At 28.5% G+C, this 115343-nt stretch carries 92 protein-coding genes, 2 pseudogenes, 1 riboswitch and 1 other annotated feature (2 of these 96 running past the window's edge); of the genes and pseudogenes, 85 read left to right on the top strand and 9 right to left on the bottom strand.

Annotated features, from left to right (window positions below):
• From QP548_RS11540 to QP548_RS11505, 8 genes are all read left to right on the top strand, one after another.
• Positions 1-836, top strand: partial view of an FtsW/RodA/SpoVE family cell cycle protein gene (locus tag QP548_RS11540; protein ID WP_003457997.1) — the 3' portion only. The gene continues 394 nt to the left of window position 1, outside the view; only the last 836 of its 1230 coding nucleotides appear in the window; its start codon lies off the left edge, out of view; the stop codon is at positions 834-836.
• Positions 837-2300, top strand: a complete 1464-nt coding sequence (locus QP548_RS11535) for a peptidoglycan D,D-transpeptidase FtsI family protein (RefSeq protein WP_061426269.1) — start codon at positions 837-839, stop codon at positions 2298-2300.
• A 156-nt stretch (positions 2301-2456) separates the two neighbouring features.
• The gene (gene uvrC / locus QP548_RS11530) at positions 2457-4319 is read left to right on the top strand and encodes an excinuclease ABC subunit UvrC (protein WP_061426270.1); all 1863 of its coding nucleotides are present in this window, start codon (positions 2457-2459) and stop codon (positions 4317-4319) included.
• A gap of 149 nt (positions 4320-4468) precedes the next feature.
• Positions 4469-5383, top strand: a complete 915-nt coding sequence (gene murB, locus QP548_RS11525) for a UDP-N-acetylmuramate dehydrogenase (RefSeq protein ID WP_003457971.1) — start codon at positions 4469-4471, stop codon at positions 5381-5383.
• Between the two features lie 239 nt (positions 5384-5622).
• Positions 5623-6507 carry an RNase adapter RapZ gene (rapZ, locus tag QP548_RS11520; protein ID WP_061426271.1) on the top strand — a complete coding sequence of 295 codons (885 nt, stop codon included), beginning with the start codon at positions 5623-5625 and terminating at the stop codon, positions 6505-6507.
• On the top strand, positions 6504-7874 hold the full coding sequence (locus tag QP548_RS11515; protein ID WP_060796200.1) for a gluconeogenesis factor YvcK family protein: 1371 nt from the start codon (positions 6504-6506) through the stop codon (positions 7872-7874). The genes rapZ and QP548_RS11515 overlap by 4 nt, the downstream gene beginning before the upstream one ends.
• A complete protein-coding gene (gene whiA, locus QP548_RS11510) occupies positions 7853-8803 on the top strand; it encodes a DNA-binding protein WhiA (protein ID WP_003457993.1) in 951 nt (316 codons plus the stop codon). The genes QP548_RS11515 and whiA overlap by 22 nt, the downstream gene beginning before the upstream one ends.
• A 173-nt stretch (positions 8804-8976) precedes the next feature.
• Positions 8977-9531: a hypothetical protein gene (locus QP548_RS11505; protein ID WP_061426272.1), complete on the top strand. Its 555-nt coding sequence runs from the start codon at positions 8977-8979 to the stop codon at positions 9529-9531.
• Positions 9532-9664: 133 nt separating this feature from the next.
• Here QP548_RS11505 and QP548_RS11500 read toward each other — a convergent pair whose 3' ends face one another.
• Together QP548_RS11500 and QP548_RS11495 are read right to left on the bottom strand one after the other, a co-directional pair.
• On the bottom strand, positions 9665-10909 hold the full coding sequence (locus QP548_RS11500; RefSeq protein ID WP_061429411.1) for a DUF4179 domain-containing protein: 1245 nt from the start codon (positions 10907-10909) through the stop codon (positions 9665-9667).
• Between the two features lie 13 nt (positions 10910-10922).
• The gene (locus QP548_RS11495) at positions 10923-11459 is read right to left on the bottom strand and encodes an RNA polymerase sigma factor (RefSeq protein WP_081109927.1); all 537 of its coding nucleotides are present in this window, start codon (positions 11457-11459) and stop codon (positions 10923-10925) included.
• Positions 11460-11927: 468 nt separating this feature from the next.
• On the opposite strand from QP548_RS11495, the gene QP548_RS11490 reads away from it, so the two are divergent.
• From QP548_RS11490 to cls, 6 genes are all read left to right on the top strand, one after another.
• Positions 11928-15506, top strand: coding sequence for a DNA polymerase III subunit alpha (locus QP548_RS11490; protein ID WP_061426274.1), 3579 nt, complete (start codon positions 11928-11930; stop codon positions 15504-15506).
• A 701-nt stretch (positions 15507-16207) separates the two neighbouring features.
• Entirely contained in the window at positions 16208-17167 is a 960-nt protein-coding gene (gene pfkA / locus QP548_RS11485; RefSeq protein ID WP_060796198.1) for a 6-phosphofructokinase, read from the top strand.
• Positions 17168-17261: 94 nt separating this feature from the next.
• Positions 17262-18665: a pyruvate kinase gene (pyk, locus tag QP548_RS11480; RefSeq protein ID WP_075808041.1), complete on the top strand. Its 1404-nt coding sequence runs from the start codon at positions 17262-17264 to the stop codon at positions 18663-18665.
• A 700-nt stretch (positions 18666-19365) separates the two neighbouring features.
• Entirely contained in the window at positions 19366-19722 is a 357-nt protein-coding gene (locus QP548_RS11475) for a DUF1540 domain-containing protein (protein ID WP_061426276.1), read from the top strand.
• Between the two features lie 306 nt (positions 19723-20028).
• Complete coding sequence (locus QP548_RS11470) at positions 20029-20826, top strand: SDR family NAD(P)-dependent oxidoreductase (RefSeq protein WP_061426277.1); 798 nt, start codon at positions 20029-20031, stop codon at positions 20824-20826.
• Positions 20827-21002: 176 nt separating this feature from the next.
• The gene (gene cls, locus QP548_RS11465) at positions 21003-22538 is read left to right on the top strand and encodes a cardiolipin synthase (RefSeq protein WP_061426278.1); all 1536 of its coding nucleotides are present in this window, start codon (positions 21003-21005) and stop codon (positions 22536-22538) included.
• Positions 22539-22744: 206 nt separating this feature from the next.
• On the opposite strand, the gene QP548_RS11460 is transcribed toward cls, so the two are convergent.
• Positions 22745-22903 carry a DUF1540 domain-containing protein gene (locus QP548_RS11460; RefSeq protein WP_075808039.1) on the bottom strand — a complete coding sequence of 53 codons (159 nt, stop codon included), beginning with the start codon at positions 22901-22903 and terminating at the stop codon, positions 22745-22747.
• Between the two features lie 266 nt (positions 22904-23169).
• Here QP548_RS11460 and QP548_RS11455 point away from each other — a divergent pair, with 266 nt between their 5' ends.
• The 26 genes from QP548_RS11455 to QP548_RS11330 all read left to right on the top strand — a co-directional run bounded on the left by QP548_RS11455 (position 23170) and on the right by QP548_RS11330 (position 59208).
• On the top strand, positions 23170-24732 hold the full coding sequence (locus QP548_RS11455; protein ID WP_061426279.1) for a PLP-dependent aminotransferase family protein: 1563 nt from the start codon (positions 23170-23172) through the stop codon (positions 24730-24732).
• A 296-nt stretch (positions 24733-25028) separates the two neighbouring features.
• Positions 25029-26396, top strand: coding sequence for a 23S rRNA (uracil(1939)-C(5))-methyltransferase RlmD (gene rlmD / locus QP548_RS11450; protein WP_061426280.1), 1368 nt, complete (start codon positions 25029-25031; stop codon positions 26394-26396).
• Between the two features lie 974 nt (positions 26397-27370).
• Positions 27371-28222 carry a 2-oxo acid dehydrogenase subunit E2 gene (locus QP548_RS11445; RefSeq protein ID WP_061426281.1) on the top strand — a complete coding sequence of 284 codons (852 nt, stop codon included), beginning with the start codon at positions 27371-27373 and terminating at the stop codon, positions 28220-28222.
• A 477-nt stretch (positions 28223-28699) separates the two neighbouring features.
• Positions 28700-31270, top strand: coding sequence for an MGH1-like glycoside hydrolase domain-containing protein (locus QP548_RS11440; protein WP_061426282.1), 2571 nt, complete (start codon positions 28700-28702; stop codon positions 31268-31270).
• A 348-nt stretch (positions 31271-31618) separates the two neighbouring features.
• Entirely contained in the window at positions 31619-32338 is a 720-nt protein-coding gene (yqeC, locus tag QP548_RS11435; RefSeq protein ID WP_061426283.1) for a selenium cofactor biosynthesis protein YqeC, read from the top strand.
• 16 nt (positions 32339-32354) lie between these two features.
• Entirely contained in the window at positions 32355-32993 is a 639-nt protein-coding gene (locus QP548_RS11430) for a nucleotidyltransferase family protein (protein WP_320410260.1), read from the top strand.
• Complete coding sequence (gene yqeB / locus QP548_RS11425) at positions 32926-33729, top strand: selenium-dependent molybdenum cofactor biosynthesis protein YqeB (protein WP_061426285.1); 804 nt, start codon at positions 32926-32928, stop codon at positions 33727-33729. Before QP548_RS11430 ends, yqeB begins: the two co-directional genes overlap by 68 nt.
• Positions 33729-34541 carry an XdhC family protein gene (locus QP548_RS11420; RefSeq protein WP_061426286.1) on the top strand — a complete coding sequence of 271 codons (813 nt, stop codon included), beginning with the start codon at positions 33729-33731 and terminating at the stop codon, positions 34539-34541. Before yqeB ends, QP548_RS11420 begins: the two co-directional genes overlap by 1 nt.
• A gap of 17 nt (positions 34542-34558) precedes the next feature.
• Positions 34559-36325, top strand: a complete 1767-nt coding sequence (locus QP548_RS11415; RefSeq protein ID WP_075808038.1) for a sigma-54 interaction domain-containing protein — start codon at positions 34559-34561, stop codon at positions 36323-36325.
• A gap of 291 nt (positions 36326-36616) precedes the next feature.
• Positions 36617-37819 (top strand): diaminopropionate ammonia-lyase, encoded by a 1203-nt coding sequence (gene dpaL, locus QP548_RS11410; protein ID WP_061426287.1) that lies wholly within the window; start codon positions 36617-36619, stop codon positions 37817-37819.
• Positions 37820-37851: 32 nt separating this feature from the next.
• On the top strand, positions 37852-39039 hold the full coding sequence (locus QP548_RS11405) for a YgeY family selenium metabolism-linked hydrolase (protein WP_284905384.1): 1188 nt from the start codon (positions 37852-37854) through the stop codon (positions 39037-39039).
• A 15-nt stretch (positions 39040-39054) separates the two neighbouring features.
• The gene (locus tag QP548_RS11400; RefSeq protein ID WP_061426289.1) at positions 39055-40644 is read left to right on the top strand and encodes an N-acyl-D-amino-acid deacylase family protein; all 1590 of its coding nucleotides are present in this window, start codon (positions 39055-39057) and stop codon (positions 40642-40644) included.
• 13 nt (positions 40645-40657) lie between these two features.
• On the top strand, positions 40658-41986 hold the full coding sequence (ssnA, locus tag QP548_RS11395) for a putative aminohydrolase SsnA (RefSeq protein ID WP_061426290.1): 1329 nt from the start codon (positions 40658-40660) through the stop codon (positions 41984-41986).
• Between the two features lie 20 nt (positions 41987-42006).
• On the top strand, positions 42007-43419 hold the full coding sequence (locus QP548_RS11390) for a nucleobase:cation symporter-2 family protein (protein WP_075808040.1): 1413 nt from the start codon (positions 42007-42009) through the stop codon (positions 43417-43419).
• A 43-nt stretch (positions 43420-43462) separates the two neighbouring features.
• On the top strand, positions 43463-44551 hold the full coding sequence (locus QP548_RS11385) for a 4Fe-4S binding protein (RefSeq protein WP_061426291.1): 1089 nt from the start codon (positions 43463-43465) through the stop codon (positions 44549-44551).
• 18 nt (positions 44552-44569) lie between these two features.
• On the top strand, positions 44570-45967 hold the full coding sequence (gene hydA / locus QP548_RS11380) for a dihydropyrimidinase (protein WP_061426292.1): 1398 nt from the start codon (positions 44570-44572) through the stop codon (positions 45965-45967).
• Between the two features lie 3 nt (positions 45968-45970).
• The gene (xdh, locus tag QP548_RS11375; RefSeq protein WP_061426293.1) at positions 45971-48532 is read left to right on the top strand and encodes a selenium-dependent xanthine dehydrogenase; all 2562 of its coding nucleotides are present in this window, start codon (positions 45971-45973) and stop codon (positions 48530-48532) included.
• Positions 48533-48547: 15 nt separating this feature from the next.
• On the top strand, positions 48548-48922 hold the full coding sequence (locus tag QP548_RS11370; RefSeq protein ID WP_061426294.1) for a RidA family protein: 375 nt from the start codon (positions 48548-48550) through the stop codon (positions 48920-48922).
• A gap of 81 nt (positions 48923-49003) precedes the next feature.
• Positions 49004-49561, top strand: a complete 558-nt coding sequence (locus tag QP548_RS11365; RefSeq protein WP_061426295.1) for a nucleoside-triphosphatase — start codon at positions 49004-49006, stop codon at positions 49559-49561.
• 3 nt (positions 49562-49564) lie between these two features.
• Entirely contained in the window at positions 49565-50596 is a 1032-nt protein-coding gene (locus QP548_RS11360) for an ABC transporter substrate-binding protein (RefSeq protein ID WP_061426296.1), read from the top strand.
• Positions 50593-51582: a FecCD family ABC transporter permease gene (locus QP548_RS11355; protein ID WP_061426297.1), complete on the top strand. Its 990-nt coding sequence runs from the start codon at positions 50593-50595 to the stop codon at positions 51580-51582. Before QP548_RS11360 ends, QP548_RS11355 begins: the two co-directional genes overlap by 4 nt.
• Positions 51579-52358 (top strand): ABC transporter ATP-binding protein, encoded by a 780-nt coding sequence (locus QP548_RS11350; protein WP_061426298.1) that lies wholly within the window; start codon positions 51579-51581, stop codon positions 52356-52358. Before QP548_RS11355 ends, QP548_RS11350 begins: the two co-directional genes overlap by 4 nt.
• 183 nt (positions 52359-52541) lie before the next feature.
• Positions 52542-53111, top strand: coding sequence for a TetR/AcrR family transcriptional regulator (locus QP548_RS11345; RefSeq protein ID WP_061426299.1), 570 nt, complete (start codon positions 52542-52544; stop codon positions 53109-53111).
• A 401-nt stretch (positions 53112-53512) separates the two neighbouring features.
• Positions 53513-55306, top strand: a complete 1794-nt coding sequence (locus QP548_RS11340) for an oleate hydratase (protein ID WP_061426300.1) — start codon at positions 53513-53515, stop codon at positions 55304-55306.
• Positions 55307-55700: 394 nt separating this feature from the next.
• The gene (locus QP548_RS11335; protein ID WP_061426301.1) at positions 55701-57434 is read left to right on the top strand and encodes an ABC transporter ATP-binding protein; all 1734 of its coding nucleotides are present in this window, start codon (positions 55701-55703) and stop codon (positions 57432-57434) included.
• Positions 57427-59208: an ABC transporter ATP-binding protein gene (locus QP548_RS11330; protein ID WP_061426302.1), complete on the top strand. Its 1782-nt coding sequence runs from the start codon at positions 57427-57429 to the stop codon at positions 59206-59208. The genes QP548_RS11335 and QP548_RS11330 overlap by 8 nt, the downstream gene beginning before the upstream one ends.
• An 83-nt stretch (positions 59209-59291) precedes the next feature.
• On the opposite strand, the gene QP548_RS11325 is transcribed toward QP548_RS11330, so the two are convergent.
• Entirely contained in the window at positions 59292-59690 is a 399-nt protein-coding gene (locus tag QP548_RS11325) for a ferritin family protein (protein WP_061426303.1), read from the bottom strand.
• Positions 59691-59955: 265 nt separating this feature from the next.
• On the opposite strand from QP548_RS11325, the gene QP548_RS11320 reads away from it, so the two are divergent.
• The 13 genes and pseudogenes from QP548_RS11320 (at position 59956) to QP548_RS11260 (ending at position 73550) form a co-directional block, all read left to right on the top strand.
• Positions 59956-60984 carry a GH25 family lysozyme gene (locus tag QP548_RS11320; RefSeq protein WP_075808037.1) on the top strand — a complete coding sequence of 343 codons (1029 nt, stop codon included), beginning with the start codon at positions 59956-59958 and terminating at the stop codon, positions 60982-60984.
• Positions 60985-61143: 159 nt separating this feature from the next.
• Positions 61144-61545 (top strand): phage holin family protein, encoded by a 402-nt coding sequence (locus QP548_RS11315; RefSeq protein WP_061426305.1) that lies wholly within the window; start codon positions 61144-61146, stop codon positions 61543-61545.
• 253 nt (positions 61546-61798) lie between these two features.
• A complete protein-coding gene (locus tag QP548_RS11310) occupies positions 61799-62449 on the top strand; it encodes a sigma factor (protein ID WP_061426306.1) in 651 nt (216 codons plus the stop codon).
• 12 nt (positions 62450-62461) lie between these two features.
• Positions 62462-63538 (top strand): anti-sigma factor domain-containing protein, encoded by a 1077-nt coding sequence (locus QP548_RS11305; RefSeq protein ID WP_061426307.1) that lies wholly within the window; start codon positions 62462-62464, stop codon positions 63536-63538.
• Between the two features lie 139 nt (positions 63539-63677).
• Positions 63678-64376, top strand: a complete 699-nt coding sequence (locus QP548_RS11300) for a polyphosphate polymerase domain-containing protein (protein WP_061426308.1) — start codon at positions 63678-63680, stop codon at positions 64374-64376.
• A 32-nt stretch (positions 64377-64408) separates the two neighbouring features.
• Positions 64409-65089 (top strand): DUF4956 domain-containing protein, encoded by a 681-nt coding sequence (locus QP548_RS11295; RefSeq protein ID WP_061426309.1) that lies wholly within the window; start codon positions 64409-64411, stop codon positions 65087-65089.
• A gap of 178 nt (positions 65090-65267) precedes the next feature.
• On the top strand, positions 65268-65819 hold the full coding sequence (locus QP548_RS11290) for a recombinase family protein (protein ID WP_061426310.1): 552 nt from the start codon (positions 65268-65270) through the stop codon (positions 65817-65819).
• A gap of 241 nt (positions 65820-66060) precedes the next feature.
• On the top strand, positions 66061-66753 hold the full coding sequence (locus QP548_RS11285) for a polyphosphate polymerase domain-containing protein (protein WP_061426311.1): 693 nt from the start codon (positions 66061-66063) through the stop codon (positions 66751-66753).
• Positions 66754-66778: 25 nt separating this feature from the next.
• Positions 66779-67447 (top strand): DUF4956 domain-containing protein, encoded by a 669-nt coding sequence (locus tag QP548_RS11280; RefSeq protein WP_061426312.1) that lies wholly within the window; start codon positions 66779-66781, stop codon positions 67445-67447.
• A pseudogene (locus QP548_RS11275) lies at positions 67428-68942 on the top strand (CotH kinase family protein). The gene QP548_RS11280 and the pseudogene QP548_RS11275 overlap by 20 nt, the downstream one beginning before the upstream one ends.
• A 13-nt stretch (positions 68943-68955) precedes the next feature.
• Positions 68956-71013 (top strand): hypothetical protein, encoded by a 2058-nt coding sequence (locus QP548_RS11270; protein WP_061426313.1) that lies wholly within the window; start codon positions 68956-68958, stop codon positions 71011-71013.
• 9 nt (positions 71014-71022) lie between these two features.
• On the top strand, positions 71023-72156 hold the full coding sequence (locus tag QP548_RS11265; RefSeq protein WP_061426314.1) for a HEAT repeat domain-containing protein: 1134 nt from the start codon (positions 71023-71025) through the stop codon (positions 72154-72156).
• On the top strand, positions 72150-73550 hold the full coding sequence (locus QP548_RS11260) for a glycosyltransferase family 2 protein (protein ID WP_061426315.1): 1401 nt from the start codon (positions 72150-72152) through the stop codon (positions 73548-73550). The genes QP548_RS11265 and QP548_RS11260 overlap by 7 nt, the downstream gene beginning before the upstream one ends.
• A 130-nt stretch (positions 73551-73680) precedes the next feature.
• Here QP548_RS11260 and QP548_RS11255 read toward each other — a convergent pair whose 3' ends face one another.
• Entirely contained in the window at positions 73681-74598 is a 918-nt protein-coding gene (locus tag QP548_RS11255; protein ID WP_061426316.1) for a polysaccharide deacetylase family protein, read from the bottom strand.
• Between the two features lie 416 nt (positions 74599-75014).
• Between QP548_RS11255 and QP548_RS11250 the strand changes: the two genes are divergently transcribed.
• Positions 75015-75833 carry an SDR family NAD(P)-dependent oxidoreductase gene (locus tag QP548_RS11250; RefSeq protein ID WP_061426317.1) on the top strand — a complete coding sequence of 273 codons (819 nt, stop codon included), beginning with the start codon at positions 75015-75017 and terminating at the stop codon, positions 75831-75833.
• A gap of 23 nt (positions 75834-75856) precedes the next feature.
• Here QP548_RS11250 and QP548_RS11245 read toward each other — a convergent pair whose 3' ends face one another.
• Positions 75857-76588: a GntR family transcriptional regulator gene (locus QP548_RS11245; protein ID WP_075809088.1), complete on the bottom strand. Its 732-nt coding sequence runs from the start codon at positions 76586-76588 to the stop codon at positions 75857-75859.
• 234 nt (positions 76589-76822) lie between these two features.
• On the opposite strand from QP548_RS11245, the gene udp reads away from it, so the two are divergent.
• Together udp and QP548_RS11235 are read left to right on the top strand one after the other, a co-directional pair.
• Positions 76823-77608 carry a uridine phosphorylase gene (gene udp, locus QP548_RS11240; RefSeq protein ID WP_057230623.1) on the top strand — a complete coding sequence of 262 codons (786 nt, stop codon included), beginning with the start codon at positions 76823-76825 and terminating at the stop codon, positions 77606-77608.
• Positions 77609-77785: 177 nt separating this feature from the next.
• Complete coding sequence (locus QP548_RS11235; protein ID WP_061426319.1) at positions 77786-78976, top strand: phosphopentomutase; 1191 nt, start codon at positions 77786-77788, stop codon at positions 78974-78976.
• Between the two features lie 340 nt (positions 78977-79316).
• On the opposite strand, the gene QP548_RS11230 is transcribed toward QP548_RS11235, so the two are convergent.
• Together QP548_RS11230 and hdcA are read right to left on the bottom strand one after the other, a co-directional pair.
• Entirely contained in the window at positions 79317-80762 is a 1446-nt protein-coding gene (locus tag QP548_RS11230; protein ID WP_061426320.1) for a basic amino acid/polyamine antiporter, read from the bottom strand.
• Between the two features lie 45 nt (positions 80763-80807).
• Positions 80808-81770, bottom strand: coding sequence for a histidine decarboxylase, pyruvoyl type (gene hdcA, locus QP548_RS11225; protein WP_061426321.1), 963 nt, complete (start codon positions 81768-81770; stop codon positions 80808-80810).
• Positions 81771-82233: 463 nt separating this feature from the next.
• On the opposite strand from hdcA, the gene QP548_RS11220 reads away from it, so the two are divergent.
• The 6 genes from QP548_RS11220 to nadC all read left to right on the top strand — a co-directional run bounded on the left by QP548_RS11220 (position 82234) and on the right by nadC (position 87640).
• Entirely contained in the window at positions 82234-83067 is an 834-nt protein-coding gene (locus tag QP548_RS11220) for a metallophosphoesterase (protein WP_061426322.1), read from the top strand.
• Positions 83068-83190: 123 nt separating this feature from the next.
• A complete protein-coding gene (locus QP548_RS11215; protein WP_003455666.1) occupies positions 83191-83343 on the top strand; it encodes a hypothetical protein in 153 nt (50 codons plus the stop codon).
• 99 nt (positions 83344-83442) lie between these two features.
• A complete protein-coding gene (locus tag QP548_RS11210; protein WP_061426323.1) occupies positions 83443-84306 on the top strand; it encodes an NAD(P)-dependent oxidoreductase in 864 nt (287 codons plus the stop codon).
• 308 nt (positions 84307-84614) lie between these two features.
• Positions 84615-85520, top strand: coding sequence for a quinolinate synthase NadA (gene nadA, locus QP548_RS11205; RefSeq protein WP_061426324.1), 906 nt, complete (start codon positions 84615-84617; stop codon positions 85518-85520).
• A 4-nt stretch (positions 85521-85524) separates the two neighbouring features.
• The gene (locus tag QP548_RS11200) at positions 85525-86844 is read left to right on the top strand and encodes an L-aspartate oxidase (RefSeq protein ID WP_061426325.1); all 1320 of its coding nucleotides are present in this window, start codon (positions 85525-85527) and stop codon (positions 86842-86844) included.
• Positions 86801-87640, top strand: coding sequence for a carboxylating nicotinate-nucleotide diphosphorylase (nadC, locus tag QP548_RS11195; protein ID WP_061426326.1), 840 nt, complete (start codon positions 86801-86803; stop codon positions 87638-87640). The genes QP548_RS11200 and nadC overlap by 44 nt, the downstream gene beginning before the upstream one ends.
• A 251-nt stretch (positions 87641-87891) precedes the next feature.
• Here nadC and QP548_RS11190 read toward each other — a convergent pair whose 3' ends face one another.
• Positions 87892-89250 carry a uracil-xanthine permease family protein gene (locus QP548_RS11190; protein ID WP_075808035.1) on the bottom strand — a complete coding sequence of 453 codons (1359 nt, stop codon included), beginning with the start codon at positions 89248-89250 and terminating at the stop codon, positions 87892-87894.
• Positions 89251-89509: 259 nt separating this feature from the next.
• A riboswitch (purine riboswitch) is annotated at positions 89510-89611 on the bottom strand.
• A 204-nt stretch (positions 89612-89815) separates the two neighbouring features.
• On the opposite strand from QP548_RS11190, the gene QP548_RS11185 reads away from it, so the two are divergent.
• The 23 genes and pseudogenes from QP548_RS11185 to QP548_RS11075 form a co-directional block, all read left to right on the top strand.
• Positions 89816-90133 (top strand): hypothetical protein, encoded by a 318-nt coding sequence (locus QP548_RS11185; RefSeq protein WP_061426328.1) that lies wholly within the window; start codon positions 89816-89818, stop codon positions 90131-90133.
• Positions 90134-90145: 12 nt separating this feature from the next.
• Positions 90146-90757 carry a coiled-coil domain-containing protein gene (locus QP548_RS11180; RefSeq protein WP_061426329.1) on the top strand — a complete coding sequence of 204 codons (612 nt, stop codon included), beginning with the start codon at positions 90146-90148 and terminating at the stop codon, positions 90755-90757.
• A 205-nt stretch (positions 90758-90962) separates the two neighbouring features.
• A complete protein-coding gene (locus QP548_RS11175) occupies positions 90963-91496 on the top strand; it encodes a YcxB family protein (RefSeq protein WP_061426330.1) in 534 nt (177 codons plus the stop codon).
• Positions 91497-91821: 325 nt separating this feature from the next.
• Positions 91822-92090, top strand: a binding site (T-box leader).
• A gap of 148 nt (positions 92091-92238) precedes the next feature.
• Entirely contained in the window at positions 92239-93576 is a 1338-nt protein-coding gene (gene brnQ / locus QP548_RS11170; protein WP_061426331.1) for a branched-chain amino acid transport system II carrier protein, read from the top strand.
• A 255-nt stretch (positions 93577-93831) separates the two neighbouring features.
• Positions 93832-94704: a YitT family protein gene (locus QP548_RS11165; RefSeq protein WP_061426332.1), complete on the top strand. Its 873-nt coding sequence runs from the start codon at positions 93832-93834 to the stop codon at positions 94702-94704.
• A gap of 131 nt (positions 94705-94835) precedes the next feature.
• Complete coding sequence (locus tag QP548_RS11160) at positions 94836-96182, top strand: FAD-dependent oxidoreductase (protein WP_061426333.1); 1347 nt, start codon at positions 94836-94838, stop codon at positions 96180-96182.
• Between the two features lie 185 nt (positions 96183-96367).
• Positions 96368-97192, top strand: coding sequence for a Cof-type HAD-IIB family hydrolase (locus QP548_RS11155; RefSeq protein ID WP_075808036.1), 825 nt, complete (start codon positions 96368-96370; stop codon positions 97190-97192).
• 147 nt (positions 97193-97339) lie between these two features.
• Positions 97340-98761: an NAD(P)/FAD-dependent oxidoreductase gene (locus QP548_RS11150; protein WP_061426335.1), complete on the top strand. Its 1422-nt coding sequence runs from the start codon at positions 97340-97342 to the stop codon at positions 98759-98761.
• Between the two features lie 4 nt (positions 98762-98765).
• Positions 98766-99656: an NAD(P)/FAD-dependent oxidoreductase gene (locus QP548_RS11145; protein WP_061426336.1), complete on the top strand. Its 891-nt coding sequence runs from the start codon at positions 98766-98768 to the stop codon at positions 99654-99656.
• Between the two features lie 242 nt (positions 99657-99898).
• Positions 99899-100276 (top strand): gamma-glutamylcyclotransferase family protein, encoded by a 378-nt coding sequence (locus tag QP548_RS11140; protein WP_061426337.1) that lies wholly within the window; start codon positions 99899-99901, stop codon positions 100274-100276.
• A 216-nt stretch (positions 100277-100492) separates the two neighbouring features.
• Entirely contained in the window at positions 100493-101065 is a 573-nt protein-coding gene (locus QP548_RS11135; protein WP_081109929.1) for a beta-class carbonic anhydrase, read from the top strand.
• 140 nt (positions 101066-101205) lie between these two features.
• Positions 101206-101844: a putative ABC transporter permease gene (locus QP548_RS11130; protein WP_061426338.1), complete on the top strand. Its 639-nt coding sequence runs from the start codon at positions 101206-101208 to the stop codon at positions 101842-101844.
• A gap of 24 nt (positions 101845-101868) precedes the next feature.
• Positions 101869-102258 (top strand): zinc ribbon domain-containing protein, encoded by a 390-nt coding sequence (locus QP548_RS11125; RefSeq protein WP_061426339.1) that lies wholly within the window; start codon positions 101869-101871, stop codon positions 102256-102258.
• Between the two features lie 324 nt (positions 102259-102582).
• Positions 102583-104454, top strand: coding sequence for a molecular chaperone HtpG (gene htpG / locus QP548_RS11120; RefSeq protein ID WP_061426340.1), 1872 nt, complete (start codon positions 102583-102585; stop codon positions 104452-104454).
• 322 nt (positions 104455-104776) lie between these two features.
• Positions 104777-106297: a sodium-dependent transporter gene (locus tag QP548_RS11115; protein ID WP_061426341.1), complete on the top strand. Its 1521-nt coding sequence runs from the start codon at positions 104777-104779 to the stop codon at positions 106295-106297.
• Positions 106298-106370: 73 nt separating this feature from the next.
• Complete coding sequence (locus QP548_RS11110) at positions 106371-106478, top strand: MetS family NSS transporter small subunit (protein ID WP_124045798.1); 108 nt, start codon at positions 106371-106373, stop codon at positions 106476-106478.
• Between the two features lie 158 nt (positions 106479-106636).
• On the top strand, positions 106637-107629 hold the full coding sequence (locus tag QP548_RS11105) for a LacI family DNA-binding transcriptional regulator (protein WP_061426342.1): 993 nt from the start codon (positions 106637-106639) through the stop codon (positions 107627-107629).
• Positions 107630-107939: 310 nt separating this feature from the next.
• On the top strand, positions 107940-109604 hold the full coding sequence (locus QP548_RS11100; RefSeq protein WP_061426343.1) for a glycoside hydrolase family 13 protein: 1665 nt from the start codon (positions 107940-107942) through the stop codon (positions 109602-109604).
• Between the two features lie 177 nt (positions 109605-109781).
• Complete coding sequence (locus QP548_RS11095; RefSeq protein WP_061426344.1) at positions 109782-111437, top strand: PTS transporter subunit IIBC; 1656 nt, start codon at positions 109782-109784, stop codon at positions 111435-111437.
• Positions 111438-111447: 10 nt separating this feature from the next.
• A complete protein-coding gene (locus QP548_RS11090) occupies positions 111448-112239 on the top strand; it encodes an endonuclease/exonuclease/phosphatase family protein (protein WP_061426345.1) in 792 nt (263 codons plus the stop codon).
• A 613-nt stretch (positions 112240-112852) separates the two neighbouring features.
• Positions 112853-113590, top strand: coding sequence for a glycerophosphodiester phosphodiesterase (locus QP548_RS11085; protein WP_061426346.1), 738 nt, complete (start codon positions 112853-112855; stop codon positions 113588-113590).
• Positions 113591-113686: 96 nt separating this feature from the next.
• Positions 113687-114973 carry an MFS transporter gene (locus QP548_RS11080; RefSeq protein ID WP_061426347.1) on the top strand — a complete coding sequence of 429 codons (1287 nt, stop codon included), beginning with the start codon at positions 113687-113689 and terminating at the stop codon, positions 114971-114973.
• A gap of 236 nt (positions 114974-115209) precedes the next feature.
• Positions 115210-115343: pseudogene (locus QP548_RS11075) on the top strand (transposase) (it continues 177 nt past the right edge of the window).

Genomic DNA, 115343 nt, shown 5'->3' with positions numbered 1-115343 from the left:
CTATGGCTATGATTATTGGTAAAACTGTAAATGGTTCAAAAAACTGGGTTTATATAGGTAGCTTTGGTTTTCAACCTTCTGAAATAGGTAAAATATTTTTAATACTTTATTTAGCATCTGCTTTAATGAAGTATGAAAAGAAAGATAATATAAAATATGAATTTAAACAACTTTTAGAGCCTGCATTAGTTGTAATGTACTCTTTAGGATTTATGGTTTTACAAAAAGACTTAGGATCAGCTCTTATGTTCTTCTTTGTATCTATAACTATGCTTTACATAGCTACTTGTAATTGGAAGTATGTTGGTACTGGATTAGTATTATTTTCACTAGGTGGAACAGTAAGTTATTTCTTGTTTAGCCATGTTAAAAAAAGAGTAATGATTTGGAAAGATGTTTGGAAATATGCTAGCAATGAAAGTTATCAGATAGTTCAAGGATTTTATGCCATGTCTTTAGGTGGAATGTTTGGGACAGGGCTTTATAATGGTTATCCTAAATTAGTACCTTTTGCATCTACGGATTTCATATTTACATTAATAGCACAAGAGTTAGGTCTTGTTTTTGGTATAGGATTACTATTATTATATTTCTTATTATTCTATAGAGGAATAAGAGCGGCATTAAATACAGATGATCCATTTTCACAATTAAATGCTGTTGGATTTAGTACACTTATAGTTGCTCAAGTTTTAGTAATTATAGGAGGAGTATTTGCAGTAATTCCATTAACAGGTATAACTTTACCTTTAGTTAGTTATGGTGGAACATCTATGCTTACAGTGTTCATCGCCTTAGGAATACTTCAGAAAATTTCAGAGGAGGGACTAAGATAGATGGCAAAGAAAAAAGATTTATCAGGAAGTATAAAAAAAGTTATGTTTGTCTATTTAGTGCTATTAGTAGGGCTTATAAGTTATATAGCTTACTTCCAATTAATACAAGTTCCAAAGATAGCTGAGATGGATAGCAACTCTGCTGTTATGGCTGCTCAGAACGAGGTCATAAGAGGAGAAATAAAAGATAGAAATGGAAATGTTCTAGCTAAAAGTACTAAAAGTGGTGATTTAACTCAAAAAAGAGAATATCCTTATGGAGAAATATATTCTCATCCAATTGGATATGCTAGTGGAATATATGGAAATGCAGGTTTAGAAGGAGCATATTCAAAAGAGTTAACTACTTATGAAAATGTATCATTAAAAGCTTTCTTAAAATCATTTAACTTTAAAAAAGATTTTAAAGAAAGAAATGAAATTGATAAAAAGGTAGGAAATAGTATTGTAACAACTTTAGATACTGATTTACAGAAGGCAGCATATGCGGCTTTAGGAGCTAATAGAGGGGCTGTAGTTGCTTTAGATCCTAAGACTGGAGCGGTGTTAGCAAGTGTTTCAAAGCCAGGATTTAATCCTAATAATATGAAAGAAACATATGAAATTGCTAATAACCCTAATGGAAATCCTAAAGATGCCATATTAGTTGATAGAGCTTTAAATGGTCAATATCCTCCAGGATCTACATTTAAGGTTGTAACTTTAACATCTGCTTTAGAAAATCTTCCAGGGGTAACTGAAAGAACTTTCAATGATACTGGTTCTATAAATGTTGGTACAAAAGATTTACCAAATGAAAATGGAAATGCTTATGGAAATATAAGCTTAAGAAAAGCTTTATCAGTTTCAAGTAACGTAGTATTTGGAGGAATTCTTGGAGAAGAGCTTGGAAACAAAAAACTAAGAGAGACAGCAGAAAAGTATGGATTTAATAAAGATTTATATTTAGGAAATCTTAAAGCTTATTCTGGAAGTTTCCCAGATAGAAAAACTGTTGACAAAGGGCTTATAGCTTATGATGCTATAGGTCAAGGGGAAGTTTTATCAAGTCCTATTGAAATGGCAATGGTTGCAGCAACAGTAGCTAATAATGGGGTTAGAATGGAACCTTATATAGTTAGTAAAGTTGTGGATAAAGATGGGGATACTGTAAAAGAGTTTAGCTCAACTAAAAAAGATACAGTTATGAGCAAAGAACAAGCTCAAATCATAAATGAATATATGCAAGGCGTTGCAAAAGATAGAATAAATGATAACTGGGGATATTTTAAAGGAATGAATGTGGCAGCTAAGACTGGTACAGCACAGGTTCCTGATGGAAATTCTCATGCATGGTTAATAGCTTTTGCTCCAGCTGATGATCCTAAAATAGCTGTTGCAACAATAGTTGAAAATGGTGGCTCAGGTTCAAAGGTGGCAGCCCCTGTTACAGCTAGGGTAATGCAAGCATATTTTAATAAATAATTATAGAATATAACTAAATACTTAATAAAAAAATAATCGCCCTAATATTACTATGAGAAATAGTATGTTAGGGCGTATTAATTTATAGTGATTTTACATAAATGTTATTTAATTTATAAAAATAAGTTTTATAATAAAAGATGCGAGGTGATAATGATGTTTGATTTTCAACACCAATTAAAGATATTGCCTGATAAACCAGGAGTTTATATAATGAAAAATTCTCTTGGAGAAGTTATTTATGTAGGAAAAGCAAAGGTATTGAAAAATAGAGTAAGGCAATATTTTCAAAACTCTAAGAATCACTCTGAAAAAGTTAGAGCTATGGTTAAGAATATAGCTGAATTTGAGTACATAGTTACAGATTCTGAAATGGAAGCATTAATTTTAGAATGTAATCTTATTAAAAAATACAGTCCAAGATATAACATAGCCTTAAAGGATGATAAGTTTTATCCATTTATAAAAATAACCACTAATGAGGATTTCCCAAGGGTTTATGTTACAAGGAATTTTGCTAAGGATGGAAATAGATATTTTGGACCATATACTAATGGTACAGCCGTTTATGAGGTTATGGGACTTATAAAGAAGTTATTCCCCTTAAGAACCTGTAAAAAGGCCATTGTGGAAGGTGGAGAGCCTACGAGAGCATGTTTGAATTATCATATTAACCTTTGTAAAGCTCCTTGTGCTGGCTATGTATCTAAGGCTGAGTACTGGGAAATGATAGATGAAATTATAAACATTTTAAATGGTACAGATACATCAATAATAAAAAAATTAAAACTAGAAATGGAAAAAGCTGCAGAAGAATTAGAGTTTGAAAAGGCAGCTAAAATTAGAGATAGAATTTTGGCCATAGAATTGATTAGTGAAAAGCAAAAGATGTTTACTGTAAAAGAAGGAGACGAAGACTTTATAGACTTATATACTGATGAAAAAGATGGATGTGCTCAAGTTTTCTTTGTTAGAGAGGGAAAAGTTACAGGTAGAGAGCACTTTATGATTGAAAATATTGGTGATGATCCAGTTAAAGAGGTAATAAGTTCCTTTATAGCATCCTTTTATGGAGGAACTGCGCAAATACCTAAGACAATTTATGTGCCAGAGGAAATAGAGGATCAAGAGCTTATAGAAAAGTTTCTTACAGAAAAAAGAGGATCTAAGGTTTGGATAAAGGTCCCTAAGAAGGGGGATAAAAAGAATCTTTTAGATATGGTTAGAAATAATGCTAAGATAATGCTTGATCAATTTAAAGAAAAAATGGTTGAGGAAAAAGAGTTAAATAAGTCTGCCTTAACTGAACTTGCAGATGTTTTAGGATTAGATTCTTTGCCTGCTAGAATAGAGGCTTATGACATATCAAATATACAGGGTGTAGACTCAGTAGGAACCATGGTGGTTTTTGAAAATGGAAAAGCTAAAAATTCAGATTATAGGAGATTTAAGATAAAAAGTGTTAAAGGTCCTAATGATTATGAAAGTATGAGAGAAATATTAAGTAGAAGATTTTCTCATGGATTAGAGGAAGTAAATAAAATAAAAGAGAGAAATTTAGAATACTCAAAGGGAAAGTTTTGTATTTTCCCAGACTTGATAATGATGGATGGGGGGAAAGGGCAAGTAAACATAGCCTTAGAGGTTCTAAAGGACTTTGGCATAGAAATTCCTGTCTGTGGCCTTGTTAAAGACGATAAGCATAGGACTAGAGGAATTATATTCAATAACGAAGAAATCCTTATTAGAAGGGGCTCAGGGCTTATGAATCTAATAACTAGAGTTCAGGATGAGGTTCATAGATATGCTATAACATATCACAGGAGTTTAAGAGATAAAAGAACCTTACATTCCATATTAGAAGATATACCTAGAATTGGGGAAAAGAGAAGAAGAAATCTTCTTATGAAGTTTGGAAGTATAGATAATATTAAAAAGGCATCTATGGAAGAATTATTAGATACACCAGGGATAGACAAAAGAGCAGCAGAGAGTATAAAACAATATTTTTCAAGTTAATTTTATTAACAGAAATTGACTTAGGATAATATATATAATATTATGGCATAGGAAAATAAAAAAAATTTGTACTAAATATTGAAAATATGTCAAGAATTAATTTATACTATTAAATTAGGATATTAAATTTAAAATTGAGGAGTTTGGGTATGAATCAATACATGGAGTTTTATAAATTATTAGGTGAATTTTATAATGAAGAAGATATTACTGTGGATTCTCCAATGAGCGAACATATTTATTTTAGAGTAGGAGGACCAGCAGATATACTAGTAACTCCTGTTAATGAAGAACAAGTAGTTAATACTTTAAAACTTTGTAGGGAATATAATGTACCTTATTTTATATTAGGTAACGGTTCTAATATTTTAGTTAAAGATGGGGGCATTTCTGGAGTTGTAATTAAATTTAATAAGTTAAATAAGATCACAACAGAGGGAAATTGCGTAACAGCTCAGAGTGGAGCTTTATTAAAAGATGTATCAAAGGCTGCTTTAGAAAATAACTTAAGAGGCTTTGAATTTGCATGTGGAATACCAGGAAGCATAGGAGGCGCAGTATTTATGAATGCTGGAGCTTATGATGGAGAAATGGCACATGTAATAAAATCAGCTAGAGTAATTGATGAAAATTGTAATATTAAAAATTTAACTAAAGAGGAATTAGAACTTGGTTATAGAAGTTCAATAGTTATGAAAAAAGGATATGTAGTTATAGAGGCTACAGTTGAACTAGAAAGCGGAGAGTATGCTAGTATAAAAGATAAGATTGATGATCTTACAAACAGAAGAGAGAGTAAGCAACCTTTAGAATATCCATCAGCAGGTAGTACATTTAAAAGACCAGAAGGATATTTTGCTGGAAAACTTATTCAAGATTCAGGATTAAAAGGTTTCTCAATTGGAGGAGCTGCTGTTTCAGAAAAGCATTCAGGTTTTGTAATAAACAAAGGTGGAGCTACAGCTAAGGATGTCTTAGATGTTATAGCTCATGTTCAAAAAACAGTTAAAGAAAATTTTGATGTTGAACTTCATACTGAAGTTAGAATAATTGGTAGAGATTAGTAAGAAGGAGTATGCAGGTGCATACTCTTTTTTTAGCCGTATTATAATATAAAAATTCCCTAAGGGGAAAATAGAAGAATATATAAGATTAGAGGCTTATAAAATAAGTAATAATTGACTTATTTTATGTTATAATCTATTTAAGAAATTAGTTTATTTGCTTTAATTACTAAGTGATTAAAGCATTTCTTATGTTTTGAAGTTATTAAACAGATTATAGATTTATAGGAGATGATAATATGAGATTTGTAATAGTTACTGGACTTTCAGGGGCTGGAAAAACAGAAGCAACAAGAAGTTTAGAAGATTTAGGATACTTTTGCGTAGACAACTTACCTCCAAAGTTAATACCTAAGTTTGCAGAGGCCTGTGTTCAAAGTGAAGGTAAAATAGATAAAATAGCATTAGTAATAGATATAAGAGGCGGAATATTCTTTGATGATTTATTTGAAAGCATAGAGTATTTAAAAGCTAATGATTTTAATTACGAAATTTTATTCTTAGAGGCTTCTGATGAGGTTTTAGTTAAGAGATTTAAAGAAACAAGAAGAAGTCATCCGCTTTCACCAGATGGAAGAATAATAACTGGTATAAGTGAAGAAAGAATGAGACTTAGAGAACTTAAGGATAGAGCTGATAATATAGTAGACACTTCAAATTATCCTATAAGAAATTTAAGAGAAAAAATAAATCTTTTATATGGAGACGGTAAGCCAGTAGAGCAAAATCTTTCAATAACTGTTTTATCTTTTGGATTTAAGTATGGTATTCCATCAGATTCAGATTTAGTTTTTGATGTTAGATTTATACCAAATCCATTTTATATTCCAGAATTAAAGCCATTTTCAGGTGAAGATGAACCAGTTAAAAATTATGTTCTTGCTCAAGAAGAAACAAAAGGATTTTTATCAAGACTTTCAGATATGGCAGAATTCTTAATCCCTAATTATATAAAAGAAGGAAAGAGACAACTTATTATCTCTATTGGGTGTACAGGAGGAAGACATAGATCAGTAGCTATAGCTAATGCTTTATATAAAGAACTTCTAGCTAAAAACTTCCATGTTACTTTAGAAAATAGAGATATTAATGAGGATATAAATAGGGGAGATAGAAAACTATGATGATGAAAAAAATGCTAAAGCCTGGTATCAGAGTTAAAAGATACATTTTTTTGGCTTTAGCATCTATAATTACTATGGCTGTTGCCATTGCAAAGTTAATTGATGAGAGGCATGTAACCACCATTCATGATAAAGCTGTATTTATAATACTAATAATTTTTTCTGGGTTAGTAGGATATAAATCAATAGTTTGGTGCGTGAAGTCAGTGGTTTCATTAGTTAATAAAGGATATATAAATTTATCTATTGAAGAAGATGATTTAGAAGACCTAATAGAAGATGATAGACTTTTAATTAAAGGGCCAAAGATTGTTGTTATAGGTGGGGGGACAGGCCTTTCCACCATGCTTAGAGGATTAAAACACTATACATCTAATGTAACGGCTATAGTAACAGTTGGAGATGATGGGGGCGGATCTGGTATTTTAAGAGAAGATTTAGGAATACTACCACCTGGAGATATAAGAAACTGTATTTTAGCCCTAGCAAATACTGAGCCTTTGATGAATGAATTATTGCAATATAGATTTAATGATGGTAGACTAAAGGGCCAAAGTTTTGGTAATTTATTTTTAGCGGCTATGGATGGAATATCTGAAAATTTTGAGGATGCTGTCCAAAAAATGAGTTCTGTACTTGCAGTTAAGGGTGAAGTTTTACCTGTAACTTTAGAAAATATGGTTTTAGAAGCAGAACTTATGAATGGACATAGGGTAAGAGGGGAATCTCTAATAGGAGAGGAAGTAATAGACCAAAGTAGTCCAATAAAAAAATTAAAGATAATACCAGAGGATGCTAAGGCATTAGACAGGGCTTTAGAGGCTATAGAAGAGGCTGATGCTATAGTTTTAGGACCAGGAAGTTTATATACTAGTGTATTACCTAATCTTTTGGTAAAAGATATAAGTAAAGCTATAAAGAAAAGTAAAGCATTTAAAATATATAATTGCAATATAATGACTCAACCAGGTGAGACTGATGGATTTAAGGTATCTGACCATGTTCAAGTTATATTAGATCATTGTGGAAAAGATATGGTAGACTGTATAATTGCAAACTCTAAAGATATTTCAGAAGAATTAAAAGAAAAGTATTTAGATAAAAATTCTGAGCTTGTAGAACTTGATATTAATAAGCTTAAAAAGATGGGACTATGTGTTGTTGATGGAGATTTAACTAAGGTTAAAGGGGATTATATAAGACATAATTCGGATTATTTAGCACAACTTCTCATTGAAACAGTAATGGAAAAGCATTTATTATATGATAGAAAGAAAATTTTAGAGTATATATATTTATCACAAAGAATTAAGAAAAGAGAAGGTTCAAATAGGAAGGAGCAATCATGTCATTTTCAGCAAAAGTAAAGGGAGAAATATGTAGATATATTGATATATCAAAAGAGGAAGCTCTTGCTCAAATATCAGCTATCATGAAAGTATGCGGTACACTTGCTTTTAGTGGTAGACAAATAAGCTTCAAAATGACAACAGAAAATCCTGCGTCTGCAAGATTGATGTTTACTATATTAAAGGATTACTTCGACATACATGCAAAGCTTATGGTTAAAAAAAGTAATTCCTTAAAGAAAAATAATATTTATATGGTTGTTGTAACCGAAGAAATGGGAGTAAAAAAATTACTTGAAATAACAGGTATATTAAGAGAGATAGATGGAATAATGTCACTAGACTATCATATAGATGAGAATTTAGTTGATACAGAAGAAAAGAAAAAAGCTTATATTAGAGGAGCTTTCATTGGTGGAGGAAGTATAAGTAATCCAGAAAAAACTTACCATTTAGAGTTTGTTACTCACTCTCAAGAATATGCAGAGGATTTAGGAAAGCTAATTAATACTTTTGGGTTAAAAGCTAAGGTGATACAAAGAAAAAACAGTTACATAGTTTATATAAAAGAGGGAGAGCAAATAGTAGATTTATTAAATATAATAGGAGCTCACACTGCCCTTTTAGAACTTGAAAACATTAGAATCATGAAAGAGATGAGAAATAATGTAAATAGACTTGTAAACTGTGAAACTGCAAACCTTAGTAAGACTGTAAATGCAGCGGTTAGACAGGTTGAGAGTATAAAGCTTATAGAAAGGGAAATAGGTCTTGCAAGGCTTCCTAAGAATTTAAGAGAAGTTGCAGAGCTTAGATTAACTTATCCTGAGGAATCCTTAAAGGAGCTTGGTGAAATGCTTGAACCACCAGTTGGAAAATCAGGAGTAAATCATAGATTAAGAAAAATTGAAAAAATAGCTGAAGAGCTTAGAACAGGCAACTTCTAGCAGAGTTTTTAAAATCTTTTAAGTAATTATTTTAACAGCGAATATTAAATTTGCTGTTAAAAAACTTAAAAGTTTTTTTATGCAAAAAAATACCTACTAAATGGAATAATATTAATTTGTTTTTATGGGGAAGATAATTTTGAAAAAATATTATTTTAAGTGGAGGTATTAATATGGCAAGAAATTTTAAAAAGGCAATTTGGCTTTTAGTAGGAGTAATGATCTTTGGAATTATAGGTATGGTTGGATGTACAAAAAAGACTAATGAAATGACAGAGAACTCAGGACTATCAGCAACTACTCCAGCAGAATATAAAACAATGCTAGAAGAAAAAATAAAAACTTATATTGGTGATGTAAATTTAGGTACAGAATATGATTTTTCAAAGGTAACAGAGGATACTAAGCAAGCAACTTATGAAGAGTATGAAAAATATTATAAAAATCTAGATACTGAACTTACAAATCTAAAAAATGAACTTAACAGCAAAGTTTCTCCATCAGATGGAAAAGTTAATGATGCCAACAGAAAGATAGTTGAAAGCATAGATAATTTAAAAATGTCTATAAGCACTGTTAAAAGTGATTTAGACGCTAACAGAAATAAAATATTAGCAATGCCTAAAGATGAGTTTATTGGTGCAATGAAAGACATTGAAAAATCTGCATATGATGCTAGAGTTAAAGTTCAAGAATCTATAGATGCAGCAAAAAATAGTTTTAAATAAGAATTTAAGCCTATATTAAAATTTTATTTTTAATATAGGCTTAATTTAGTTTAAATGTTAATTTAGCTAACTATTTAAATTGATTAATTTAAAAAAATTAAGTTAAGTTTCAGTAAAAACAAATGAGTTTGAATTAATTTATTTCTATTATTTGATCATATAATATTTCAATATCATCATTTGAAATATACTCATATTCTAAAAGGTAATCAGCATCAGCGGTGAAGTCTGGTATAACATATGTTGTTATAGTATCTAGTATGCCTAGAACTTTTGTTTCATACTCATACATATTAAGTCTTGAATTAATATTTTCTTTTTTTATAATATTAAAATCATAAGAATCTACATCATCTGTTTTTCTTATTGATATATAAGTTTTCCCATCTTTAGTTTCTATATTTTCTATGGATACTTTTCCAACTTTTCCAAAAGTTTTAGTTTCTCCTATTGATAAAGGCATAGATTCTTTTATAAGGTTATCTACATTGAGTTTACTTCTAGTTTTAGGAACTATATATAATTTCCCAGGAGTATTAGGAAGTAAATAATTAATTTTACCTAAAGTTTCATGCCAAAGTATAAAAGATAATTTGTTTTCTGGATTATTAAATTTTTCATCATAGTCAATAACTATGGAGGTAGGATATTTTTTTACTGAGGATATTAAAATTGAGTTCTTATTAGCCTGTATTTCTTTATTAATTTTAGTTTCTTTTACATTTAAATCCGTTATATCAAAAGAAAGATTTAAAGTATCGCTATTAACTGCAAGTATTTCAGAATCTGCAATTATGTTTGGAATACTGAGTTTAATGTTAAATTTATCTGGTAACTTATTTCCACTATAAGGATTTATATAGAAAGTCATCATACCAGCAAAAGTGTAATCATCTATAAATTCACCTTTTTCAAGACCACCTTCATAGGAAATATCTTCATTATATTTAAAATTTGCTTCAAAGAAGTATTGCCCAGATTTATTTAATTTTGCATTTCCTTTAATTTTAAAGAAAAATGTTGTTTCAATTCCATCATAATAAGCGCTTTCTATTGTTAGGGTATAGTCCTCATTACTAACTTGATAGTTTAGGTTTTGTGCATTTATTTCATAGCCACTTAGATTGAATTTATTGCTTAAAATTTCTACAACATCACCTAGGATAGGAATATTCATTGCATACGTTGGAAAGTAAATTCCTACACTTAAAATACAAAAGATTAAAATAGAAGCTATTGATCCTAAATGTCTGAAGTTAAACTTATTTTTTTTAAGTTTTTTAAAAGTATAATCAACTTTGTATTTTAAAGCATTTGGTTCTTTTACTTTAGATTCTCTAGCCATTTCAAAAAGTTTTCTATCAAAATCATCAATCATAAATACATCCCCCTTAAATATTATCTTTAAGAATTTCATATAAAGCTTCTTTAGCTCTAAAAAGTCTAGATTTTACAGTTCCTTCAGCTATATTTAGTGCCACTGAAATATCTTTATAAGACATGTCCTCGAAGTAGAAAAGTATTGTTATTACTCTTAAATCTTCTTTTAAACATTTGATTGCATCATATAAATCTATATTTTCATAGTTTTCAGTTATATATAATTCAGAACTTAACTCCTTTGGAGTGTTTTTATTTTTCTTATAGATTTTATTACACTCATTTATTAAAATTCTTATTAACCATGTTTTAAAATACCTTTCATCCTTTAGAGTATTAATTTTATTAAAGGCTATTAAAATAGTAGTTTGAATAGCATCTTCAATATCTTCTTCAACTTTTAAAATTCCTTTAGCTACCCTATACATAGAAGTGAGATTTTCTTTTATTAATAGTTCAAAGTTTTGAGACAATCTCTCTTTGGTTAATTTTTTATACGAAACTTTATTAAATGAATTTTTATTAAAAAAGCTTATTAGTTCCAACATCATCCCTCCTTTTTCAACTATTAGAGAGTAAATTATACAGAATTGTTCCATAAAAAAATGGGTGTTTTTATTTTATTTACAAATAATAAAAAGTTTTTAATATTATTTAAAACTTAACTGGTTTTAAGCTCTATTAAAAATTATTAGGTTGATAATTTCACCATATAAATTAGAATTTTAAGAAACAATAATTAGAATTAATATGGTAAATTGGGTATATTTTTATAAAAAGATTATTTTTTCTTAAGAGGTTAATAATTAGAACTAATACAATAAAGTTTTCTTAGTGTATTTCTCTTTAATATGGTAAAATTAATATATTACACTTAATTTAAAACATAACTTTTAAGTGTTTGCTTTAATAAAAAAATAGAGATTATTTTTAAGATTTAAACTTAAAAAATAGCATTTTATATATGATTAAAAATATTTTATATAAACAATATTAGATGAAAGGATGTGAAGAAAATGGGGGATAAGAAGTTTTGTCACTTGCATCTGCACTCTGGGTATAGTTTGCTTGATGGTTCTGGAAAGATAAAGCCACTTATTAAAAGGGCAAAGGAACTTGGAATGGAAAGTATAGCATTAACTGACCATGGTGTTATGTATGGATGTGTTGACTTATATAAAGAAGCTAAGGCTGAAGGAATAAAACCTATCTTAGGATGTGAAGTTTATGTTGTGCCTAAGTCTAGAAAGATAAAGAGCAATGATGAAGATAATAAAACGTATCACTTAGTTCTTCTTGTTAAGAATGAAAAGGGATATGAGAACCTTATGAAAATTGTTTCTGTAGCATCTATTGAAGGCTTTTATTATAAACCAAGAATTGATAGAGAATATTTAAAAGAACACTCAGAGGGAATAATAGCTTTAAGTGCTTGTCTTGGAGGAGAAGTTCAAAAAGCTATTTTAAATGGAAAGATAGATAAAGCAAGGGAAGCTGCAATATTCTATAGAGATACATTTAAGGATGGGTTTTACTTAGAACTTCAAAACCATGGAATAGAAGAGCAAAAAAAGGTTAATGAGGTAAATATACAATTAGCTAAAGAGCTTAATATTCCTTTAGTTGCAACAAATGATGTTCACTATATAAATCAGGAAGATTCAAAGGCACATGACATACTTATGTGCATACAAACTGGAAAAACTGTGGATGATCCAAATAGAAGAAGATACCCCTCTGACCAATTCTATTTAAAATCACCAGAGGAAATGTGGGATATGTTTGATTACGTTCCAGAAGCTTTAGAAAATACATTAAAGATTGCAGAAGAATGTAATTTTGATTATGAATTCCATGTTTCAAAGCTTCCAAAGTTCCCACTTCCAGAAGGGGTAGAGCCCTTTGAATATCTAAGAAAGACTTGCTTTGATGGCCTTATAGATAGATTAGAAGAACTTAAGCCTCTTAAGGAAAATGGAATATATGATATAGATAAGGTTTATGAAATTGGTGAGAATAATGAGAAGGTAAAAGAAGATATTGAAAGGCTTGAATATGAGCTTGGAGTAATTAAGCAAATGGGGTATGTTGATTACTTCCTAATAGTTTGGGATTTCATTAAGTATGCCAATGATAATGGAATACCAACTGGCCCAGGAAGAGGATCAGCAGCTGGAGCCTTAGTTGCCTATACCTTAGGAATAACAAAAATAGATCCTATGAAATACAGCTTACTCTTCGAGCGTTTCCTTAATCCGGAGAGAGTAAGTATGCCAGATATAGACTCTGACTTCTGTTATGAGGGAAGACAAAGGGTTATAGACTATGTTGTTGAAAAGTATGGTCACGACAATGTATCACAGATTATAACTTTTGGAACAATGGCAGCGAGAGCTTGTATTAGGGACGTAGGTAGAGCTATGAATTACACTTATGCAGAGGTTGATAGAATAGCTAAACAAATACCTACAGTTCTTGGGGTAACTATAGATAAGGCTTTAGATTTAAATCCAGAGCTTAAAGAAATTTATGAAAGTGAAGATAGAGTAAGGGAGCTTATTGATGTAAGTAGAAGGCTAGAAGGGCTTCCAAGACATTCATCAACTCATGCTGCTGGAGTAGTTATAGCTTCTCAGCCTTTAGTTGAGTATGTGCCACTTCAAAAAAATGATGAATCAATTGTAACTCAATTTGATATGACAACCCTTGAGGAACTTGGTTTATTAAAAATGGACTTCTTAGGTCTTAGAACCTTAACTGTTATGCGTGATGCTGTGGATATGATCAAGTATAACAGAGGAGTGGACATAGATTTAGATAACTTAGACTTTGATGATAAAGAAGTTTATAAGATGATTGGTGAAGGAAATACAGTAGGGGTATTCCAGTTAGAGTCAGCAGGAATGACCTCTTTCATGAAAGAACTTAAGCCAGATTGTTTAGAGGATATCATAGCGGGAATATCATTATATAGACCTGGTCCTATGGCAGAAATACCAAGATATATAAGTGGTAAAAGGGATCCAAAGTCAGTAGAATATATAGTTCCTGAACTTGAAAACATATTAAATGTAACCTATGGGGTTATGGTTTACCAAGAGCAGGTTATGGAGATTGTTAGAAAATTAGCAGGATATTCCATGGGAAGAAGTGACCTTGTTAGAAGAGCTATGTCTAAGAAAAAGCATAAGGTCATGGAAGAAGAGAGAAAGAACTTCATTTATGGAATTGAAGATGAAAATGGAAATATAGAGGTTCCAGGTTGCTTAAGAAATGGTATTTCAGCTGAGGCTGCTAATAAAATATTTGACTCCATGATGGACTTTGCATCCTATGCATTTAACAAAAGTCATGCTGCTGCCTATGCCGTAATAGGATTCCAGACAGCTTATCTTATGAGATATTATCCAGTAGAGTTTTTAGCTGCTATGCTTAACTCTGTTATGGGTAACAGTGATAAGGTATCTGAATATATAAGAAGTGCAGAAAAGCTTGGAATTCAGGTATTACCACCAGATATAAATGAGAGTTATACTAAGTTTACAGTTAAGGGTGATACTATAAGATTTGGTATGGGAGCTATAAAAAATGTAGGGGTAAATGTTGTAGAAAACATAGCTAAATCAAGAGATGAAAAGGGTAGATTCACTTCCCTTATGGATTTTTGCAATAAAATAGACTTAAGTATTGTAAATAAAAGATCAGTAGAAAGTTTAATAAAAGCTGGTACATTTGATAGCTTAAAGGTTTATAGATCACAATTACTATCTGTTTTTGAAAAAATAATGGATGGAGTATATTCTCAGAGAAAGAAAAACATAGATGGGCAAATGTCATTGTTTGGAGCACTTCAAGAAGAGAGTGAATCAAACTTAGAAATAAGATACCCAAACATAAAGGAATTCAACAAGAAATATATGCTTGCTATGGAAAAGGAAATGACAGGACTTTATATGAGTGGTCATCCACTAGATGATTATGAAAAGCCTTTAAAGGAGCAAACATCAATAACTATAGAAAAAATAATAGAAGCTCAAAAGAATTTAAATGAGCAAAAGAATGTTGAATTAGAAGATTTAGTTGTAGACAGTTCTTTAACTGATGGAACTAGAGTAATTATAGGGGGAATTCTTACTAATGTTTCTAGAAAGGTAACTAGAAATAATACTCTTATGGCATTTGCAAAGGTAGAGGACTTAACTGGCTATTTAGAATGTGTTATATTCCCTAAAACCTTAGAAAAATGTAATGCACTAGTAAATGAGGACTCCTTTGTTTTAATAAGGGGAAGAGTTTCTCTAAAGGAAGATGAGGAGCCAAAAATACTTTGTGAAGATATACAACCACTAGAATTAATAAATTCTTCAAAGGTGTATATAAAGGTTGAAGATGGAGAAAAAGCTAATATGATAGTTAAGCCTTTAAGAGTTTTATTATCACAATATAAAGGTGATTCTCCAGTTTATATATTTGCAGCAAAGGAAAAAGCATCTTTTAGATTAAACAGAGATATGTGGGTTGATTTAGATACAGATGTAATAGACTTTTTAATTAACAAATTTGGAGAAGGAAATGTAAAAGTAGTTGAAGGATAATATTATAATTCAGAGTTAAAATAAATTTTTCCGTATTTTGAGTGAGATTGAAATTTTAAATTTAATCTTATAATATTAAATTTAAAATTTGTTAAAACTAAATAAAATAGGAAATGAATGTCCACTTTAGAAGGAAAACTAGAGCATAAAATATTTTTTTAATAGAATGGGTATTAACGATTACTTATTGAGTTTGAGGGAGATATTTTAATCGAAGCACTAGTAATAGTCTTTTTAAAAGTGGACTTTTTTTAAAAAAGTGCTAAAATTAATTTGTAAATTTTCTTAAAATTAAAAAAATAAAAATTTTTTTAAATAAGTGAATAAATTTATTATATTAAAATTTATGATTTGTTTTAAGTAAGATATATAGTGAAATTTAACTTAGAATTTTTTATATTTAATTAAATATTAAAAAGATTTTAGAGCATAATAATAATTGAAAAAATTATCATATACCGAGTTTTTTTTCTTTAATTCTACATAAAAAGGTTGAAAATAAGCACTACTTTAAGTACAATTAATTGTGGTAGAATAGTATTAATAAAGTTACATAGGGTATTTAAATTTTGAGATGAATTTTTAAAGAGTTTAAAATTGATAAACATTTAACATATATAAATAATATCTTAAAAATGTGGGTAATATTTGACACTGTTGGGACTTAGTTTGTCCCAAGTGGTGTAGAGGAGGAAAATATTATGAAAAAGATTGCTGTTTTAACAAGTGGTGGAGATGCACCAGGAATGAACGCTGCCTTAAGAGCAGTTACAAGAATGGCTTTACACCATGGACTTGAAGTAATGGGAGTTCAAAGAGGGTACGCTGGATTAATAAATGGAGAACTATTCAAAATGGATAGAAAATCTGTTTCAGAAATCATAAACAGAGGTGGTACAATCTTAAGAACTGCTAGATGTTTAGAATTCAAACAAGAAGAAGTAAGAGAAAAAGCTGCACAAATATTAAAAGCTTACGGTGTTGAAGCTTTAGTAGTTATAGGTGGAGATGGATCATTCATGGGAGCTAAACTTCTTTCAAAATTAGGAGTTAAGACTGTTGGATTACCAGGAACAATCGATAACGACTTATCTTACACAGATTACACTATAGGATTTGATACTGCATTAAACACAGTAGTAGATGCTATAAACAAATTAAGAGATACATCAACTTCACACGAAAGAGTATCTATCGTAGAAGTTATGGGAAGAAACTGTGGAGACCTTGCTTTATATGCTGGTATCGCAGGTGGAGCAGAAGCTATAATCGTTCCAGAAATGCCATTTGATAAAGATGAATTAATCAAAACTATCTTAGAAGGTAGATCAAATGGAAAAACTCACAGCATAATAGTTGTTGCTGAAGGAGTTGGAGGATCAGCTGAATTAGCTAAAGAAATAGAATCTGTAACTGGTATAGAAACTAGAGCTACAATTTTAGGTCATATCCAAAGAGGTGGATCACCAACTGCTGATGATATAGTATTAGCATCAAGAATGGGATCTAAAGCTGTAGAAGTTTTATTAGAAGGAAAAACTTCAAAAGTTATAGGAATTAAAGAAAACAAAATATTCGATATGGATATAGATGAAGCTTTAGATATAGAAAGAAGCTTTGACGAAAGTCTTTACGAAATGGCTAACGCTATAAACAAATAATTTTAGTTAATGACATAATAAATTTTTTTAATTTATTATTTATTATATATTTTTAAACTTAGGGTTAATTTTTTTACGAGGGAGTGTTTTTTAAATGAGAAGAACAAAATTAGTATGCACTATCGGACCAGCTAGTGAAAACGAAGAAATCTTAACAAAAATAATCGAAGCAGGTATGAACGCTTCAAGACACAATTTCTCACATGGTGACCATGAAGAGCATAAAGGAAGAATGGTTAAAGTAAGAGAAATATCAAAAAAATTAGGTAAAGAAGTAGCTATATTATTAGATACTAAAGGACCTGAAATAAGAACTGGAAAATTCGAGCCAAGCAAAGTTGAATTAACTGCTGGAACTGAATTTACTATATATGCTGGAGCAGAAGATGTAATAGGAGACACTACTAAGTGTTCAGTTACATATGCTGGATTAGCTAAAGACGTTAAAGCTGGAGATACTATCTTAATAGACGACGGTTTAGTTGGATTAGAAGTTGTATCAATAGAAGGAAACGCTGTTAAATGTGTAGTAAGAAACACTGGATTAGTTGGAACTCACAAAGGAGTTAACGTTCCTGGAGTATCAATAAAATTACCAGCTATGACTGATAAAGATAGAGCTGACTTAATATTCGGTTGTGAAATGGGCGTTAACATGGTTGCTGCTTCATTCATAAGAAAAGCAGAAGACGTTAAAGCTATAAGAGAAGTATTAGTTGCTAACGGTGGAGCTGATATACAAATATTCTCAAAAATCGAAAACCAAGAAGGTGTTGATAACATAGATGCTATCATCGAAGCTTCAGATGGTATCATGGTAGCTAGAGGAGACCTTGGTGTTGAAATACCAATGGAAGACGTTCCTTCAGTTCAAAAAATGATCATCGAAAAATGTAACAATGCTGGAAAACCAGTTATAACTGCTACTCAAATGTTAGACTCAATGATGAGAAACCCAAGACCAACAAGAGCTGAGGTTTCAGACGTAACTAACGCTATCTTAGATGGTACTGATGCTATCATGTTAAGTGGTGAGTCAGCTAACGGAAGCTGGCCAGTAGAAGCTGTTGAGACTATGGTTAAAATAGCTACTAAATCAGAAGAAATGTTAAGCTACGAATTAGCTTCATCAAAAGCTAAAAAACACATACCAGCTGTACCAGGAGTTATCTCAAGAGCTGCTTGTAATGCTGCACACGAGTTAAAATCAGCTGCTATAGTTTCATTAACTCAATCAGGAGCTACTGCTAAGAGAATATCTCAATGCAGACCAGATGCACCAATAGTTACTGTAACTCCAAATGAAAGAGTTGCTAAGAAAGTTGCTTTATGCTTCGGAGTTTACCCAGTTGTTGCTGAAAATGCTACAATGGAAAACGCTGTTGAAATAGCTAAAAATGCTGGATTCGTTAAAGCTAATGACACTGCTGTAGTTGTTGCAGGTGTACCAGCTAACGAAGGAAACACTAACATAGTAAAAGTTGAAGTTGTAAAATAATTTTATAACTGATTATAAAAATAGGTAGATTATTCTACCTATTTTTTTTATGAAAACATACTCTCATTGTTTAAATATTTATGAGAGTATGTTTTTGTTGTTTAATATAAAAATTTTTTGGTTTATATTTTTATTGATTAAAAATATAAATTTTAAAAGGTTATAAAGTTAGATAAAATATTATAATCTTAAATGGAAAAATGAGTAGATTTTAAATAGATTTAATTGTTAATAAAATGTTAATAAAACTTTATAAGTTTAAAAATGTAAATATTTTAAAAGAAAATAAAGATAAAAATAAATTATATTAAATAAAATATATAAAAATATATAGTTTACAAAAAGTTAACAATATTTTTATGACAAGTAAAAGAAAATAGTGTATATTAGATAGTGCTTATGAAATAATATAAGTAGAATCAAATGGCAACTGATTCCAAGATAAAAAAGTACTTGATGACTGATACCATCGAGTGCTTCTTTTTTTATTTAAAATTATAAATTAAAAATAAAGTTAAAATTTAAAAAAGATTATTATAGATCATTTATAATATTTATTTTTAACTTAATTTGAGAGAATTCTATTATCTTCTATAAGTAGTGAGTATTTCACATTTACTAGATTAATATAGTTTTATAGTATAAATTTAAGGTAAATACAAAAAATAACCTCAAATAATATTTTGAGGAGGGTTTGAATATGACAAGATTAGCATGTTCAGCTCATAATTGTGTTAATTACATTAATGGAATGTGTTCAGCTTTGACCATTGAAGTTGACGGAGAGAGTGCAGAGAATAAACAAGAAACTTGTTGTAATACCTTTGCACCAAGAACTTTTGTTAATGCAATTAAAAGTGCATTTAATACTAATTATGCTGGAACAATAATGCAAGCACTAGATAGTCAAGCAGATGTAGACCATAAGATAAAATGCTATGCTATGAATTGTACATATAATGTTGGAATGACTTGTACTTCTACTGATATACAAGTTTTTGGACCAGAAGCCACAACATCTACTTCAACTGAATGTGAAACTTTTTATAAAAAATAATTATTAGGAGCTAGAACTAAAATATTCAATTTTAGATTCTAGCTTTTTTTATATGATAAAATATATTCTTAAGAAATTAATATAAATCACTTTAAAATTAATTAAATAAATGATATTTTATAGTAAGTAATTAAAGAAAAAATTATATATATCTATATAGTATGGTGATAAAAATCTTGTATTAAGTAAAAAGATATAAGAAAATAAATATTTTAAATAAGTTATTATTTTAAATTTGATATTTAGAATCTGTTAGGGGTTATGAAAAAATAGTTTAATTATTTGTGAAATATAAGGGGGAGTAAAATGAATGAGTTAGGTAAGATAGCTGTAATTACTGGAGCAACTAGTGGGATAGGGAAAGAATATGCTTTTCAATTAGCTAAAAAAGGATATGATTTAATATTAATAGGTAGAAGAGTTGATAAAATTAAAGCTGTTGCAGAAGAAATAGAGAATAATTTTAAGGTTAAGACCTATGTAGAAATTTTAGATTTAACTGATGATAATAAACTAGATGATTTTATAAAAAGATTAGAGAAAAAAGATAATATAGAATTTTTAGTGAATAATGCAGGATATGGAGCTGATGATTCCTTTACAAGGGATGAATATAGTAAGCAATATGATATGGCAAAGGTTCATATGCTAGTTACTATGAAACTTTGTCATAGTTTAAGCGGAAAGATGAAAGAGAATAATAAAGGGTACATAATAAATGTTAGCTCTATGGCTGGATTTAACGTATTTCCAAGTTCAGCAATGTATTGTTCAACAAAGGCTTTCTTAATAAGTTTTACTCAATGTTTAGCTATGGAACTTTTAGAGAATAATATAAAGGTTCAATGCCTTTGTCCTGGTTTTACTAGAACAGACTTTCATAGTAAATTAAACATGGAAGAGAGTAAATTGCAAAATAAGGGCTTTGTAAGATGGATGAGTACAAAAGAAGTAGTGGAAATAAGCTTAAAAAATATAAATAAGAAGTTAAAGGTAATAGTTATTCCTGGATTTTGTAATAAATTTTTATATTTTGTTAGTAAGTTTACACCTAGATGGCTCTATTATAAGGTAGCTATAAAGGGATGGGAGTTAATGGACTAATATTATATTAGTTTAGAGGTGATAATTTTAGTGTTAGAATTAAATCTAGGGTCGATTGATTAATATTAGATACTAATTTATTAGTTATCTCATTCTTTGAAAGAGTTAAGGGGAAGAATTTTTAATATTAAAAAATTAAAGAGGTAAATTAGATTCATAAGTTTAAGGAGGATTAAATGGAAAAGTTTCTGAAAAAACTACTAAGTAGAGCATTTATAGTTGGATTTCTTATATTCATACAGTTTGTTATACTTATGGGAGCTATATGGAAAGTAAGCGAAGATTTTATATATGTATATTTTCTATTTATCTTTATTAGTGTGGTAGTGTTTGTTTATATTGTTAGTAGAAAAGATAATCCATCCTATAAATTAGCCTGGGCAGTTCCTGTATTATTAGTTCCTGTCTTTGGAGGATTATTTTATTTAATATTTGGGGGAAATAAGACAAGCAAAAGATTTAGAAAACAAATAAAAGCTTCTTATGATGAAACGGCACATTTATTATATAATGATAGAAAAGTTTTAGATGAGCTAGAAGAACAAGACAAAAGTATAGCTAATCAATCAAGGTACATAGCTGATTACTCTCAGTTCCCAGTATATAAAAATACTACTACAGAGTATTTATCTCCTGGAGAAATATTTTTTGAAAGGTTAAAGGAAGAGTTAAAAAAAGCAAAACACTACATATTTATGGAATATTTCATAGTACATGAAGGTGTTATGTGGAACTCTATTTTAGAAATATTAGAGGAAAAGGTTAAAGAAGGGGTAGAGGTTAGATTTGTTTATGATGATATGGGATGTTTAGGCACTTTACCATATAAGTATAATGAAGTTTTAGAAGCTAAGGGAATTAAATGTATGGTATTTAATCCTTTTGTACCCCTTTTATCCTTAAGGATGAATAACCGTGATCATAGAAAAATAACTGTTATAGATGGACATACTGGATTTACTGGGGGAATAAACTTAGCTGATGAATACATAAATGAAATTGTTAGATTTGGACATTGGAAGGATGCCTCAATAATGTTAAAGGGTGATGCTGTTTGGAATTTAACAGTTATGTTTCTGCAAATATGGAATTTCTATAGTGAAGGAAAAGAGAAATATGAAAAATATTACCCATATTTTCATCATGAAGATGAATTTGAAAGTGATGGATATGTTCAACCTTATGGAGATAGTCCTTTAGATGATGAAATAGTAGGAGAAAATGTATATTTAAATATTATAAATAAGGCGAAGGACTATGTTTATATAAATACTCCATACCTTATTATTGATAATGAGCTTGTTACAGCACTTACTCTTGCTGCTAAAAGTGGAATAGATGTTAGAATAGTTACTCCTCATATTGAGGACAAATGGTATGCTCATATAGTTACAAGGGCCTATTATCCTCAGCTTATAGAATCTGGTGTTAAGATATATGAATATACTCCAGGATTTATTCACTCAAAGACCTTTGTCTCTGATGATGAAATAGGAATAGTAGGTACTATAAATATGGATTATAGAAGTTTATATCTTCACTTTGAATGTGGAGTTTGGCTATATAAAACTAAATCAGTAGGACAGATAAAAGATGATTTCTTAAAAACTTTAGAAAAATGTCAAAGAATAACTTTAGAAGATTGTGCTAAGGTTAAAGTTCCTACTAGAATTTTAAGATCTATAATAAGAGTATTTGCTCCACTTATGTAATTAAAATAGTAATAGTAATTAAAAAGTTTTAGAAGAATTTAAAGCTTATTTTCTTCATTTATGTAATTAAAATAGAAAAAAATTAAGTTGTAAAATTTTGGTGAGAGATTTAATGAATTAAGGCTTAAAATAATATAATTCAACATAAAAATTTGGAAAAGGAGGCTAAAACATAGCCTCCTTTTTAGTGTTAGAGTGAAAATTTATTATTTTCTTTCGAAACTTCCACAATCAGTACATTCTGTAGAAGAAGCATCAGCAGTATGCTTTACAACTTCAATTTTGTCTAAAGTACAATAATTATCATCTTTACAATGATATTTGCACTCATCAACTATACATCCGATACTTGAATTATGTTTCATAATAAATTCCTCCTTAAATTAAGAACCTCTTTGTTGGATCTACCAACAGTATATATAATGTGTAAAAATGCTTTTATTTATACTGGAATTTGAATCTATGAATGGATATAGTTGTTTGAATAAAAACATATATGATAGAATTTATTTAGTTTAATGTTGAAAGCGTGGATTAAAAAGAGATTTTATTTGATTTTTAAAATTATGTAATTAAAAATAAGTTTTATCCTAAAAGAAAGGTTTTTTATGAATTTACTTTGGAGGAAGTTATGTTTAAGAATTTAACTTTTAATGAAAATGAGAAAAAATATATACAAATAGCAAGGTATATTAGAGAGCTTATTAATAGGGGCGTTTTAATAGAAGGAAGTAAACTGCCTTCCTCAAGGGAGATTAGCAGTATTTTATCAATAGGAAGAAATACTATTATGTCTGCTTATGAAATTTTAGAAAGTGAAGGCTTTGTTGAAACCATAAAAGGTAAGGGAACCTTTGTAAAAAAAGAATTTTCTAATGAAAAGTCTAATAAAGTTTCATCAATGAAAAAAGAAAACTCTGAAATTAAAGAGGATAATAAGTGGAATATTGATTGGAAGTATAAAACTAATGAATATGGAGTCTTAGCTGAAAGTTTAGATATTATAAAAAGTGAAGAGAAGTGGGAAAAAGGAATGATTTCTTTTAAAAGCATAGCTCCTCCAGGAAATCTTTTTAATATTGAGGAGTTAAAGAGATCCTTTTCTAATAGAATTGCCTTAGAAAAACATAAAATAGTTAATTATGGTTATGCTGTGGGATATAAACCTTTTATAGATTATTTAAAGGATTATATGAAGGAAAAGGGAGCTTATTCAGAGGAAAAAGAAATAATAGTAACTAATGGATTTACAGAAGGACTAGATATGATGCTTTCTGCATTTACAAAAGAGGGAGATTATATACTTTGTGAAAATCCAACCCATAACACAGCTTTAAAAATAATGAAAACTCACAAACTAAATATTATTGGAGTTAAAATGACCAAAGATGGTATGGATATAGAGGATTTAAATAAAAAAATTAAAAAATTTGGGGAAAATATTAAATTTTCTTACTTAATTCCCTCATATCATAACCCAACAGGAGTTGTGGCATCTATTAAAAAGAGAGAAGAGGTCTATAATATTTTAAAAGATGCTGGTATTCCTATTATAGAGGATGGTTTTAATGAGGAGCTTTTATATGAAAGTTCACCAACTATTCCTTTAGCATCCTTAGATAGAGAAAGTAATGGAGTTATATATATAGGAAGTTTTTCTAAAATATTATTTCCAGGTTTAAGAATAGGTTGGGTATATGGAGATAAGAAAATAATAGGGGTATTAGAAAGCGTAAAAAGATGTAGAAATATCCACACTTCCTTCTTAGACCAAGGAATTCTTTATGATTTCATGATAAGTGGAGCCTTTGAAAAGTATATTAAGAAAGTTAGAAAAGTTTATAAGGAAAAATATAAATTTACCAAGAGTGTCATAGAAAAATATATTAAAGAGGCAGAAATTTGGGGTGAAGGTGGACTTTATATGTTCTTAAAAATAAAAGGTGTTGATACAAGAGATCTTTTAAAAAGATGTTATGATAGAGGAGTTCTTTTTATGCCTGGAGATTTATTTTATATAGATAATGACCTTTACTTAGAAAAAGAAAATAGAGTGTTTTCTTTAGATGGATATAATATTAAAGGTAGAGATAAGAGAAATACCTTAAGGATTGGCTTTACAAGGCTTTCAGAGGAAGAAATAGAAAAGGGAATAAATATGATTGGTGAGGAAGTTAAGAGTATTTTAACTTAATCTAGTAGAAAAAGCTTTAGAGCATATAATAAAGATTATGGTTTATAAGAGAAGAATCTGAGATTGGATTAGTAAAATTTATAGTTTTAAAGGGCACTTATATAAGAAACGTTATTAGAATTAGACTTAAAGTTAATTATTTAGCTTATCAAAAGGTATAACAAGAAGTATTAAGAAAAAGCTTATTAATAGTGCGTTGTAAAAGGTAATTTCATATGATAAACTTTAAAAGTTAGTTATTATGAAATAAAACATATAGAATATATGATTAAATATACATAAGGGAGTTTTGGTGGATGGTTGAAAAGAATAAAGAATATATTTTTGATATAATCTCTCAAGGATATGAGGGTGAAGGAATAGCTAAAATTGATAATAAATACCCAATTTTTATTGAGGGAGCTTTAAAGGGCGAAAAGGTTAAAGTAAGAATAGTTAAGGTTAATAAAAATTTTGCTTATGGAAAACTTATGGAAGTATTAGAGGCTTCAGAGGAAAGAGTTAATCCGACTTGTGCTATTTATAAAAGATGCGGTGGATGTAAGCTTCAGCACGCTTCTTACAAGGCACAATTAGATTTTAAATGGGATAGAGTTAAGGATTGTGTTAGTAAGATTGGAAAGTTAGATCCTAGCATAGTTAAATATCCCTTAGGAATGGAGAATCCTTGGAGATATAGAAATAAAGTTCAGTTACCAATAGGGTTAATTAATGGAGAGGTTAAAATAGGATTCTTTGCTCCAAGAAGTCATGATATTATCGACATGGAATCTTGCTTAATTCAAGATGAAATAGGAGATAAGGTTGTTAAACTTACTAGAGAGTGGATAGAGAAATTTAATATAAGACCATATAATGTAGATGGTGAGTATGATGAAAAGGGAATAGTAAGACACATAATGATAAGAAGAGGTTTTACAACTAATGAGGTTATGGTTGTCTTAGTTACAAATGGAGAAAAACTTCCTCATAAAGAAGAGTTTGTAGACTTAATGGTTAAAAATATTCCTGGAATAAAGAGTGTTATACAAAATATAAACTCAAAGAAAACTAATGTAATATTAGGCTTAGAAAGTAAAACTCTATGGGGAGAAGATACAATATCAGATTACATAGGAGACTTTAGATTCAACATATCTCCATTATCATTCTTCCAAGTAAATCCTACTCAAACAGAGGTTTTATATGGTAAGGCTTTAGAATATGCAAATCTTACAGGAAATGAAGAAGTTTTTGATGCATATTGTGGAACAGGAACAATAACATTATTCCTATCACAAAAAGCTAAAAAAGTTTATGGAGTAGAAATAATTCCACAGGCTATAGATAATGCTTGGATAAATGCAAAGGAAAATAAAGTAGAGAATGTGGAATTCTTCGTTGGAGAATCAGAAGTGGTGATTCCAGACTTAATAAATAATGGAGTAAAAGCTGATGTGGTAGTAGTAGACCCACCAAGAAAAGGGTGCGATAAAAAATTACTAGATGCCATAACAAATATAGATGCTAAAAAAATAGTATATGTAAGCTGTGATCCAAGTACTTTAGGAAGAGATCTAGCAATATTAGAAGAGAATGGCTATAAAACTTTAGAAGTTCAACCAGTGGATATGTTCCCAAATACAGCACACGTAGAAAATGTAGCTAAGTTAATAAAAAAATAATTGTAAAGATACATAAAACACGAAAAAATACCTTGAAAGCTTAACTGGAAACAAGAAAATCGAAATAAAAGAGGTTCAAAAAGGATTAGTTAAAAGGAAATAAAAAGAATAAAAAAAGAAAAAACAATACCCTTTGAAGGCAGAAGAAAAGAGCCTTTAGAGGGTTTTTTATTTTAGAAGATATAAGGGTTAGACAGAGAAAAGAAAGGAGAAAAAGTAAGACAATTAAGGAAATCTCTAAAAGTCCAAAAAGAAAAAGGGTAATTAAAACCATGAGAAAAAGGGGAGAAAAGTAGTTCGATAATTGGGGGAGTTTACCAAGACAAGCGAGTTTGATGGGGATGTTTTGGTGTGACTTTTTGGGAGGAGTACAATAATTTATAAAGTTTAAACTTATTAGTGTGACTGAGTTGTGACATACTAATGACAGAGTTGAAACCAGAGCTTTTTTAGTGATATCAAGGGGTGTGCTAGAATTGACGGACTTTTTTTAAATCAGTCACAAAACTGCTTGCATTTACAAAAAGTCAAAAAAATTAATAAAAAATCAAAAAAATAGTACCCTCTAAAGGCAGAAAAAAGAGCCTTTGGAGGTTTTTTATTTTATAAAAGAGAGTTAAAAATAAAGGATAAAAAGTTAGGTAATTATAGAATTTTATAAAAATTGAAAAAGAACAAGGGTAATAAAAACATGAGAAAATCGTTGGAAAGTAGTTCGATAATTGGAGATGTGTACTATTAAATAAAAAATAACTAGTCAAGAGTTTTCTTACAAAATTGTAACATATATGAAAGGTAAATAAATATGTTATTTCTTTTAAAGGGAATAAAATAGCATTGTAAGGAGAATAAAAAACAAAATATAAAAAATACTTACATATAAAAATAATTAAATATTATGCATAATACAACAAAAAAATTGTGATTTTTATATAGTGAGAATAACATGTATTTTAAAATATAGGAGGCTTATTATGAGTAAATTAACAACTATTAATATAGAAAAGTTCTCAACTGAAAGAAAAATTATATCTTATATGACAACAAAATCTTGGCAGACAATACCACACGTATCTTATATGTATGAACCTGATATTACAAATTTTATTGATGAATTTAAAAAATTAAAAGAAGAAGATAAGTCATTAAAAAATGTTTCAATTAATTCATTAATGTTAAAAGTATTTTCTGAAGGATTGAAATTTGCACCAAAGCTAAATGCTCATATATCTTATGATCAAAATACTGGTGAAGGAGAAATTCATACAATTAAAGATATCAATGTAAATATGCCTTGGATTTTACCAAGTGGAAAAATGATGACAATAAGTATAAATAATATTGAAGAAATGTCTTTATATGAAATTAATAAATATATTAAAGATTTAAATAAGAAAATTTCAAGTATAGATTCAGAGTCTTTATCTAAGTCATTTTCAGATAAAATAAACTATAATATTATAAACAGTATAATAAGTGGAAAACATGAAATATCTGGGGATAAAAATGAAGATAAATCAAAAGTACCTTTAGAAATTGGAACTATAACTATATCAAATATTGGTTCTACATATAGAGAACAAAGAGGGGCAATTGCTTTGTTAGATATCATACCTCCGCAAGTTTGTGTAATAGGTTTTGGTGCAATCTTAGAAAAACCTGGTGTATATATTGACGAAAATGGAGAAAAGGCTATTGGTATTCGTAAGGTATTACCAATATGTTTAGCTTTTGACCATCGTGCATTAGATTTTGGAGAAATTATACCTTTTATAAAAAAATTAGATAGTATATTTGAAAATCCAAATATACTAAAAAGTTTTTAATTATACTATAATGATATTTTCATAGTTAAAAGGTATTAAGAAAAATAAAATTAAATTTTTAAAGGTTTAGTCTAATAAAATTTCTAAATATTTGAAAGAATATAATTTATGGGGTTAATAATCTATCCTTAAAAATAGTAGCTAAATTTAAAAATTTAGCTACTATTTTTTATATAAGATACTAACTAGTCTATACTCTCACAATACATTTTGTAGATATTTTACCACAGCCAATTAATATAACTTTTCATTAATACTTAACTTATATTAATACATTTAAATAGAAAGTATTTTTCATAAATAAAGTATATTTAATATTTTGTAAAATATTAATGCATTAATTGAAAATGTTATCATAAGATGTTACTATTTTATTGAATTTAACAACCATATTGTTACTTTTTAGGAAATATGTTAACGAAGTAGCATGAATTTGTGATGTTTTGTTTGATATTACTTTATAGGGGGAATTTTAAAATGCAATTTAATTTAAAAAGAAAGGTTTTAATTACAACGGCATTAACGACAACTTTATTAACTGGATTCTGTAATTTAAATGCATATGGAAGTATCAAAAATACTTCTATAAATGATTTCAGAAATGTTTTAAACGTTCAAGGAAATCCGCAGGTAAATTTAAATGATTCCTATTCAACTAATGTCTCTAATCCATTTTCGGATATGGGAGCATGGCATGCATATTATTTACCTGAAAAAGGAGCTACAAATTTATACGGTGGATTTGCAGGACCATTAATTGTTGGAGAAGAGTATCCAATTAACTTATCAGATACTATAAGCAAAATAACTTTAACTAATAGTGATACTGGAGAAGTATATGATTTGTCAAAGGCCCAAAATATAATGTTTGATTTTTATCCAGGTAAACTAGTTCAAACATATGAGTTAAATGATTTTAATTTAAAATTAGAACTTATTTTTGCAACTAATAGAAGTGCATTAATTAAAACAGAAATTGAAAATAAAAAGAATACTGATTTAAATTTAAATCTAGAGTGGTCAGGAAATATATTTAATAAATCACCATATACTATAAGTGTTAATGATAATGGAGAAAAAAATTACGATTTAGGTCAGACATTAGAAGCAACAAAAAATGGTGTACAAGTTAATTTTTCTAACATAAGATCTACATGGTCATTTTTTTCTACAGATCAAACAAAGTTTAATGTTGAGTATGATGGAAATACTAGTACATCTATAAATGGAAATTCATATGTAACTAAACTTGATAATATCGTAAATATTAAACCTCAAAATACATTTAAAACTTTTTCTACTCAAAGTTATACATTTACAACTGAAGAGTTTAATAATGAACAAGTTAAAATAAATGATTTAATTGAAAATGGTGATACATATTTTAATGATAATACTAATCGTTGGCAAAATTATTTAAATAAAGCTTTTTCAAATACAGAAAAAGATAGTGATCCTCATTATAAAGATGCTGCTGTAAAATCAATAATTACTCTAACTACTAACTGGAGAAGCGCAGCAGGAGCTATTAAACATGATGGAATAGTACCATCTTTATCATATAAATGGTTTGTAGGAATGTGGGCTTGGGATTCATGGAAACAAGCTGTTGCAACTGCAAACTTTGATGGAGAACTAGCTAAAAATAACATTAGAGCTTTATTTGACTATCAGATAAAAGGTGATGATTCAGTTAGACCATATGATAAAGGTACAATAATAGATGCAATATTTTATAATAAGGATGAGCAAAGAGGAGGAGAAGGTGGAAACTGGAATGAAAGAAATTCTAAACCACCACTAGCAGCTTGGGCAGTATGGAATGTTTATAAAGAAACTAATGATATAGAATTTTTAAAAGAAATGTATCCTAAGTTAGTTGATTACCATAATTGGTGGTATACAAATAGGGATCATGATAAAAATGGAATAGCTGAGTATGGTGGCATGGTACATCCAGCTAATAATAGTGAAGATGAAATAATATTAGCAGCAGCATGGGAAAGTGGTATGGACAATGCTACTAGATTTGATAAAGAAGGATTTGGTTCAGATGATGCTGGAGTTCATGTTTTTGAAAACAAAGATAATAATGGAAATACAGTAGGATACTCAATAAACCAAGAATCAGTTGATTTAAACTCTTATTTATATGCTGAAAAGGGATTCTTAAAATCAATAGCTGATATTTTAGGAAAAACAGAAGACTCTCAAAAATATGAAGTAGAAGCTAAAAATGTAGGAGAATATATTAGAAATAATATGTTTGATAAAGAAACTGGTTTTTTCTATGATTTACAAATAAATGAGGATGGAAGTGAAAAAAAATTATTAGTTAATAGAGGAAAAGGAACAGAAGGTTGGATGCCACTTTGGGCTAAAGTTGCAACTCAAGATGAAGCTGAATTAGTTAAAGAAAATATGATGGATTCTAATAAATTCAATACTTATATGCCTTTACCTACAGCGTCAAAAGATAATCCTAAATTTAATCCAAATAAATATTGGCGTGGACCAGTTTGGATGGATCAAGCATTATATGGAATAGAATCACTTCAAAATTATGGTTTTAAGGATGAAGCTGAAACTTTAACTAAAAAACTATTTGATAATGCAGAAGGGTTAATAGGAGATGGGCCTATTAGGGAAAATTATAATCCTGAAACAGGACAAGGCCTACATACTAAAAACTTTAGTTGGTCAGCTTCAGCATATTATTTATTATATAAAAATGTATTAACTTCTAATAATACAACTTGTCAAGAAAGTTTACCAATTTTAGAAAGTGATAATATAACTCAGCCAGAAGATGATTCTCAAAATTCAGCACCACCAGTAATTGAGGAGGAAAAACCAGAAACAGATAATACAATACCTCCTGTGAATGATTCTCCAGAACAAGAAAAGCCTGTTGTAAAGCCAGAAGAAAATAATGATAATATAAGTTCGTTACCTAACACAGGAAATATGTTTGGCAATAATTCTTTACTAATGGGAGCTTTTAGTATGCTCGGAGCGGGAATATATTTCCTAAAAAAAAGAAACTAATATGTTAATATGAATAAATCATATTATTGATTGATAAAAAAATAGTAGTCAATATATAAAATCAACAAAAGATTTTAAAATATTAAGTATGTTAAAAGTTAAGCTTTTCTATTTATAAATTTAAAATGCCTATAAAAACTTATAGTTTTTATAGGCATTTTTATAATTATAATAAACCTAAGTGCTAAAATTGGGGTTATATAATAATTTAGTGAAATAATACAATATATTAACTATAAGATTAGAAAACACCAATTTAGTTTATGGTTTTCTTTTTTAAATTGAAAAATATTCATTATATTTATAAAATAAGGTTATATTTGTAAATTAAATGAAAGAAGGGGTATTTTGAAAAATAGTTTGAGTTATTTAATAGATATTAAAATAGGAGATATTATATCTGTTGTTGGTTCAGGTGGAAAAACTACTTTTATATATAATTTAGCTAAAGAGATTAAAAATGAAAAGATTCTTATATCTACAACAACAAAGATGTTATATCCAGAAGAAAATCAAGTTGATTATTTTTTCTGCTTGGCTGAAGATAATGAAATTAGCATAAAAGAAGGAAGAACATTTATTGCAGGAGAAAAAGTAAGTAAGAATAAGATTTCAGGAGATATATCGCTAATAAAAAAATATATTAGTAGATTTGATTATATATTACTTGAATGCGATGGATCAAAGACAAAACCTCTTAAGGGATGGAATAGTACTGAACCAGTAATATTAAATGAAACTACGAAAACAATAGGGATAATTCCTTTGCATATTGTTGGAGAAAAGATCACAGAAAAAAACATACATAGAATTGAAATTTTTAATAATGTATTTAAAACAAAAATTGGAGATGAAATAACATTAAATGTAATCGCGGAGATAATAACAAATCCTAAAGGACTATTTAAGGATGCAGTAGGAGAAAAAATATTATTTTTAAATAGAATTAATAATAAGAAAAGTAAAGAATTGGTATGGAAATTGCTTGAAATATTAAGTAGAAAAAATAAAAATTCCTTAAAAATTATTGGTGGAGATTTAAAGAAAAATAAATATTATGAATTTTAGTTGGAGGTGACCTAAAATATTAGCTATAATTTTAGCTTCTGGAAATGGTAAAAGAATGGGAGGAAATAAGCTTTTACTAGATTTTTGTGGTAAACCTTTAGTGGAATGGGTAATAAAAAATGTTAGTTCTATAGGATTTAATGAAGTTGTTTTAGTTTATAGAGACAATAAAGTAAAGGAAATTGCTCAAAAGTATGGAATATCTACTATATATAATAAAAGAGCTAACTATGGACAAAGTGAAAGTATAAAAATTGCTTTAAAAAAATCATCAGATTTAAGCCATGGATATATGTTTTTTACTGGAGATCAACCATTATTAAAAAGGGAAATTATAAGAAAAATGATACAAACGTTTAATGAAAATGGCGGTATAGTTATTCCAAGAGTTAATGGTCAAAATAAGAGCCCTACAATATTTTCTAGTTATTTTAAGGATGAATTAATGGATTTGAAGGGAGATATTGGGGGGAGACCTATCATAAAAAATAATTTGGACAAAGTATCATTTGTGAATTTTCATTCAGATATTGAATTCTTTGATATTGACACCAAGGAGGAATTAGAATATTTAAGGAGAAAGTATAATGAGCGAAATAGTAGTTGTAAGAGGTGCAGGAGATATTGCTACTGGAGCAATTCAAAAATTAAATAGATCTGGATTTAAAGTAGTGGCTTTAGAAATAGAGAAGCCAACTTCAATAAGGAGAAGAGTTTGTCTAAGTGAAGCTATGTATGAAAGTGAATTTAAAGTTGAGGATGTAGTTGCTAAAAGGGCAGATTCTTATAATGAAATATTTAGTATATTAAATGAAAATAAGGTTTGTATTGTAAATGATATTTCAGGTGAAATAATAAAAAAGATTAAACCTATGGCTGTTGTTGATGCTACTCTTTGTAAGAAAAATATTGGGACTAATAGGAGTATGGCTGATATAACTGTGGCTTTAGGACCAGGTTATATAGCTGGTAAGGATGTTGATATAGTAGTTGAAACCAATAGAGGACATAACTTAGGGAGATTGATTTTTAATGGATCAGCTGCTAAAAATACAGGGGTTCCAGGAATAATAGAAGGCTTTGGTATTGAGAGAGTAATTTATTCTCCTTGTGAAGGGAATATTGAAATAATTAAGGATATTGGAAGTATAGTAGAAGAAGGAGAGACAATATGCATAGTTGGAGATAAATATGTTAGGGCTTCATTAACTGGGGTAATAAGAGGAATGATAAGAAATGGCTTTTATGTAAATAAAGGACTAAAAATAGCAGATATAGATCCAAGGATTAATCAAAAGAAAAATTGTGATTTAATTTCAGATAAAGCTAGATGTATTGGTGGAGCAGTTTTAGAGAGTATAATGATGTTAAGACAATGGAGGAATAGATAATGGATGAAAAGGTATTAAAGAGTATTATTTATGGGTTAGAAAATGGGAAAAGAATGGGATTAGTTACTTTAACATCTTCTAATGGATCCACACCAAGAAAAAATGGATCTTTAATGAGTGTAGATGAAAATGGAAATATTGTTGGTTCTATAGGTGGTGGTAAAATAGAATGTGTAGTTATAGAAAGTGCAGTTAAGTGTATAAAATGTGGACAAGGGAAAAAGTTTGCCTATAACTTAAGTGAAAATGGAGTTAAGATGGCATGTGGTGGAGCTGTGGAAGGATACATAAAGATATTTGAACCAAAACCTAATTTAATTATTTTGGGGGGAGGGCATATATCTCAGAGTATATGTAAAATAACTGATAATATGAATTTTAGAAGAACAGTAATTGAAGATAGAGAAGAGTTTAAAGAGTATGATGCTTTTAAGAATGTAGAAGACTTTAGAATAGCTGAAAGTATAGAAGAATTAGGAGATATAAACTTTAATAATAGCTATATAGTAATTGTAACTAGAGGGCATAAAAGGGATACATATTGGGCTAAAGAGTTAATAAATAAAAATCATAATTATATAGGTGTAGTTGGAAGTACGAAAAAAATTATTGAATTAAAACAAGCGGTATCAGAAATTGGAGTTTCAGAAGAATTACTTGAAAGTATGCATGCCCCAATTGGACTTGATATATCAGATGGAACTCCTGAAGAAATAGCATTTAGTATTTTATCAGAAATATTATTAGTGAAAAACAATGGTAGATTGGCTCACTTACAAGATGTAAAAATGAAAAAATTACAAAATCAATAAAAAGGAGAATCACCATAATGATGCAGATAAATTTAATAGATATCTCAAATGTAGTAAATAAATATGCAAATTTATTATCAAACATATTGAAATTGGACGTAGAAATTGTTGATTACAATATGCAAAGAATAGCTGGTACAGGAATATATAAAGATGGAGTAGGAGAAAATATTGAGTCTGCAGGTTATGTATATAAGGAGGCTTTATATACAGGGGAATCAAAAATAATAGAGGATCCAGGTGAAAATTTTCTCTGTAGAGATTGCTTAAATAAGGGCAAATGCAAAGAATGTATGGAAATATGTGTTCCTATAAAATATGAAAACTCTATATTTGGAATAATTGGGCTTATATGTTCAACAGAAAAACAAAAAAAGCATTTACTTTTAAATCTTGATACAATTATGAGCTTTTTAGAAGAAATATCTGAATTTATAGCAATAAAATTAATAGAACAAAATGAAATACTAGCAAATAAAAATAATTTAGAGTTTTTTAAAGAAATTATAAACTCTGTAGATGATGGGATTATCACAATAGATAGTTTAAATAATATAAAAGTAATAAATAATAAGGCTCTTAAAATGTTAAATTTAAAGCCTAATATAGTTGGAGAATATATACAGATTAAAGAAACAGATGATTATTTTCCAGGAGGAGATATATTTGAATTATATATAAGGGGAATTCCATATAAGGTAATAGGAAAGATAATATATAATTATATAAATAAAAGCAATTGTGAAAAGATAGTAATATTTAATGAACTTAAACAGTTAAAAAATGAAGTTGTAAACTTAACTCATGGAAATAATAAAATAAACTGTGATGAAATAGTTGGGGAATCTGCGGCTATGAAGCAACTTAAAAATAAAATAAAGAGAATATCATATTCAAAATCTACTGTTTTAATAACAGGTGAAAGTGGAACTGGGAAGGAACTAGTAGCAAGAGCAATACACGCAGAAGGTAGCAGAAAAAATAAGCCTTTTATAGCTATAAACTGTGGGGCTATACCTGAAAGCTTACTTGAGAGTGAGTTATTTGGTTATGTTAAAGGTGCTTTCTCTGGTGCTAGTTCAAGTGGCCGTGTAGGAAAATTTGAGCTTGCAAATAAAGGTGTTATATTTTTAGATGAAATTGGTGATATGCCTCTTTATCTTCAGGTAAAATTACTTAGAGTTTTGCAAGAAAGAACAATAGTTAAAATAGGGTCTAATCAATTAATAGAGCTTGATATAAGGGTTGTAGCAGCAACTAACAAAGATTTAAGAAAGCTCGTAGAAGAAGGAAAATTTAGAGAAGATTTATATTATAGATTAAACGTTATACCAATAGAAGTTCCTCCTCTTAGAAAAAGAGATGGTGACATTGAGCTTATTATGAATGAACTTATAAAGAAATATAATAAAATATTTAATAAATATGTTCATACAGTAAATGAAGATGTAATTAAAAAGTTAAAAAATTACAAGTGGAAAGGTAATGTTAGAGAGTTAGAAAATGTTGTTGAGTTTATGGTAAATTTAAGCGGAGAAGATGGAATAGTTACATTAGATATGTTACCTCAAACTGTATTAGAGTATGAAAACAAGGAAAAGGAATATTCTAACAGTAAGTCTTCTGGTGATTTTGAAGAAATAAGAGAACTTAAGGAGATAGAAAGCGAATATATAAATAAGGCATTAGATTTATATGGGAGAGATACAGCAGGAAAGAAAAAAGCTGCAAAAAAATTAGGTATAGGTATTGCCACATTATACAGAAAAATTGGAGAACAATAATATATAAGCAAGAGAATTTATCAAAATGATAAATTCTCTTGCTTTTTTGTTAATAAAATAACTAAGATATATTGAATTAAAAGGATTATCAAAATGATAAAAGAATTATCATTTTGATAATAATTAAGAAATTTTTATATAACAGCTTATAAAAATATACAGAAAGGTTTCTTAAATAAGAAAAATTATAAAGATATAATATGAAATCAATATAAAATATAGAAAAACTTGGCATGAATGTTGCTTTAAATAATAGTATGAAATAAAAAGAAGAGCTTGGGAGGAACTAGTATGGAAAAAATACTATGGAAATTAAACACATTACCAAAAACAGATAAAGAAGATTGCATAAAATTTTTAAGTAAAGAAGAAGTATCAAAAGCAAAAAACTTTCATGAAAGTTTTTCAGAATATGATAAGACTCCATTAGTTGAGTTAGATAATTTAGCTAAAAGAATAGGAGTTAAAGGGATATATTTAAAAGATGAGTCTTATAGATTTGGATTAAATGCTTTTAAAGTGCTTGGTGGATCATTTGCTATGGGGAGATACCTAGCAGATAGATTAGGAGAAGATATAAAAGATTTACCTTATGAAAGATTAACATCAGATGAAGTTAGAGAAAAACTTGGAGATATTACATTTGTTACAGCGACAGATGGTAATCATGGAAGAGGAGTAGCATGGACAGCTAACAAATTAAAACAGAAATCAGTGGTTTATATGCCAAAGGGATCATCACTTCAAAGATTAAACAATATTAAAGCCGAAGGTGCAGATGCTAGTATAACTGATTTAAATTATGACGATGCAGTTAGATTAGCCGCTAAATATGCCGATGAGCATAATGGATTAATGGTACAAGATACTGCTTGGGAAGGGTATGAAAAGATTCCAGCATGGATAATGCAAGGGTATGGAACTATGGCATTAGAAGCCTTAGAACAATTAAATTCTATTAAAGTTATTAAGCCAACACATATATTTGTACAAGCTGGCGTTGGTTCACTTGCAGGAGCAGTTCAAGGATTTTTTGCATCTGAGTTTGGAGAAGAGTGCCCAAAAACAGTTATTGTTGAATCAAACTTAGCGGATTGTTTCTATAAATCAGCAATAGCAGATGATGGAGAGGCAAGATTCGTTGGAGGAGATATGCAAACAATAATGGCAGGACTTGCTTGTGGTGAACCAAATACTATTGGATGGGAAGTGTTAAAAAATCATTCAACAGCATTTGTATCATGCCCAGATTGGGTATCAGCTAAGGGTATGAGAATACTTGGAAATCCATTAAAGGGAGATGAAAAAGTAACATCAGGAGAATCAGGAGCAGTTACAACAGGGCTTTTATATGAAATCATGACAAATGAAGATTATAAGGATTTAAAAGAAGCTTTAGAACTAGATGAAAACTCAAGAGTTCTTTTATTTAGTACTGAAGGTGATACAGATCCAGAAAAGTATAGAGAAATAGTTTGGAACAGTGAATGTTAATAGATTAAATAATTTATTGGAGGAATATAGAAATGCTTAATAATCAAAGAAAAGAAATCCTAACTAAATTATGTCAAGACTTAATAAGAAATCAATCAGTTTCAGGAGAAGAAGGAAACGTATTAGAAGCTATCAAGAAGGGATTTAAAGAATTAGGATATGATGAATGCTTTGTAGATAGCTATGGAAATGTAATAGGACATATAAAAGGTAATAAGCCAGGAAAAACAATACTTTTTGATGGTCATATTGATACTGTTCCAGTACCAGATGATTCAAAATGGACTTATGCACCATTTGGTGGTGAAATAGTTGATGGAAAAATATATGGTAGAGGGGCTTCAGATATGAAAGGCCAAACTTCAGCAATGATTGCAGCAGCAGCTTATTTTGCAGAAGATTTCAAAAAGGATTTTGCTGGAGATATATTTGTAGCAGGTGTAGTTCATGAAGAAATATTTGAAGGAGTATCAGCTAGAAAGATAAGTGAAGCTGTTAAACCAGACTACGTAGTTATTGGTGAATCTTCAGAATTAAATTTAAAAATTGGACAAAGAGGAAGAGCTGAAATAGTTATTGAAACTTTCGGAAAACCAGCTCACTCAGCTAACCCAGAAAAAGGAGTAAATGCAGTATATAAAATGTCAAAAATAATTGAAAGAATTCAAGATATAGAAACTCCTGTGCATGACGTACTTGGAAAAGGAATTCTTGTATTAACTGATATTAAATCATCACCATATCCAGGAGCTTCAGTAGTTCCAGATTATTGTAAGGCTACATTTGATAGAAGACTTTTAGTTGGAGAAACTAAAGAGGAAGTTTTAGCTCCAATTAAAAAGATTATAGATGAGCTTAAGAAAGAAGATAAAGAATTAGATGCTAAGGTTTCATATGCAATTGGTAGAGAAACTTGCTATACAGGAGAAGTAATAGAGGGAGAAAGATTCTTTCCTGCTTGGTTATATAGTGAAGATGATGAGTTCGTACAAGCTGCTTATAATGGATTAAAACGTGCAGGTATAAGTCCAGAAATAACTCAATATTCATTCTGCACAAATGGTTCACACTATGCTGGAGAAGCAGGAATAAAAACAATTGGGTTTGGACCATCAAAAGAAAATTTAGCTCATACAATTGATGAATATATTGAATTAGAACAATTATTTACTGGTGCTGAAGGATATTATGGAATATTAGAATCTGTTTATAACAAATAAAAGGTGGTTTTGAGGATGAGGATATTAATAAAAGATGGCTTTATAGCTGATGGAAGTGGCAATAAAGGATACATCGGAGATATCTTAATCTGTGATGAGAGAATTGAAAAAATAGGACATGGACTTTGCGAAAATGATGTAGATAGAAAAATAGATGCTAGGGGCTTAGTAATAGCCCCAGGATTTATTGATACCCACTCACACAGTGATCTTAAGATATTAGAAAATCCATTTAATGAAATAAAAATTAGACAAGGAATTACTACAGAAGTATTAGGACAAGATGGTATATCAATGGCTCCATTACCAAAAAAATATATTTCTTCTTGGAGAAAGAATATAGCTGGTTTAGATGGAGAATCAGATGAGATTGATTGGAAATATGAAATAACTGATAATTACTTAAAAATGATGGAGAATAATGGAGTAGGCTTAAATGAGGCATATTTAGTACCACATGGCAATGTAAGAATGGAAGTTGTTGGTCTTGGAAATGTACTAGCAACTAAGGATGACATAAAGAAAATGTGTGAAATAACAAGAAGGGAAATGGAAGCAGGAGCATATGGATTATCAACTGGTTTAATATATATGCCGTGTGCTTATTCTCATACTGAAGAGCTTATAGAAATGTGTAAGGTTGTAGCTGAATTTGATGGAGTATTTGTAGTACATCAAAGAAGTGAAGCTGATACAATTATAAACTCAATGAAAGAGATAATTGAGATTGGTGAGAAATCAGGGGTAAGAGTTCATTTTTCACACTTTAAAGTATGTGGTAAGAAAAACTGGAAGTATATTGACAAAGTAATTGAATTATTTAACGAAGCTAAGAAAAAGGGAATAAGAGTTACTTTCGACCAGTATCCATATGCAGCAGGAAGTACAATGTTAGGGGTTATCTTACCTCCATGGGCTCATGATGGTGGAACAGATAAGCTAATGGAAAGGCTTGCTTCAAAGGAAATGAGAGAAAAGATGATATATGACATGGAGCATGGAATAGAAGGTTGGGATAACTTTGTTGATTTTGCTGGTCTTGATGCTATATATGTAACTTCAGTTAGAAATAAAAAAAATGAAGATGCAATAGGAAAGAATTTAATAGAGCTTGGAGAGTTAAGAGGAAAAGATCCATATAATGCAACTTTTGATCTTTTACTTGAAGAAGAGAATGCTGTAGGTATGGTTGATTATTATGGTTTAGAAGAACACATAATTAAATTTATGAAGCTTGCTGAACAAAATGTATGTACAGATGGATTATTAGCTGGAAGACCTCATCCTAGAGCTTATGGTTCATTTCCAAGAATACTTGGAAGATTTGTAAGAGAGCTTGGAGTATTAACCCTTGAAGAAGGGGTTATGAAAATGACAAGTAAAGCAGCTACGGCTTTTAGCATAAAGGATAGAGGGATTCTTAAAGAAGGATACTTTGCTGATATAGTTTTATTTAATAAAGATGATGTTAAGGATACTGGAACTTTTGAAGATCCAATTAAATTCCCAGAGGGAATAAATTATGTAATTATAAATGGTCAAGTTGTAATAGATAATGGAGAGTATAAAAAGTTAAAAGCAGGTAAAGTATTGAGAAAAAAATAGGGAGAGGATTCGTGTGTTAGTAGTAGGTAATGGAAGGTTAATAACTCAAAATAAAGAGAATCCATTTATAGAAGATGGAGCTGTAGTTATAGAAGAAGGAAAGATATTAAGCTATGGAAACACTGAAGAAATATTAAAAAAGTATAAAGATATTAAATATATGGATGTAAATGGCAAAGTTATAATGCCTGGCCTTATAAATACTCATGGTCATATTTATAGTGCTTTTGCAAGAGGAATGAACTTAGACGGACCTACATCAAAGGATTTCTTAGATATATTAAATAATTTGTGGTGGAGATTAGATAAAAGCTTAACTCTTGAAGATATGAAGTATAGTGCATATAGTACTTTAATGGATAGTTTAAAATATGGAGTTACAACTTTTTTTGATCATCATGCAAGTCCTAATGCAATTAAAGGAAGTCTTTTTACTATAGGTGAGGTTGCTGAAGAGCTTGGCATAAGAACTTCTCTTTGTTATGAAGTATCTGATAGAGATGGAGAAAAGGCTTTAATTGAAGGGATAAAAGAGAATGTAGATTACATAAAGCATTGCAAGGAAAGCAATAGCAATATGAAATCAGGTATGTTTGGAATGCATGCAAGTTTTACACTTTCAGATAGATCATTAGAAAAGTGTATGAATGCTTCAAAAGAATTAGATTGTGGATATCATATTCATGTTGCAGAAGGTTTAGCTGATGAAGAAAAGTGTATAGAAGAGTATCATATTAGGGTAGTAGAGAGATTAAAAAAATTCAATATACTAGGAGAAAAAACAATAGCTGTTCATTGTATTCATGCAGATGATAATGAACAAGATATAATTCTGGAAACTGGAACCACAGTTGTTCATAATCCGGAGTCTAATATGGGGAATGCAGTAGGAGTATCACCTGCAATTAATTTAATAGCAAAGGGAATAACTGTTGGACTTGGAACAGATGGCTATACTTCAGATATATTTGAATCAATGAAAGTTGCAAATATAATTCATAAGCACCACTTAAAAGATCCATCAGTAGCATGGGGAGAAGCTCCTATGATGTTATTTGAAAATAATAGAAAGATTGCAGAGAAACACTTTAATGGAACATTTGGAATCATTGAAGAAGGTGCAGTTGGAGATGTTATAGTAGTAGATTATAATCCATTAACACCAATGAATGGAAGTAATTATAATTCTCATATTCTATTTGGAATGATGGGGAAATCCGTTGATACTACCATAGTGAATGGTAAGGTTTTAGTTAAAGATGGAAAGCTTTTAAATATTAATGAAGATGAAATCTTAGCTAAATCAAGAGAGGTTTGTAGTAAGTTATGGAATAGAATCTAGTGAAAGGGTTTGGGTTTGTTATGAGAGAGGAGAATGGAAAAGAAAATATAGCACCAGTTGATGAAAAAATACCTTTTTCAAAGGCATGGATATTTTCACTTCAACATGTTATGGCAATGTGTGCAGGGGCTGTAGCTGTACCACTTATGGTAGGAGAAGCAGCTGGGCTTAATCACACAGAGATAGTATTTCTTATAAGTGCAGGACTTTTTATGGCTGGAATAGGTACTTTAGTTCAGACTGTAGGAATTAAAAAATTTGCTGGAGCTAAAATACCAATAATAGAAGGGACAAGCTTTGCGGCAGTTTCAGGAATTCTAGCAATAATAGCAGCTACATCAGGTGGTAAAGAGTTAGCAATGACCAATGTCTTTGGAGCTGTAATCTCAGCAGGGTTATTTTGTTTAATAATTGCTCCTATTTTTGGTAAGCTAATAAAATTCTTTCCAAAAGTTGTTACAGGTACTGTTGTTTTAGTAATTGGTATATCCATAATGCCAGTAGGTATAAAGTGGATTACAAATAGTAAGGTTCAAGCAGTAGAGCCAAAAGATTTAGCACTTTCAATGACTGTTTTAGTAATTACATTATTACTATTTAAGTATTTAAAGGGTATATGGAATAGCGCAGCTATTTTATTTGCGATAGTCATTGGAACTATACTTGCAATGTTCTTTGGAATGGCAGATTTTAGTGCTGTAAGCAGTGCAGATTGGTTTAGTATAAATTTACCATTAAAATTTGGTGTGCCGACTTTTGAGCCATCAGCAGTGCTTTCAATGATATTAATAATGTTAGTTTTAATGACTGAATCAGTTGGAAATATGATTGCTATTCATGAGATGACTGATAAGGAAGTTACTGAGGAAAACATAAAAAAAGGATTGAAAGCAGATGGTATATCAACATTGTTTGCAGGATTTTTTAATACATTTCCAATTACTCCATTTGCTCAAAATACAGGGCTTGTAGGATTAACAGGTATTAAGTCAAGATTTGTTGCTGTGTATGCAGGGATAATACTTCTAGCATTAAGTTTTGTACCTAAATTTGCAGCAATCATAGGAGCTATACCAAAGCAAGTGCTTGGGGGAGTCGGCTTTGCTATGTTTGGAATGGTTTTAGTTGGTGGAATAAGAACTTTAGGAAAGGTTCAATTTGATGGCAATAAGAACTGTGTAATAGTAGCTGTTAGTGTTGGGCTTGCAATGATTCCACTTGCAAATCCAGGATTTTATCATAACTTCCCATCATTGGTAGAAACAATATTCGATAGTGGAATTACAACAGGAAGTTTATCAGCTGTAATACTAAATATATTCTTTAATGTTTTAGGAAGTAAGGAACCAATGCCTGAAACTTTAGAGGCTGATATAGAAGAAATTGAAGAAGAAGTAGATAAAGAAAAATTAGCTATACAAGGAAATAAATAAAATTTAGATAAATATGATTGAAGTTTAGAGGAGAGTGTTTGTTATGTCAAAATTAAACGTTAACATTTTAGGGATGAAATTTAATAATCCAATATTTACGGCAGCAGGTCCAGGAGCAAAAGATGGAGATCTTTGCATAGAAGCAGTAAAAGGAGGAGCTGGTGGTTTAGTTACAAAAACTATTTCAGTAGATCCAGCTCCAGTACCAAGACCATGCATGGGAAGAACAAATTCAGGATTTTTAAATACAGAACTTTGGTCAGAATTACCAAAGGAACAATGGATAAAAGAAGAATATAAAAAAGCTAAATCAGCTGGAGTACCTATGATAGTAAGTATGGGATACTCAGCAGACCAAATCAGAGAAGTTGCACCACTTGTAAAGCCTTATGCTGATGCAGTTGAATTATCAACTCATTATGTTGGTACTGATGTAACTCCAATAGTAGAAGCTATGAAAGCTGCAAAAGCTGCATTAGATTGTCCTGTATTTATGAAAATGAGTCCACATACAGATATTCAAAAGATAGCAAAGGCTCTAGAAGAAGCTGGAGCAGATGGTCTTGTAATGATTAACTCTTTAGGACCATGTATGGCAATAGATGTTGAATCAGGCTATCCAATAATGGGAAGTAAAACAGGATATGGATGGTTATCAGGAGCTCCAATAAGACCTGTAGCTATAAGAAACATATACGATGCAGCACAAGCTGTTAATATTCCAATAATAGGAGTTGGTGGAGTAACTTGTGGAAGAGATGCAGCTGAAATGTTAATGGCTGGGGCTACAGCAGTTCAAGTATGTACTGAAGCAATTCTAAAGGGACCTGGAATATATGGAAAAATTGCTAAGGAATTAGATGAGTTCTTAGATAGTCACGGATATAAAGATGTTAATGAAATAATAGGTTTAGCTCACAAAAAGATGGAAGATAGAAAATTTAGAACAGAAGCAATAGCACCAATAGTTGATCAAGATACTTGTATAAAATGTGGACAATGTAAAGTAAGTTGTGTTTATGATGCAATTGAAGTTGGAGAAAAACTTGTAATAGATGAAGATAAATGTTTTGGATGCGGATTATGTGTAACAAGATGTCCAAAACACGCATTATCAATTCAATATAAATAGTTAAAGGGAGAATGAGTTATGGGAACAGTGCTAAAGGGAGCTTATATAGTAACAAGTAAAGAAATAATAAGAAATGATTTAAGAATTGATGGAGAAAAAATTGAATCTATAGGATTATCTTTGGAAAAGGATGGAGATGAAATAATAGATTTAAAAGGAAGCTATATACTTCCAGGTGGGATTGATGCCCATACTCATTTTGATTTAGAACTACCTAATATAAAAACATCTGATGATTTTAATAGTGGTACAAAGGCAGCAATAGCTGGAGGAACTACAACTATTATTGATTTTGTAAATTGTCATAGGGGAGAAAAACTAAGTAGTGTCTTAGAGGTTTACAAAGAAAAAACAAAGGATATCTGTTATTCAGATTATGGATTCCATATGACTTTATGTGAATGGAATAAAGATGTTGAATCTGAAATGGAGGATATGGTAAAGCAAGGAATAACTTCTTTTAAAATGTATATGGCATATAAAGATACTCTTCAGGTAAATGAAGAAGAGATAGAACAAGCATTAAGAAAGGCAAAAGAACTTGGAGTTCTTATTTCATTCCATTGTGAAAATGGTGATGAAATTATAAAAAATATAAATGATTTATTAGAAGAAAACAAGTACGATGTGAAGTATCATGAAATCTCAAGATCCTCAGAGGTTGAATATGAAGCAGTAAATACTTTGATAAAAATAGCTACCAAAATTAATTACCCAATATATATAGTACATCTAAGTTCTAAAATGTCACTAGATGCTGTAAGAAAGGCTAGACAAAAAGGGGTTAAGATATTTGTGGAAACATGTCCTCACTATCTTTTGTTAGATAAATCTTATTATGAATTAGAAAAAGATGAGGAGTTAGAAGGAGCTAAATACGTTATGTCTCCACCTCTTAGAAGTAAAGAAGATAATAAGGCATTATGGAGAGGTATAAAACTAGGAGAAATAGATACAATTGCAACAGATCATTGTTCATTTAATTATGAAGATAAAAGAAAAAATGCAAGGGTTGATTTTTCTAAAATACCTAATGGGATACCTAGTGTTGAACATAGAATGGAATTGATTTTTAGTTATGGAGTAGAAGATAAGAAAATATCTTTAAATGAAATGGTTCAATTAACATCAACTAATCCAGCTAAAATATTTGGATTATATCCTAAAAAAGGTGAAATTAAAGAAGGCAGTGATGCTGATTTATTAATAATAGAAGCTGATTATGATGGAGTTATAAGCCATAAGGATAGCATACAAGAAGTTGATTACACTCCTTATGAAGGATTTAAAAGTAATGGAAAAATAAAAAGGGTGTTTTTAAGAGGTAAGGAATTGGTTAAGGATGGAAAATTCATAGGAAAAGAGCCAACTGGCCAATATATCTCAAGAAAGAAATGGAGTTATGAGGGGAGATAATATATGTTTGAATTTATTCTTAACGGTGAAAAAAGATTAGTAGAAGAAAATAAAAAACTTCTTAAATATTTAAGAGAAGATTGTAATATAACATCAGTTAAAAATGGTTGCTCAGAGGGAGCGTGTGGAACATGTATGGTTATTGTTGATGGTAGAGCAGTAAAAGCATGCATATTAACAACTGAAAAGGTTAATGGAAAAGAAATATTAACTATAGAAGGTTTCACAGAAAGAGAAAGAGATGTCTTTGCATATGCATTTACTGAAGCAGGAGCAGTTCAGTGTGGATTTTGCATACCTGGTATGGTAATTAGTGCAAAAGCACTTTTTAATAGAACCCTTAATCCTACAGGAGAAGAAGTTAAAAAAGCCTTAATCGGAAATATATGTAGATGTACAGGCTACGTAAAAATAGAGAAAGCTATTATGCTGGCAGCTGAAATTTTTAGAGAAAATAAGGAAGTTCCAAAAGTTGTTTGTAAAGGGCTTGTTGGAGAAAGAATGGGGAGAGTTGATGCTAGGGATAAGACATTAGGAATAGCTGAATATACTGATGATATAAGAATAAATGGAATGTTACATGGAGTTGCACTTAGAAGTAAATATCCTAGGGCATTAGTAAAAAGTATAGATTTTAGTGAAGCAGAAAAATTAGAAGGTGTAGTTAAAATAGTTACTGCTGAAGATATTCCAGGAGAAAGATATTTAGGTCATATTCGAAAAGATACTCCTGCTTTAATAAAAATTGGTGAGGAAACAAGATATCTTGGAGATGCATTAGTTTTAGTTGGAGCAGAAACTGAAGAAATTGCAAGGGAAGCTTTAAAACATATAAAAATTGAGTATGAAGAATTGAAGCCAGTAACTTCTCCACAGGAAGCTCTAGCAGAAGATGCTCCTAAAATACATGAGAAGGGAAATATATTAACTCATGAACACTTAGTTAGAGGTAATGCTGATGAAGCAATAAAAAATTCTAAATATGTTGTTACATACAATTACAAGGTTCCTTTTACAGAACATGCATTTTTAGAGCCAGAGTGTGCTGTTGCTGTTCCAGATGGTGATGGAATAATAGTTTATACAGGAACACAAAGTGTATATGATGACCTTCGTGAGATAGAATCACTTTTAGGACTTGATGATAGCAAAGTTAGAATAATTTCTAAGTATGTTGGTGGAGGCTTTGGAGGAAAAGAAGATATGAGTTGTCAACACCATGCAGCATTACTTGCTTATCTTATTAAAAGACCTGTTAAGATGGTTCTTCCAAGACAAGAAAGTATTATAGTTGATACTAAAAGGCATGCAATGGATATGGAATTTACAACAGCTTGTGACGAAAATGGAAAATTAACTGCTATGAAAGCAGTAATACTTGCAGATACAGGTGCCTATGCATCTCTTGGTGGGCCAGTTCTTCAAAGAGCTTGTACACATGCTGCCGGCCCATATAATTATCAAAATATGGACATTGATGGTAAAGCACTTTATACGAATAATACACCTGGGGGAGCTTTTAGGGGCTTTGGTGTTACTCAATCAGCCTTTGCCACAGAATGTAATTTAAATAAGCTTGCTGAGATGGTAGGAATAGATCCTTTTGAAATAAGAAGAATAAATGCAATAAAACCAGGAGAAGTACTTCCAAATGGTCAAATAGCAGATGAAGGAACTGCTTTAATTGAAACTTTAGAGGCAGTAAGAGATGTTTATTATGCTAATAAAGATAGAGCCGGAATAGCTTGTGCCTTTAAAAATGCTGGTGTTGGAGTTGGGTTACCAGACACAGGCAGATGTAAAGTTAAGGTTATTAATGGCAAAGTTCATATAAGAACATCAGCAGCATGTATAGGTCAAGGACTTGGAACAATAGTGGTTCAAATTGTTGGACAAGTTTTAGGAATACCAGCTTCAGAAATTGTATATGAATCACCTGACACAAGAATTACCCCAAATTCAGGAACCACAACAGCTTCAAGACAAACCGTATTTACAGGGGAAGCTACAAAAATTGCGGCTATGAAACTTAAAGAGGCTTTAAAAGAAAAGTCACTTGAAGAATTAGAAGGGGAAGAATTCTATGGTGAATATTTAGGAGTTACTGATAAAATGGGTAGTCCAAAGAAGAACCCAGTAAGTCATGTTGCTTATGGATTTGCAACACAAGTAGTTATTTTAGATGATCAAGGAAAAGTTACCAAGGTGGTTGCAGCCCATGATGTTGGAAAAGCAATAAATCCTAAAAATGTAGAAGGACAAATTGAAGGTGGAGTAGTTATGGGGCTTGGATATGGTCTAACAGAAGATTATCCTATAGAGAATTCAATACCAAAGGTTAAGTTTGGTACACTTGGACTTCTAAGAGCAACTCAAGTTCCAGAAATACAGCCTATAATAATAGAAAAAAACACTCAAGAATTATCTTTTGGGGCAAAGGGTGTTGGGGAAATAACTTGTATTCCAACAGCTCCAGCCGCACAAGGAGCATATTACAAATTGGATGGTGAGTTCAGAACTGAACTTCCACTTAAAAATACATTTTATAAAAAATCAAAAAAATAGAAAGAAGGAATTAATATGAAAAAAATAATTAACACAGAACATGCACCAGCTGCTATAGGACCATATTCACAAGGAGTAATAGTAGGAGACTTAATATATACATCAGGTCAATTACCATTAAATCCAGAAACTAAGGTCTTAGAAACTGAAATAAAGGCTGCAACTAAGCAAAGCCTAGAAAACTGTAAAGCTATATTAGAAAATGCAGGATCATCAATTGATAAAGTGTTTAAAACAACTGTTTTTGTAAAAGATTTAAATGATTTTGCTGCAGTTAACGAAGTATATGGAACATACTTCAATGAAAACCCACCAGCAAGAAGTTGTGTACAAGTAGCTAAACTTCCAATGGATGCACCAATAGAAATTGAAGTAATAGCCAAGTTATAAAATTAAATAAAATTTATTATAAGTAGGGAGTCATATAGAACTTCCTACTTAATATAGGTTAAGGGCTTAGGAAGGGGTTATATGCAATATAAAAATATTCTTTTAACTGGTAAAAGAAATTGTGGGAAAAGTACACTTGTGAATAAAATATTAGATCATATGGGGATTGAGTACACTGGATATAGAACTCTTCCTTATTATATAAATGGATATATGCAAGGATATTATTTACATGGTTATATAGATGAAGTTTATAATGGGTATTTATATAGTCCAATATCAATAAAAACTAGTAATAATAAATGCATAAGAGTTACAGAGACATTTGATACAATTGGATATTTAATATTAAAGAATAGTAGAAAACAAAAAGGTTGTAAGCTTATATTATTAGATGAAATTGGATTTTTAGAAGATGATTCAGAAAAATTTAAATTAGAAATAAAAAAGTGTTTAAATAGTGAAAAATTTTGTTTAGGTGTTTTAAAGGATAAAAATAGTGAGTTTTTAAATTCAATAAAATTTAGGAATGATACATTAATTATAAATATAGAAGATATAAGTTATGATGATAGAAAAATAATACAAGATGATATAGAAAATTATATAAAATTACATAGATTAAAGGGGAAGGATTAAGTTATGAAAGGGATTAAAAAGTTAGCTAGTTTAATACTTATATTTGTAATGAGCGTGACATTTTTCATTGGATGCTATAGTGAGGCTAAAGTTAAGGAGTCAGATAACAAAACAATTACCGTTGAAGATCAACTTGGGAGAAAGGTTGAAGTTAAAAGAGATGCAAATAGAATAATATCAAGTTATTATATATCAACCTCAATATTGATTAGTCTAAATGTTAAAGATAAGGTGGTTGGAATAGAGGCAAAGGCAAAAAATAGAGAGATGTATAAGAAGGTAGCAAAAGAGTTTTTAGATTTACCAACAGTTGGAACAGGAAAAGAAATAAATGTTGAAGAGTGTATGAAGCTAAATCCAGATGTAGTAATTATTCCTACTAGGCTTAAGAGTTTTATTCCGCAGTTTGAAAAATTAAATATACCAGTTATAGCAATAGAGCCAGAAACACTAGAAGGATTTAATAAATGTGTAGAACTTTTAGGAAAAGTTTCAGGTTCTGAAGAGAGGGCAAAGGAACTTTTAAAATATTATGATGACACAATAAATAAGGTTAAAGATATGACAAAAGATATAGAAAATAGACCAATAGTATATTTATCAGGAAGTGATAACATACTTAAGACTTGTACATCTAAAATGTATCAAAATTACATGATTGACACAGCTGGTGGAAAAAATGTTACTGGAAATATTGATGAGGGGTATTGGACAAATATATCAGCAGAACAGTTAATAGATTATAATCCAGATGTTATTTATGTAGTAGGTTATGCAAATTATACTGTTGAAGATGTTTTAGCTGATAGTAAATTGAAAGGTATAAATGCTATTGAAAATAAAAGAGTATATTTATTCCCATCAACTTTAGAACCATGGGATTATCCAACACCTTCATCCATATTAGGTATGCTTTGGATAGTAAATAATCTTCACCCTGAAAAGTATAGTACTGATGAATTTAAAAAAGATGCTAAAGGATTTTATAAAAGATTTTATGATTTAGAAGTTACTGATAAGGAAATTGGACTATGATTAAAAAATATTCTATCTTATCATATATATTTATTTTAGTAATATTAGCTTTAGTTTCATTATGTATAGGAAGATATGCACTTAAAATAAGTGAAATATTCAGTATATTATTTGGAAATAGGGCTAATTGGCAGGAAGTTAATTTATTGGTAAACATAAGATTGCCAAGAGTATTATTAGTAATAGTTAGTGGGGCAGCATTGGCATTATCAGGTATGGTTTTTCAGAGTATATTTCAAAATCCATTAATATCTCCAGATGTGCTAGGGGTAAGCTCTGGGTGTTCATTAGGTGCAGCTATAGGAATAGTATTTTTATCAGCATCACCATTTATGATACAAGGATTATCTTTTATATTTGGTATATGTTCAGTTATATTTTCATTGATTTTATCTAAAAAAATGAGAAGTAATAGGGTATTAGCACTTATTATATCAGGAATAGTAACTGGGGCATTGACTTCATCATTTATTATGATAATAAAGTACTTTGCAGACCCATATAAAGAGTTGCCTGCTATAGATTTTTGGCTTATGGGAGGATTTTATAATAGTGATTGGAAAAGCGTTATAAATGTTTTAATTTTAGTTTTTATATCAACAATTATTTTATTTTTACTTAGATGGAAATTGAAAGTTTTAACTATGGGAGATGATCAGGCTAAACTTTTAGGTGTAAATGTTAAATGCATAAGGACAATAGCAATATTTTCAGCAACTCTTTTAGTATCTTCTGTGGTATCAGTTGCTGGTCTTATAAGTTGGATAGGAATACTTGCACCACATATAGTTAAATCATTTGCCAGGGACGATATATCAAAGATTATTCCATTAACAATGGCTGTAGGTGCCATTATTTTGTTAATCGCAGATACAGTAGCTAGAAGTATTACTACAACAGAAATTCCAATAAGTATATTAACTTCTTTATTTGGTGCACCTTTCCTTGTATATCTTCTCAATAAAAAAGGAGCTGTTATTAGATGAATAAATCATTACGAATAAGGAACTTAAATGTCTCATATGGAGAAAAAATAATACTTAATGGAGTAGATATTGAGATTAATCCAGGAGAATTTACTGTTCTTTTAGGATTAAATGGAGCTGGAAAAACTACATTACTTAAATCAATAGCTAGTTTAAATAAGATAGATTATGGGGAGATAAAATATGGAGAGACTGATTTAATAAGTTTATCAGATAAGGAAAGAGGAAAATTAATATCATATATTCCACAACATATTCATACAAATCAGAATTATAGTGTAGAAGATATAATTTTAATGGGGATAACTCCATATTTAGGCGTGTTTGAAATGCCTAATAAAGATCATTATAGGTTTGTAGATGAGATTTTAAATGAGTTGAATATATCTCATTTAAAAAATAAGTTTATAGGAGAACTTAGTGGGGGAGAACGAAGATTAGTATATTTAGGACGAATATTAATTCAAAAATGTAGTATTTTACTTTTAGATGAACCAAATACATTTTTAGATTATGTAAAGCAACATGATTTTTTTAATTTTATTAAGAGGCTAATAATAAGGAAAAACTTAGTTACTTTAGTTACATTACATGATATTAATCTGGCTTTGAGATATGGAGATAGAATAGTAGTTTTAAGTGATAGTAAAATAGTAGATTCAATAGATTGCAGAGAGAAAGACTATGAGAAAAAATTTATAAGAATAATGGAAGATATATATGAGCGTAAACTTGAAATAGCTTATACGGAAGTAGGACCATTTATAATATGTTAAAATCAAATCTAAAAAAGGTTATGTTTTAGTTAGATTTTTATAATAGGTTTAAAAATTTGGGAGTTTATCTTAAGTATTTAACTTTAGGTAGATTCCCATTTTATTTAAACCAAAAGATAATTATAAAAATGAATAAAATAAGTGATATAATTTAAAGATAGAAGTTATAAGGGGGAGATTCTTTTGGCTCAGCAATATACTAAAAAAATGATTCGTAGCGTATTTATAGAGTTGTTAAATGAAAGACCGCTAAATAAGATTACTGTAAAAGATATAGCATCAGCTTGTGGAATTAATCGAAATACTTTCTACTATTATTATTCAGATATGTATGAGCTTTTATCTGAACTTTTTCAAACTGAGCTTCAAAATGTTATAGATGAATATAATGATACTATGTCCTGGGAGGAAAGCTTTGTATTAGCAACAAGGTTTGCCTTAGGAAATAAGAAAGTAATTTATCATGTATATAATTCAATGCAGAGGGAAGAATTGGTCAATTATATTTACAATGTTTCAGGAAACATGATGGAGAGGTATGTTAAGAAGTTAAGTCATGGAATAAATGCTTCTGAATATGACATGAAACTAATAGCAACCTTCTATCAATGTGCACTTACAGAAATGGTAATTCAATGGATTTCCTCTGGAATGAAAGAAGATCCAGATACAATTATAAGAAGAATAGGTGAATTATTTGATGGAAATATAAAACTATCCCTTCAACGTAGCGAAAAGCTCAACAAAATTTAGCAAAGGCAATCATAGAAAATTAATAAATTAAGTATTAAATCCCTTAATAGTTAAAACAGATGAAATCGTAAATAATCGAAGAGAAAACCTAGAAATAGCTAAAAGTATTTAAACTAGGTTATAAAATATTTATAAAATTAGGCATAGAGTGAGATATGCCTAATTTTTAGGCAATTATGTTTAAGTGTTTGAATTTTGAACACTCCCCTTATTTATCTAATGAAATATATGGTAAAAGGTTATATTATAGATTTAAAGGAACTTAGAGTTATTTTTAAAACTTACACTTAGTAAATAAAATCTTATATTCATAAGATTATAACTTATTAATAAAGGATTGATTTAAAGGGCTAAGATTTGTTTTAAAACCTATAGCTAGTTTTAAGAAAGAAGGGGATTTTATGAAACTTAAAACACATGATGAGAGACTTACTTTAACAAATGGAAGTTATCATGCATTAGTGCATGCTAGAAAACCTAAAGGAATTGAAAATAAAAGTGCATATTTAATTGGTACTGGAATAGGTGCATTGGCAGCAGGATGTTTTTTAATAAGAGATGCACATATGGATGGTAGCAAAATAACATTTTTTGAACAATTAGATCTTCCAGGAGGCTCTTTAGATGGAGAAGTACTTCAAAATCTAGGATATGTGGCTCGTGGTGGACGTGAAATGGGACATCACTTTGAAGTTTTATGGGATTTATTTAGTTCACTTCCATCCACTGAAGATCCAAATATGACAGTATTAGATCATTTCTTCTACACAAATTATGATGATCCTAACTATAGCAATTGTCGTATAACTCATAAAAATGGAGAAAGATATGACAATGCTAAATTTAATTTAGGACAAGATTTAGCTAAGGAACTAGCAGAGTTTGTTCTTATACCAGATGAAGAACTTCAAGATAAAGCAATTGATGAAATATTTTCTGAAGAACTTTTAAATACAGACTTTTGGACATTATGGAGAACTATGTTTGCCTTTGAAAACTGGCATAGTGCTTTAGAAATGAAATTATATATGAATAGATTTATACATCATGTTGGTGGATTACCAACACTTTCAGCCTTACAATTCTCAAGACATGATCAATACACATCTTTTGTAAAACCAATGGTTAAATTCTTAAAAGAAAATGGGGTTAAGTTTGAATATGGAGTACATGTTGAAAATGTAGAATTTGATATAAGTGATGATAAAAAGGTGGCTAAAAAAATAGTTGCTAAGAATAAAGACGGAAAAGATATTTCTGTAAATTTAACAGAAAATGATTTAGTATTCATAACTAATGGTTCTATTACAGAAGGATCAGGATATGGAGATGATAATACTCCTGCTCCATTTAATAAAGAACCACAAGGATGCTGGGAATTATGGAGAAATATTGCTAAACAATCAGATGAATTTGGACATCCAGATAAATTCTGTACTGACACTGAAAAATCAAATTGGGAATCTTGTACAGTAACTTGCCATGATGAACGTGTACCAAAATATATTGAAAAAATAACAAAACGTTCACCATATGGAGGAAAGACTGTAACAGGAGGAATAGTTACAGCTGTGGATTCTTCATGGTTAATGAGTTGGACTATAAATCGTCAAGAACAATATTATGGTCAACCAGAAAAAGATGTAGTAGTTTGGGTATATGGACTATTCTCAGATGTTAATGGTGATTATATTAAGAAACCTATGAGAGATTGTACTGGTAAGGAAATTATAAAGGAATGGTTATTCCATATAGGAGTTCCAGTTGATGAAATTGAAGAACTGGCTGAGTCTTGTACAGCAATTCCAGTAATGATGCCATTTATAACTGCACAATTTATGCCCCGTGAATTTGGAGATAGACCTTATGTTGTTCCTAAAAATGCAGTTAACTTTGCCTTCCTTGGACAATTTGCAGAAACTTTAGATGATCCAGGAAGAGATACAGTATTTACTATTGAATACTCAGGACGTACAGCTATGGAAGCAGTATATGTATTAACTGGAGTTGAAAAGGGAGTACCAGAAGTATATGCATCAAGATATGATATACGTTATTTATTAAATGCTGGAGTATGCTTATTAGATGGTGAAAAACCAAAAGTTCATATACCATTTTTATTAAAGAGAAAGTTAATGAAGCAAATATCAGGAACTGACATAGAAAAATTATTAAAAGAATATGGAATTATCTAAGTAAAAAGTGCTGAAGATTATAAGCAGAATAATCTTAGATTAAAATAAAAATATAGTAAGTATATTTAATAGACCATGATAAATAGCAAACTCTTAAAAGTTTGGGGCAGTTATTATGGTCTATTTTTTATTTGGGTATTTCAAATATTTCTAAGATATAATACAAATCAATATATATAAAATTTGAAATATAATAATATAAAATATTAAAAATGTATTTTTAGTATAATAATATTTGATGGAACCTATAAATTGAAGATTAAATATATTAATTAAAGAATATGAACAAAATTAACATATAAATAACTAAAAATATACTTATGAGAAAGATTTAGTTTTGGTATAATTAATAATTACATTATAAAATTTTTAAGAAAGGGAGGGGTATATAGCAATGAAACTAATACTAAAATATTTAAAGAACTACAAATTAATTTTTATCTTAAATGTTATATCCGTATTTGGATTTGCTTTAGTAGAACTTGGAATTCCAACCATCATGGCAAAAGTAATAGATACTGGAATAATAAATAGCGATATTGGTTATATCAAAAAAATGGGATTATTAATAGTAGTTATTTCTATAGTTGGTGTTATGGGAACAATATTACTTGGATATTGTTCATCTAAAATTTCAACAGGTATAACTAAAGACATTAGAAATGATATATTTAAAAAAGCTCAAGAGTTTTCCCATACAGAATATGATGAGTTTGGAGTTTCTTCTATGATAACAAGGACTACAAATGATCCATTTGTTATTTTACAATTTACAAACACACTTTTAAGGATGGCTTTAATCACACCAGTTATGTTTACTATAAGTTTAGTAATGATACTTAGAACAAGCCTTTCCTTATCTTTAGTTTTAGCAGTGGTAATCCCTATAATAATTTTAGGGGTTATATTAATAGCTAAAACTTCTGAACCTTTATCAGAAAAGTTACAAAAAAGGTTAGATAAGTTAAATAGGATATCTAGAGAAAACTTAACTGGTATAAGGGTAATAAGAGCTTTTGGAAATGAAAAGTATGAGGAGAAGAGATTTGATGAAACAAATGAGTCCTATGCAGAGGTAGCTAAAAAGTTAAATAAACTTATGGCAATATCTCAACCGCTTTTCTTTTTCTTACTTAACATCGCTATTATAGTTATCTTTTGGATATCTAGTAAGATGATAAATGTAGGAACACTTCAAGTTGGTCAATTAGTTGCCTTTATTGAATATCTATTCCATGCAATGTTTTCAATAATGCTATTTTCTATGGTTTTTGTAATGTATCCAAAAGCACAGGTTTCTGCTAATAGAATTATGGAAGTTTTAAATACAGAACCAATAATAAAAAGTCCTAAAAATGGAATAAAGGATACAGAAAACAAGGGAACAATAGAGTTTGAAAATGTATCTTTTACTTATCCAAATGGAGAAGAGCCTGTTATTAAAGATGTATCCTTTAGTGGTAAAAAGGGAGAAGTTATTGCCTTTATAGGAAGTACAGGTAGTGGTAAGAGTACACTTATAAACTTAATTCCAAGGTTTTATGATGTTACTAAGGGAAGTATAAAAATAGATGGAGTAGATGTAAGAGATTATGATTTAAAATATCTACGTAAAAAAATAGGTTTCATTCCTCAAAAGACTCTTTTATTTACTGGTAGCATAGCAAATAATATAAAGTTTGGTAAGAAAGATGCAGAGTATAAAGAGGTTGAGGATTCAGCTAAAATTGCACAGGCCTATGAATTTATTTCAAATAAGCCTAACAAATTTGATGAGATAATAACAGAGGGTGGTTCTAACGTATCTGGTGGACAAAAGCAAAGACTTTCCATAGCTAGAGCAATAGTTAGAAAGCCTGATATATACATTTTTGATGATAGTTTCTCAGCTTTAGACTTCAAAACAGATGCAATCTTAAGAAAAGAACTTAGATCTGAAACAAAGGATGCCATTGTATTAATAGTGGCTCAAAGAATAGGTTCTATAATGGATGCAGATAAGATTATAGTTCTAAATGAAGGGGAAGTAGTTGGAATAGGAACTCACAAGGAATTAATAAAAAATTGTTCTATTTATCATGAAATAGCAACATCACAACTTACAGAGGAGGAGTTAGCAAATGAATAAATTTAAATCAGTAGTAAAAAAGATTTCTCCTTTTGTTGGTAAGTATAAGTGGGCTTTTTTAGGTGCTATTTTATTTATAATTTCAGCAGCTGTTTTCACTGCCATAGCACCAAGAACAGAAGGATTAATAATAACTCAATTAACTAAGGATTTTGAGGGGATTATAAGAGGAGTTTCTGGAGCTTCAGTTAACTTTAATTATATTTTTAAGGTATTAATCTTATTATTCTTAGTTTATGCAGGTGGTACAGGATCAACTCTTATAGCAAGTTTCTTATTAACTAATGCAATTCAAAATACCATGAAAAATATTAGAAATGAAGTTGAGAAAAAAATAAATAGACTTCCAATAAGATATTTTGATGGTAATAGTTATGGAGATGTATTAAGTAGAATCACTAATGATGTAGATACCATCTCTAATGCATTGCAGCAAAGTTTTGTACAGGTAATAAATGCATTTTTATCTGTAGGATTAGCTTTAATAATGATGTATTCCATAAATATTAAGCTAGCGTTGATTGCAACCTTAATAATACCTTTAAGTATTTTAATTACAAAGATAATAGTTTCTAAATCTCAGAAATTATTTAATAGTCAACAAAAGGCTTTAGGAAATCTTAATGGAAAAGTACAAGAAATGTACACAGGCTTTAATGAATTAAAGTTATATGGAAAAGAAGATGATGCTTTAAATGAATTTGTAAAGGTAAATGAAGAGTTAAGAGAAACAGGTTTTAAAGCTCAATTTATATCTGGTATAATGTCACCTTTAATAAGTCTTGTTACTTATTTAGGAATAGCTGTGGTAGGGGTAGTAGGTTCTATAATAGCTATAGGTGGTGGAATTACCGTTGGTAATCTTCAAGCTTTTATACGTTATATTTGGCAAATAAATCAGCCTTTATCTCAAGTAACTCAATTATCATCAGCAATACAATCAGCAGTGGCTGCTACTAATAGGGTTTTTGAATTCTTAGAGGAAAAAGAAGAGGTTAAAGATCCTAATAATGCTATAAAAATTGAGAATCCAAAGGGAGATGTAACTTTTGAACATGTTAAATTTGGATATAAGGAAGATAAGCCACTTATAAAAGATTTAAGCGTAGATGTTAAAAGTGGTCAGATGGTTGCCATTGTTGGAAAAACTGGAGCAGGTAAAACTACTCTTATTAATCTTTTAATGAGATTTTATGATGTTCAAGGGGGTTCAATTAAAATAGATGGTGTTGATATTAGAGATATGAAACGTGAAGATTTAAGATCTATGTTTGGTATGGTTCTTCAAGACACTTGGTTATTTAATGGAACTATTTATGATAATATTAGGTATGGTAGATTTGATGCCACTAAAGAAGAAATAATAGAGGCAGCAAAGGTTGCAAATGTTCATCATTTTATAAAAACATTACCTGGCGGATACAATATGTTATTAAATGAAGAGGCTTCAAATGTATCTCAGGGAGAAAAGCAACTTTTAACTATAGCTAGAGCAATTTTAAAAGATCCAGCTATATTAATACTAGATGAGGCCACAAGTTCAGTTGATACTAGATTAGAATTATTACTTCAAAAGGCCATGAGAAATATAATGAAGGATAGAACTAGCTTTGTTATAGCTCACAGGCTTTCAACTATAAGAAGTGCAGATTTAATATTAGTAATGAATGATGGTAATATAATTGAACAGGGAACTCATGAAGAGTTAATGAAGCAAGGTGGTTATTACGAAAGTCTTTATAATAGTCAGTTTGCTAGTAAAGAAGCAAATTAAATAAACTTTAAATACTATGATATATTTTAGGGGAATATGGATTCCTGGATATATATTTAACACTATAGAAAAAGCAATCTAAATTAGTTTAGATTGCTTTTTCCTATTAATCCTTTTAATAAATTACCATGTTTTATTTCATCCTTAGCTATTTCTTTAAGTCTAGGGAATTCTTCTCCAAGCTTTTCATATACTGGGCCACCATTAATTTCAGCATTTATAAGCATTTCAAAAACTTTTTCTTTACCTAAGTTTTTATAAGCAGCTTCTATTTCTTCAGATGATTTATTACAAGGTTTTAAAATTTCTTTTGAATATTCTCTTATTATTGAGGCATGTCTTCCTTCATCTGCTGCTATGCTTAATAAAACATTTTTTTCTTCTTCAGAGCTAGCAAGTTCAGCTAATTTTCTATAAACAAGAACTGCATCTAATTCTCCTTGTTGTAATTTTAATAACATTTCATTTCCATTTTGTTTCATAATAAAATCCTCCTAAATCTGTTTTGTTAAATTAAATTGTGTACAATTAAATTGTATGAATTAATTGTATATCTTTTATAAGCTTCTGTCAAATAATTTTTAAAAATAAAATGTAAGTTTACAAATTTTAAGTAACTTACTTTTTACATTATGAAGATAGGGTTTAATAAATAAAAACTTAAAAAGAATAATTAAAGTTATGTAGCTTTAGTAAAGAAAATCATAGAATGTAATATAAAAAAATATACAAAAGAAGGAGTAAATTATGGAAGGAAGAAATGATAATAATTTAAAGGGAATTGATGTGTCAAATTGGCAAGGTAATATAAATTTTAAAAGTGTAAAAAATGAGGGGATTGAAGTAGTTTATATTAAGGCAACAGAGGGTGACTATTTTAAAGATTCATATGCAAAACAAAATTATGAAAAAGCAAAAGCAGAGGGCTTAAAGGTTGGTTTTTATCATTTTTTTAAGCCTAATAAGAATGCAAAAATACAAGCTAACTATTTTATTGATTATTTAAATGATATAGGAGCTACTGATTATGAGTGTAAGTTAGCTTTAGATATTGAAACAACAGATGGTAAGGGAGTAAATGAATTAACCACTATTTGTATAGAATTTTTAGAAGAAGTAATAAAAATCACAAATAAAGAAGTTGTCGTTTACACTTATACAAGCTTTGCAAATAATAATTTAGATAAAAGATTAGGAGTTTATCCACTTTGGATAGCTGAATATGGAGTAGAAGCACCAAAGGATAATGCTATTTGGAATAGCTGGATTGGATTTCAATATTCAAATAAAGGAAGTGTAGCTGGTGTATCAGGGAATTGTGATATGAATGAATTTAAAGAAGAAATATTAGATGGAAAAAATAATTTTAAATTGTATAATGCCACCACTAAGAATATATCAACTCATCTTAATATAAGACAAAAAGGGGATTTAGATTCTAATATTGTAGGGGAGATACCAGCTGGAGAGAAATTTATGATAAAGTGGGTATATTCTAATTATTTAGGATGGTACTTTATTGAATACAAAAATATTACTGGCTATGTAAATTCTAATTATGTAGAAAAATTTCAAATGGCTACTACCTACAATGTAAGTAGTTTCTTAAATGTAAGGGAAAGAGGAACTACAGATTCAAAAGTAGTTGCAATTATAGATGCTGAAGAAATATTTAGAATTGATTGGGTAGACTCAGATTATATTGGATGGTATAGAATAACAACTAAGTATGGTAAAAATGGTTTTGTTAAGGCTGATTTTGTTAAGAAGATTTAGTTATAGTTCTTCTCTCTTAAAAATTTTAAAATGTGATTATGAATTAAATATTATTAATAAAAGTATATTTAAAAAATAAGGACAATTAAAGAGGATTATAAATATAATATATTGATATAGGTAACAAAAGTTAAATTAAGTTTAAGAGGTATAGTTCTTATGGAGAATATAATAAATTATATAAAGTTTGGGATTGTATCCTTAGGAACTTTATTCACTTGGATATTCGGTGCATGGGATATTCCCCTAATAACTTTATTAGTATTTATTTTTTTAGATTATTTAACTGGAGTAATTAAAGGGTGTAAAAATAAAGAATTATGTTCAAATATAGGATTGAAAGGAATAACTAAGAAAGGTCTTATATTAATAGTTCTTTTAGTTGCTGTTATGCTAGATAGGTTATTAGATAATGGAACTTGGATGTTTAGAACAATGATAGCTTATTTTTATATAATGAATGAAGGTATAAGTATATTAGAAAATTGTTCAGCCTTAGGAGTACCTATACCTGAAAAATTAAAACAAGCTTTGAAAGAGGTAAATAATAAAAACAAATAATAGGTTTGGGAAATATGTATTTAAAGTTAGTATCACTTAATTAAAGTATATATAAATACGTATTTTCCTTTTTTAATACAAATAAAATTGTAACTATTTTTTGAATATTCAATTAATTTATTGGAAAATAAGTAAATTTTTATTATAATTTCTTATTAGAAAAAAACATATCTATGTGAGATTTATAAGAGTAAATTATTATTTTATTTATATTATTTAATTAGGTTTTATATAGATATAGAAAGGAATTATTATGACAAATATTACTTTAAATGATAAAGATATAAATGAACTGGTTGAAGATAATATTAGATTTATACTAAATACAATCTCTAACTTGACTGGAAGATATGTATCTATTGAAAATGATGAAGAATTTAGTTTGGGAATATTAGCCTTTGTTGAAGCTGTAGAAAAATATAATTCTCAAAAGGGTAACTTTCATTCATTTGCGAAATTAGTAATAGAGAGTAGAATAAAGAATTATTTAAATAAGGAAAAGAAATATAGGGAAATGATTTCTGTGGAGTATTTAAAGGATTTAGGAATAGATATCACTAATATAGTACATAATCCCATCGAAAATAAAGATGAACTTATTAAAGAAATACATAAATTTAAAAAAGAAATATTGTTATTTAAAATTAAACTTGATGATTTAATAAATAATTCTCCTAAGCATAGAGATACAAGAACATTTTCCATAAATCTTTCAGAGCAAGTTAGCCATGATTCAGAAGTAACTACATTTATGTATGAAAAGAGAAGATTACCTGTAAAAAAAATTTCCTTAAAATATGTAGTTACAGAAAGAATTTTAAAGAGAAATAAATTATTTATAATATCAGTTATAGTAATTTTCTTTAAAAAATATAGGAATATAATACTCTGGATAAAAAAATAAGGGGGAATAACTTTGTATTATAAAGGAGTAATTATTGATATACATGATAAGTATATAATAGTTATGGATGAAAGTGGAGGATTGCTAAAAATAAGGAGAAAAGAAAATGCAAATATTGGACAAGCAATTCTATTTACAGATGATGATATTATAGTGGATAAAAAAGTAAATAAAATTATAAAAATCTGGACTGTTCCAATAGTTACTGCAGCGTTAATATTTATTAGTATTATCTCTGGAATTATAAATGTCAATAATAAAAATACACCATATGCCTTGTTAACATTTGATATTAATCCAAGTTTTTCAATTGAGGTTAATAAAGATAATACTGTAATTAATGCAGTGGCATTAAATGATGATGCGAAGAGTTTAGATATTGATAAAATAAAAAATAAATCTTTAGATGATGCACTTAAATTAATTAAAACAAGTTTAAAAGAGAATAAGAAGTTTGAAGATAAAAACTCGCTTATAGTTGGATTTTCATTTTTAGAAGAAAATAAAAATATTGAATTTGAGGATAATGTTAAAGCAGTAATAAATGAAAATTTCAATGATTTTAAAATTGTTTATATTCAAGGAGACAAAGGAGATCATGAGGAGGCTAAGAAAGTTGGTATTAGTTTGGGGAAATATTCTATTAATAAAAGATTAAATAATAGATTTTCAGAGGAACAGATGAAAAATATTACTATAGATGAACTTATTGATATATTTAACGAAGAAAATATAAATTTAAAAGATAATGAAGAAGATTATGATGATGTAAATGATGAAAAAAATCATGATAATAAAATAGATTCTGACAATGAAATAGAGCAAGATGATGAAGTAGAAGATGATAAAACAGATAAAACAGATGATAAAGATGATAATGATAATAAGGAAAAAGAACAGGATAAGAATAGTAAAAGTGTAAATAGTGATTTAAATGATGATGATACTTATGAAGATGATAATAAGTATGAAAATTATAAATATGAAAATGATAATGATGAAGATGAAAATGATGAAGATCATAATAAACAAGAAATTAGTGATGATAAAGACTCAAGTGACAATTTAAATGATTCAGATGATGATTAGGTAAAAATAAAAAAAATTAAAATAGGCAGTATCAAAATAGTAAAATAAAAAAATTATTTTGATATATGCCTTTTTTTATTAAAAAGGTACACAAAATAAAAAATACTTTTGTATTAATTAATGAGAAAGGAGGGGGAAGATGTTATCAGTATCCAGAAAAGAAGTGAAATTTTTAGTTTCAAGTACAGATAGAGTTTATTTATTAAATTCTTTAAGTCAAATATTGGTTCCAGATAAGTACGGAGATTATAATGGCTATAAAACAAGAAGTATATATTTTGATAGTATAGACAATGAAGATTTTAGAGAAAAGCAAATAAAAACTGAAAAGAGAAAGCGTATAAGAGTAAGAATTTATAATGAAGAAGACAAATTTGCTAAATTTGAAATTAAACGAAAGCATTTTGAAAGAGAATTAAAGGAAAGTATAACTATCACTAAAGAAGATGCAATTAGGTTAATAAATAGAGAATATTCTGTTTTATTGAACTATAAAGACAATCCTTTATATGAATACGCGTTTAATTTAATGAAAAGTAAATTATATAGACCAGTTTCTATGGTTGAATATGACAGAAGAGCTTTTACACATGAATTTTTCAATACCAGGGTTACATTAGATAATAATCTAAGATTTACTAACTTCAACTATGATCTATTTAATAAAAACATAAATTTCAAAAAAGGATTACCAGGAGATAAAAGTATCTTAGAAGTTAAATATGATAGATTTTTATTCCAACAATTACAAGAAGTTTTATCTAAATGTAATTTCGTTGGGAAACCACCAAGTAAATTTGGTACTTCAAGACAATTATTAAATACATATTATTATTAATAAATACAAATGATTTTAGGAGGAACATAACTATGAGTCAAATTTTAAGTGGAAATTTTAATATAAATGATTTAACTTCATTAGTTCAACATGCAAAAAATCCAAATGTAATTTTAAAAACTATTTTTATATCTTTAATCTTTTCAACAATTATTTATTTTACATATAAAGCATCATACGATACTTTAAATTATAATAAGAAGTTTAATACAACTCTTATTATGATAACATTTATTACAACTGTGCTTATGGAATTAGTACAGATAAATTTAGCTGTTTCATTAGGGATGTTAGGATCATTATCTTTAGTAAGATTTAGAACAAATGTAAAAGATACAAGAGATATAGGTTTTATATTTTGGAGTATATTTGCTGGACTAGCATCAGCTACAGGAGCTATATTTTTATGTGGAGTAAGCTCAATAATACTATCTATTTTAATGATTACTACAAGTAAGCTTAGATTAAAGGATAATAAATTATTACTTGTAATAAGAGGACAAAATGTAAATCTAAATAATATTGAAGAAATATTTTTAAAAGAGAAAATAAAAACTAATATTAAAGCTAAAAATATATTAAGTGATTCATTTGAATTAGTTTATGAAATAAATACATCAAAATCTAAAGAAAATTTATTAATAGATAACCTTATAAATTTCAAAGGAATAGATAGTGTAAATCTATTGGTTCCAAATACTGAAGTTGCTTAAAAAGATATTGATTAAGGTTTATGTAATATTTACCTAAGCCTTAATCTTATGTTAAAATATTTTTAAATACAAAATTTTATTTATTAATAATAATTTCATATTGAAATTTTTTAATTTTAATTGTAATATAAAATTATATATGTTAATTTGAGTAAAAATTAATTTAATAGGTGATTTAATGAAATTGGGATACGCAAGAGTAAGTACAGAAGAACAAAATTTAAACAGACAATTAGATATATTAAATTCTGTTAATTGTGATAAAATTTTTGCAGAAAAAATATCTGGTATAAAAAATGAACGGCCAGAGCTTAATAAATTAATATCTTCTCTTAATATAGGAGATATTATTATAATTACTGATCTTACAAGATTAAGTAGAAGTGTTAAAGAACTTTTTAGTATAGTAGAAAAAGTCGAAGAAAAAGGTGCTCATATTAAATCACTTAAAGAATCTTGGCTTGATACTACGACTCCTCAAGGAAAATTAATGTTTACTATTTTTGCAGGTATTAGTCAATTTGAAAGAGATCTTATTTCTCAACGTACAATTGAAGGACTTATTGCCTCCCGTGCAAGAGGGAAAAAAGGTGGAAGACCTCCTAAAAGTAAACAAGATATAAATTTAGCCATTCAAATGTATAATAGTAAAAAGTATAAAATATCAGAGATAACAGAATTAACAAAAGTCAGTAAATCCACGATTTACAGATATCTTAACAAAATCTAAAAATTAATTATGTAAATTTTAATTAATCATTCCCTAAAACGGTCGTTTTTGATTCAAACTTATAAATATTCTACATCTTTAAAACTATCATTAAAATTCTAATTTTATTTCCAGATTATTGACTTAGAAGAATATATTTAAATCATTATTACATTTATGGCTTTGTGTTCCCAAAAACGACCGTTTTTGGGAAAATAAAGCTATTTATTTTAATTATATAAAAACAAGAAAGGAGCCTAAGATGATTGTAAACAGGAGAGAATTAAAATATGTAATAAGCGAATTTGATTATTACAAATTAGAAAATTTATTAAAAAAAATACTGATTCCAGATAAAAATAATGGAAATTATGGATACAGTATTAGAAGTTTATATTTTGATTCCATAGATAATTGTGATTATTATGCCAAACTTGGAGGAGAGGAGGTTAGAAAAAAAATTAGACTTAGGATATATAGAACAGATTGTCAATGGGTTAAATTAGAAATAAAAAGAAAATTTAATATTAATCAAAAAAAGGAAACTTTAAGTATAAGTAGAGAAGATGCAATAGCTTTAATAAATAAAGAGTATGATGTTTTATTAAAATATAATAGTCCAATTGCAGAAGCTGCTTATAACATAATGACAATAGGACAATATCAACCTGTTGTTTTAGTAGAATATAATAGACGAGCATATATACATGAAGAAAATAGTATAAGAGTTACATTAGATAGCAATATAAGAGCTAGTGAAACTGATTTTGATTTGTTTTCTGAGGAGGTGTTTTTAACACCTGTATTTACTCATTATGATGGACTTTTAGAGGTAAAATATGATGGTGATTTTTTTTGCTGGATATCTCAAATAGTTAATGGAAGAGAGGCAGTAAATCAATCCATGAGTAAATATTGTGCTTCAAGAAGATTTTTTGAAAATTACTTAGCTTAAACTTAAGAAATGAGAGGTAAACAGGATGAAAGAAAAATTATATGATTATTTAATAAGTAATAGTAGTGAAATTGGAGCATTTAAAGCATTTGAAATTTTATTTGTGGCTTTAATTATAAGTTTAATAATATTTCTAACCTATAAAAGAACCTATAGTGGTGTTATGTATAACAAAAAATTTAACGTATCACTTGTTATGATGGTTTTAATTACAAGTATGGTTATGATTGTTATAGGAAGTAATATAGCATTATCTTTAGGTATGGTTGGAGCCTTATCTATTGTGCGTTTCCGTACTGCTGTTAAGGATCCTAGAGATACAATGTACATATTTTGGGCTATTTCAACAGGAATATGTGTAGGAACACAAAGTTATGTAATAGCTATAGTAGGAGCTCTATTCTTAAGTGTAATAATATTTTTAATAAGTATAGGTGGGTTAGGAAAAGAAGATAGATATATTTTAATAATACGAGGAATAAGAGAAAAAGAAGAAGATATGATGAGTTGTGTTTTTAAGGCTTTTAAATCTGGACAATTAAGAGCTAAAAATTCAACAGGAAATAGTATAGAGTTAGTTTATCAAATAAAGATAAAAAAGGATGACGATAGAGGGATTTTAAAGGAGTTATATGCAATTGAGGGGGTTTCAGCAGTTAATATAGTTGCTCAAAATGGAGAAACATTGGGTTAATATGAAGTTGAAAAGAATATTTTTTATAGTATTTATTCAGATATTATCGTTTATTTTTTTCATTGGATGTACTAGTGAAACCTTTAAAGAGAAAGAATCAGTAAATAGTAAAGCTGAAGTCAATAAATATTCTTTAGAAATGGAAAGCACAAAAAAAGAAGGTTATAACCTCCCACTAGTAGTTATAGACACCAATGGAGAAAAAATAAATGGGAATGAGAGTATAAAAGGAACTATAAAAATATATGATTCAGAAGGAAATATAAATAATTTAAATGATGAACCAGTTTTAGAATCTGATATACAAATAAAAATAAGAGGAAATACTACTAGGAGAGTACCTAAAAAACAATATAGTATAGATTTGATTGATGAGAGTGGAAATAAAAAAGAAGAAGAGATATTAGGTATGCCAAAGGAATCAGAATGGATTTTAAATGCTCCTTTTGAGGACAAGTCTCTTTTGAGAAATTACATGGCTTACAGTATATCTGGGAAAATAATGGAGTATGCTCCAAGAGCTAAATTTTGTGAAGCATTTATAGTTGATGATGGGAAAGAGATAAGTGCCAATCACTATAAGGGAGTATTTCTTATGATTGAACAGATAAAGAGAAATAAAAATCGTGTTAATATCTCAAAAAGTAATCCATCAAGGGTTGAGACTAGTTTTATAGTTGAAAAAAATAATCCTAAGGAAAAGGATATTATTTTTAATAATTATGGAAAAGAAGCATATTTATATGATTATCCTATTTTAGCATCATATCCTAAAAAGAGTTTAACTGAAGGGCAGAAAAATTATATAAACAAGGCCATAAGTATATTTGAAAGAAGTCTATATTCTAATGAATTTAATAATAAGAATAGTGGATATCAAAAGTACATAGATGTAGATACATTTGTAGATTATTATATTATAAATTAATTCTTTAATAATACAGATGCTGGAATATTAAGTACCTATATTTATAAAGACTTTGGAGAAAAGATTAAGGCTGGTCCAGTATGGGATTTTAATGCTTCTATGGGAAATAGTGATGTTTTAAGTCCTTATTATGATTATAAAGGCTTCTATATGAATAGAACTGCTTGGTTTGATAGGCTTATGGAAGACAAAAATTTTGTTGAAAAGGTAGTTAATAGATATAAATTACTTAGAAAGACTTATTTAGGTGATGAGTATTTAATTGATTTTATAGATAATACTGTAAAAATGTTAGGAGAAGCTCCTAAGAGAAATTTTGAAGTTTGGCCTATATATATGTGTAATCAATTTGAGATGTTTAAAGATTATAGAAATGATTTTTCTAAGTTTGAGGATGATCCTAAAAAGTTAGACGAATATTTAAAGAATAATACCAGTCTTTTCAAATCAACAGAAAACATGGCAACTTCCTATGGAGAAGAAATAGAAATGCTTAAGGTATTTTTAATAAATAGGGGAAGATGGATGGATGAAAATATAGAAAAACTTTATAAATGGACAGAGTAAAGGAGAAATATAAATGAAGAAATTTTTAATTTTTAGTATTTTTACATTTTTCTTTGTCTTAATAGGAATTAACTTTATAGGGAAAATGGCTTATAACAAAAAGGATATTAATATTCTTTCAAAAATAATTGATAAGGAAGTTTTTTTAGGAGATGACAAGGTTAGTATAAATGGAATAAATATTAGTTCTACTAAGCCTGGAAGCTTTCCAGGAGATTTTAAAGCCAATAAGGAAGACTATATTAGATGGTTTAAAGATATAGGTGAATTAAATTTAAATTGTTTAAGAGTTCAAGGTCTTATGAATAAAGACTTTTATGAAGCTTTATATGAGTTTAATTTAAATAATAAGAAACCACTTTATTTATTGCAAGGAATATCATTAAATGAAGTAGAAATAGATGATGGAGAAGATATTCAAGGAGAAAAAGTTTCAGATGAATTTAAAAAAAACATAGAAACAACTGTGGATGCAATACATGGTAATAAGATTCCAATTTTAAGCAGTAATTCTAAAAAAATTTATGAAACTAATATTTCTCAATATGTGATTGGTTATACCATAGGAAATGAATTGGCTTATGATGATGTTATTTATTCTGAGATAATGAATGATTTACCAGAATTTAATGGAGAGTACATACAGAGTAAAATTGGTGCTTCGGATACAGAAAAGTATTTAAGTTATTTAGCTGATTATTTAGTAGAATACGAGAGTAAAAACTATAAGGAACAAAGAATTATAAGCTTTGTTTCAGTTGAAGATGACATAATGAAATTAGTAAGAGATGGATATGTAAATAAAAAGAATAAAGAAAAAAGATTTATTGATATTGAAAATATTCAAAAAACAGAGAAGTTTAAATCTGGAATAATGGCATCTTATAACATTTCTATATTAAAAAATGATTCTTTAATAAATAATGATATTTTACATCAATATTTTACTGAGTTAAATAAGTATCATAGTGTACCTGTCCTTATATCTGAGTATTCAGTTCCATCAGGAAGAATGGCTGGTGACTTTATTAAAAGTGATGAAAATGGATATATAACTGAAAAAGAGCAGGGAAATATGTTAATAGAAACATATAAAGCAATTAAAGAATCTGGATGTGTAGGAGGAATATTATTTGAATGGCAAGATAGTTGGTATAGATCATCTTGGAACACAAAAGAGTTATTTATTTTAGATAAGAGTGCTTATTGGAGTAATGCTCAAGTATTTAGTCAAAATTTTGGACTTATTTCCTTTGAGCCAGGGGATGAAAAGGAAACTTCTTATCCAGATGAAAGTATAAATGAATGGGGATATAACGATATATTGGGAAGTAATAATGGAGTAAATCTTTCTATGAAATATGATGAAAAATATTTATATTTTCTAGTAGAACTTAATAAACCTATAGATGAACAGGATAGGGTATACATTGATTTGGATGTAACTCCTAATTCTGGAGTTAATAAATATGATGAAAAAGATTTAACCTTTGAAAATAATGTGGATTTCATAATAGATTTAGGGAAAGAAGATAGTAAGGTATTAGTCCATGAATATTATGATACATTTAAGTTTATAGAAAATAGAAATGAATTAAAGGTAGATCCTAATAAAATTGATGTACAAAAAAATGGTGAAAGATTTTCAGTAGTAAGGCTTCCATCTAAAGAAAAAAGTTATTCGGAGGTAACTAATACATTTAAAGATGCTAAATCTTATGAGACAGGAAAGTTAGTTTTAGGAAATGGAAATCCTAAAAGTGAAGAGTTTAATTCAGTTGCTGATTATTATATTAATAATAATTATATAGAACTTAGAATTCCATGGGGGTTATTAAATTTTAAGGATCCATCAACTAAAAGTATAATAGATGATTTTTATAAAACATTTTCTTTTGATTCTAAGAAAATAGATTATATAAATGTTGGTGTCACAATAAAAAATAATAATGGAGAAAGTTCACGAATAGATTCTAAAAAGTTTAATTTGACTTCATGGGTAAAGCCTAAATATCATGAAAGGCTTAAGGAGTCTTATTATATGCTTAAAGAAGAGTTTAATAAAAAATAAGGAGGAAATATGAAAATAGTATCATATATATTTTTTTCTTTAATCCTTTTTATATATGTAATATTTATATCAATAATATATATAAAATTTGAAAAAAGAGCTACTAAAAGAAGAGAGAAAAAAGTAGACAAAATGGAGCAAGAGATTAGAGAAGGTATAAAAAAACAGCTTCTAAAAGTAACTAAAAATAATAAGCTTTCCAAAGATGAAATTTTATATGTGGAGAAAATTTTAAAAAAAAGTAAAAGTAGACAAGCTTTTAATAGAATAATTTCAGAATTAAGTAATAATCAAGAAGTTAAATATGACATATCAATCTTTATGTATAACTTTTTAGAAATAATAGAAAATGAAATTGAAAAATATGCAAAAAAGGATTCAATAAGAAAGTGTTATTTTATATTTAATTTAGGATTATATAAAATAGATTCTTTTAAAATACAAAATTTTTTAATGGAATGCTTAAATGATAAATCTATTTATGTAAGATATAATGCTTTAAATTCAATAGCTAATATTGGTAAAGGGGATAAATTCATTGAGGCTTTAATCTATATGTCTAAAAATAGGATATATATAAATGATAAGGTTTTTATTGAGATTATTGATAAATTTAAAAATAGTCATGAAATAAATAGAGAACTGGCAAGGATTTTAAATGAATTAAATACTAAAATGCAATGCCTTATAATAAATAGCTTTTCTAAAAATAAAAATGATTTTTTAAAAGAAATTCTTTTGATGAAATTAAAAGATGAAAGTAATAAGGAAGTAAGGATAAGTATAATAAAATATTTTGAAAAGAATTATTATGATGAAGCTTATGTGGAATTGATTAAACTATTAGCATCTAAATGGTGGGAAGAAAGAGCAATAGCGGCAAAGAGTCTTTCTAAGTATTATTCCTTTGAAGTGGAAAATAGCTTAAAAAAATCTCTTAAGGATAAAAATTGGTATGTTAGACTAAATTCAGCATCAAGTATTTTAGAAAATAACTGTACTAAGGAACTCATTGAAGAAGTTTTAAATGAAGAAGATGTGTATGCTAAAGAAATTTTATTATATGTTCTACAGAAAAAAAATAATACTTTATATAATAAAATTTTAAATTATAAGGAGGAAAGAATTACTTTGTCATGTTAGAAAAAATAGTTGATTTTATAAATTTATTTTTTATGTATTATATATTTATTTATGCAGTAATATTCTTTATATCAACTGTATATTCAATTATAGATTTATATGAATTTAATTTAAAGAAAAGATTTAATAGTACAATAAATATTTATGATAAGAAAAATTATACACCTATTTCTATTTTAGTTCCTGCTTATAATGAAGAAAGAACTATCTTAAAATGTATAGATTCTTTATTAGCATTAGAGTACCCAGAATATGAAATAATAATAGTTAATGATGGGTCTAAGGATAAAACTTTGGAAGTATTAATTAATAGGTTTGGCTTAAAAAAGGTCCAGAGGCCTATTAGAAAATCAATAAATTGTAATAAAATAATTGATATTTATGAAGGGTTTGAGAAGGTAAATATAACTTTGATAAACAAAGAAAATGGGGGGAAAGCAGATGCTTTAAATATGGGTATTAATGCTTCAACATATCCATTGTTTCTAACATTAGATGCAGATTCTGTATTGCAAAGGGATTCTTTAAGCAACATAGTTGTTCCTTTTATTGAAAATGAAAATACAATAGCTGTTGGGGGAAATGTAAAAATTTCTAATAATGTTTTATTAGAAAATGGCATAGTTAAGAAAAATAGACTCCCTAAAAAATGGTTAATTATTTTTCAAATAATAGAGTACTATAGAGTCTTTTTGACAACAAGGGTTTGGTTCAATAAATTTAATGGAAATCTTATAATATCTGGTGCTTTTGGATTGTTTAAGAAAAGCTCTGTAATAAATGTAGGAGGATATAATTCTAATAGTATTGGAGAGGATATGGAACTTGTTATGAAGTTACACTCATTTAATAAAAAGAATGAAAATAAATATAGTATACAATATACACCAAATGCTATTTGTTGGTCTCAAGCGCCTGAAAAGCTTAAAGATTTAAAAAGCCAAAGAAAAAGATGGCATATGGGGCTTATGCAAAGTTTGGCTGAGCATAAATACATTTTTTTAAATATAAAATATGGCTTAGTAGGAGTATTTTCATTCTTATATTATTTTATTTATGAAATGTTATCTTGCTTGATTGAAGTATTTGGAGTTGTATTTTTATTTATATCTTATTTTACTGGGTTTATAAATTTAAAGTTTTTTATTACTTTTATGGGTATTTACATTTTTTATAGTTCCCTAATATCTATATCATCAATTTTTTCAGAAGAATATTTTTTTAATATAAACTTAAGAATTAAAGATAAAATTAAACTTATATTGTTTAGTTTTTTAGAAGCTTTTGGTTATAGACAAATGTGTTCCATATTTAGAATAGTTGCTATATTTAAATATAGAACTAAAAAAAATCATTGGGAGAAGATCGAAAGGGTAAGTTATTTAGAACAATAATGTAATTATTAGATTAAACTAAAAATTTATTTAAATTTGATTATTTTAAAGCTCTAACTGAAAATTTTATTTCCAGTTAGAGCTTTAAGATTTTCATTCAGAATAAGTTATTTATTTTTCTGAATAAAAATTATTTACCAGTTAATCTACTTTCGAATTTTTGTAATGAATCATTATTACTAACATAAATTCTATCAATGTTGAAATTATTATCTTTTCTGTCAGCAAAGTTTCCATTTAAATTAAAACCTAATTTATATCCAGCTTTTTCTGATGCAACTCTAGTACTAGAATTATATCTTCCAAAAGGATAAGCAACAAAATCTACAGGTTTTCCAATGATTTTTTCTAAAGCTACTTTAGAATCTTTTAGAGTTTCAAGTTGTTTAGCTTCATCTAATGTAGATAAGTCATCATGTTTAAAAGTATGGCTTTCTATTTCTATGCCGTTATTAGACATTTCTTTTAATTGTTCAGCAGTCATATAATCCTGTGCTCCAACATAATTTGAAATTACAAATATTGTAGCAGGAAACTTAAATTCTTTTAGTAAAGGATAAGCATATTCATAGTTACCTTTATATCCATCATCAATGGTTATAACAACAGGCTTTTCAGGGATAGGCTTATTATTTCTTAGATAATCATAAAGTTCATCTAAAGTTATAGGTGTATAATTATTATCCTTTAAATATTGAAGTTGTTCTTTGAATTTTTCAGGATTTACTAGAAGTTCATTATTATCAGGGTTGTTTGGAGTTACATCATGGTAACATAAAACAGGAATATTCATATCTGCAGAAGTAGTTTTTAACCCTTCAAATCTATTCTTAGTATCTTCAGCATTTGAGCTTGATTTTTCATCATTATTATTTGTAGAATTTTCCTTATTGCTAGAAGCATCATCTGTTTTGTTATTTTCTAAATTAGCTTTTTCACTTTCTACATTGCTTTTATTGGCTTTCATGTCACAAGCAATGAAAGATGAACTTATAATTAGTGCAGAAACTAGAGCTATTAGGAATCCTTTGTGTTTTATTTTTCTCATCTTTTAAATCTCCTTACTAATAAATTTTGTTTACAATAATTTAGTATATCATAAAAAAAGTAAAATTTAGGTTACTTTATTATTACGATAACTTATATGTATTTTTCAAATAACTGAAAGAAATCATTATTTTAATAAATTTACAATTAAATATTTTAAAGTTTATTATTGGTCTAATTATAAGAAATATTCACTAACAAAAGAACTTTAAAAAAGAGTTATATTTTAAGATATGTTAGGGGGCAAATATTATTATAAAAATGTGCAAATTAGAGTAAATAAGCCATTTTAATATGTGTTGACATTAGATTTATTAGAGTATATATTACTTAATAATATAATGGGTTTATTGGAGTTTATTGGAGGTGAGTTGTTATTATAAAATATATATTTATATTTTATGATAATAGAAGTTTATGAGTAAGATAATTAATGGAAGATTTAGTGACAAAGTAATGATTATTACAGGAGCAGCTGGGGGGATAGGAAAGGCTGTGGCTTTAAGAGCAGCTAAAGAAGGAGCTAAATTAGTTTTAGCAGATAGAAAAGAAGAGATGAGTAAAGAAACTCTAAAAGAAATTAGAGAAATAACTTCTAATGTTGAGTTTTTAATATGTGATCTAAGAGTAGGAGAAAATTGTAAGAAAGTAATAGATACTGCTATAAAAAAATTTGGTGGCTTGGATATTTTAATAAATAATGCTGGAATTACAGGAACACCAGCACCAGTACACGAGATGAGTGAAGAGATGTTTAGAAATGTTTTGGATTGCAATATAATGATAGCATTTCATTGTTCTCATTATGGTATTAAAGAGATGATAAAGCAAAATAAAGGAGGAGCTATTGTTAATGTTTCTTCTGTTGCAGGTTTAACTGGATTTCCAGGACATTCTGCTTATGTAACATCTAAACATGGATTAAATGGACTTACTAGAAATATGGCATTGGATTATGCTAGATATGGTATAAAAGTAAATGCAGTAAATCCAGGAACTACAGATACTCCAATGTATCATGAAGCTTTAGAATTTTTAAGAAATAAAAGAGAGGCTGCTGAAAAGGCAGGAGTTAAAATTGAAGGGGGAATAGTATCAGGAAAAGTTACCTCTCCTCAAAATAGAGTAGCAAGAGCAGAAGAAGTTGCCGATGTGATATTATTCTTAGCATCACCAGAAGCAAGTAATGTAACTGGAATATTTATGCCAGTAGATGGTGGTTTTACAGCATTTTAATAAAAGTAAATCCTATGAAATATTTATTTCATAGGATTTACTTTAATGGTGCTGTGTTTCATTGGGAGATAATGCTTATTAAAAATAACTGGAAGTTCTGAATTAGAATATATAGCTTCCTCAATTAAATAAAATTGACTTTCATCTGGAATTGGGTGACGCTTAGTTACAAAGTTACCAGATGTAGTGAATTTAATAGTACTTTTTATCTTTGAACATTCTTTATAAGATTCTTCTTCAATGAATTTCAATAAATTATTTTTATCTGATAGATCTATATTAAATTTTGAAATTGCTTCAATAGGTATTATTGTGTAAGAATAAGCTAGAGCTAAATTATCATGTAAATACCATCTATCAATGCAAACCGTTGCTACAGAACTATCTCCTAATATCTTTTTATAATAATCTGAGGGTGGATCTATTTTAAAATCTAATTCAATATTATTTGTATCTACATCTAAACACTTATAGACTGGATGTCCTATTTTTTCTAAACCTGTTGTATCAGTTTTATTTTCCTTAATTATGTAATTTCCTTTACCTCTAATGTTTTTTATTAATCCATAATCTTGAAGCAGGGCTAAAGCTTGTCTAAGTGTACTTCTACTAACACCTAATCTTTTAGCTAGTTCTGGTTCAGAAGGAAGTCTACTATTTTCAGGGAAAGTTCCTTCGTTAATCATCTTAAAAAGTTTATCGTATACGGTAACATACAATAGTTCTTTATGTTTATTTACAGTTAATATTTCCATTTATAAATCACCTTCCTAAAAATAGACAAGTTACAACAAGTTGTAGTAGGACAAAGTATTACTTACTTAAATTATAAAAGATTTTATATTAATAACCAATAAATAATTTTAAAAATTTTCTGTAAACGTTTGATAATTTCTAGAAAGTGTAGTATTATATAAATATAAAATAGACAACTAAGTAGACAAGTTTAAAATTGTTATAAGGAAACAAGTTATTAGGAGGAAATGTAAATGATTTATACACAAGGTTCAGACAAACAGTTTCATATAGACGTAGCACCAGGAGAAGTTGGAAAATACGTAATAATGCCTGGAGATCCAAAAAGATGTGCTAAAATAGCAAAATACTTAGACAATGCTAAGTTAGTAGCAGATAAAAGAGAATATGTTACATATACTGGATATTTAGATGGAGAAAAAGTAAGCGTTACCTCAACTGGTATTGGTGGCCCATCAGCTGCAATAGCATTAGAAGAATTAGTTAAATGTGGAGCAGACACTTTCATCAGAGTAGGAACTTGTGGTGGAATAGATTTAAACGTTAAAGGTGGAGATCTTATAATAGCAACTGGATCTATAAGAGCAGAAGGTACTTCAAGAGAATATGCTCCAATAGAATTCCCAGCAGTAGCAAACTTAGATGTAATAAACGCTTTAGTTAAAGGAGCAAAAGAATTAAAAGTTCCTTATCATACTGGTGTAGTTCAATCAAAGGACTCTTTTTATGGACAACACTCACCAGAAACTAAACCTGTAAGTTATGATTTATTAAACAAATGGGAAGCATGGAAAAGATGTGGATGTTTAGGATCAGAAATGGAAGGTGCGGCATTATTTATAGTAGGAAGCTATTTAAGAGTAAGAGTTGGAGCTGTTTTCCTAACTATAGCTAACCAAGAAAGACAAAAAGAAGGACTTGATAATCCTCAAGTACACGATACAGAACTTGCAATAAAAGCAGGAATAGAAGGAATAAGAAACTTAATTAAAGAAGATAAAATGAAAAATAACGCATAAGATCTTAAGTGACCTATAAATTTTAGTTGAATTTATCTAATAGCTTAGTAATTCTTAGTAAAATCTTTTTGATTTAGCTTTAGAATTACTAGTTATTAGGGAATTTAGAGCTTAATGCATAAGATAAAATCTTAAAAATTATAATAGATACGGAAATACACTTAGGGGGTTTTAACAATGAGCAAATATAAAAGAATTTTTACAATAGTAATAGATTCATTAGGAATAGGTGCAATGAATGATTCAGAAAAATATGGAGATGTTAATGTTGATACATTAGGACACATTGCTGAATCAGTAGACACATTTAATATACCTAATCTTCAAAAAATGGGTATAGCAAACTTACACCCAATAAAACATGTAGCTCCAGTTGAGAATCCAATAGGATACCAAGCTAAAATGGCTGAAGCAAGTGTTGGTAAAGATACAATGACAGGACACTGGGAAATGATGGGCTTACACATAACTAAGCCATTTAAAACTTTCACAGATACTGGATTCCCACAAGAATTATTAGATGAGTTAACAGCAAGAACTGGTCATAAAATAGTAGGAAACAAGAGTGCTAGTGGAACAGAAATCCTAGATGAATTAGGAGAACACCAAATTGCAACTGGAGATATGATAGTTTATACATCAGCAGATTCAGTTTTACAAATTTGTGGTCAAGAAGAAACTTTTGGCTTAGAAGAATTATATAGATGCTGTGAAATTGCAAGAGAATTAACTCTTAAAGATGAATGGAAAGTTGGAAGAATCATAGCAAGACCTTACTTAGGAAGTAAAAAAGGTGAATTCAAGAGAACAAGCAATAGACATGACTATGCTCTTAAACCATATGGAAGAACAGTTCTTAATGAATTAAAAGATAACAACTTTGATGTTATTTCAGTTGGTAAAATAAAAGATATATTTGATGGAGAAGGAATAACAGAAGGAAATAAATCTAAGAGTTCAGTTCACGGTATGGAACAAACATTAGAAATAATGGATAGAGACTTTACTGGATTCTGCTTTGTTAACTTAGTTGACTTTGATGCTTTATGGGGACATAGAAGAAATCCTCAAGGTTATGCAGAAGAATTAGAAAAATTCGATGTTAACTTAGGAAAAGTATTAGAAAAGTTACATGAAGATGATTTATTAATAATAACAGCTGACCATGGTAATGACCCAACATACACTGGAACAGATCACACTCGTGAGTATGTACCATTCTTAGCTTATTCACCATCAATGAAAGGTCATGGACAATTAGAAACTCCAAAAACATTTGCAACTATTGGAGCAACAATTGCTGATAACTTTGGATTAAAAATGCCAGAAGGAACAATTGGTGAATCAGTTCTAAATAAATTAGTTTAATAATTTGTAACAATATATGAAAGCTATATCAAATTTTATATTTGATATAGCTTTTCTTATAAAGATAATAATAAACTTTACAAACATATTCAGAGAATTACTAGATTTCGCTAAGAATTTATAATTATTACTCCGAAGATATTACTAAAGCTCATCTAGATATTCTCTTCATACTGTTTGTAAGTTTTATTAAAAGTTATCTTTATACAACACTTTTTTATAAATATAATAATTTTAAAAAAAGACTTTGGTGAATTTTGAAGTTTTATTAATAAATACAAGGATTCAAAAGTTACCAAAGTCTTTTAAATTTTAGATAGGGTTTTGATATGTGTGTAGTTTACATAAATTTAAATAAATATACTAAGCCTATTAAGGCAAGTATTATCAAAACTATTGCAAAGTAACGCTCAGCTTTAGTAAATTCTTTTTCATTAGGACTAGTCTCATGTCTAGCTTTTATAAATACAGGAATTCCTAAAGCATATATAACTATAGCTATAAGCATATAGTTGATTCCAGCAGCGTAAATTAACCAAACACCATAAATTGATCCTAATATGGCAGTAATCATTGCATATTTTCTTTTGGCAAAGATATCTGTTGGATAATTTTCATTTTTATATGTTATCTTAAATAAATATAATGTAGAAACAAGATAACAAGGAAGTGCCATAACACTTGTTATACTAAGCATCATATTCCATGCGTTACCTGCAAAATGAACAAGTATTAGTATTATTTGCATAATGATTGTTGATGCTAATAAAGAAAATGAAGGTGATTCATTTTTATTTTCTTTAGCAAATATTTTTGGAAATGTTCCACTTTGGGCTGCTGCAAAAGGTAACTCTGAAAGCATTACAGTCCAAATAAGCCAAGAACTTAATATTGCTATAATTACACCAAGGTTCATTATAATACTTCCCCAATTTCCTATTAAATCCATTAATACTGCAGCTGTTGATGGTGGAGCCATTTTAGAAATTTCTCCTTGTGAATATACACCAAGTGGTAATAATGAAAGTAGTGTATAAATTAAGAGACAAGTAATAAATCCTAAAAATGTTGCTTTACTAACATCTTTTTGAGATTTAGCTCTTCCAGAAACAACAACGGCACCTTCAATACCAGTAAATACCCATAATGTTACAAGCATTGTACTTTTTACTTGAGGCAATATTCCTCCTAAGTTTGTATCATGAACTTTTGCAACTGTTTTTAATCCCCAGAAGTCAGTAAAGAATGTAGAAAATCTAAATGAGAATAATAAAACTAGTAAGAAAATTGCTAAAGGTAATAATTTTCCAATTGTTCCTATTACATTTAAAGCACTTGCTTGTTTAACACCAGCCAATACTATAAAGAATATAATCCAAAGAACAATAGATCCACATGCTATTGAAAGCCAGTTATTACCGCCCTTAAAGTAAGGTGGGAAAAAGTAGTTTAGTGAATCCATTAAAAGTACTGCATAGCCAACATTTGCAAAGGAGTTACATATCCAATATCCCCAGGCCATTAAGAACCCTGTAAATTTTCCAAAACCAAGTTCACCATAGGTATATATACCTGTTGTGGCATCAGGTCTTGCAGCAGCAAGGATTCTAAAGGTGTTAGCTATGAACCAAATTCCTATCCCTGTTATTATCCAAGAAATTAATATTGCACCTGCAGAAGCGGATTGGGCCATGTTTTGGGGAAGGTTATAAACACCTCCACCCAGCATAGCACTAATTACTACCCCAGCAAGAGCAATTACGCCTAATTTTTTATTATCATTCATAATAACTCCTCCTAGAATAATTTTATTTTAAGAAATTATTATTGATTATTTTTTACTAGGATTAACTAAAGAATCAAAATTCATATCATCTAACCATTGAGAAAGAGAAATTCTATTTAAACTTGGGAAACCTTCAGAAGGAACAGCATCTCTTGCCAATGTTACGTAAGGAGCGCAAGTTAAAGCGTTTCCAATTTCACCAGGTTTCATTATTACATAAGCGAAACCTATGTAAGTTCTTTCAAAAACAACATGAGAATCTCTACCACATTCAACTACTGACCAAGTTACAGCTTTTCTATGATCTTCTAGGAATTTCTTTAGGTCTTCTGGATTATCATTCTTTGTCCAAAGTCCAGCATCTTCTATAAATAAGTCAGCACAGTGATCTCTATCATTTGATAGTGATAAAGCTATAAATGACCATACACCATAAGCTTCTCCTTCTTTCAAAGGTCTATTTTCCTTTGGTCTATAAGCTGTAGCACTCTTATTTGCACATATTACGTGGGCACCTGGAGCAGTTGTAAAACGTCTATTTTTTTCTGTACCAAAAAGTTCTATACCAGCTTCTAATAAAGGTTTGGCATCATAAACTTTAAGTGGAGTTCCATCAAATTGTTTTAATTCATATAAAGGTTTGATTTCATCCTTAGCAATTGAATCATGTGCTGCTAAATCATGTCCCCAAACTTGACCTGCAACTCCACAGAATGATGAAGCTGTAAGCATATTAATTTGTCCAACATAAGCATCATTTATTTCAGCTCTATCATAAGAAACTATACCATCTAGTAAAATATCGTCAGTTTTTTTAACTGTACCAACGGAAACCTTAAGAACTGATACATATCCATTACCATAAGCTCCTGGCATTCCATAACCATCACAATAACGATCATAAGGACTTATAGCTGTTTTATCAATTTTAGGGGCTCTTACTTTTATATTTTTGTGTATTCCTTCAGAAAGAGTCCTATTTCTGTTTGCTTCAAGATTTTTATTCATTTAAATCACTCCTAAATAATATAAGTTTAACTATTAAATTTTTAGAATAAAAATATATTATTTGGCCAAATAATAATTTATCTTTCGTTATGTAAAATTATAACACTTTAAATATTTGTTACAAATTTAACATTTATAGTATTTAAAAGTTTTCATATGGATTTTTTTTAGTTATATATAAAAATGAGTTAAACTTTAAAATATTAACAATTAATGAATTTAATGTATACAAGGTTTATAAATTTCTTTATATTTTTATAAAAGATTTTTATACGTATTTTAACTAAATATATTTAAAGACTTAAGTAGTTATTTGTGATAGAATAAGAATATTTTATAAGATTATAAGTATATAAAACCTTAGAATTTTATAAATTAAAAATAATAAAGAGCCAAATTTAATAAATATTAATAAGATAAATAAAAATATTATTCTGAAATTTAAGAGTATAGGTGTGATATTATGGAGATTTTATTAGGCGCATTAGGTATAACTTTAGTAACAGGATTTTTTTATTATGAAAACAATGGAGTAAGCACAACTAATTATGAAGTTGATTTTGGAATTGGAAAAGATATAAATGTGGTTCATTTATCAGATCTTCATGGAAAAGAGTTTGGAAAAAATAATGAAAAGCTTAAAAGGTTAATATTAAAAGAAAAGCCAGACTTAGTTGTTGCAACTGGAGATATGATAGATTCAAGTCTTAAAAATATGGAGGGTGCAATAGATTTTTTAAGTGACTTAAGTAAGAGGGTTAAAGTTGTTTATATCTCAGGAAACAATGAACAGAGGTGCAAAAAAGCTGAATATATTTTTGAAAGTTTAAAGTCAAAGGGAGTTATAGTTTTAAGAAATGAAATTATAACTTTAAGTTTAAATGAAGTGAAAGTGAATATTTTAGGTATGTTTGAAAAGCCAAAGGGAGATTTACATTCTTCACTTAAAAAAATTAATGGAAGCTATGCATATGAGGATTTTCATAAACTTTTTAAAAGCTTAGAAAGCTTAGAGGGATTAAAAATTGTTTTAAGTCATTACCCAGAAATTTTTGAGGCTGAATATTCAAAATATGATTTTCATATAATGTTTTCCGGTCATGCACATGGAGGTCAATTTAGAATTCCTATAGTTAAAAGAGGATTAGTTGCACCTGGACAAGGGTTTTTTCCTAAATACACTGAAGGAATGCACGGAAATAAAAATAAACTTATTATTAGTAGAGGCCTTGGAAACAGCACTAAAATAACAAGATTATTCAATAGACCTGAAATAGTAAAGGTTAAAATTAAATAATAGATAATTTAAAATTAAGTTTTGTTTAAAATATGCAACATATCTATTTAAACTAGGATGATTTCTTTTAAAGAATATATTAAAATTTATTATATATTATGAAATTAAAAGGAGAAATTTATAATGAACAAGAATATGGAAATGATGAAAAAATTAATAGAAGAAAAAAAGAATAAAGGGAAGAATACTAAATCTAATGTTAGAGCTCAAAAAACTATTGGATTTGCTCAAGGTGGAAGAAAGAGCAACAATGGTGGAGGATTATTTGATAAATAATCTTTAGGTTTAGAATAAAGAAAGATTATTATGGTATAGATAAAGTTTGAAATTTTTATAAATAACTTAAGTGGATTTAATATTAGGAGGAAAGAATTTATGACGAAAATAGGTTTTATTGGTGTAGGAATAATGGGAAAATCAATGGTTCGTAACCTTATGAAAAATGACTTTGAGGTTTCTATTTTTGCTAGAAATAAAGAAAAAGTTTTAGATGTAATTTCTGAAGGAGCAAATTTTTATCCCACTATAAAAGAGTGTGTTTCTGGATGTGATGCAGTAATAACCATAGTAGGTTTTCCAAAGGATGTTGAAGAAGTTTATTTTGGAGAAAATGGAATACTTGAAAATGTTAAAGAAGGAACTTATGTTATTGATATGACAACATCAAGTCCAAAGTTAGCAGTTGAAATATTTGAAAAAGCAAAAGAAAAAGGGTTAAAAGCCTTAGATGCTCCCGTTACAGGGGGAGATATTGGAGCTAAAAATGGGACTTTAACTATTTTAGTTGGAGGAGAAGAAGAGGATTATAAAGCTTGTTTACCTATTTTTCAAGCAATGGGAACTAATATTCACTATGAGGGAAAAACTGGCTTTGGACAACACACTAAGTTAGCAAATCAAATAATGATAGCAGGGGCTATATCAGGGGTTTGTGAAGCCATGGCATATGCCAAGGATAAAGGATTAGATGTGAAAAAAATGCTTGATTCAGTATCTACTGGAGCTGCTGGAAGTAAGCAACTAGAATTAGTATCTCCTAAAATTTTAGGGGAAGACTTTGCACCAGGATTCTTTATAAAACATTTCATTAAAGATATGAAATTAGCTAAGGAGGAAGCTTTAACTGATAATGTGAATTTAGATATTTTAAGCAAAGTTTTAGAAAATTATGAGGAGCTAGAAAGAGAAGGTTTTGGAGATTTAGGAACTCAAGCTTTAATAAAGCATTATAATAAATAATTTTAAGTTTCTTTATGAGGATTGTATAAGAACTAAAAAGTAAATTGCCTGTATCAAATATAATAATAAAACTTACAAACATATTTGGAGAATTATTAGATATTCTTTTCATAATGTTTGTAAGTTTTATCAAAAAATTATTTTGATATAGTTACTTTATTTTTGAGGTGTTTTTGTACAATCTTTTTTATTATAATTAACAAAATGAAAACAATATAGATAAAATGTTAATGAATGTTCGTGTTTTATTGAACTTGTATAAATATGGTGATATTATAAATTAAAATACATAAATTGGGGGAGACAAAATGGATATAAGGGACGAAATATTAAAGTTAAAAAAAGAGAAGGGAGCTATTATATTAGCACATTATTATCAAATTCCTGAAATACAGGAGATTGCTGATTATGTAGGCGATTCATATTACTTAAGTAAAATAGCAAAGGATTGTGAAGAAAATATAGTAGTTTTTTGTGGGGTTAAATTTATGGCGGAAAGTGCAAAGATACTTTCACCAGAAAAAACGGTTATATTACCAGTTATGGAAGCAGGTTGTGTTATGGCAGACATGGCTACAGAAGAGGGACTAGCTAAATTGAAAGAGGAACATCCAAATGCTAAGGTTGTTTGTTATATAAATTCTTCAACTGAAGTAAAAGCCTTATCTGATGTTTGCTGCACTTCATCTAATGCTGAAAACATAATAAATAATTTAGAAGAAAAAGAAATTATATTTTTACCTGATAGAAATTTAGGGTCTTATATTCAGGAGAAAACACCAGATAAAAAGTTTATATTATGGAATGGATTTTGTATAGTCCATGAAGCCATTCAAAAAGAAGAAATTTTAAGATTAAAAAGTGAGCATGAAGGAATTTTAACAGTAGCTCATCCAGAGTGTAGTAAGGAGATAAGAGATATTTCTGATTTCATAGGAAGTACTAGTGAAATAATAAATTTTGTAAATAGTTCTTCAAATAAAAAATTTATTATAATAACAGAAGAAGGGGTACTTCATCAGTTGAGAAAAAATGGAGAGGAAAAAGAATTTTATATTCCATATGGAAAGATGGTTTGTAGAAATATGAAAATGACTACCTTAAAGGATCTTTATGAAAGTCTTTTAAAAATGGAAAATAAAATTGAAATAGATGAGGATTTAAGATTAAAGGCATATAATTCATTAAAAAATATGCATAAACTTGGGGGCTAAAACTATGAAAAGGGTAGCTGATGTATTGATAGTTGGAAGTGGGGTAGCAGGACTATATGCCTCATTAAACTTAAGAGAAGATTTAGAAATAATTATGGTTTCAAAAAAGTCAGTTAATTTATGCAATTCTTCCCTAGCTCAGGGGGGAATTGCAGTAGCTAGAGGAAAAGAAGATTTTCAGTCATTCATTGAAGATACTTTAAAAGCTGGAAAGTATGAAAATAACATTGATTCTGTTAGGGTTTTAGTTGAAGAATCAATGGATAATATAAATAAACTTATGGATTTAGGAGCTAATTTTGAAAAGGACAAAAATGGAGTTCTTTTTACAAAAGAAGGTGCACATGAAATAAATAGAATTGTTTATCACAAAGATATTACTGGAAAGCATGTTGAAGATATTCTTTTAGAGAATGTGAAAAGAAGAAAAAATATAAAAATAATAGAAGATTGTGAAATGGTTGATATATATCATAGGGATAATAGATGCATAGGGGCTTTATTTAATAAAGATGGAGAAAATTTAAGTATTTATGCTAAAGTGGTGATTTTAGCCACAGGTGGAATTGGTGGTTTATTTAAAAAATCTACTAATGAAAGAATCATAACTGGAGATAGCATAGGGGTTGCAATTAGAAATAATATAGAAATAAAGGATCTTTCTTATATACAAATTCACCCTACTGCATTTTTCTCAAAAAAATCAGAGGAAAAAAGATTTTTAATTTCTGAATCTGTTAGAGGAGAAGGAGGAAAACTCATAAACTGTAATGGAGAAAGATTTGTAGATGAGTTATTACCAAGGGATATAGTTGCTAAAAAAATATATGAAGAAATGAAAAAAACGAATTCTAATAATGTATTTTTAGATGTGTCATTTATGGAAAAGAGTTTTTTACAAAATAGATTCCCTAATATATATAATAAGTGCTTAGATGAAGGAATTGATATAAGTAAAGAGCCAATACCTGTAGCCCCAGCTCAGCATTATTTCATGGGGGGAATTAAGGTTGATTTAAATGGAAAAACTTCTATGGAAAATTTATATGCTTTGGGGGAGACAAGCTGTACAGGAGTTCATGGTGCTAATAGACTTGCTAGTAATTCTTTATTAGAAGCTTTGGTTTTTTCAAGAAGAGGGGCCTTAGAAATTAATAGTTATATAGATGATTTAGAGCTTATTATAGAAGAGAGAGAATGTGAAGATTTAGATAAATACAGATTGTTAAATAGGAAAATATTAATTGATGAAATCTGTAGGCTGAGAGGAGATATTAAGGATGAATTGGTTACTTGTGGAGGGGAATGTAAAAAGAGCTCTTAATGAGGATTTACAATATGGAGATATAACAACGGAGTCAGTAGTATTAGATCACAAAATAGCTAAGGTTGATATTATAGCTAAGGAAAAAGGGGTAATAGCAGGTACAGAAGTTTTCAAAATGGTTTTTAAGATTTTAGGAGATGTAGAAGTAGATTTTTCAGTAAGTGATGGAGATCAGGTTGAAAAGGGGCAGCACTTTGGTCAGGTTTCTGGAGATGCAAAAAAAATTCTTATGGGGGAAAGAGTTGCTTTAAACTATATGCAAAGAATGTGTGGAATAGCAACCCTTACTAGAGAATTTGTTGGAAGATTAGAGGGAACAAAAGTTAAGCTTTTAGACACAAGAAAAACTACTCCTAATATGAGAATTTTTGAAAAATATGCAGTGAAGGTTGGAGGAGGAACTAACCATAGATTTGGATTAAATGATGGGGTTATGATAAAGGATAATCACATAGAGGCAGCAGGTGGAATAAAGAATGCAGTTTCTCTAGCAAGAAAAAATTCTCCCTTCGTTAGAAAAATAGAAGTTGAAGTTGAAAGCATTGAGCAATTAAATGAGGCTTTAGAAGCAAAGGCAGATATAATAATGTTAGATAATATGGACATAAAAACCTTAAAAGAAGCTGTAAAGTTAATAGATAATAGATCAGAGGTAGAAGCTTCAGGAAATGTAACCTTAGATAATATTAGAGAAATAGCTGAAACAGGAGTTGATTTTATATCAACAGGAGCAGTTACCCATTCCTTTAAAGTATTAGACATAAGCATGAAAAATTTTAGATATATAGATTAAAAACTTGTTTATATTAAAACTAAAATAAAACTTATAAATAATATGAAGAGAATATCTGAATGAGCTTTAGAATTTAAGCTATTACGTAGAAGATTTTACGTTAAGAAGCGAAACTGTTTGACCGAAGGGAGTTTTTCGCTTTAGTAAAATCTTCGGAGTAATTGCTATAAATTCTTAGCGAAATTCAGTAATTCTCGGAATTTATTTATAAGTTTTATTTGTATATTATGTAATAAAAATATATTTAGTTTTTAACTAGCCTTTTTTTCTTCATCATACATATTTTCAAATTCCATTGATGTTTGACTTTCTTTTAATACTGCATTTAGGATTAGGGCAGCTATTGTTCCAGTTGAGATTCCAGAAGAGAAGATCATTCTAATTGCTTCTGGAAGGTTATGAATTACATCAGGTCTAAATGTAACTCCTAGTCCAAGTCCCATGGAAATAGCTATTATTAAAAGATTACGCTCTGTAAGTTTTATATTACTTAGTGTTCTGATACCAGCTGCCGCAACTGTTCCAAACATCATTATACCTACGCCACCTAAAACTGGATTTGGTATTCCTGTTATTATGGCAGCCACTTTAGGTAAGAATCCAAGGATAACTAATAGTATTCCAGCCATTACAGCTACATGACGGCTAGCTACCTTAGTTAGGGAAATAATACCTATATTTTGGCTAAAAGAAGTATTAGGACAAGAACCTACTAGTCCACCTAAGGCACTTCCTACACCATCAGATAATACTCCAGCGGCCACTCTCTTATCACCAATATCAATATTAGATGTTTCTCCAATAGCCTTTAAACATCCTACAGTTCCTATTGTAGCTACAAAGTAAGCAGGTATAAAGGCCATAACTGCCTTAGCATCAAAAGTTACTCCGAATTCAAGGATCTTAGGGAATGATAGCCAACTTGCTTCCTTTACAGGAGTAAAGTCAACTAGTCCAAGTGGAATACAAACTATATATCCTACAACTATACCTATAAGTATTGAGGCACTACTAATCATTCCTTTTCCATAGTTATTAAGTAAAAGAGTTATTACTAATACAAACATAGCCACAGCTAAGTTTTCTAAACTAGCATAATTAGCTGAGCCAGCACCACCAGCGGCCCAATCAATTGATACAGGAAGTAAAGTTAATCCTATTAAGGCAACTACGGTACCTGTAACAAGAGGTGGGAAAAATTTCATTAAAGGTTTTATAAAGAAACTTAAAATAACTTCAAATAAAGATCCGAGTATTGTAGCTCCAATTATTCCAGGTAATCCAAGAACTGAGCCAACTGAAATTGCAGGTGATACAAAGGTAAAGTCAGTACCCATAATACAGGCCACTCTTGCTCCAACTTTGCCAACTCCTTTAGCTTGAATAATTGTAGCTAGTCCAGAACCAAGTATAGAAGCACTTATTAAGGCTGTTGTTACTTTACTATCAAAGCCAAGAGAAGTTGCAATAACTAAGGGTACTACTATAATTCCACCAAAAGCAGCAAATATATGTTGAAGTCCAAAGAGAACTTTTTTTGGCAAATCTAAATCATCGTCTACTCCATAGATTAAGTTAACTTCCGTGTTTTTTAAGTTTTGCTTTTCCATAATTTCATCTCCTTATAGTTTTTTAGAATTTACATATTAAGATTTAAATTTATATCCAAAATAAAAATTCCCTATAAGTTTTAAAATAAAAAATATGAGTTCTATTAAAAAGTATTTTAAGAGAATTTTTTATTGGAATAATATACTTTAAACCTTAAAACTCATATAAAGAAAGGTTTCTTATAACTTTTAGGAAGTTATACTTAATAAAAAAACAACACCTTTTTAGAGGTGTTGCTTTAAAAACTAGAAATACTAGAATTAGAGTACAACTCCTCGTAGTCTGCTATTTTACGGTTAGCAGGTAGAAACTTTCGGACCATATTACCGATTATATACGAGTTAAAATTTAATATATTTATTATATCACGAAAAATTCAAATATCAATAGTTTATATTGTTCGCTATAATAAATTTATTTTATTTTTAAATTATTTTTAATTAGTTTAAAATAGCCTATTTGTAGTGCGTTATATGAATGATTTAATTTATAGAAAATTATATCATAATGAAATTTATGTATAAATTATGATAAAATGTTAGTGGTATTGAGAGGGGGATAAAAATGCAAATTACAGATGAAAAAGTTAAAAAGAATTTTGTAATAAGAGCTCTTAAACAAATAGGAACTTTCTTTATTTTTACTATGGTTTTTGCTATTGTATTTAGCTTTTTACAGCCACGGGTTTATAAAACATATAGTGAATATACTGCTATGAAAGATAAGTATGATAATCTTCAAAAAGAGTATGATTCATTAAATGAAAGGATAAGTAATGATACTAATGCTTTAAATTCAAAAAAAGAGAACTTAACTAAAAGCAATGGAGATTTACAAAACAAATTAAATTCATTAAATGAAGAAATAAAAAGTTTGAATTAGGAGTAGGAGCGTATGGTAGAAAAAATTATAAAATTTATAAAGACTCATAAGATAGCTCTTATATTAGCGTTAATTTTAGGAATTTCACCTAGTCTCATGGTTAAAGATTATTCACAGGAATTTAATGAAGTAGCTCTTAAAGTTAATGAGTTAGAATATAAAATACCTTCCTTAAAAAATAATACAGAGATTAAATCAATTCAGGAAGAAGTAGATAAATTACAAAATGAGAACAATATCTTAAATAAAGATGTACAAGATAAACAAAAAGAATTAGATAATTTAAAAGATAAAAAAGAGGAACAAGCTAGAATTGAACAAGAAGAATCAAAAAAAGCAGAAGAGAACTCTAAAAATAAAACTGTTGAAAATAGTAATAGTACATCAGATAATAACAGCAAGAATACAAACAAATCCTCTGGTGATCCATCAAATTTAGCTAATTCTTCAGGAGATTCAACACCTAAAACAGCTGGTTCAGGAGAAATAGTTTATTGGACAAGTGGTGGAAAAAGCTATCATAAAAGATCTAATTGTACAACCTTAAAAAGAAGTAAAAAAATATACAGTGGAACACAGGCTGAAAGTGGTAAAAGTGATCCATGTAATGTTTGTTGCAGGTAATACATAATTATATTAAAAGAAATTTAAGATAAACTTATAAATATTATGAAGAGAATATTTAAAAAAATTAAATAATTCTCTAGATGTATTTATAGGTTTTCTTTTTACATATTTTTATTTGACTTTATGATTTTTGTATTTATTACTTTTATATATTTTGATAAAATATTCTACATATACTAATGGAAGAGGTAAGGAGCAAGGCATGAGTGATAAAAAATTATTCACAATAAAGACATCTATAGATAAAAAAGATTATAGTAGATTTCTGTACATAGCAACTTTTTTAAGAAAGAAATTTACAATCCCTACTATTATAGTAATTACAGCTTTAATGGCTGGATTTGTTTCTTATAATAGGATTTTTGAATTAAAAAGCTTTTTAATTTATTGGTTAATATTATTAATCATAACTTTATTTTCAATAGTTGTGAAAATTGAATTTCAAAGTAGGGAAAGGGAAAAGGCTGATAAAGCTGGTGTTTTAAAATCTATAGAAACTTTAGAATTTTTTGATAATATTTTAGTAATTAAAAGTACAGCATTTAAGGGTAAAAGCAAGATTAAATATTATAAATTTTATGAGGTAATAGAGACTAAGGATTATTTTATAATATATTTTAATAGAAGACAGGCTTCAATAATAAGAAAAATTGATTTAGAAAGTTCTTTAGTAGATGAATTAAGAAATTTATTAATAGAAAAAATAGGGACTAAATATAGGAAAATTTTCAAGTGAAGTGTTAGGAGATAAAACTTTTAAAAGGTGTATATTAAAAGCTAAGCATAAGATTTAGCTGATATATTACCTTTTATTTTTTATATTTTTAAGATATATTTTAAAAAATATTTATCTAAAGTAGCTACTGTTTTAAAGAAATTAATATGATTTTTTAAATTTTAAGGTGAATTTTAGAAATGAATTTTGTTTTAAATTGGAAAATATAATTCGATATAATTTATTTTTTATTAATATATTATATAAAAAAGTAGAAAATAAATAAAAAACACACTTGTAGTTGACAGGTAGAAAAATAAGAGATAATATACTTATAAATTCAAATTTAAATTCTATGAAGAGAAAAAGTAAGACATATTTATTGATCCACAGAGAGTTGATAATTTGCTGAAAGTCAATGTTCAAGGTATATCTGAAAATCATCTCGGAGAAGTAAAGCTGAAGCTATATTTTAGTAAGTTTTATCGGATTTTCACCGTTACAGGAAAAGCGTATTATTTAGTACGTATTTTAAGAGTGCTATAAATTAAATCTATTTTTTTAGGTTATATTTATAGAATTAGGGTGGTAACGCGATTAAACCTCGTCCCTTTTATAGGGACGAGGTATTTTTATTTTTAAAGGGGGTTTTTTCATGGACATAGAAGGAGAAATTATAATTTTTTATAGTGATTAAAATAATTAAAAACTATATTTTTACGGAAAAAATATAGTTAATAAAAAAGAAATGGGGTCATTGTTTATGAAAGATTTATCAAGAAAAGATTTATTATTAGTAAGTTTAATGTTATTTTCATTATTTTTTGGAGCAGGGAATTTAATTTTTCCACCATTCTTAGGTCAAGCAGCTGGAAGTGCTACTTGGATTACTATTTTAGGATTTTTTGTTACGGCAGTAGGATTTCCAGTACTAGGGGTAATTGCTGTGGCAAAATCAGGAGGATTACATGCATTAGCAAGTAGAGTAAATCCTGTCTTTGCAACATTTTTCACAGTTCTTATCTATATTTCAATAGGACCTGGTTTAGGAATACCTAGAGCAGGAAGTCTTCCATTTGAGATGGCAGTTGCGCCATTTTTACCAGAAGGACTTATATCTAATAATTTAGCATTATTTTTATATACTTTTGTATTTTTCGCAGTTGCATACTGGCTATCTTTATCACCGGCAAAGTTAGTAGATAGAATGGGTAAAGTATTAACTCCAAGCTTACTTGTATTAATAGGATTAATTTTCGTAGCAAGTATTTTTAAACCTTTAGGAGCATATGGAGAGGTTACAGGAGTTTATAAAGAATCACCATTTATAAGTGGATTTTTAGATGGATATATGACTATGGATACAATAGCTGCCTTAAACTTTGGAATTGTAATAGCACTTGTAATAAAGTCTAAGGGAGTAAAAGAAGAAAAATTTGTTGTAAAAACATCTGTGAAAGCGGGGGTAATTGCTGGAGGATTATTAATAGTAATATACTCAATGCTTGCTCATCTTGGAGCAACTAGTGGTGGAAGATTTGGTTTAACTGAAAATGGAGCACAAACTCTTAGTAATATAATCACATATATTTTTGGAAAACCAGGAGCTATTTTGTTAGCGGTAATATTTACATTAGCTTGCTTAACAACTTGCGTAGGTCTCATTACATCTTGTAGCCAATACTTTCAAACTTTGACTAAAAAAATAAATTATCTTTCTTGGGTTAGAATATTAACATTAACAAGTATGATCTTAGCTAATATGGGATTAAATAAAATATTAGCAGTATCAGTTCCAGTTTTAAATGCAATTTATCCTATGGCAATAATGCTTATTGTCTTAGCAATGTTAGATAAATATATAAAAGGAAACTCAATGGTTTATACTACAACCATAGCATTTACAACAATAGTTAGTGTTATTCATGCTTTAAATGGTACAGGTATTAATATAGAATTTTTAAATAGAATTTTTGAAAATTTACCTTTCTATTCAAAAGGATTAGGATGGGTATTGCCAGCCCTATTTGGTTTAGGATTAGGTTTAGTTTTAAAATCATTCTTTGAAAAGAACAAAGAAGAAGTTTTAGAAGTTAGTTAAATAAAATAGAGAATAATTCACTTTGTTTCGTAAATTTTTTCTTTAGACACAAATAATAAACTAGTATCGAATATTAATATTTAAACTTAAATGTATATAAAATAATAAATAGATATTAGAAAGCGCAAAATATCATAAATTGCAAAAAGAGTAAATAAAACACTTTAAAAGAATTTTAATGATGATATAATAAATTAAGCAAATTTACAAGCAATAATTTACAATGAAAAAATAATTTTGAACGGAGTGAAGTGAGTGAATAAAAAGAACGGAAGAATTTATCAGATTGTCTATAGAATTACTGCTATAATTCTTTTTGGGGCTTTAGCTGGAATTGGGGTTAACTTTTTCCTAACACCTGCACATATTTATTCATCAGGTGTTACAGGAGTATCACAGCTATTATCATCTATTGGTGGAGATTTCTTTAATGTAAACATTGATATTTCAACATGGGTTTTAATTTTAAATCTACCACTTGCTTATTTATCCTTTAGAAAATTAGGAAAGAAATTTACCTTGTATAGTTTTCTTTCTATAATTTCATTATCATTTTTTATAGGATTTATTCCAACAAGAGAGGTTACTAATAACCAACTTTTAAACGCCATCTTTGGAGGAGTTCTTATGGGAGCTGGAGTTGGAATGTGCTTTAGAGCAGGCTTCTCTACTGGAGGTACAGATATTATAGTTTTAGTTGTTCAAAAAATGACAGGAAAGTCAGTTGGTCAACTAGGATTTATAGTAAATGGAATAATATTATTAGTTGCAGGATTAGTTTATGGATGGGAATTAGCTTTATATAGCTTAGTTTCAATTTACGTAACTACTAAAGTTATAGACTTATTTTACATTCAACAATATAAACTTACAGTAACAATTTATACTAAAAAAGAAAAAGAAGTTGTTGATAGTTTGATTAAGAGTCAAATGAGAGGAGTTACAATTGGTAGAAATCTTTATGGTGGATATACTAATGAACCATTAAGCTCAATTACCACAGTAATTTCAAAGCATGAATTATTAATTGTTAAGAAAAATGTCATGGATATAGACCCAGAAGCATTTGTAAATATACAACCAACTGTTGAGGTTATGGGTAATTTCTATGATAATTCTCTTATATAAATAAAAAAGGTGAAGGATTAATTTAGTTAAATTAACTAAAGTTATAATCTTTCACTTATTTTTTTTATTTTATAAATAAAGAACTTATGATATCATCATTAAATAGAGTATTTAGTATAGAAGGTGAGAGTATGGAAAAGGTTGATTGTTCTAAATTGACTGGTGATTTAATAACTAGAGAAAATATAGAGTATGAAAAAAGTATAGAATCTTGGAATAGAGCTATAAAAAAATATCCTTTAGGAATAGTTTTTTGTAATAATATTGATGATGTAAAAAATGCTTTAGAATGGGCTAAAGAAAATAATATTCCATTTAGAATAAGAGTTGGACGTCATAACTATGAAGGATACTCCATAGGAAATGATGTATTAGTAATAGATTTAAGTAAAATGAATAATATAATAATTGATGAAGAAAATATGAAGGTCACTATAGAAGGTGGCGTTAAGAATGAAGAAATATATGAAGCCTTAGGTGTTTTAGGATATCCATTTCCAGGGGGAGGATGCCCTACAGTTGGTGTAGTAGGCTTTGCCCTTGGTGGAGGTTGGGGATATTCAAGTAGATTATTTGGACTTGGATGTGACAATCTTTTAGAGGTAAAGTTTATAAATAGCAAAGGGGAAATTATCATAGCTAATGAATATGATAATTCTGATTTATTCTGGGCTGCCAAAGGGGGCGGAGGTGGAAATTTTGGAGTGGTTGTTTCAATGACCTTTAAAATTCCTCAAAAAATAGAAATGGCAACTTTAATAGATATAGATTACCCTAATGCGGAAAAAGAAGAATTGGTTTATGTAATAAGAACATTACAAAAAAAGTTCAAAAACTTAGATAGGAGAATGAACTTAAAAACAGCTATCTACAATTCAAAGGATAAGGGAATTGGAGTTAAGATTACAGGATTATTTTATGGACATAAAGAAGAAGCTAATGAAATATTACTTCCATTTAAGCTACCAACAAGGGTTAATTTTAATTTAAGTTATATGAGAGTTTTAGAAGCTAATAGAAAGATTGAATATAGTCATCCTCCTTATGAAAAATATAAATCAACAGGAAGATTTGTATTTAGAGATTATGATAAATGTGAAATAGAGAAACTTATAGATATAGTTTCAAATAGAGCAGAGGGAGCATACTATACGGCCATATCATTTTATGGTCTTGGTGGAGCAGTAAAAGATGTTCATAAGAATTCATCAGCTTTTTACTATAGAGATGCAAGATTTATTATGGGAATACAATCTGTTTGGGAAGATGATATTTTTGCAGAAGAAAATATAAAATGGATTAAAAATAATTTTAAATACATAGAAAGTATAACTACTGGATCATTTATAAACTTTCCTTTTAAAGACCTTAAGGATTATGAAGAAGAATATTATGGAGAAAACAAGGACAAGCTAAGAGAGATTAGAAAGAGATATGATGAAGATAAATTCTTTGCTTTTGAGCAGGGAATAAAATAGTATATAGAACAAGAAGCGTAGAAAGTTTAAAATTTTTTCTATGCTTTTTTTATTTGTTTCTTTTATTAAAACTATAGGTAATAACTTATTACAATTATAAAAAACAAATATTTAACTTATTTATTATGTAGATTTATAATAAAAATGCAGACAGAAATAATCTACAAAAGAAAGAAGTGTTTAGTATGAGTATAAAATTAATATGCATTGATATGGATGGTACTTTACTTATGGATCAGCAAAATGTTGCAGAAGAAGATAAAAAGGCAATAAAAGAAGCTGTAGAAAAGGGAGCAATAGTAGCCATAACCACAGGAAGAATTTATGATTGTGCAAGAATGTACTCAGACACAATAGGTTTAAAAACTCCAATTATAGCTAGTAATGGAGCTTATATTGGAGGAGTAAATGACGAAGAAATATATAATAACCCTCTTAAACAAAGTGATTTAGAGGATTTTAATATAATAACTAAGAAAAATAATTTATTTACATATGTAACTACAAACTGGGGAATTGTTTCAACAGTAGAATTACCAGAAAATCATGTTTATAAGGTTTTAAATAGAACTTTACCTAAAGATAAACAAGTGAGATTAGAGGTTGTTAAGGACTTAGATGAAGCATTCAAAAAGTATTACGGAGAAATATTAAAGGGTGTTTGTGTAGAAAAAGAATTTAAAGATAAATTAAAAGAAGCAAAAGAAGAATTAATAGCTTGTACAACTGATTTAGAAGTTGTTTCTTCTTGGGATGATAACTTTGAAATCATGAAAAAGGGAAGTTCAAAGGGAGAAGCTGTTCAAATGCTTGCAAAATATTTAGGTGTTTCTCAAGAGGAAGTAATGTGTATAGGTGATAGCGAAAATGATTTATCAATGATAACTTGGGCTGGAACTGGTGTTGCTATGGGAAATGCTATAGATTCAGTGAAAGAGGTTGCAAATTATGTAACATCAGACAATAAGCATGGCGGCGTTGCAGAGGCTATAAGAAAATTTGTACTTTAAAATTGTGGACAAGCTTAATAGATTTTATTAAATTCTGTTTAAAGCTAGGGAGAGTTTTAGGTATATAAAGTTATTTATAAAAGTGTTGTTAACTTGGAAAATATAAATTTTTGTTAAAGTAAAATTTGTTTTAAAAGGAGATACAGTATGAGAGATATTATAGTAATAGGGGCTGGAGTAGTTGGATGCTCTATAGCTAGAGAATTATCAAAATATAACTTAGATGTCTTAGTGGTTGAAAAAAATAGTGATGTATCAGAGGGAATATCAAAGGGAAACAGTGGTATAGTACACGCAGGCTATAATGAAAAAATAGGTACTTTAAAAGCTAAATTAAACATAGAAGGAAATAAAATCTTTGATGATTTATCAAGAGATTTACAATTTCCTTTTAAAAGAAATGGTGCATTTATTTTAGCTTTTTCAGATGAAGATATGAATATATTAGAAAGTTTAAAGGAAAATGGAGAAAAGCTTGGAGTTGAAGGCCTTGAAATATTAACTAGAGAAGAAGCTTTAAACATTGAACCTAATTTAAATAAAGAAATAGTTGGAGTTTTAAATGTAAAAACTTCTGGAATAGTTAGTCCATATGAAATGACAATAGCTTTAGCAGAAAATGCTGCAGAAAATGGAGTTGAATTTAAATTAAACTCAAAGGTTACTAATATAGAAAAAATATCTGAAGGATATAAAGTAACTTTAAATAATAAAGAATTAGTAAGTGGAAAAATTATAATAAATGCATCAGGATTAGAAGGAGCTTTCTTAAATAATCTTGTAAGCATGACTAAGAGAGAAATAAATCCTGTAAAAGGGGAATATTGTTTATTTGATAAAGTAGCAGGAGCTATGATTAATAAAACTTTATTCCAAGTTCCAAATAAATTAAGTAAGGGAGTTTTAGTTACTCCAACGGCAGAAGGAAATCTTTTAGTAGGACCTAATGCAGTAGAAGGAAAAACCTTAGAAACATCTAGAGAGGGTATAGATGAAATTTTAGATAAGAGCAAAAAATCCCTTGAAGAATTACCAGTAGCTAGGATTTTAAATACATTCTCAGGAATAAGACCTAAGACTAACCATGGAGATTTCATAATAGAAGAAGTAGAGGATGCTAAAAACTTTATTAATGTTATAGGAATAGATTCACCAGGATTAACTGCAGCTCCAGCAATAGGAGTATATGTGGTTAATATGATTAAAGAAAGATTAGATTTAGTTGAAAAGAAAAATTTCAAAAAAACTAGGGAGAAGATAGCTAGATTTGCAGAACTTTCTTTAGAAGAAAAAAATAGATTAATAAAGGAAAAGCCTGAATATGGACATATGGTTTGTAAGTGTGAGCTTGTCACTGAAGGTGAAATAGTAGAAGCTATTCATAGACCTATAAAAGCTCTTACAGTTGATGCAATTAAGAGAAGAGCTAGAGCTTCAATGGGAGGATGTCAAGGAATTGGATGCACACTTCCTATAAGTAAAATACTAAGTAGAGAATTAGGAATAGACATAAGTGACATAAATAAAAATAGTGAAGGTTCACCAGTAATTGGTTTTAAGGAGGATTAAGACTATGAGAGAATATGATTTAATTATAATTGGGGGAGGAGCATCAGGTCTTCTTTCAGCTATTAATGGTAAAAAGGACGGAATAAAAAATATTCTTTTAGTAGAGAAAGATCCAATTTTAGGTGGAGCTTTAAATTCAGCTGATTACAATATAAGCGAAAAGGGTAATTTAACAGGTATAGAATATAAAGAAAGTTTATTAAAAGAATTTAATGAGCTTAATATTGATGTTAAATTAAATACTATGGTTTTAAAAATAGAAGATTCAAATGAAATACTTTGTACAAGTAGTGAATGTGGCGTAGAGAAAATAAAAGGTAAAAACATAATAATTGCTAATGGTGGAAAAGAAAAAAGTAGAAATGCAGTTCAAATTCCAGGGGATCGTACAGCAGGAGTTTTAACTGTAGGAATGGCTAAAAAGATTTTGGGAATTAAAAATATGGTTCCAGGAAGAAATATCTTCATAGTAGGAGATAGTACTCTTTATATGATTCAAGAGGATTTAAAAAAGCATAATATTAAGGTTTCTGGAATCATAACAGATAAAAATAAAAATGAAGTTTTTAATTTAAGTGAAAATTTATACCCTGGATATGAAATTATTGCAATACATGGAGAAGGAAGAGTAAGTTCTGTAACTATAAAAAATGGTGATGAAAAGAAAAATATAAAATGTGATACAGTAATTTTTGCTTATCCAATGATTTCAGATGGATTAGTTGCATTAAGAAGTGGACTTAAATTAAATCCAAATACAACTGGTCCAGCTGTAGATGAAAATTTAGAAACTTCAAATAAAAATATATATGCTTGTGGAAATGCAATCTATATTCATAAATCAATAGAAGAAATTGAAGATGAGAGTAAAAAGCTTATTAAAACTATAAGTTAAAAATTATATTCCTATTTTATGTGTTAAAAGATATTAAAATAGGAATATAGATCATATATAATAAATCTATTAAGAAGTAGTATTTGGCAATATTACATAGATTTTTATAAAACAAAGAAATTAACTTTACTGAAATTTAAATTTTGGTAGAGTTAATTTGCTATATTATGTTAAAATTAATTAACGTATTATAGATTATGTGGAATAATATGTAATAAGGACAAAGAAAAGGTGGAGAGTATATGGTCTATTTTGCTTATGGAAGTAATTTATGTTTAGAGCAAATGAAAAAAAGATGTCCAGAAGCTATTCCTATGATAAGTGTACATCTTGATGATTATAAATTAGTTTATAACAAATATGCAGATATAATACCTTGTGAAGGTGAAAAGGTTTATGGTGCAATTTATGAAATTTCTCTAAATGATTTAAAGAATTTAGATAAGTATGAAAAATATCCAGATTTATATGAGAAGATTGATCTTATTGTACAAGATATAAGTGGAATTTCATATGAAGCTTTTGCTTATGTTATGAATGAAAAAGGAGATAAAACTCCAGATAAAAGATATCTAGATATAATAAATAAGGGATATGAGGACTGGGGTATTATTTATTAATATTAAACAATAATAGATAAGTTAATATATTCAACTTGTATAATTAAATGAAGATAAAAAGTGATAAAGAGAGAATTTTTAAGTGGGTTTAGAGTAAAGACTTTAAATCAATTTTTTTATATAAAAAGTTTTTTAGGATGTAATTAAATCTTTGTGGTATAGTAGTATAAATAATTAATTTAAAAGAATAATAAATATTATTTAGAGGTATTTAGTATGGAAAAGAATGTGAGAAGACTAGAAGAGATTTTAGAATTTAATAAGAGTTTTGTGGAAAATAAGGAATATGAGAAATATAAAGCAACTAAAAAGCCAGAGAAAAAATTAGTAATTTTATCTTGCATGGATACTAGGCTTACTGAGTTACTGCCAAAAGCTATGAATATAAAAAATGGAGATGCAAAGATAATAAAAAATGCTGGGGCTACAATAATGCATCCCTTTGGAAGTATTGTTAGAAGTATACTTGTTGCTATTTATGAATTTAATGCAGAAGATGTTTTAGTTGTAGGACATCATGGCTGTGGTATGAGTAATTTAAATTCTAAAGATATGATAAGCAAAATGGAAGATAGGGGAATATCAGAGGAGACAATCTTAACTATCAAACATTGTGGAATAGATGTGGAAAAATGGCTTCATGGATTTGGATGTGTAGAAGAATCTGTAAAAGAAAGTGTAACATCATTAAAAAATCATCCCTTAATGCCTAGTGATGTAAATATTCATGGCCTTATAATTGATCCACACACAGGAGAACTTAAGGTTATAGTAAATGGATACGAATAAAATAAAAATTAAAAAACACTTACTTTAATTTATTTAAAGCAAGTGTTTTTTTGGACGGTTAATTAATACTTAATATCATTGATACATAAATTTTTTATGAAAGTTATATTATTATATAAATTAATATAGGGGGAGATAGTATGGATATTAGTAGTACCATAAATATTTATAAAATAATATGGATATTTACCATTGGATCTATTTTAGGATATTGTGTAGAAATGATTTGGTGTTATGTAAGAAATGGATACTTTGAAAGTAGAAAAGGATTAATTTATGGACCAATTAGTCCTGTATATGGCATAGGAGGAGTTGCTCTTACATTATTACTTTATAGATTTATTGATTATAATGGAATAATAATATTTTTTATAAGTGCAATTATTGGAGGAGCCTTTGAATATTTATGCTCTTGGGTTCAAGAAAAGGTGTTTGGTAGTGTTTCTTGGGAGTATAATAGTAAAGCTCTAAGCATATATGGAAGAACAAGTGTTGAATATTCTGTCTTTTGGGGAATTCTTGGAGTATTTTTCTTAAAGGATATTTATCCATTATTCGATAAGTTTATGGGGATATTTTCTTCTCAAACAGTAAAAATAATCACAGTAATGTTTTTAATACTTTTAATACCAGATATCATAATATCATCTTTAGCTGTAAGGAGAGAAGTAGCAAGGATGAGAGGAATAAAAGCTAAAAATGCATTAGATAGGTTTCTTGATAAGAAATATACAGATGAATTTTTGAAAAAAATATATCCTAATATGATATTTAAGTAATAATAAAATTTATAGGAGAATGGCATGTTTTTTATTGGTATATTTGGAATTGAAAATAAACAAAAAGAAGTAAAACAATTAGAAAATATATATTGTAAAACTTGTTCAACAAAAACTATGGGAACTTTAATAAAGAGTTATGAGTATTTTCATATATTCTTTATTCCTATTTTTAGATGGAATGAAAAGTATTATGTTATGTGTAAAAGATGTAATTCAATATACGAAATTTCAAAGGAAAAGGGAAAAGCCATAGAAAATGGAGAAATTAATGAAGTTAATCTAGAAGATATGACTCTTATTCAAGAGGGGCAAGTTTATGGAAAAAGAGCAGTGAAAAAAGTTTGTCCTAATTGTGGAAAAACTGTAGAGGGAGATTATAATTATTGCCCTTATTGTGGAAGTAAAATTTAAGTGAATATCAATTTGATAAGTACATATTTAAGACTTTTTATTTGAAAATTAAATATATAGGAGTTTGACTTTAAATTTATGGGTGTATTAAATTAACTATAAAACCTGAAGAAGTATTATTTTTATAATCTTTGTAGGGGAAATAAAGTTAATTTTATACACCTATTTTGCTGTTAAAAATAATATTAAAAAAGTTAAAACCTCATTTTAGATTAAATATTGACATTAATTTCAAAAAGTGTTATATATAAAAATAGAGATTAGCACTCGTTATGTTAGAGTGCTAACAAAGAAGTTTTTTGTTTTGGGAGGGAATAATTCAAAATGGAAAAAAGAGAATTTAAAGCAGAATCAAAAAGACTATTAGACATTGTAATTAACTCAATTTATACAAACAGGGAAATATTTTTAAGAGAATTAATTTCAAATGCTAGTGATGCAATAGATAAGGTTTATTATAAGACTTTAGGAGATAGTTCATTAACTTTCAATAAAGATGATTATTATATAAAAATAAAACCAAATAAAGAAGAAAGAACCCTTACAATATCAGATAAAGGTATTGGTATGACAGAAAAGGAACTTGATGAGAATCTAGGGGTTATAGCTAAGAGTGGTTCTTTACAGTTTAAAAAAGAAAATGAAATCAAAGATGGTTTTGATATTATAGGACAATTTGGAGTTGGATTCTATTCAGGATTCTTAGTTGCAGATAAGATAACAGTAATAACAAAAGCTTTTGGAGCAGATAAAGCATATAAGTGGGAATCAGATGGAGTGGATGGATACACAATTTCAGAAGCTGAAAAAGATTCTTTTGGAACTGATATAATTTTACACCTAAAAGCAAATGATGAGGATGAAAATTATGATGAATTCTTAGAAGAATATAAATTAAAATCATTAATTAAGAAATATTCAGATTTTATAAGATATCCAATTAAACTTGATGTTACTAAATCAAGAGTTAAAGAGGGAACAGAAAATGAACATGAAGAATATGTAGAAGAAGAAACAGTAAATAGCATGGTTCCTTTATGGAGAAGAAATAAAAATGAACTTACTGATGATGACTACAATAATTTTTATGTTGAAAAAAGATTTGGATTTGATAAGCCTTTAAGACATATGCACATAAGTGTTGATGGTATGATAAGCTATAATTCAATTCTTTATATTCCAGAAAATATACCATATGATTATTACACTAAGGAATATGAAAAAGGATTAGAATTATATTCAAATGGTGTTTTAATAATGGAAAAATGCTCAGAGCTTTTACCAGATTACTTTGGATTTGTAAAAGGTATAGTAGATTCTCAAGATTTATCACTTAATATTTCTAGGGAAATGCTTCAACATGATAGACAATTAAGTCGTATTGCTAAAAATATAAAAACTAAAATCAAAAATGAATTAGAGTCTATGATGAAAAATGATAGAGAAAGTTATGAAAAATTCTATAAATCATTTGGTAGACAGTTAAAATACGGAGTTTATGATGATTTTGGCATGAATAAAGATGAATTAAGAGATTTATTAATGTTCTATTCATCTAAAGAAAAGAAAATGGTAAGCCTAGCTGAATATGTTGAAAGAATGGCTGAAGACCAAAAATATATTTATTATGCTGTTGGTGAATCAAATGAAAGAATAGAGAAAATGCCACAAACTGAAATGGTATTAGACAAAGGTTATGAAATTCTTTATTTCACAGAGGATGTAGATGAATTTGCAATAAAAATGCTTATGAACTACAAAGAAAAAGAATTCAAATCAGTATCTAGTGGTGATTTAGGAATAGAATCAGAAGAAGAAAACAAAAAGGAAAATGAAGAAAACAAGGGTATATTTGAAGCTATGAAGGAAGCTTTAGGAGAAAAAATAAGTGCAGTAAAAGCTTCAAGTAGACTTAAAAACTATCCAGTATGTTTATCTTCAGAAGGTGAAGTTTCAATAGAAATGGAAAAAATATTAAGTGCTATGCCTAATAATCAAGGAGTTAAAGCACAAAAAGTATTAGAAGTTAATACAAATCATAAAGTGTTTAACTCATTAAAGGATGCACTTGAAAAGGATAAAGATAAATTTAACCTATATACAAAATTACTTTATAATCAAGCTTTACTTGTTGAAGGGTTAAGCATTGAAGATCCTGTAGATTTCACAAACGATATATGTAAACTAATGAAATAATAATTTTAAAAGGGGTTATATCAAAATGGTTTTTTTATAAAACTTTTGATATAACCTTTTTATTTTATAAAAGATAATAAATTGAAAAGTTATTAAGGTTAATATAAATCATATAACATTTATATTAACCTTAATGTTTAGCATAATTTATATGGGTTTTAAATGATAAAATAATAATAAAATAGTTAATTTATAAATATAGTAATAATAATTTTGTTTTAAATATGTTATTTATATAATAAATTATTGAAATTATTAATATATTGTAATATCATATATAAAAGCAATTGGAAATAAAAAGATAAAAAAAGGGGGCATTAAAATGGAGGAGAAACGAGAGCAGTGGGGATCGAAAGTTGGTTTTATTTTAGCAGCTATAGGTTCAGCTGTAGGGTTAGGTAACATTTGGAGATTTCCTTATATAGCTTATTCAAATGGAGGGGGAGCATTTCTAATACCATATTTCTTTGCAATATTTACAGCAGGAATTCCACTTTTAATTTTAGAATATTCTCTTGGTCATAAATATAGAGGATCAACACCTCTTGCTATAGCAAGAGCATCTAAAAAATGGGAATGGATAGGTTGGTGGCCAACAATAACTTCAGCAATTATAGTAGCTTATTATTCAATGATTTTAAGTTGGGCAGCAAATTATTTTGCATTAAGTTTCACTAAGGGTTGGGGAAGTGATTCAAATGCATTTTTTCATAATGATTTTTTAAAATTAAGTTCATCACCTTTTGAATTTGGAGGAATTGTTTGGTATGTACTATGTGGAATTGCACTTATTTGGATTATAAATTGGTTTATATGTTATAAGGGAGTTAAAAAAGGAATTGAAAAAGCAAACAAAATTTTACTACCTACATTAGTTATAATAATGATAATAATAGCAGTAAAATCAATAACTTTAGATGGAGCAACAGAAGGATTAAATACTTTATTTACTCCAGATTGGAAAATGGTTATGAAACCTTCAGTTTGGATATCAGCTTATGGGCAGGTCTTTTATTCACTTAGTTTAGCCATAGGTATAATGATGACCTATTCAAGTTATTTACCTAAAAAGACTGATATAAATAATAGTGCTTTCGTAACTGCTTTTGCTAATTGCAGCTTCGAATTTTTATCAGCTATAGCAGTTTTTGCAATATTAGGATTTATGGCAACATCTCAGGGGGTACCAGTTTCAGAGGTGGTATCAAGTGGAGTTGGACTTGCTTTTGTAGCTTTTCCACAAATATTTAGTGAAATGGGAACTGTAGGTTCATTACTTGGGCCATTATTCTTTTTATGCTTAATATTTGCAGGAATAACTTCTTCTGTTTCATTAACAGAAGCAGTTTCAGCACCTTTTAGAGAAAAATTTGGGTGGAGTAGAAAGAAAGTCGTAACTGGAATGTGTATAATTGGATTCTTAATAAGTTCTGCTTTTGCAACAGGGGCAGGTCTTTATATGTTAGATATTGTTGATGCTTTCATAAATAATTATGGAATAGTAGTGGTTGGATTATTAGAGGTTATATTAATTGGATGGATAGTTACTCCAGAAAAAATTAGAGAACATGCAAATGGAATATCACATTTTAAGGTAGGAAAGTGGTGGGATATAACTATTAAGTTTGTAACACCAACTCTTTTAATATACATGATAGCACAAAATATAATAACTGAAATAAAAACCCCATATGGTGGTTATGAATTATCAGCATTATTAGCTTATGGATGGAGTGTAATAGCCTTTGGAATAATTTGTGCTTTAATAATTGCGAAAAAACCTTGGAAGAATAAAAAAAATGAAGATTATCTCGAAGAAGATGAGCTTATTTCCAATGCATAAAATCAATCAATAATAAATTTTAAGATTTATATATAAAATTAGGCTAAAAATATATAATATAGGAGGAAGTAAAATGAATACAACAGCCATAGTATTTTTTTTAATAGGAGCAACTGTTTTATGGGGAGGACTTGCTTTAACTCTTAGTATGTTATTAAGAAATGAGAGAAAGACTATTTAAAAATATATATTTATATAGAATAAAAGCTTATGAAATCTCAAAAATTCCATAAGCTTTTATTATATATTCGATAAAATATGTACTTTTATATAATTAAATTACTTTGTAGATTGTAGAAGAATTTTATGGTATATTTTAAGTTGTGAAGGAGTGATTTTGTGAAAGTTACAATTAAAGATGTGGCTAGAGAAGCCAATGTAGCCCCTTCTACTGTTTCAAGAGTTTTATCTGATAGCCCCAAAATTAGTGAGGAAACAAAAATAAAAGTGAATAAAGCTATAAAAAAATTAAATTATAAACCAAATGCTATAGCTAGAGGACTTGTTAATAATAAGACAAAAATATTAGGGGTAGTTTTACCTAACGAGGCAGACGATTCATTTAAAAATCCTTTTTTTGTAGAAGCTATGAGAGGGATGAGCATGTCAGCAGAGGAAAATGGATACTATATCATGTATGCTTTTAGTAAAAATGATGAAGATGAACTAAAGACCATAAAGGAATTTGCAAGTAATAATTTATTAGAAGGATTATGTTTACTATCCGTTAGAGAAGAGGACAGAACTATAAAATACTTAAAAGACATAAATTTCCCCTTTGTAGTTATTGGAAGACCAGATGAAGAAGATGTTTTATGGGTTGATAATGATAATTTCCAAGCTATGTTTAAGTTAGTTGATAAATTTATAAAAGATGGGCATAATGAATTAGCTTTTATTGGAGGAAAAAGAAGTTGGAATGTTTCCAAAGATAGATTAAATGGGTTTAAAGACGCTTTTAAAGCAAATAATTTAAATTATGATAAAACTGTGGTTTTTGAGGGGATAGATTTTTCAGAAGAATGTGGATATTTGGCTATGAGGGAGATAATATCAAAAAAAATTCCTAAGATAGTTGTTACAACAGATGATTTACTTGCTTTTGGAGCAAATAAATTTTTAAATGAAGAGGGAATTGAAGGCGTAAAAATAGTAGGTTTTAATAATACACCTATGACCAAATATCAAAATCCACCAATTTCATCTATAGATATTAATGCAAGAGAATTAGGGTATGAGGCGACTAAGCTACTAATAAACTATTTAAATGGAAATTTAGTAGATAGAAAAAGATATTGCATAGTAGATACTCAATTTATTGATAGAGGATAGGATTCCTCATGCAAATTGGGCAAACGTTTGCATAAAAATTTAAGTATTGAAGAGAAAATAAAAGATAAATAGAGAAAATAATATGCATTTTCTCTTAAATCAATTTTGTAAAGGGTTTAATTATCTGATATTATAAAAATATAAAATGAGACTTAATTCAAAGGAGCTTTGAGAACTTTGAATTTTAGCCTTATTTTAAAATCTGTTTTTTAGTAATTCTAAAAAACAAATTTTTTTGAATGATGGGCAAACGTTTGCACAATGTTCAAATTTAAAATTCAATCAATATACGTAAACATAAGGAGAAAATATGAATAAAAAGTGGTGGAAAGAATTAATTGCTTACCAGATTTACACTAAGAGCTTTATGGATTCTAATGGTGATGGTATAGGTGATATTCAAGGGATAATATCTAAATTAGATTATTTAAAAGATTTAGGTATTGATTTAATCTGGCTATGTCCAATGTATAAATCACCAAATCATGATAATGGCTATGACATTAGTGATTATAAAGATATCTTAGATGAATTTGGAACTATGGATGATTTTAATGAATTGCTTAATGAGGTTCATAATAGAGGGATGAAACTTATTATAGATTTAGTAATAAATCATACTAGTCATGAACATCCGTGGTTTATAGAATCAAGATCTTCTAGGGATAATCCTAAAAGAGATTGGTATATTTGGAGAGAAGGAAAAGGGGATGAGGAACCTAATAACTGGGAAAGTATATTTAAAGGTTCAGCTTGGGAATTCTGTGAGAATAGTGAAGAGTATTACCTCCATTTATTTGCTAAAGAGCAACCAGATTTAAACTGGGAGAATGAAGAGGTAAGAAATGAACTATATAAAATGATAAACTGGTGGCTTGATAAGGGTATTGATGGATTTAGAGTTGATGCTATAAGTCACATAAAAAAAGAAGAAGGTCTTAAGGATATGGATAATCCAGAGGGACTTAAATATGTTTCATCCTTTGAAAAACATATGAATGTAGAGGGAATAAATTCTCATCTTAAGGAACTAAAAGAAGAAACTTTTTCAAAGTACGATATAGTTACCGTTGGAGAAGCCAATGGAGTTAGTGCTAATGAAGCTGATCACTGGGTAGCTGAAGATGAGGGAACATTTAATATGATATTCCAATTTGAACATCTTAATCTTTGGAATTATGAAGAGGGACAAGGATTTGATGTGAAAGCATACAAAGATGTTTTAACAAATTGGCAAAATTCTTTAGAAGGCAAAGGATGGAATGCACTTTTTATTGAAAATCATGATATACCTAGAGTTGTTTCAACTTGGGGAAATGACAAGGAATATTTAACTGAATGTGCAAAAGCTTTTGGAGCAATTTACTTCTTACAAAAGGGAACACCGTTCATATATCAAGGACAAGAACTTGGTATGACAAATGTTAAATACCATAGTATCTCTGAGTATGATGATGTTAAAACCATAAATACTTATAATGAAAGAATTGAAAGTGGTGTTTCGGAGAAAATAGCATTAAAAGAAGCTTGGATCACTTCAAGAGATAATTCAAGAACCCCTATGCAATGGAACTCAAGTAAAAATGCAGGATTTACTTGTGGAAAACCTTGGATAGGAGTTAATGAGAATTACAAAAGAATAAATGTAGAAGTTGAAGAAAGGGATGAAAATTCAGTTTTAAATTTCTATAAAAAGCTTATAAAACTTAAAAAGTCTAATGAAGCTTTAATCTATGGTGTATATGATTTAATCCTTGAAGAGGATGAAAATATTTTTGCTTATACAAGAACTTTAAATAATGAAAAGTTCTTGATAATAGCTAATTTAACTGAAGAAAAGGCCAAATACATATATGAGAAAGAAAAACTTAATTCTAAGGATTTAATTCTTAATAATTATGAAGTTTGTGCACATGAAAATTTAACAGAGTTTACATTAAAACCTTATGAATGCAGAGTATATAAGCTTTCTTAAAGATTTTGTTATATTTTAAATTAAAACAAATCTAAAAAGTTAAACTGAATTTAAAGTTTATTTTTAGCTTTAAATTTTAGCTAGATCTATCTAAAGACAAAATTTAGAGGTTATAGTGTACATGACCAATAACCTTGGAATGAGTGTTATAAGAATAATAAATGGAGGGATTTGAGAATGAAGAAATTTAAATTAGGGTCTTTTGATTTCTGGCAAAAGTTTGGTAAGGCATTATTAGTAGTTGTTGCTTTAATGCCTGCTGCCGGACTTATGATTTCAATAGGTAAAGTAATGGGAATTTACATTGATGTAGATTTCATAAAAACTATAGCGAGAGTTATGGAGGATATTGGTTGGGCAATAATTGGTAACCTAAACTTACTATTTGCCGTTGCAATAGGAGGATCTTGGGCTAAGGAACGTGCTGGAGGAGCTTTTGCAGGTACCATAGCATTCGTTCTTATTAATAGAATCACTGGTGTAATATTTAGTGTAAGTAATACTATGTTAGCAGGGGATTCAACTGCTACCGTTCAATCCTTTACAGGACAAACACTTTTAGTTAAAGATTACTTTGTTTCAGTGTTAGGTGCTCCAGCACTTAATATGGGTGTATTTGTTGGTATTATTTCAGGTTTCTTAGGAGCAGCATTATATAACAAGTACTATAATTATAATAAATTACCTAATGCATTAGCATTCTTCAATGGTAAACGTTTTGTACCTTTCATGGTTATAATAGGCTCAACAATTTCAGCAATAATACTTTCTTTTGTATGGCCATTTGTACAATATGGATTAAATACTTTTGGTCAATGGATAGCTACATCTAAGGATACAGCTCCAATAATAGCACCATTCTTATATGGTACATTAGAGCGTTTATTATTACCATTTGGATTACATCATATGCTTACGGTTCCAGTAAACTATACAGAGCTTGGTGGAGTTTATCATATACTTACAGGTCCAACAGCAGGACAAGTAGTTGCAGGACAAGATCCATTATGGCTTGCTTGGATAACTGATTTAAATAACTTTAAGCAAGCAGGAGATATAACTTCATACAATCAACTTATAGGGTCAGTGGTACCTGCTCGTTTCAAAGCTGGACAAGTAATACTTTCAAGTGCTTCATTAATAGGGGTAGCATTAGCTATGTATAAAAATGTTGATCCAGATAAGAAGAAAAAATATAAATCAGTATTTTTCTCAGCAGCCATAGCAGTATTCTTAACTGGTGTAACTGAACCAATTGAATTTATGTTCATGTTTATTTCACCAATATTATATGTAGTTTATGCAGTAATTGCAGGTTTAGGATTTGCTATAGCTGATATAATAAACTTAAGAGTTCATGCGTTTGGATTTATAGAGCTTATAACTCGTTCACCACTTATGATAAATGCAGGTTTAACTAAGGATTTAATAAACTTTATAATAGTTGCAGTAGTATTCTTCTTCTTAAATTACTTTGTATTTAGCTTCCTAATTAAGAAGTTCAAAATAGCTACACCAGGACGTATGGGTAACTATATTGATAATGAAGATGAAAATTCAAATAAAGTTTCATCAAATAGCAATGCTTCAATGGATGAGTTAGCAGTTAAAGCTATTGAATTACTAGGTGGAAGAGAAAACATAGTAGATGTAGACGCTTGTATGACTCGTCTTCGTGTTACTGTTAAAGACATTGAAAAAGTTGGAGATGAAAAAGCTTGGAAAGATAATAAAGCCTTAGGTCTTATAGTTAAAGATAAAGGGGTTCAAGCTATATATGGTCCTAAAGCAGATGTGTTAAAATCAGATATTCAAGATATCTTAGGTGTTTAGGAGAATAAAAATGAAATTACTTACTTTAAACTGTCATTCTTGGCTAGAGGAAGAACAATTATACAAAATAAAATACTTAGCAAAAACAATAGTTGAAGAGAAATATGATGTTATAGCTCTTCAAGAGGCTAGTCAAAGTATTAAGGCTAGTATTAAAGAAGGAAATTTAAAAGAAGATAATTATGGATTAGTATTAATTGAAGAAATAAAGAAACTAGGTGGAGAAGAATACCACCTAGTTTGGGATTACTCTCATATTGGATATGATATATATGAGGAAGGGTTGTGCATATTAACTAAGCATAAAATAGTAAATAGTGAAAGCTTTTATATATCAAAAAGTCACTGTAAAACCTTTTGGAGATCAAGAAAAATAGTAAAAGCAACAATTGATATTAACAATGAAAATATAGATTTTTATTCTTGCCACATAGGATGGTGGCATGATAAAGAGGAAAGCTTCACATTTCAGGCTGAAAACTTACTTGCACATGCTAAGGAAAGCAAAAACAGAGCTTTCTTTATGGGAGATTTCAATAATAATGCCTTTTTAAAGAATGAGGGATATGATTTTCTTAAGAGTAATGGGTTAATTGATACTTATGATTTAGCAGAAAATAAGGATTCTGGTGTTACAGTTAATAAAAATATAGCTGGATGGGAAGATAACACTGGAGAATTAAGAATAGATATAATTTTTACTAATAAGAATACAAAAGTTTATGATAGTAGGGTTATATTTAATGGGAAGAATAAAGAAGTTGTATCAGATCATTTTGGATTAGAAATAGAAACTATGTAAAGTGATTTAAAATTTTAATTGTGAAAAGTAATATAATATTTTTTTGGAAAATATAAATTAAATTATTCCTGTTAATTCTGTTTTAACTATATAATATTGTATTAGAAAATAATTTTAAGAAAAATAGTACAAGTAATAAAAGTTTACTTGTACTATTTTTGTTTTGAGGAAAAATTCTTATTATAAATGATTAAATTGTATTTTATATATAGGATATAATTGAGAATATTCATAAATTATTAAATTTATGGTATTAGATTAGAATAATAAATTTATCAAATTTGTATTAAAAATACAAATTTAAACATAAAATACCAAAAATATTTTTAATGTTTGAAAATTATATATGATTTAAAAAATAAAATGTTAAAAATATAGTGCCTTTTTTTAACAAATAAATAAATTTCAACTTTTAGTAAATGTTTTCATGATTGGTATAATTAAATTACAATTAAATATTTAGGAAAAAAGTAAGTTAAACTAAGAGAGTGTGAGAGAAAAGTTCAACTTAAAATTATTTTATAGTTTTAGGGTGAACTTTATTTATTTTTAGGGAACTATAATCTTCAAATATATTTCCAATAATAGTCGAAAAAAGATAGGAGGAACAATTATGAAAAAAATATTAAATGTAGCACATAGAGGGTTAAGTGGATTATATCCAGAAAATACTATGATAGCTTTTAGAAAGGCAATAGAAGCAGATTGTGATGGTATAGAAATGGATGTTCATCTTACAAGGGATGGAGTTCCAGTTGTAATTCATGATGAAGAAGTTGATAGAACAACTAATGGAAGGGGGTATGTAAAGGACTTTACTTATGAACAGTTATGTAACTTAGATGCTGGAATAAAATTTTCTGATGAATTTAAAGGAGAAAAAATACCTACACTAAAAGAGTTTTTTGATTTTATGAAGGATAATGACAAACTTATAAATATAGAGCTTAAAAATAGCATCATACATTATGAAGGTTTAGAAGAAAAGGTATATAAAGAAATAGAGAATTATGGATTTGAGGATAGAGTTATAATATCATCCTTTGATCACTATTCAATAAGAAAATGTATAAGACTTAATAAAAATATAAAAACAGGAATACTTTATTGGGATTGTATTTTTGAACCACATAATTATTGTAAGGTAGTTGGTTCTTCAGCACTTCATCCTGAATTTAATAGTATAACAGAAGAAATAGTTAGGGATGCACATGAAGATTTTCAACAAGTAAATGTATACACAGTAAATGAGAAAAAAGATATGGAAAAAATGATAGATTTAAACGTTGATATGATAATAACCAATTATCCTAATATTTTAAAAGAAGTTTTAGAAAATAAAAATAAATAAATATAATAAGGGTTTAATAATTTATTTTTTATTTATTTTTAAGAAATAAAATTTTAACTATGGTAGATGAAATAACAAAAGAGGGGGTAGAAAGGGATGAAAAACAATAACGCTAAAAAATGGATTACTCTTTTAGTTTTGTGTGCTGGTGGAGGAATTATTTATAGATTACCTTATTTAAGAGAGGTTTTTTATATACCAATGCAACAAGCCTTTCATTTAACAAATTTTCAAATGGGTTTTTTAACAAGTATGTATGGAATAGTTAACTTTTTACTATATATACCTGGTGGAGTTATAGCAGATAAATTTTCTTATAAGATATTAGTTCCATTTTCTCTTATAGCCACAGGGCTTTTAGGATTTTGGTATGCAACAATACCATCATACACAGTATGTTTAATCATAAATGGAGCTTGGGCAATAACAACAGTATTTACATTTTGGCCAACTATGGTTAAGGCTGTCAGAATGCTTGGAGATAGTTCAGAGCAAGGTAAGTTATTTGGTATTTTAGAAGGGGGTAGAGGAGCAGCTTCTACAGTTGTTTCATTTATAGCCTTAGGAATGCTTGCAAAACTTGGAGAAGGTTTATTAGGAATTAGATCAATAATAATATTTTACTCAGTAGCACTTATAGTTATTGGAATTATAGCTTATTTCTTATTAGATGATTCTAAAGAAGAAAAGGAAATAAATAAACAAACAAGAGGAGATATTGTGCATGGTATAAAGAAGGTTGTAAAAATGCCAGAAGTTTGGTTAGTAGCAGCCTTAGTATTTACAACTTATGCAGCATTTTCAGGACTTGCATTCTTAACACCTTATGTAACTGAAATATTTGGTATGTCAGTAGCCTTAGGAGCATTTATAGGAATAATAAGAAGTTATGTAATTATGATGCTTGCTCCACCTATATCAGGGATTATTGCAGATAAAATGCATTCAACTATTAAATTTATGATAATAGGACTTAGTTTATCAATAATATTCACTTTAGTATATGTATTTATGCCAGGAAAAAGTGCATTTATAATACCTGTACTTATTAATATGTTAATCTTATCAATAATTTTACTTGGAATGAAGGGTGTTTTCTTTGCACCACTTGATGAAGTTAAGGTTCCAAGAGAATATACAGGTATTGCAGCTGGTATAGTTTCATTTATAGGATATGTACCAGATATGTTTATAAACTCTTACTATGGAGGACTTCTTGATTCACATCCAGGCATAAAGGGATATAATCTTATATTCTTATCAATGATAGCACTTTGCGTAATAGGATTAATTTGTGGAATTGTCCTTTATAAATTAGTTTATTCTAAGAAAAAAGAAAGTGTAGGAGAAAAGGAGCTTGAAATAGCAAAACTTAATTCATAATAAAAAAGGGGTTGTATCAAAATATAATAAAACTTATTTTGATACACGCCTTTTTTTTATTTTATTATGGCTTTACATTTTATAAAATTTGTTATGAAATTTTGGAATCATTATATTTTTAAACTAATTGTGAGAAATTCTCCCGATTCTAAAGTGGGAGATGGATAGCACTTGACGATAGTCAACGAGAACAATACAGTATAATCAGTAATAAATGATATAATGAAGTGAATATAGTGGATTTAGATACTAATAATCATTCAGTATTCAAGTTGTCATATTACTTATTATTGGTTATAAAATATCGTAGAAAAGTAATTAATGATTATATATCCAACAGACTTACAGAAATATCAAAATTTCTAAATGC

Origin of the sequence: Clostridium sp. UMB9555A (genome assembly GCF_030222355.1) — a bacterium.
GTDB lineage: Bacteria > Bacillota > Clostridia > Clostridiales > Clostridiaceae > Sarcina > Sarcina perfringens.
Note: the sequence above shows the minus strand (reverse complement) of the source record. Positions and strands in the feature narration are given on the sequence as shown.

What these genes read in the sequence shown, in the direction of transcription:
- QP548_RS11280 (WP_061426312.1), top strand. Translation starts at nt 66,779, where the DNA reads ATGAAAGAAAAATTATATGATTATTTAATAAGTAATAGTAGTGAAATT.
- QP548_RS11400 (WP_061426289.1), top strand. Translation starts at nt 39,055, where the DNA reads ATGAGGATATTAATAAAAGATGGCTTTATAGCTGATGGAAGTGGCAAT.
- QP548_RS11300 (WP_061426308.1), top strand. Translation starts at nt 63,678, where the DNA reads ATGTTATCAGTATCCAGAAAAGAAGTGAAATTTTTAGTTTCAAGTACA.
- QP548_RS11145 (WP_061426336.1), top strand. Translation starts at nt 98,766, where the DNA reads ATGAGAGAATATGATTTAATTATAATTGGGGGAGGAGCATCAGGTCTT.
- QP548_RS11285 (WP_061426311.1), top strand. Translation starts at nt 66,061, where the DNA reads ATGATTGTAAACAGGAGAGAATTAAAATATGTAATAAGCGAATTTGAT.
- QP548_RS11535 (WP_061426269.1), top strand. Translation starts at nt 837, where the DNA reads ATGGCAAAGAAAAAAGATTTATCAGGAAGTATAAAAAAAGTTATGTTT.
- pyk (WP_075808041.1), top strand. Translation starts at nt 17,262, where the DNA reads ATGAGAAGAACAAAATTAGTATGCACTATCGGACCAGCTAGTGAAAAC.
- QP548_RS11135 (WP_081109929.1), top strand. Translation starts at nt 100,493, where the DNA reads ATGGAAAAGAATGTGAGAAGACTAGAAGAGATTTTAGAATTTAATAAG.
- QP548_RS11385 (WP_061426291.1), top strand. Translation starts at nt 43,463, where the DNA reads ATGTCAAAATTAAACGTTAACATTTTAGGGATGAAATTTAATAATCCA.
- udp (WP_057230623.1), top strand. Translation starts at nt 76,823, where the DNA reads ATGATTTATACACAAGGTTCAGACAAACAGTTTCATATAGACGTAGCA.
- QP548_RS11505 (WP_061426272.1), top strand. Translation starts at nt 8,977, where the DNA reads ATGGCAAGAAATTTTAAAAAGGCAATTTGGCTTTTAGTAGGAGTAATG.
- hydA (WP_061426292.1), top strand. Translation starts at nt 44,570, where the DNA reads ATGGGAACAGTGCTAAAGGGAGCTTATATAGTAACAAGTAAAGAAATA.
- QP548_RS11215 (WP_003455666.1), top strand. Translation starts at nt 83,191, where the DNA reads ATGAACAAGAATATGGAAATGATGAAAAAATTAATAGAAGAAAAAAAG.
- QP548_RS11245 (WP_075809088.1), bottom strand. Translation starts at nt 76,588, where the DNA reads ATGGAAATATTAACTGTAAATAAACATAAAGAACTATTGTATGTTACC.
- QP548_RS11265 (WP_061426314.1), top strand. Translation starts at nt 71,023, where the DNA reads ATGAAAATAGTATCATATATATTTTTTTCTTTAATCCTTTTTATATAT.
- QP548_RS11360 (WP_061426296.1), top strand. Translation starts at nt 49,565, where the DNA reads ATGAAAGGGATTAAAAAGTTAGCTAGTTTAATACTTATATTTGTAATG.
- QP548_RS11415 (WP_075808038.1), top strand. Translation starts at nt 34,559, where the DNA reads ATGATGCAGATAAATTTAATAGATATCTCAAATGTAGTAAATAAATAT.
- pfkA (WP_060796198.1), top strand. Translation starts at nt 16,208, where the DNA reads ATGAAAAAGATTGCTGTTTTAACAAGTGGTGGAGATGCACCAGGAATG.
- QP548_RS11490 (WP_061426274.1), top strand. Translation starts at nt 11,928, where the DNA reads ATGGGGGATAAGAAGTTTTGTCACTTGCATCTGCACTCTGGGTATAGT.
- QP548_RS11315 (WP_061426305.1), top strand. Translation starts at nt 61,144, where the DNA reads ATGGAGAATATAATAAATTATATAAAGTTTGGGATTGTATCCTTAGGA.
- dpaL (WP_061426287.1), top strand. Translation starts at nt 36,617, where the DNA reads ATGGAAAAAATACTATGGAAATTAAACACATTACCAAAAACAGATAAA.
- QP548_RS11320 (WP_075808037.1), top strand. Translation starts at nt 59,956, where the DNA reads ATGGAAGGAAGAAATGATAATAATTTAAAGGGAATTGATGTGTCAAAT.
- QP548_RS11440 (WP_061426282.1), top strand. Translation starts at nt 28,700, where the DNA reads ATGCAATTTAATTTAAAAAGAAAGGTTTTAATTACAACGGCATTAACG.
- QP548_RS11340 (WP_061426300.1), top strand. Translation starts at nt 53,513, where the DNA reads ATGAAACTTAAAACACATGATGAGAGACTTACTTTAACAAATGGAAGT.
- htpG (WP_061426340.1), top strand. Translation starts at nt 102,583, where the DNA reads ATGGAAAAAAGAGAATTTAAAGCAGAATCAAAAAGACTATTAGACATT.
- QP548_RS11350 (WP_061426298.1), top strand. Translation starts at nt 51,579, where the DNA reads ATGAATAAATCATTACGAATAAGGAACTTAAATGTCTCATATGGAGAA.
- QP548_RS11295 (WP_061426309.1), top strand. Translation starts at nt 64,409, where the DNA reads ATGAGTCAAATTTTAAGTGGAAATTTTAATATAAATGATTTAACTTCA.
- rapZ (WP_061426271.1), top strand. Translation starts at nt 5,623, where the DNA reads ATGAGATTTGTAATAGTTACTGGACTTTCAGGGGCTGGAAAAACAGAA.
- QP548_RS11290 (WP_061426310.1), top strand. Translation starts at nt 65,268, where the DNA reads ATGAAATTGGGATACGCAAGAGTAAGTACAGAAGAACAAAATTTAAAC.
- QP548_RS11160 (WP_061426333.1), top strand. Translation starts at nt 94,836, where the DNA reads ATGGAAAAGGTTGATTGTTCTAAATTGACTGGTGATTTAATAACTAGA.
- QP548_RS11095 (WP_061426344.1), top strand. Translation starts at nt 109,782, where the DNA reads ATGAAGAAATTTAAATTAGGGTCTTTTGATTTCTGGCAAAAGTTTGGT.
- QP548_RS11090 (WP_061426345.1), top strand. Translation starts at nt 111,448, where the DNA reads ATGAAATTACTTACTTTAAACTGTCATTCTTGGCTAGAGGAAGAACAA.
- QP548_RS11220 (WP_061426322.1), top strand. Translation starts at nt 82,234, where the DNA reads ATGGAGATTTTATTAGGCGCATTAGGTATAACTTTAGTAACAGGATTT.
- QP548_RS11230 (WP_061426320.1), bottom strand. Translation starts at nt 80,762, where the DNA reads ATGAATGATAATAAAAAATTAGGCGTAATTGCTCTTGCTGGGGTAGTA.
- QP548_RS11270 (WP_061426313.1), top strand. Translation starts at nt 68,956, where the DNA reads ATGAAGAAATTTTTAATTTTTAGTATTTTTACATTTTTCTTTGTCTTA.
- nadC (WP_061426326.1), top strand. Translation starts at nt 86,801, where the DNA reads ATGAATTGGTTACTTGTGGAGGGGAATGTAAAAAGAGCTCTTAATGAG.
- QP548_RS11310 (WP_061426306.1), top strand. Translation starts at nt 61,799, where the DNA reads ATGACAAATATTACTTTAAATGATAAAGATATAAATGAACTGGTTGAA.
- QP548_RS11445 (WP_061426281.1), top strand. Translation starts at nt 27,371, where the DNA reads ATGAGTAAATTAACAACTATTAATATAGAAAAGTTCTCAACTGAAAGA.
- QP548_RS11155 (WP_075808036.1), top strand. Translation starts at nt 96,368, where the DNA reads ATGAGTATAAAATTAATATGCATTGATATGGATGGTACTTTACTTATG.
- QP548_RS11325 (WP_061426303.1), bottom strand. Translation starts at nt 59,690, where the DNA reads ATGAAACAAAATGGAAATGAAATGTTATTAAAATTACAACAAGGAGAA.
- QP548_RS11475 (WP_061426276.1), top strand. Translation starts at nt 19,366, where the DNA reads ATGACAAGATTAGCATGTTCAGCTCATAATTGTGTTAATTACATTAAT.
- QP548_RS11470 (WP_061426277.1), top strand. Translation starts at nt 20,029, where the DNA reads ATGAATGAGTTAGGTAAGATAGCTGTAATTACTGGAGCAACTAGTGGG.
- QP548_RS11255 (WP_061426316.1), bottom strand. Translation starts at nt 74,598, where the DNA reads ATGAGAAAAATAAAACACAAAGGATTCCTAATAGCTCTAGTTTCTGCA.
- QP548_RS11355 (WP_061426297.1), top strand. Translation starts at nt 50,593, where the DNA reads ATGATTAAAAAATATTCTATCTTATCATATATATTTATTTTAGTAATA.
- QP548_RS11390 (WP_075808040.1), top strand. Translation starts at nt 42,007, where the DNA reads ATGAGAGAGGAGAATGGAAAAGAAAATATAGCACCAGTTGATGAAAAA.
- hdcA (WP_061426321.1), bottom strand. Translation starts at nt 81,770, where the DNA reads ATGAATAAAAATCTTGAAGCAAACAGAAATAGGACTCTTTCTGAAGGA.
- QP548_RS11420 (WP_061426286.1), top strand. Translation starts at nt 33,729, where the DNA reads ATGGATGAAAAGGTATTAAAGAGTATTATTTATGGGTTAGAAAATGGG.
- QP548_RS11330 (WP_061426302.1), top strand. Translation starts at nt 57,427, where the DNA reads ATGAATAAATTTAAATCAGTAGTAAAAAAGATTTCTCCTTTTGTTGGT.
- QP548_RS11495 (WP_081109927.1), bottom strand. Translation starts at nt 11,459, where the DNA reads ATGTTGGAACTAATAAGCTTTTTTAATAAAAATTCATTTAATAAAGTT.
- rlmD (WP_061426280.1), top strand. Translation starts at nt 25,029, where the DNA reads ATGGTTGAAAAGAATAAAGAATATATTTTTGATATAATCTCTCAAGGA.
- QP548_RS11260 (WP_061426315.1), top strand. Translation starts at nt 72,150, where the DNA reads ATGTTAGAAAAAATAGTTGATTTTATAAATTTATTTTTTATGTATTAT.
- QP548_RS11185 (WP_061426328.1), top strand. Translation starts at nt 89,816, where the DNA reads ATGCAAATTACAGATGAAAAAGTTAAAAAGAATTTTGTAATAAGAGCT.
- QP548_RS11455 (WP_061426279.1), top strand. Translation starts at nt 23,170, where the DNA reads ATGTTTAAGAATTTAACTTTTAATGAAAATGAGAAAAAATATATACAA.
- QP548_RS11500 (WP_061429411.1), bottom strand. Translation starts at nt 10,909, where the DNA reads ATGATTGATGATTTTGATAGAAAACTTTTTGAAATGGCTAGAGAATCT.
- QP548_RS11335 (WP_061426301.1), top strand. Translation starts at nt 55,701, where the DNA reads ATGAAACTAATACTAAAATATTTAAAGAACTACAAATTAATTTTTATC.
- whiA (WP_003457993.1), top strand. Translation starts at nt 7,853, where the DNA reads ATGTCATTTTCAGCAAAAGTAAAGGGAGAAATATGTAGATATATTGAT.
- QP548_RS11210 (WP_061426323.1), top strand. Translation starts at nt 83,443, where the DNA reads ATGACGAAAATAGGTTTTATTGGTGTAGGAATAATGGGAAAATCAATG.
- QP548_RS11405 (WP_284905384.1), top strand. Translation starts at nt 37,852, where the DNA reads ATGCTTAATAATCAAAGAAAAGAAATCCTAACTAAATTATGTCAAGAC.
- murB (WP_003457971.1), top strand. Translation starts at nt 4,469, where the DNA reads ATGAATCAATACATGGAGTTTTATAAATTATTAGGTGAATTTTATAAT.
- xdh (WP_061426293.1), top strand. Translation starts at nt 45,971, where the DNA reads ATGTTTGAATTTATTCTTAACGGTGAAAAAAGATTAGTAGAAGAAAAT.
- QP548_RS11080 (WP_061426347.1), top strand. Translation starts at nt 113,687, where the DNA reads ATGAAAAACAATAACGCTAAAAAATGGATTACTCTTTTAGTTTTGTGT.
- nadA (WP_061426324.1), top strand. Translation starts at nt 84,615, where the DNA reads ATGGATATAAGGGACGAAATATTAAAGTTAAAAAAAGAGAAGGGAGCT.
- QP548_RS11140 (WP_061426337.1), top strand. Translation starts at nt 99,899, where the DNA reads ATGGTCTATTTTGCTTATGGAAGTAATTTATGTTTAGAGCAAATGAAA.
- QP548_RS11460 (WP_075808039.1), bottom strand. Translation starts at nt 22,903, where the DNA reads ATGAAACATAATTCAAGTATCGGATGTATAGTTGATGAGTGCAAATAT.
- QP548_RS11100 (WP_061426343.1), top strand. Translation starts at nt 107,940, where the DNA reads ATGAATAAAAAGTGGTGGAAAGAATTAATTGCTTACCAGATTTACACT.
- QP548_RS11115 (WP_061426341.1), top strand. Translation starts at nt 104,777, where the DNA reads ATGGAGGAGAAACGAGAGCAGTGGGGATCGAAAGTTGGTTTTATTTTA.
- uvrC (WP_061426270.1), top strand. Translation starts at nt 2,457, where the DNA reads ATGTTTGATTTTCAACACCAATTAAAGATATTGCCTGATAAACCAGGA.
- QP548_RS11110 (WP_124045798.1), top strand. Translation starts at nt 106,371, where the DNA reads ATGAATACAACAGCCATAGTATTTTTTTTAATAGGAGCAACTGTTTTA.
- QP548_RS11085 (WP_061426346.1), top strand. Translation starts at nt 112,853, where the DNA reads ATGAAAAAAATATTAAATGTAGCACATAGAGGGTTAAGTGGATTATAT.
- QP548_RS11150 (WP_061426335.1), top strand. Translation starts at nt 97,340, where the DNA reads ATGAGAGATATTATAGTAATAGGGGCTGGAGTAGTTGGATGCTCTATA.
- QP548_RS11175 (WP_061426330.1), top strand. Translation starts at nt 90,963, where the DNA reads ATGAGTGATAAAAAATTATTCACAATAAAGACATCTATAGATAAAAAA.
- QP548_RS11250 (WP_061426317.1), top strand. Translation starts at nt 75,015, where the DNA reads ATGAGTAAGATAATTAATGGAAGATTTAGTGACAAAGTAATGATTATT.
- QP548_RS11190 (WP_075808035.1), bottom strand. Translation starts at nt 89,250, where the DNA reads ATGGAAAAGCAAAACTTAAAAAACACGGAAGTTAACTTAATCTATGGA.
- QP548_RS11200 (WP_061426325.1), top strand. Translation starts at nt 85,525, where the DNA reads ATGAAAAGGGTAGCTGATGTATTGATAGTTGGAAGTGGGGTAGCAGGA.
- QP548_RS11370 (WP_061426294.1), top strand. Translation starts at nt 48,548, where the DNA reads ATGAAAAAAATAATTAACACAGAACATGCACCAGCTGCTATAGGACCA.
- QP548_RS11130 (WP_061426338.1), top strand. Translation starts at nt 101,206, where the DNA reads ATGGATATTAGTAGTACCATAAATATTTATAAAATAATATGGATATTT.
- cls (WP_061426278.1), top strand. Translation starts at nt 21,003, where the DNA reads ATGGAAAAGTTTCTGAAAAAACTACTAAGTAGAGCATTTATAGTTGGA.
- QP548_RS11515 (WP_060796200.1), top strand. Translation starts at nt 6,504, where the DNA reads ATGATGATGAAAAAAATGCTAAAGCCTGGTATCAGAGTTAAAAGATAC.
- yqeB (WP_061426285.1), top strand. Translation starts at nt 32,926, where the DNA reads ATGAGCGAAATAGTAGTTGTAAGAGGTGCAGGAGATATTGCTACTGGA.
- QP548_RS11180 (WP_061426329.1), top strand. Translation starts at nt 90,146, where the DNA reads ATGGTAGAAAAAATTATAAAATTTATAAAGACTCATAAGATAGCTCTT.
- QP548_RS11365 (WP_061426295.1), top strand. Translation starts at nt 49,004, where the DNA reads ATGCAATATAAAAATATTCTTTTAACTGGTAAAAGAAATTGTGGGAAA.
- brnQ (WP_061426331.1), top strand. Translation starts at nt 92,239, where the DNA reads ATGAAAGATTTATCAAGAAAAGATTTATTATTAGTAAGTTTAATGTTA.
- QP548_RS11235 (WP_061426319.1), top strand. Translation starts at nt 77,786, where the DNA reads ATGAGCAAATATAAAAGAATTTTTACAATAGTAATAGATTCATTAGGA.
- QP548_RS11125 (WP_061426339.1), top strand. Translation starts at nt 101,869, where the DNA reads ATGTTTTTTATTGGTATATTTGGAATTGAAAATAAACAAAAAGAAGTA.